This is a genomic window from Nonomuraea sp. CA-143628, from assembly GCF_050942315.1.
GTDB lineage: Bacteria > Actinomycetota > Actinomycetes > Streptosporangiales > Streptosporangiaceae > Nonomuraea.
Window position 1 is genome coordinate 13010403 of record NZ_CP192072.1, and the last position, 114237, is coordinate 13124639.

Consider the following 114237-nt stretch of genomic DNA (forward strand, 5'->3'; position numbering starts at 1 on the left):
CGGTCTTCGGCGGGTTCAGGCAGCGCGCGGAGATGACCTATCGGCTGCTCCAGGCGCCGGGTACGGCTTTCGTGGTGGTGGCCGCGCCGGAGCGCGACGCGATGCGTGAGGCCTCCTACTTCGTCGAGCGGCTCGCTGAGGAGCGCATGCCCCTGGCCGGCCTGGTGGTCAACCGGGTGCACGAACCCACCGCGGCGGCGCTCTCGGCCGCGCGCAGCGCCGCCGCGGCGGAAGACCTGGAGTCGCGGGGCGAACACGAGTTGACCGCCGCCGTACTGCGGCTGCACACCGGCAGAATGCAACTCGCCGCCCGCGAACACCGGGAGCAGGACCATTTCCTGTCGGCCCACCCCACAGTGCCGGTCGTCCAGGTACGTGCGATGTCGGAGGATGTCCACGATCTAGCGGGTCTGCGCCAAATCGGGGAACTCCTCGCAACGAGTACATGAGAGTACGGCCGGTGCGAGCACCGGCCGTACTCCCGAGGCCAGGGTCAGCCTGCGATCAGCTCGTTAGTCCGTTCGTACTCTTCCTTGGCAGACTCGAGCAGCTCTCGCCATGAGTCCACGTCAGGACGCCGCCGTAGCAGAGCCCGTCGTTCCCGTTCCGTCATGCCGCCCCACACGCCAAACTCGATGCGGTTGTCCAGCGCATCGGCGAGGCATTCGGTCCGGACCGGGCATCCTCGGCAGATCAGCTTCGCCCTGTTCTGTGCGGCTCCCTGGACGAACAGTGCGTCCGGGTCCGCTCCTCGACAGGCGGCACGGGAGGTCCAATCCGTGATCCACATTTCGACCCCACTCCCCTTAGGTGGTCAGTCGTCATTTGGGGCCGACGGGCGCGGGCGCCGAGCCTCCGTATTCAGTTGCCGCAGAGGAGAACGTACGCAACTAGACGTTCGGGCCGACAGACCCCAGAGGACCAATTTCTCGCTGGAGTCTTGACCGGGAATGACTAGTCACCCCCGTCAGTCAAGGCGAAATGGTGCCGAGTTACCGATAAGGTCACTCATTCGACGTACTCTTGGACTTGTGCAAGCTCAGGGCAAAGATCGTTCCTCGCCGATCTTGAACATCGTGCGGCTGATCGCCGCGGGCGCGGTCGCGGGAGTGCTCACGGCTGCCATAGCCCTTCCCGCGGTCGGTGGAGCGGGGATGTCCGCCAAATCCGCGATGACAGGGATCAACCTGAAGCCCGAGGACCTGGCCGAACCCCCGTTGCCCGAGCGCACGGAGCTGCTGGACGCCAACGGCAAGAAGATAGCCCAGTTCTTCTACGAGAACCGCGAATCGGTGAGTCTCGACAAGGTCGCCCCCATCATGCGGACGGCGCTGATCTCGATCGAGGACTTCCGGTTCTACCAGCACGGCCCGATCGACGTGGAGGGAACGGCCCGCGCCCTCGTCAAGAACCTCACCCAGGGCGGCGTGACCCAGGGTGGCTCGTCGATCACGCAGCAGTACGTCAAGCAGGTGCTCCTCAACTCGGCCGAGACCAAAGAGGAGCAGGCCGCGGCCATCGAGACCAGCGTCGGCCGCAAGCTCAACGAGCTGCGCTACGCCATGGCGGTCGAGAAGAAGTACTCCAAGGACCAGATCCTTGAGAAATATCTGAACATCGCCTACTTCGGCGCCGGTGCGCACGGCATCCAGGCCGCTTCCAAGCGCTTCTTCGGCAAGCCGGCCTCCGCGCTCAACCTCGTCGAGGCGGCCACGCTGGCGGGCGCCGTCCAGAACCCCAACAGGACCGACCCGAACGTCAGCAAGGCGTCCAGGGAGCTGTTGAAGGCCCGCCGCAACGTCGTCCTCGACCGGATGGCCGAACTCGGCAAGATCACGCCACAGGAGGCCGCCGAGGCCAAGGCCAAGAAGCTCGTCTTCAAGGACACCAAGGTCGAAGGCGGTTGCGAGGAGAGCAAGTACCCGTACTTCTGCCTCTACGTCCAGAACGAGATCCTCAACAACGAGGATTTCGGCAAGACCCCCAAGGAGCGCCTGAAGCTGCTCCAGCGCGGCGGTCTCACCATCAAGACCACGATCGACCCGAAGATGCAGAAAGCCGCTGAGAAGGCCATCAAGGAGTACGTCAGCACCAAGGACAAGCCGGTGGCCTCGCAGGCGATGGTCGTGCCGGGCACCGGCGAGATCAAGGCGATGGCGGCCTCGCGCAAGTTCGGCGGCAGCAAGAAGAAGAACGAGATGAGCTACAACGTCGTCGCCGACGCCAAGCACGGCGGTGGCGGCGGCTTCCAGCAGGGCTCGACGGCGAAGGCCTACACGCTCGCCACAGCGCTCGAGGAGGGCCTGAAGTACGGGGACGGCTACCCGGCGCCCGCCGGCTTCACCGCGTCCGGCTACGGCGCGTTCAAGAACTGCGACGGCAAGCGGGTCGGCGACCCCACGCACGAGGTACGCAACTCCAGCGAGGGCGGCGGCGGCTTCAAGACGCTGCAGACCGGCACCTGGGGCTCGGTCAACACCTTCTTCATGCGACTGGAGGAGCGCGTCACGCTCTGCAAGGTCGTCAAGCTGGCCAAGCGGATCGGCCTCAAGCGGGCCGACGGCACGAAGCTGCGGGAGTTCGAGACGTTCACGCTCGGCATCAACGAGGTGGACCCGGTCACCGTGGCCAGCACCTACGCGGTCTTCGCCTCACGCGGCCAGTACTGCAAGCCGCTGGCGATCACCGAGATCAAGGACCGCAACGGCAAGGCCACCCAGTACAAGCCCAAGTGCTCCAAGGTCATGGAGGAGGAGGTCGCCGACGCCGTCAGCGGCATCCTCTCGGGCGTGTTCACCAAGGGCACGATGCGTGAGGTCGGCGGCATCGGCCGGGACGCGGCGGGCAAGACGGGCACCACCGACGGCTACACGGCCGCCTGGTTCGCCGGTTACACCCCGAACCTGGCCTCCGCCGTCAGCCTCGGCGACCCGCGCGGCGCCTTCACCCACAACCTGATCGGCGTCACCATCGGCGGCCGCTACTACAGCTACGTGTACGGGGCGTCGATCTCGGGCCGCATCTGGAAGCAGGCGATGATGGCCGCGCTCAAGGGCGTCGAACCCACCGAGTTCACGCCGGTCAACCAGGAGCGGTTCGGCGGCTGCGGCGACAACTGCGCCCCCAAGCCCAAGAAGGAGAAGAAGGACGACAAGCGGGGCGGCCCTCAGGACGACTTCTTCGACCAGTTCGACCAGTTCAACCGCGACGACAACGGTGACCGGGGACGCGGGCGCGGGCGCAACTGACCTGAGCTTTTGAGTGCCCTGAGTGGCCTGGGTGCCCGCGTTCGTGGCGGGCACCCGAGACTTGGTTAGCCCGAGACCTGGTTAGGCGGACAGTCGCGCGCGAACGGCGGCGGCGACCCGTCCCCCCTCCGCGCGACCGGCGACCTTCGGGTTGACGACCTTCATGACCTGGCCCATCGCCTGAGGGCCGGCGGCACCGGTCTCGGCGACGGCCTCGTCGACGAGGCGGTCGAGCTCCTCGTCGGAGAGCTGCGCCGGCAGGTATTCCTCCAGCACCGCCTGCTCGTCCAGCTCCGCCTGCGCCTGCTCAGCGCGCCCGGCGTTGCCGAACGCCTCGGCCGCCTCCCGGCGCTTCTTGGCCTCCTTGGTCAGCACCTTGACGATCTCGTCGTCGGAGAGCTCCCTGGCCGCCTTGCCGGCGACCTCCTCGACGTTGACCGCCGCCAGTGCCATACGAATCGTCCGGAGACGTACCTCGTCCCGGCTCTTCAGCGAGGCCGTGAGATCGGCCTTCAGCTTGTCCTTCAATGCGCTCATGGGTTCATCTTGCCGCCTGTACGGACGGCTACGTGCTCACGGAGCCCCATCTCACGTACTCGGGACGCCTGGGGCCGGATGTCGGGCATCATGAATGGGTGAGGAAAGCTGCCGCCATACCACTGTCCATCCTCGGTCTCGGCCTGGCCGGTCTGGGTTACGCCTCCGTCGTCGAACGCAACTGGTTCCGGCTGCGCCGCTTCGACGTGCCCGTGCTGGAGCGCGGGCAGCGCCCCGTACGCATCCTCCACCTGTCCGACCTGCACCTGACGCCGGGCCGCAGGATGCTGATCAACTGGGTCCGCTCGCTCGGCTCCCTGGAGCCCGACCTGGTCGTCAACACGGGCGACTCGATCGCCCACCCTGAGGCCGTGCCCGCGCTCCTGCACGCCCTGGAGCCCCTGCTGGCCCGTCCCGGCATGTTCGTGTACGGCTCCAACGACCTCTACGCCCCCAAGCCCAAGAACCCGGCCCGCTACCTCTGGCGCACCTCCAAGAACGAGCGCCGCCAGCACGTCCCGACCCTCCCCTGGGAGGAGCTGGGCGCCGGCATGGCGGCCGAGGGCTGGCTCGACATGAACAACACCACCGCCCGCCTCAAGATCGGCGACCTCGACGTGGCGGTGGCGGGCATCCACGACTCCCACATCGACCGCGACCGCTACGACCTGGTCGCCGGCCCCGCCCCGGCCGACGCCGACCTCCGCCTCGGCGTCATGCACTCCCCCGAGCCCCGCAACATGACCCGCTTCGCCGCCGACGGCTACCAACTCCTCCTGGCCGGCCACACGCACGGCGGCCAGCTGTGCATCCCGTTCTACGGCGCCCTGGTCACCAACTGCGGCATCGACCGGCCCCGCGTCAAGGGCCTCAACCGGCACGACAACGCCTGGCTGCACGTCTCGGCCGGCCTCGGCACCTCGCCGTACGCTCCGGTCCGCTTCGCCTGCTTCCCGGAGGCCTCGTTGCTCACCCTGGTCCCGCGCCGATAAACCCGGTCACAAGCACCCGCGAAGTCAGCTAGACTTCTCAAGCACGCGCAAGAGGGTGTGCACCGGGGTGTAGCGCAGCTTGGCAGCGCGCTTCGTTCGGGACGAAGAGGCCGTGGGTTCAAATCCCGCCACCCCGACCCAGTAGTTGCAGGTGAAGGGCCTGGTTCTCAAGATCGAGAGCCGGGCCCTTGATCGTTTGACCGTCAATTGACCGTCTGTCTGAACGCCTCCAGAGGTCACCGACGGGTTCAAATGAGTTTTCCTGAACACCTTGATCCATCAGCCACGGATCAAAGACCGCACGCTTGTTCAAATGACAAGCACAGCTGAAGCGCTGCTCCGATCACACCTCCAGCAGCCGCAGACCTCAATCCAGCGGCGAGGACACGCCACTGACCGTTCCATTGCTGCTTGACCCCGGTGCTTGGCGGGTGCACTGTGGCCGCGGCCAGGGGCAGAGGGGGAAGCATGCCGGAAGTGGCCGCAACGCCGCTGACAACCCGGCAGACGGGCCGGACTGCCAACGCGATGGATCCGTTTACATTTCAGAGGGCGTTGTGCGATTTGATGCCCATGATGTCGCAGTGTGACCGAGTGGATTTGTAGCGTTACCGCCGGTTGGTGGGCCTGGATGTGCTGGGATGGCCGGGTGAGTGAGCGCAAGCCGTACTCGAGCGACTTATCCGACGAGCAATGGGCGTTGATCGAACCGATCATCACGGCGTGGAAGGCCGCGCATCGCTCCGTCAGCGGCCACCAGGGCAAGTACGAGATGCGCGAGATCGTGAACGCGAGTGCGCCGTGCGGCGCCTTGTTGTATCCCCGGTGAAGCCGGGAGGGACTCGGAAGGAGGTTCCTGGGCCGCCTGGCCTACCTGGAGGTGAAAGCCGAAGGGGAAAGCAGCATGTCTGGAAAGTGGCGACCTCACCATGACCTGCTGCGCTGGCACGTGTGGGAGGACCGCTGCCGCGTCCGCACAGCCTCCGCCCCGTCCATCCTGGCCACCATGCGAAGCTACGCAATCGGCGCGCTACGCCTGCTCAACCACACCAATATCGCCGAAGGCACCCGTTGGGCCCGCGACGACTCTCATGCATCCGCCGATCGCCCTCGGTCTCACGATGTGAGAACTCCTTCAGCCCTGCATGCTTCCTTGATACCGGTACCGAGCTTTCGCCTTCTTCCCGGTCGGTGTGCGCCTCACGTTACGCCGATGGCTGTTCGTCTCCCCAGGCCGTCCGCAGCGTCCGGGTCGCCTGGCCGGAGAGCGCAGTGCGTCCGTGGAGGTTGCGGCGGTTGTCCAGCCAGAGGATGTCACCGCGCCCGAGGGACACCGGACGCTGCACCGAGGGTTGCCTGACGAGCTCGCTCAGCTCCTCGACGGCTGCGGCCCCTTCCGCGGTGTCGGCCCTGATCCGGTACTTCTCGTCGTGGCGGAAGCGGATTGTGGGCGCGTCGCCGATCCCCAGCACGGGGCCCCGCCCCAGGGCGGTCCTGCTGTCATCGCACCGTACGAAGTGGAACTCGGGCCGGCCGAGTACCTCGACGGTGTCTCGTGGCAGGCGTGTGGCGAGGTCGCCTGCCCGCACGACCCGCGACTCCCCGAATCCCGGCAGGTCGGGCTCCACGCACTGAAGGAACAGCATATCGGGGGGAGAGGGCTCGAAGCTGCCGTCGCTGTGCGGCAACAGCCTGCGCTCGGAATTGGCGGGAGCACCCCAATCGGGACACCCCCGAGCACGTCCGCGATCAGGCCGAACTGTGGGTGGGACACGCACGCACCGAACTGGAGTGGGCGAAGAGCCTGAGCAAACGACTGTCTGAGGGCGCCTACACCATGGCCGATGATCCAGGTTCGTGGCGAACGGTCCCCGATCACCTCAAGATGCGCGCCTAATCAACCTTGACTAGACGTTTCTTCCTCGTGTACTTTGGCCAAGTAGTCAAACTGGACTAGTCTCTACCAATCCGTTCGCAACACGGGAGAAGGAATCGAACCCATGGGAAAGCTCGCGATCGAGACGAGAGGGTTGAGCGGAGGTGGGCGCGTGTCGGCGACGAAGCTCCTGGTGCTCGGTATCGTGCACCTCTCCGGCGGCGCGCATGGCTACCAGGTGCGGTCCGAACTACAGAGCTGGGGTGCGGAGAGTTGGGCCAAGATCAAGCCCGGCTCGATTTATCACGCGCTGAAGAAGGCGGCGGCTGATGGCCTCCTCACCGAACACGCCGAGCCGGGCAACTCCGGGCCGGAGCGCGTTCTGTACCGCGCGACAGCTCGGGGACGTGACGAGATGGTCGAACTGGTCCGCGACGGTCTGCGGCGCACCCACGACCCGGACATGCTCAACGCGTCCATCGCCATGTTGCCCATGCTGACCAGGACAGATGCCATCGCGCACATTAACGAGCGGGTCGCGCGCCTGGAAGCGGAGCTCGTAGTGCAGGCCAAGTGGCGGGAGCACCCCAATCGGGACACCCCCGAGCACGTCCGCGATCAGGCCGAACTGTGGGCGGGACAGGCACGCACCGAACTGGAGTGGGCGAAGAGCCTGAGCAAACGACTGTCTGAGGGCGCCTACACCATGGCCGATGATCCGGGTTCGTGGCGAACGGTCCCCGATCACCTCAAGATGCGCGTCTAATCAACTTGACTAGACGTTTCGTCCTCGTCTGCTTTGGCCAAGTAGTCAAACTTGACTAGCTCACCAATCCGTTCGCAACGCCGAGAGAAGGAATCGAACCCATGGGAAAGCTCGCGATCGAGACGAGAGGGTTGAAGAAGAGCTTCGGCAAGACCCACGCGGTCGCCGGTGTCGACCTGGCCGTGAGCGCCGGGGGCGTGTACGGCGTGCTCGGTCCGAACGGGGCGGGCAAGACCACCACGATCCGCATGCTGGCCACGCTCCTGCGCCCCGACGCCGGAGAGGCGCAAGTGCTCGGCTACGACGTCGTGCGTGACGCCCGGGCGGTGCGGAGCAGGGTGGGCCTCACCGGGCAGTTCGCGTCGGTCGACGAAGACCTCACCGGGGTAGAGAACCTGTTGCTGCTCGCCAGGCTGCTCGGCTACTCGCGCCCGCGGGCCAAGCGGCGAGCGGCCGACCTGCTCGACGCGTTCGGTCTTGCCGAGGCGGCCGACCGGCAGGTGAAGAAGTACTCCGGCGGGATGCGCCGGCGCATCGACATCGCGGCGAGCCTGGTCGTCACCCCCGAACTGATCTTCCTCGACGAGCCCACGACCGGGCTCGACCCGCGCAGCAGGAACCAGGTCTGGGAGATCGTCAGGGGCATGGTCGCCGAGGGCGCCACCGTGTTGCTGACCACGCAGTACCTCGACGAGGCCGACCAGTTGGCCGACCGGATAGCGGTGATCGACCACGGGAAGGTCATCGCCGAGGGCTCGAGCGGCGAGCTCAAGGCATCGGTCGGCGCTGGCTCGCTGCACGTACGGCTACGTGCGCCCGAGCAGCGGGCCGAGGCAGAGCGGGTCCTCGCCGGCGTCCTCGAGGTGCCGGCCGAGCCGTCCGCTGACCCAGCCGCGCTGTCCGCGCGGATCTCCGACCCCGAGCGGGTCGCCCGTTCCCTGGCCGAGTTGTCCCGCAGCGGTATCGACGTCACCGAGTTCGCGCTCGGTCAGCCGAGCCTGGACGAGGCGTTCCTCGCCCTCACCGGACACGCCGCCGAGGAGACACCCGAGGAGGATGCCGCATGAATGCCACGTCCGCGGAGCAGGCGTCGGCGCCGGTCACTGAGGACGCGCTGCGCAGTGTGCTGTTGGCCGGCGAGCGGCCGTCTCGGCCTGGCCCGGTGCTCACCTCGTTGACATTCGGCTGGCGCGCTCTGCTGAAGATCAAACACGTCCCGGAGCAGCTCGTCGACGTGACCATGTTCCCGATCATGTTCACGCTGATGTTCACCTACCTGTTCGGTGGCGCGCTCGCCGGGTCGACACAGGCGTACCTGCAATTCCTGCTGCCCGGCATCCTGGTGCAGGCGAACGTCATGATCACCATGAACACCGGCATAACGCTGAACACCGACATCCAGAAGGGGGTGTTCGACAGGTTCAGGTCACTTCCGGTGTGGCGACCGTCGCCGCTGGTCGGTGCCCTGCTCGGCGATGTGATGCGCTACTCGATCGGGTCGGCGATCGTGATCACGCTCGGCCTGGTCCTAGGGTTCCGGCCGGAGGGTGGCGCCGTCGGGGTGGTGCTCTCGGTGGTGCTGCTGCTGGTGTTCTCGTTCTGCCTGTCGTGGCTGTGGACGATGCTCAGCCTGATCCTGCGCACGCCGAACTCGGTGGCGGGGGTCAGCATGATGGTGATGTTCCCGCTGACGTTCGTGAGCAACATCTTCGTGGACCCGAAGACGATGCCCGGGTGGATGCAGGCGGTCGTCGAGGTCAACCCGATCACCCACCTGGCGACCGTGGTACGCGGCCTGATGGACGGCTCGGTGCCCGCCGGGGAAATCGGCTGGGTGCTCGTCTCGTCCGTACTTCTCGTCGCGGTCTTCGGTCCCATCACCATGGTCCTCTACCGCAACAAGAAGTAGATGCCGCTACCGCGAGCACTTGGTCGAAATCAACTCCGACAACCCGGCCCACTCGGCCAAAGCCATCACCGCTACCAGACCCGGACACGACAAGGAGAGCCGAATGAGCACCATCCCCAAGAAAACCTCGGAAACCGTTGCGCACACGCCCGGGCGGGCGAGCAGCATCGGGGTCTGGATTCTGCACGTCGTGCTGGCGGCGATAATCGCCGGCGGCGGAATCTCGAAGCTCGCCGGCGACCCGGTCATGGTGGACATGTTCGCCGACATCGGGGCTGGCCAGTGGCTCCGGTACCTGGTCGGAGCGCTGGAGGTCGCGGGAGGGGTTGGACTTCTGATCCCGGCTCTGGCGGGCCTGGCCAGTCTCGGGTTGGCGGCATTGCTGACCGGTGCTGTCATCACCGATCAGTTCGTGCTCGAGCAGAGCCCTTGGCTGCCGCTCGCCTTACTCATCGTGGCGGCCGTGATCGCAAGGACGCGGTGGTCGCGCACCGAGGCCGTCGTCGGCACGCTGCCCAGGCGCTGAGACAAACCTCTCGAACGGAGATGTGAGATGAACGAGATGGCCTTTCGCGTGACATCAAACGATGGCACCACCATCGCCTACGACAGGGAAGGAAGCGGTCCGGCCGTCATTCTGGTGGGCGGAGCACTCGACGACGGGGTGGAGAACGCTCCCTTGGCGCCAGCTCTCGCCGAGCACTTCACGGTCTACAACTATGCCCGTCGGGGACGCGGCGCGAGCGGCTTCACCGAGCCGTACGCCGTGGAAAGGGAGATCGAGGACCTGGATGCGTTGATCGCGGAGGCAGGCGGCTCGGCACACCTGTTCGGAGCGTCCTCAGGCGGCGCGCTGGCGCTGGAAGCCGCCGCGGCCGGGTCAGCCATCGACACGATCGCCGTCTGGGAGGTGCCCTACGCGGTCGGGGACGACATCCGCCAGCGATTCGAGGAGTACATCGCAGACACCCGACGCGCCTTCGACGCCGGGCGAGACGAGGAGGTTCTCGAACTGTTCATGCGCATGACCGGCGCCTCCGACGACAACATCGCGGCCAGGAAAGCGGCAGGCAAGCAGACGGCGCATTGGGCGCATTCGGTCGCCCTCGCGCCCACGCTGGTCCACGACAGCGTCTTCCTCAACCGCTACCAATTGCCGGCCGATCGACTGGCAACGGTCACCCAACCGGTCCTGGTCACCACCGGAGGACCGATCACGGTCCCCTATATGGCAGGCCTGCCCTCGGACTTCTTCGACCGCGCAGCCGACGAGCTTGCAGACCAATTACCCCACGCTCAACGGGAGACCCTCGAGGGGCCGGATCACGTCGTCGACCCACAGACCGTCGGCCCGCTGTTGCTACGGTTCTTCAGCACCGAACACTGAGGGGCCCGCGAGGTGTTGCGGGAAGACCGATTAGGCACCGCGCAAGCAGATCTTCGTCGCGCCAGGGACACGGGGCGGACAGGTAGTGTCGAGGTTGATGTCGTCGGCGGCATCACAGGCCTGATCCTGGGCGTGCTCGTCACCAACGTCTTCGTCACCACGCAAGGCCGGGCCGTCGTACTGACCTGGGCCTCAGTGGGACTCGACCTGGCCTACTCGCTGCTCATCGGCTCCGTCGTCGGTCGTACCCCGCACTCCGGGCCGACTCAGTACCGCCCACCGAAGCCCTGCGCAGCACATGACCAGGCACCTCGGTAGGGCCAGTCATTCCGGGCTGTGGTCGCATGCGGTCACCGTTCCCAGGCGGTGGCCCGGTGCCGAAAGTCGTGCCCACGGCGTGCTCACGTCAGGAGTGCCACCGATGACGCAGCCGCGTTCCCGGGTCGACCTGTACGCGGCGATCCGACGGGATGCCCGATCTGGGATGTCCAACCGCGCGCTGCAGCGCAAGCACGGCGTCGGCTTCCGAACCGTGACAGCGGCGCTGGAATCTGCATGGCCGAAGGAGAGAAAGCAACCGCCCAAACGCGGCTCACGGCTTGACGCGTACCGAGTGGTGATCGACGACTGGCTGCGCTCGGACCTCGACGCGCCGCGGAAGCAGCGACACACGGCGAAGCGGATCTTCGATCGACTGCTTGACGAACATGACGGGGCCGGGGTGGTGTCGTACTGGATGGTCCGCGAGTACGTCGCCACCCGACGCCGTGAGATTCGCGTCGAGGTCGGATGGGGAACCTGCCAACGCGTTCATCCCGCAAGAGCACCGCCCGGGCCGCGAGGCCGAGGTTGACTTCGGCGACGTCGCCATCCGCCTGCGCGGCGAGCTCGTAACCTGCGCGCTGTTCAGCCTTCGGCTCTCCTACTCGGGCAAGGCCGTGCACAGGGTCAGTGCCTCGGCTGGGCAGGAAGCCTTCTTCGAGGGTCACGTCCACGCCTTCAACGTGCTCGGCGGGGTGCCGACCGGGAAGATCCGCTACGACAGAGTAGCCAAGACGCGTGCGCATGACGAAGATCGTGGATTCGCATGTTGACGCCCAGGTCGGCCTTCTCCAGGGCAGGCTTCCATACCTGGCGGCGAAACCAGTCAGCGGGAATGTGGCCGTCACTGTCGCGAGAGCGTGGAGTTCGAGGGCTGTCCTGGCCGACCGAACGGCGTCCCGCTCGGTAGATGGCAAATCCTGCTCGGCAGTGCTCGCAACGGCACTTGCCTGCCGTGTACGCGCTGAGCGTGCCGTGACGGTAACGCCGGCCGTTCGCGTTGGCTTCGGTGAGACCAAGCCTTGCCGGATCCGGTGCGAGCCGCAGTTTGGGCTTGGTCCGCGGTTCGTGCCGCCAAACGAACAGCAGGTCGTTCGCCCCGAGCTTCTCCGTTGCGATGTGGTCCTCGATCTTGACCACTATCTGAGCAGAGAGCTTGAAACGGCGGAACTCCTTGTCCTTCGGATACTCCTTGACCAAGAATCGTCCACCGTCGGGATGGAACTTCGGATTCACCTCGACCACAGCTCGCGACACCGTGAGGATCCGCGACCGGATGGCCAGGTCCTTGACACGCAGTTCGGTAAGTTCTCCCCACCGCAGCCCGGTCTCGATACCCGTTTCCACCAAGAGCTGCGACTCGATATCCGGCAGTGTCTGGTACAGCGTGTCGAACTGCTCCGGAGTGATGATCGTGCGCGGCTTCTGGGGAACGGTGGGAGTCTTCACCCCCCGGCAGGGATGCACGTAGGTCACCTGGTCGTTGAGCGCCGTGGTGAAGATGGCGCTCAGCAACACCTTGGCGTACTTGATGGTCGCCGGGCCGACGCCGTTCTTCTTCATGGTCGCCACCCACACCCGTACGTGCTCGGGAAGGATGTCGATCATCCGCATCGCACCGAACTCCGGAATCAGGTGCCGGTGGATCGTATAGGTGTAGCTCTGCCGAGTGGTCGCCTCGATCTCGTGATTCGGTAGCCAGGTCTCCAGGACGTAGCGTTCGAAGGTCTGCCGCCCGCGTCGTGGGTCTCCAAGCCGGCCTTCTGCGACCTTTGCCTCGGCTTCGTGCCATGCCTTGTTAGCGGCCTTCTTACTGGAGAAGGTGCCCGCCGACTTCTCCAGGCCCTTCATGTCCCAGTAGTAGGCGGTGTACCTGACCGTGCCGTCCTTTCCGACCCGCTTCCGCGAGTAGCCCATACCTTCCGGATCCCTCCTTGATCATCTGACCGTCGTTTGACCGTGGGACTCGCCGTCACCGTTGGAAACTGTTGGTCAGTAGGGGGCACGCGAAAAGCCGTGCCTACCTGCGATTTTACGGAGGTTGACCGAGATCGCCAGTCACTCTGCTGAACGCCTCATGCCCGTTCGGGGTGAAGGCTCCGGAGGGCAGGCGGGCCAGCGGCCCGTCGATCAAGTCGGCGTTGACCTGCTCGATGATCGCGTGATCTCGGTGCTGGGCTTCGGCTTGGAGGAGATTGAAGGGGCTGTCGGTGAAGATCACGTGGTGGCGCCAGGTGACGAGCAGCTCGTCTTGCCCGATCGTCGCCGGCGGGTTGAGCCGGATGGTCATGGCCCGGTTCTTCTTGGACGCGAATGCGGTGTAGGTGACCTCGGCGATCTCGGCGTCCGATACCCACCGGTCGGCCCGCGCGGCCTGACCAGCCCAAACCCCGGCCACCGGCCAGCACCTCCACGACCGTCACGGTCCGCCCGCCACGAGCGCCCACCCCACCCCCAACCCTGTGGACACATGCGACCCGCACGCGGCGACCCCTTTCATGCCCTCGGAACCCCACCGACCAGCAGAATAAGTTCTCGCCGAAGAATCGAACTCGAAACGATCAGCCGAAATCAGGCATGTGAATCCAGGCTCAGTCATCCGGGCGTTCTCGGTCAGCAGGGCCCGCAACAGAGCAATCAGCTCCTCACGCGGCATCTCTTCCAGGCCGGACATCGGATGATCTCACCACGACCCACACACTTGAGCAAAGTGACCCAGCGTGAGAGGCGCAGCTCACTCGTCACTCATCGCGCGCGGGATGAATGCTTACGGACTGAATCGGTTGAATGATTCGGTATGCCACCGTCCGTCATCACATGTACACGAATTATGATCTTGCTAACCTCCCGCACAGAAGTTACGCTTAACATACTTTGCTGACTAATTATCGCGTTTCCCGTAAAATAGTGTTCATTGTTCAAAGAATCAGCAATAGGGGCGGAGTGAAGCTGATCGCCGTCTTCGAGCCGATCGCTAGATTCGATATCGTCGCCCCCCTGATTGACGGCGGTGTGGTCTCCACCGCCAACGTGGCGCTCGGCTTATCCGGAGACAGCAACCTGGGGCCAAACCCTCCGCATCGGAGGGAAATGTGATCTTCCGTCTGCTGGGCCCATTGCGCTTGGGGCTGGACGGATCCAGACCGGTTACCGCACCTCCCATGGCGCTGGGAGTTCTCGCGGCACTGGTGCTCAACTCTGGGCGGGAGCTATCAGCGGCACGGCTGGCCAGCCTAATCTGGGACGAGCCACCACCGTCGGCCATGTCGAACTTGCGCACCCATGTTGGACGGGCACGCTTGTGGCTCCGGCAACACGACCTCGTTCATCGGCTGCCCACCACCCGGGGCGCGGGCGAGGGCAGCACCACGTACCGGCTCATCGTGCAGCCCGGAGAGTGTGATGTGCAGGTGTTCCAAGATCGGATAGCCTACGCGCGGACCACTCTCGCCCACGGACGTCTCGACGACGCAATGGACCTGTTCCGGCAGGGCCTGAGCATGTGGGAGGGACCCGCATGCTCAAACGTTTCGGGCAGTGCGATCCTGAGGGCAAGCCTCGACCATCTCGATGAACAAGGTCTGCTCGCCTGGGAGGATTACATCGAGGTCGGACTTCGCCTCGGCATGGAACGGTTCCTCGTCCGTGAGATTCGCGGCTTGGTTACGGAACATCCGACGCGGGAGGGCATTTCTGGACAGCTCATCAGAGCGCTCTACCTGAGCGGCGACCCCCATGGCGCGTTGAACGAGTACGAAAGGCTCCGCCGTCTGCTGCGGGAAGAACTGGGCGTAGACCCGTCCTCGTCCCTACAAGACCTTTACCGCACAGTCCTGAGACATGACGACCAGGCAATACGGGCACCCGGAGACCTTCGCCGATCGCTCGGGCACACTGCATGAATGCTCCACCCGAATCGACCAAGAATGCTATGGGGAGCTCTTTGATGGAAATGTTACTGAGGAGCGCGGCGCTGCTCGTCTCCCTCGTAGTACATGCGTTCACCCTCTCGTTCATCGTCATGGGGGGCTGGATCATTTACGTGAACTCTGAGTTTCTGTTCGCCTGGATGGTAGGCATGGTTCTCGTGAGTATCGGCGTGCTGTTGCTACCGCGGGCCCGTCGCCTGCCCGCCGACGCCGAATCGGTGGCTCGTTCCTCAGCACCTGAGCTGTACCGTGTCACGGAGCGGGTAGCACGAGCCGTGGGCGTGAGGCCGCCGACCACCGTGGCGCTCAGAGACCTCACCGTGACCAGCGAGTACCTGCGCATGGGACGAGGCAGCCAGGTGCTTGTAATAGGCCTTCCTCTGTGGCTTGTTCTGTCGGCAAAGCAGCGTGTGGCATTGCTGGCCGCAACCTATGCCGAGGCGCACGACGACAGGTCGATCGTCGATGGTGCGCTTTCCACTCTGGCCCTGTGGCGCGAGTCGCTGCTGAAAGGTGGTGCCGCCCCCGGACGCGCGGCGGCGCACACGCAGATCAGGACAGAGTTGGGCATGCAAGGCACTCCACTTGGCACCTATGAAGGCATGGGAGTAATCGGCCAGGTCCTCGGCAAGGTCCTCGGCCTACCCGTGATACTCCTAGAGCGGACGTTGATCAGGCTGGTACAAGGTGGCCATAGCAGTGCGGCCCGACAACAGCTCGCACGGGCGCACCGCGTTGCTACGGAAGCAGAATTGGCCGAATTGGCCGAACTAGTGAAGGACGGCCGGTTTCTGGCTCCGGTGCAGGCGGCTGTGTTGCGTGGTGCGAGCGTTTCGGAGATCAGGCAGTCCGCGCTCGCTCGCGCGGAGGCCCTCGTCTCCCACGCGAATGGTCACAACGCCACGCCCAACCTACTCACTACGGATGCATCGGCCCACATCGACGAGGAGCTGAGGGGGCACTACGCGTGCGCCATCAAGGGGTTTGGGCTGATCTCCTGAAGCTGAGTAAAGGCGTTCCTGTGATGGTGAGGAGCGACTTCGTTTGGTCAGGCGGTGACCACAGCGCGCTCCCACATCATGGGCTTGTCGCTGCCGAAGGCCGCCAGCACCGCGGCCACACCGGCCGCGCCCTCCAGGAATCCCGGGTTGTCCTGTGCACGCCCGTGGAGATCGACTTCTCGAAAGCCGTACGGAGATGCCGGATCGTACATGTCTAGCAACTTGTCCAACTCACGGTCCAAGTGCCCAATCAAGGTGGGATCTGGCCGTGACGTGTCTCGCGTAAAGCGGTGTAGAAGATGAACGAGCCCGGCCCTTCCATGGCAGAAGTTCGGCGATGGGATACCTCGGGACTCAGCGTCTCGCCCGAGGGCGGCATGCAGGATGGCGACGGCGGTATTCTCCCAGTCCGGGCGGCCACATGCATGCGCTGCAAGCTGGAGCGCGCGAGCCGCTCCTGGGTTTCCGTAGCACCAAGCTGTGCGCGTCTGGCGCTCGGGATGATGAACTCCAGGAGGTAGCACGTGATATGGGATGTCAGCCCCTCCCTCGGAGAGCACGACGCTCGCACACAGACGCTCGGCCAGCGAGGTGATCAGTGGCCGCAGATCGAGGCCGACCCGCCCTGCGAGCTGGACGAGGCAGGCGAGACTGAGAGGGCCGGCGATGCCGTGTGCGACCCCCAGATTGAGGTAACCGCCGCGCAACTCCGGATGCAGGTCACGGTCTCGGTCGAGGACTCGATGCGCCGGTGTCCACAGACCTCCTGGTGAGGGCTGGCAGCCCCAGTCGGTGAGCCGCTGCATGACGCGCTCCAGAAGCGTGGCGGCTTTGGCAGAGTGCTGCGCTGCCATGGTCAAGTGAGCGGCGACGCCGCAGAGCCCATTGATTAGATCGTAGTCCGCTTCAGCGAGACCACCCTCGGCGGGCAACTCGTCCAGCGCCGTATCGACCCGATAGAAGAGCTCTGCTTCCACCTGCCTAATCGCGTTTTGGTAGCGCACTCCGCCAAGAGACAGACACCGTAGCGCGAACGCGATACCGGTCACACTATTGAACAGAGAGGTCGAGCGCGGCGCGAACCTGGCCTGCAACGCGGCCTGTAGAAAGGCGTGCCCGGACACGTCCCAGCTCTCCTCCGGCCAGAGCTCGGCAAAGGCGCCGCAAGTCATCGCCAGCCCTATGTCTCCTCGCGCCATGCTGTGCGCTACCCAATGCTGGTCGGCCAACCTCCGACGGTCCCGTAAAGCCGCCATGGTCTCCCGAGCCAAATTCACCGCCTGGCGACGCTGAACCGAATCATTAGGTTTCACAATACCTCCCTTTTCGAACCAGAACTTCCTCAGCACCATAACGGGGTGATGTTCTTTTGCCAAGGCCAGAAGGAAAATTCATGTGTGCAGAACATGGCCCCGATGTATGCGGACTATGTGCCGCGCGCCGTTAGCTTGGTGACTATACAAACGGACCAAGCAGAGAGCGCTACAAAGAGAAAGGGCTGACATGACTCCTCCCGCTATCACCGCTGAGCCTGCCGTCAATGACCTCGACTTTGACCTGGACGTCAGCGTCCTGACGCAGGCGGTCGCGAGCGATGACCCCAACGCGTGCTCGGAAGGCACATGGCCTACCGCTAGCTGCTACACCTGCCTGATCGTCACCAAGTGTGTGGCCACCACTCCCAATGGCTTCAACATGTGCGAGACCTGCTAATCCGTCCAACTAATGTGGTCGGGCGCGGCTGCCGCGCCCGGCCTTCGAGGGAGCCAGTGGGCACAGCATCACTCGGTCGGATGCGCGAAAGGCGAAGCTCGTGATTCTGCAAAAACACTTCATTGTGCGGGCACCGATACTTCCCGCATGTCACTACGACCGGACGCTGCTCGATATCGCTCCTGACTCACCGAAATATTACGAGCAGCTGCGCGAATATCTGGTGGATCTGTCATGCGATTCGTTGTTGATGGAGGCCATCCAGGTTTCCAGTCCGACGCTGGCGCGAGAACTGTCCGTCGTCATAAACGACCACAACCCGAAGGCGAGCCGACTTGAACGCCTAGCAATAAAGACTTCGAAATACGCTATTCGCGCGTCGCTGCGCCCTACGCCGTTCGGACTTTTCGCGGGCGTCGCCCTCGGCACCTTCTCGGAAACGCCCTCTGCTCAGTGGGGCAAGATGCACAGAAAGCACGTTCGTCCTGATTCCGAGTGGTTTGTTCCGCTGATGCATAGGTGGCAAACATCACCAGATGTGCTGAGCGAGTCCACTCTTACGACCAATAGCCTTTGTTACCTTCGTGGCGGCAGATACATACTGCCGCATGTGCGAACGGTGAACCCAGAGTACCGACAGGGCGCAGCACAGGAAGTGTCCATCAAGGCCTCCACACCAGTCAGAATTTTGCTCGACGCAGCCAGGACGTCAACGACCTACCAAGACCTCTGCGACACATCGGTCCGCGCTCTGCCGAAAGCAACCCCCACAGCGATTCATGACCTGATCACTAGGTTGTTGACCCACGACTTCCTGCTGTCCGATCTTCAGTGGCACCAAGACTCCCGCGACGACCTCGAGTGGCTCACCTATCGCACCGCCGCTCATCCTGAGAGCTCGACGCTTGCCGACATCGAGCAACAGATCAGGAAGTATGCGGGGCAACCCCTCGGGGTAGGAGCCAGCGAACTCCAGAGCGCCCAAGACACCATCACGAGCAAGGTGCCTGCGGCGAGATCCGCCCTCCAGGTCGATCTGGAACTCGACCTCAACGTCGCCTTGCCAGAGAGCGTGGCGCGAGAGGGCGAGCGGGTGGCACTCGCGCTGACCACTTTGGCCAGGAGATCCTCGTACTCCGTCCTGCCGTGGATCGCCACTTATCACGCGCGATACCTGGAGCGCTACGGCACTCACGCTCTTGTCCCCCTCCCACAATTGCTGGACCCGAATACGGGCCTTGGCGCTCCGGACGGGTACGAGGCACCACGTGACACCACGCGCAGATTGGACCTGGACACAGCGCTCCCCATGACGCGGCCCAACCTCGCGCTGGCCACGCGCCTTCAGCAGGCATTGCTCGACGGAGCGGCGGAAGTCGTCCTCGACGACGACTTTATCGCGGAGATGGGAGACAGCCCGGAGCAGTCCGAGATCGACACCCCCGCCTACTTCGACCTTTGCCTGGAACTCTCCTGCGAATCCGTCGAAAAGGCGGCGGAGGGTGACTTCACACTACTGCTGTCGGGCGTCGCCTCGACGCCAACGCCAGGGGCCATGATGGGCAGATTCACCAGGCATCTAGGGGCAACGGCCCTACTCGGCGACCTGCTCGAGGCCCCGCGGACGATTGACTGGATCTCTGCACAGATCGTGTATGCACCTGCCCGGCCACGCCAAGTCAATGTCTCGAAGGTTCCCGACGTTCTTGGTGCCGTTATTCCGCTGGGTGTTCCGTACGACGGGTCGATGATGACCCTCCTGCCGGCAGAAATCGCCGTGGGCGCGACGAACGAACGACTCTATCTCTGGTCTACCGTCCATCAGGCGCCGGTTTTTGCGGTGTTGCCGAACATGGTCCGTATCGACAGCACGCCGAACATCGTGCGCTTACTCGCCGAGGTCTCGCAAAGCTGGGTGACGACACCGCGGCGCTGGAGTTGGGGCCAGTTCGAGGCGCTGCCCTATCTACCTCGGGTCCGATATGGACGAACGGTCATCTGCAAGGCACGCTGGCGTCCTGATGACACCCTGCGAGACCACAGTCTGTCCTGGTCCGGTTGGCTGGCCGCACTCCGTACCTGGCGCGGCCGGTGGCGGGTGCCCGACCTCGTAGAACTGGTGATGGCGGACAACCGACTGGAGCTCGATCTCAGGTCGTCGTTCCACTGCCGGCTGCTGCGAACGGAGTTGGAGAGCCATGGTGAGGTGCTTCTAACGGAAGCCATGGACCTTAAGTCCCGCACGTGGCTGGATGGACACACAGCCGAATTCGTTGTCTCGGCTAAGGAAGAACCATCCGCACCGACCGCGACTCTCACGGCGAAGCCGATCCTGCGGGAGCGTCCCACGCGCCATGCCGTCGGCAAGGAATGGCTCTACTTCAAGCTGTACTCGCGGGCAGAGTCCCAAGACGAGTTGCTCCGCGGCCAGTTGCCCGAACTTCTCCACAGGCTGGCACCCCAAGTCGACCGCTGGTTCTTCATTCGGTACGTGGACCCGAGACACCACCTCCGGTTGCGCTTGCATGGCGACCCGAACGAGTTGCGCGACAGAGTGCTCCCCGTGATCGGCGATGCCATGGAGGGCCTGCGGCGGAACGGAGAGATCGTCGACTGGACCGTTGATCACTATGAGCCGGAGATGCATAGGTACGGAGGACCTGACACGCTAGAGATGGCAGAGCGGGTCTTCTGCGCCGACAGCGCCCTGGTCCTGGGACAACTGTGCGCGCACACGCACGCGGCACTGGGGGTCGAGCCGGAGACGCTGACCGCGCTCAACGGTATCCGGTTCCTCACGGACCTGGGCATCGACTGGGCACCCTGGGCGCTGACCGTGCTCGCGCCACACCTCTCCGGTAGTCCTCTGCGGCCAGAACTGCGTGGTCAGGTTCGAGTACTGGATCCGCGAGATGACTGGTACCGGCTCAAAGTCGATGGAGCGGGCGCAGAACTGCACGCTACCTGGCAGGACCGCGCCAAGGCTGCCGGGCTTTTCAGCAACGTCGCGGCCTCATTAGCCCCGCCTTACCCGACCACACCGATGATCGCGCGCAGTCTCCTCCACATGCATGCGAACAGGCTCCTTGGCGTGGACCTTGAAGCTGAACGCCAGGCATACCTTATGTTGGTGGCCGCTGCCCGCATGCTGTTGAATCGGGAGGACCGACCATGACCAACCGGCGGCAGCGGGCGCGGGACACCGTCTTCCATATCGCGGAACTCCTCGCCGATCCCGAACGGGTCACCTCCGTCGTCGAGCCGAAGAATCAGTGGATAGCACTCGAGACGGGCAGCACAGTGCCCATCTGGAGCAGAGCGAGCCTGGCAAGCGGGTATAGCGGTCTCGCACTCTTCTTCGCCGAGCTGTCAGAACTCGACCCGTCGTATGCGAAGCACGCGCACGACTACCTGAACAGGGCGATGCTGAACGCCCACTCACTCCAGGGGTATGGTCTGCACCAAGGCGTGACCGGCTTAGCGTTTGCCGCGGCGGCCTGCGCGCGCGGGATGGGTGCCTTCCATCTGGCCAGGTCCCGGCTCGACAGCACGATCGAGCACGCCGTTCTCGGCGTCACCCGACGTGTCCTCTCCGGCCAAGTACAACTCGCCAGCATTCAATCTTACGACGTCTACGATCCGCTGAAGGGGATCACTGGGGTGGGCGAGTATCTACTCACGCATGGACCTAAGGACTCACCGCTACTACCTGCCATCCTGCGATCGCTAGTCGAGCTAGGCCGTCCGTTCCAGCAAGAGGGTATGAGCATGCCCGGTTGGTGGATCTCAGCTTCCCCAGCCTCGGGTATCGCGCCCTATCGTGAAGGACATCTGAACTTCGGGCTCGCCCACGGCATGGCTGGGCCACTGGCCTTGTTCGCCCGCAGCTGGCATCGGGGCGTACGCGTCCAGGGGCATGAGGACGGCGCAGCGACAGTTGCCGAAGCGCTGGTCCGCCATGCACAAGAGGACGAGATCGGCTTACACTGGCCGCGCTACCTGGAATGGGAGGCGCTTGGCAGGGGAAACGGGCCAAGGTCAGCACCCACTTGGTGTTACGGCGGAGTCGGCATCGCGCACGCGCTGCAGTTCGCCGGCGTCGCCTTCGGGCAACCCGCGTGGAAGTCGCTCGCCGACGAGGTCATGAGGGTCGAACTCATCCGGCTTTCGCGGGGTGAGTCGCTCACGAATTCCTTCGTCTGTCATGGTTGGGCAGGACTTCTGCTCATCCTGCACAGATATCGCTTCGACAGTCCGAACGTGGTTTCTCAGGACCACCTCGACACGATCGCAGACCGGATTCTGGGTCAATATCGTGACGACGTACCCTTCGGCTTCCGAGTCGGCCGCATGGGTGATACCCGAGATGTCGACATCCCTGGACTGCTTGAAGGCTCTGCGGGCGTAGCCCTCGCTCTAGCGGCCTATCTCAACGGAAAGCCGTCTACTACGGGCTGGTCTGCAATCTTCAGCCTGTCATAGGCACACTCGACAGCGGGAGAGACATGCCACAGGACACAGAGGTCCCGGGAGCAGGGCAAGCCAATACTGCGGAACTTATCTTAGCGAGCTGGCAGGCACACGAAACGCAGATGGCGTCGATTGGCATGTGGCAGGTGATCAGGAGGCTACCTGCGCTGTTACGTGATGCGCTGAACCTCGGTTGGCAGGCGAACCGGCGCGACCTCGTGGCGGTCATCGCCCTCAATTGCCTGGCCGGGCTGTGCGCCGCAGTTGGGCTGGTGTCCGGCGCGCAGGTCCTCGCTCGTCTCCTGTCGGCTGGCTTGACCCGAGAGGCGCTCCTCGCGGCGCTTGGCCCGCTCCTTGCCATTGTCACCGCGAGTGCCGCACGCAGCTGGCTGATCGCGGTGGCCAGGTGGTCACAGACGCGGCTGCGCCCACAAGTGGAACGCATCGTGGCCATCCGGCTGGCAGAGGGGGCTAGCGATGTACCGCTCGTCGACTTTGACGACCCAACGTTTCACGACGGGATGACCCGCGCCCGCGACCGCGGGCTTTACGAAGCACCTCAAATGGTCACCCGGGCGGTGGACGTTTTCGGCGCGCTGATGGGCGTGGTGGCCGCAGCGGGTGCATTGACCGTGCTGCACCCGCTGCTTCTGCCACTACTGCTGGTTGCGATCATGGCCGAGGCGTGGACCACCACCCGCACGGCGCGCATGCGGTATGAGACGCAGTTCCAGTTAGCTGCAAGCCGTCGTAGGAAATGGATGCTGCATGATCTGATGGTCGGCAGGAGTGCCGCGCTTGAGGTGCGCGCATTCACCATGCGGAATTTCCTACTTGCAGAGTACGAAGCGATTTCCCAGCATGAGGAAGGACTGGAGCTAACACTTGCTAGTCGGCAACTGACGCTCGGACTCCGCGGCACTGTCCTGCGTGGGCTGGGCATTGGAATTGTGTACGTCGCGCTTGCCGCCCTGCTCGCTGCCGGGGTAATGCCGCTGTCCGGGGTGGGTGCCGCGGTCTTCGGCGTCCAGTTGGCGAACCGCTCCCTCGGGTCCCTCGTGCTCTCACTGAACGGGTGCTACGAATCCGGGCTGTACTTCCTCGACCTGGTGGAGTTCCTGAACGCCACGTCGGCCCGACACAGACCGGCACTCGCCCCGGCGCCTCGTGACGTGAGCCACTTCGAGGCGGACAACATCAGCTTTTCCTACCCGGGGGGAACATCCGCCGCCGTGCACGGGGTGTCCCTTCATGTGCGCCGGGGTGAGATGATCGCTTTGGTGGGCGAGAACGGCTCAGGCAAGAGCACAGTTGCCAAACTGCTGGCAGCGTTGTATGACCCGGACCAGGGGAAGATCCGGTGGGACGGTGAACCGGTGATCGAAGCCCGCCGGGAAGAACTGTGGAGCCAAGTCGGCTTTATTGCCCAAGACTTCACTCGCTGGCCCTTCTCCGCACGAGACAACATCACGATGGGCAGGCCGGTGGATCTGGGGTCACTGCACCTCGCATCCTCCAGGGCTGGCGCCGATGTGGTGGTCGAAAGCCTGGACGCGGGGTACGACACGCTTCTGGACCGCCGCTTTAAGAGCGGTCACGAATTGTCGAAGGGGCAGTGGCAGCGAATGGCCGCAGCGCGCGCTTTCTATCGGGATAGTGCCCTCCTTATCTGTGATGAGCCGACCGCAGCCCTGGACGCCCGTGGAGAGCAGGCGTTCCTACATGCGCTGCGGGAGTACGCCAGGGAGAAGGCGGTGGTGCTCATCACCCACCGGCTGGAGAACGTCCGACACTGCGACCGTGCATACGTTCTCGTGCGAGGCAGGGTGGCAGAATCCGGAGGCCACGACGAGCTAATGTCCCTACAGGGCGCCTTCTACGAGCTGTACCAGCTCCAGGCCGACAGGTGGGCAGCCGTTCCTTGATACTCGAGGACTGTCGTTTGCTAGACCAGGTTGGCACCTGCGGAACGCCATGACCAGGGCAGTCTGGCCGTCATGGGCTGCGTCACCCCAGCTCTGGCGGCCAGACGTGGAGCGGACATCTTCGGCCCGCTGTCGGCGGAATCGGATCACGTTTTCCGGCGCCTCCCATCATCCCAGGTCGAAGGGCACCTCTCCCGCGTTCAGGACATTCACATCAGATTCCGGCCCGTGGATCCAGGCTCCGTAAGCCGCCGCATGAAACAGGTGCTCGGGCACGCCGATCTCCGGCGGGATCCTCACCAGGTTGCTCCCGTACAGCACGAGGTGCTTGACCGCGATCAGCTTGGCGATGGTCGGTGGCAGTGTCACGATCTGCCGCCGCTCATCCGGGCTCAACTCCGCCAGCGGCCGAAACACCTCCCGGCCGTCTGCGGCTGCTTCCTCGATCAAAGCCAGCAGATGCCGCCATCCTGGAGCAGAGGTGTCCTGGCGCTCGGCGTGGAATCGGACGTGCTTCGGCTGCTGCGGCCTGAACTGATCGAAACACTCACATCGATCACCCTCGACCCCTCCGCCAGGTCCTACCGCGTCCGCCCACAGATTGCCGAAGACCTGTCTCGGCTGCTCACTATCCGCCATAGTGGCCCAACGTACGACGTCCTCAAGGAGTCCGGCGACCGAAGCGCAGCAAGCCACGACGAACACACCGGGCCCCGTCACTTCCTTCGGGAGGTGGCGGGGGCCTTTGTCATGTCACCGCGACCGTTGTAGCCGCCAGGATGATGCTCACGCTGAGTGCCAAAACGATCAACCAGTTCGGGGCACTCTTCTCGTCGAGGATGTACCTGCACAGAAAGATGATGATCGCGACCTGTACCAACAGGGCGGCGACGAGCATCGGACCGAACGGCCCGTCAGCCATTCCGCCGCCGTCAACGGCGGGTACCGCTCCGACGGTCGCCCCGGCAAAGGCAAGGGCGGCCGCGATACCCACGATGACGGTGAACGCCCCACGCCGACTGGCGATGTCTTGTGACTCCACGGATCTCTCCTTGCGGTCAGATTGAAGGCCAGTGTTGGATCGGGGCGGGTCGCAGGTCTTCGAGCACGACCAGCAACTGCTTGGCGAGCGCGTACTCTAGGCGGCGGAAGGAGTCGAGAGAGATGACGACGTTGCGCTCCAGCTCGACCGGCCGATCCCGTGACGGCCGCAGAACATCGCCGATGACGCCGTACGGCGCGGCGCTGCCCACGCTGTAGACGGCCGCACCGCGGCGCAGGCGCGGGCAACTGGCGATCGCCGCTGGAACGCACCGGGCGCACGTGGGCGGAGCGTTCGTGTAGCCCGCCCCGGTGGACGTGTCACCAGAGTCGTCGGCCAGCACCCATGGGATCCGGCTGTCCACGGGATCGGCCGCCACCTCGCCGCACACCTGGCAGAGCAGACGCAGCATGCACCGGCGCTGCCGGATCGTGTTGACGACCTTCCACTCAGGACGGCCTCGACGGTGCAGTCCCTGCCGCGCCCAGAGCACGCCGTACATCCAGTCCTGCGGAACGGCGTCGGCGTAGCTGAGCCGCACCTCGTCCGTCGCCTCGGGTTCCGTAGTGAAAGCGAGAGGATGCAATGCGAGCTCTTCGCTGTAAGCGGTGATGTACGGCACCCGGACGGCGATCGTGGTCATGCCGCCTCCAACGCGTCCATGTGCCACATGGCTTCGGTCACCAATCCTGCGGCCAGCCACGGCAGAGGCAGCGGCTTCGGTCTGGTGCTGTGCCGCTGGACCTCATATCCGGCCTCCACCGTCCCTACCACCCGTGCAGGGTCAGCCCTCACTTGCGGCATGTCGAGACGGTGACGCCATTGACGACCCTGACATTGAACGGGCCGCACGGCGGACAGCCGGGCTCCTGTGGCTCTGGCGGCGGATTCGGCGGATCTATTGGCACCGCTCTCCCTATGGTCGAGGGCCGGGGTCCCGTGCGGTGGATACGGGCCTCGGCTAGCCCCCGCCGGTCCGGAACGGGCAGGGACGCATCCGGCAACGAGCCATAGGGACCAGGCGGCGTGCCGGAAGTCTTTATGGTGGCCCCGCGCCGTCCCTCCGGCCGCCGCCATCTGGGCTGCGGGCCAACGAGTCGCGGGGCCACCCACCCGGCGCACCGTGACGGGGGCGACACGGTGCGCCGGGGAGATCATTTGCCGAAGTCGTTATGGGCTCGACCGTTGTGGACGAGAGACGACTGCCAAGCCAGCGTCGCGGCGAGCGCAATCGCATCCGGCTGTCGGATGTACCTCACAACCCCGGCCTTCACCATGTCGAGGGTGATGATTCGGCGCAGTTCAGCGGTCCACCGCACTTTGCCGGTCGAGTCGCGGTCATAGCCGATGTCCCAGCCGGGATAGGTGTTGCACAGCACCGACAGCTGGCAAGCCGTCCAGTCCAGTACGGGCGCCTCCTGCGCAACCGCCAGGCGTATGTTCGGGTCAACGACTTGAAGGGCTGTGTACGGCTCGGTGTCCCTCATCGGCTAGAAGTCACTTCCTCGAATGGCCTTTTCCTGTTACTCGCCGCATGCGTGAGTTTCTGCTTCGTCGCGGCGTCAACATTCGGTGATGCCATAGTGGTGACAGGCATATGGGCGTCGCCAGAGTGTCGGCGTGGCGCAGGTCAACGCGCCACGGACGCCACGGAATCCGAAGACACAGTGGGCGTACCATCGCAGTCAGACGCGTCCGTGTGGCCCCTCTTTGGGGCCCTCCTGCGCCTAGAACGCGAACGCACCGGTATGGGTTTGCGCGCGGTCGCGGCGGCCATCCCAGTGGACTACTCCCAGCTGGGAAAATGGGAACGGGGCGTCCATCGGCCACCTATTGACGCCATCCAGAAGATCGACACCACACTCAACACAAACGGGCGATTGACGAATCTCTATGCCGTAATGTCGGAACTAGTCGAATTGCGGGCATGCAACGTCAAACCAAACCTCTCGATCAGTAGCGGGGGAAATGGACGAGATACGCAGACAGCTCCTCAGCGGGCTCGTGACGCTCGGCGCCGCCGGGCCCGCGGCCAACATCCTCGGCGCCCTCGACAACCTCCGCACTTTCGTCGACGACCGCCTCGGCTCCTCCCAGCTCAGCGAGTGGGAAGAGCTCGCCTGGGAATACGCCCTCATCGTGCGAGAACGCGTCGACATCGTCACCGACCTGTCCCAAGACCTCCTTGCCCTGCAGCGCCTGACGCTTGGCGCTCCCGCGCACGAGGTGCGGGCCTGGGATGCCGTCAACGCCCGCATGGCCATGCTCCTGGCGTTCGCGCTGGGCAACGTCGGTAACGAGCGTGAGTCGCGCCAATGGTGGGCGAGCGCCCGTCGAGCGGCGGCCCGCGTCGATGAGCCCGAGCTGCTGGGCGCGATCAACGCCATCGAGGCAGTGCAGGCGCTGTACGAACAACGCCCCCTGCCACTGGTGAGCACCAGGATTGATGCCGCTCTGCACGCGGTGCAGGATCGGCCATGCCGAGCCGCCGCCAGCGCGTACGGCGCCCGCGCCCACGTGCTCGCGCTGCTTGGCGACCGCGCCGGCGCGGAGACCGCACTCGCGCAGCAGGCGCGCGTCTTCGAGCAACTGCCCGCCGACGTGACGCAGGATCGGACCTCGGTGTACGGCTGGCCAGTGGAGCGGATGCAGCACACCAGATCCCTCGTGTACACGCTCCTCGGCCACCAGGCCGCCCCGGCGGCGCAGGAGGAAGCCCTGGCCGCATACCCGGGCGCATCCGGATCTGCCGCGCATGCTCGACAGACGGCACAGATACGACTCCATCAGGCGATCACCGTGATCCGCCGCGGCGCCATCTCGGACGGCATCGAGCAGGCTCAGGACGTGCTCACCGCGCTCCCTCCCGGTCGCACACGCTACTTGCGGCACCTCGCCGGGACGGTCCTGGATGCGGTGCCTGCCGTCGAGCGGACGAGGCCGCCAGCGATGGAATACCGCGCCTACCTGCAGTTGCCGCCGAGCGAGAGGGCGTGAGTGGTGGGATTCGCGTTCCGGCACGTGGTCGGGGAGAAGGCCGAGGCCGTCCTGGGCGAGCCGTACGTGAGTATCTACCTGGCGATCCGGGCAGAGCCGCCATACAACTCGGGACCGAACTACTCGCCCGAGCGCTTCCGTGAACGCACGGGCAAGCAGGTAAAGCTGCCCGGCTTCGAACTGGTGGCCGCCGAGCTTGACGGCGAGCCGGTCGGGTTCGCGTTCGGGTTCACCATGGCGGCTGGCCGTTGGTGGGGCGGCGAGACCACGCCACCTCCCCAGTGGGCGCTGGACGCGCCGAAGCTCGCCGTGGTCGAGCTGGATCTCCTGCCAGAGCACCGTGGGCTCGGTGTCGGCAAGCAGCTGCTGGTGGAGCTCCTCGACGCCCGCGATGAGCCATGCGCGACGCTGCTGTCCCGGCCGGACACGCCTGCGCACGCGATGTACCAGCGGTGGGGGTGGCAGATCGTCGGCACCGTCCGGTCCGCACCGGATGCGGTCGTCACCGACTCGATGGTGATCGACCTCTCGCGGCGATCAGCAGGGCTGTGAATGGGTTTATCGGGGAGCCCCCTCCCGGGTTAAGTTCCGGAGTTATGGGGTTACGTTCTTAATCCGGCTAGCTGATCTACTGCACGTCGAACGCAAGTCCATGGTGATCCACTCGCAAGTCACCAACTGCTGTCGGCTATGGTGGCGGCATGGGTTGCTTCGCCGCTATGAACATCCGCGCCGCCGCTTAGCGGCGGTATCGCGGTTGCCGTAAACCGCGGCCTCATTGCCTGCCCCGCTGGGGTCAGTGCCAGGGCGTACCGCCGGATCAGTGTCCCGCCGGCAGCCCAATCGCGTGTCTCGCTGTGCTGCCGGATCGTCCCGCGTGATCCGGGGAGCAAATCCATGTCGCAGCAGTTCCATCCAACGCATCAAGATCCTCTCCCTCGCACGTCCGAGGCATTCCTCGCCGTCGCCGACAAGCCAGCCGCGGCCACCGCGAAAGCGAAGCCGGACCATGACGTGCGGCCCGAACCCGCCAAGCTTCTCCTGATGGTCGGGCTCCCCGGCGCCGGAAAGACCACCCGGGCCGAAGAACTCGCCGCGGCGCACCGCGCACTGCGGCTGACCCCGGACGAGTGGATGATCTCCCTGTTCGACGGGTCGCAGCCCGACGGCAAGCGCGACATGCTGGAAGGGCGGCTCATCGCGCTAGCCCTGCGAGCGCTGCGACTGGGCACCAACATCGTGCTCGACTTCGGGCTCTGGAGCCGCGACGAACGGTCGGCGCTGCGCTGGCTGGCAACATCGGCCGGGGCAGCCTGCCAAGTCATCTACCTGCCTATCGACAAGGACGTGCAACGCGCCCGGATCGCACACCGCCAGGCAACCGCACCGCACACGACATTTCCGATGAGCGAGGCGGACATCGACGAATGGCGGAAGCAGTTCCAGGCACCAGATGCCGCCGAACTCGGCGGTGGCGACATCCCCGGTCCTCCACCGGGGTGGCCGGGCTGGCCGGAGTGGGCCGCGGACCGATGGCCCTCGCTCGCACACGGCAACGCCTCCGAGACGCGGAGGCGACATCGACCGGCGGCCGAGTGACGGATCCGTCGGGCACCGGCAAGTAGGTCCGCCCCCGGCGGAGTCAGCGTGCCGGCCCCGGCGTCGCGGCCGCATCACGCTCGATCGCGCGGTAGACCGTGGACGCGCGACCTCCAGGCCACCAGTTGAGCGGTCCGGCCAGGCGCATGAGGCTCGGCACCAGCACCGCCCTGATCACGGTCGCGTCCACCAGCACGGCCACCGCCATGCCGACGCCCAGCATCTGCACGAACATCACCTGCGCGGTGGCGTACGCGGCGAAGGTGAGCGCCAGGATGCCGCCGGCCGCGGTGATCAGCGGAGCGCCCCGCTGCAGGCCGGCGGCCACCGCCTCCTCGGTGTCGCCGGTCCTGTCGTACTCCTCCTTGATCCGCGACAGCAGAAACACCTCGTAGTCCATCGACAGGCCGTAGGCCACGCAGAGCATGAGGATGGGGATGCTGGGGTCGAGCGTGCCCGTCGGGGTGAAGCCGAGGAGCCCCGACAGGTTGCCGTCCTGGAAGATCCAGACGATGGCGCCGAACATGACGCCGAGGCTGAGAACGTTCAGCAAGGTCGCCTTGATCGGGATGATCAGGCTGCGCGTCATGAGGAACAGGACCACGAACGTCACGCCCAGCATGAGCGCGAGCACCAGCGGCAGCCGGTCCACCACCGAGGCCCGGTAGTCGGACAGCTCGGCGGGATAGCCGCCGACCAGCACCTCGAAGGGCGGCGGCACCGCGCGTACGGCCTGGACGAGCCGCACGGGGTCGTCGGCCAGGGCCGCGGCCGACGGGACCACCGACAGCCACGTGCCCTCGCCCTGGAACCTGGACGGGTCCCCGTCGCCCACCTGCCGCCCACCGGCGAACGACCCGGCGGCAGAGTCCACCTGGGCCACGCCGGGCAGCCGGGACAGGCTCGTCGCGTACGCCGTGACGTCCGCCGTCACCGCCTCGCGCGAGACCAGCTGGATGGCGTCGGTCTCCTCGGCGGGGAACGACTGGCGCACGACCTCCTGCGTCTGCCGGGAGGACGCCTCCAGGGGCAGGATGCGGTCGTCGGCCACGCCGAAGCGCAGGCCCAGAAAGGGCGAGGCCAGCACCAGCAGCAGCACGGTCGCCAGGCCGCCGAACACCAGCGGCCGGCGCATCACGTGGGTGGCCAGCCCGTGCCAGAACCCCGCCGCCCGCTCCGGTCGCTCCCGTCTGGGCAGCATCGTGCCGCCGATGGAGGCGAGCACGGCGGGCAGCACCAGCACGGCCGCGACCAGGCCGCCGATGACGACGGCGATGCCCGCGTACGCGAAGGAGCGCAGGAAGTCGAACGGCAAGGCGAACAGCACGGCCAGCGACGCGGCCACGGTCAGGCCGCTGAACAGCACGGTCCGGCCGGCGTGCTCGACCGCCCCCGCGACGGCCGCCGCCCGGTCCTTGCCGCCCCGCGTCTCCTCGCGGAAGCGCTGGATCACGAAGAGGCAGTAGTCGATGCCGAGGCCGAGCCCCATGGCCAGCGTGAGATTCAGGGCGAACGTCGAAATTTCGGTAAATGCCAGGACGCCACGGAGCAGCGCGAGCCCGATCATCATCGCGAACAGGCCGGCCAGGATCGGCACCAGGGCCGCCATCGCGCGCCGCTGGTAGAGCCAGAGCAGCACGAACGCCAGCGGGAAGATGACCAGCTCGGCCCGGACGAAGTCCTGCCTGGCCAGCGGCACGGTCTCACGGAAGACCTCCTCCCCTCCCCCGGCCCGCACCTGCAGCAGGTCCGTACCCCGAGTGATCTCGGGGACGAGCCTGGGCAGCACCTGTGCCCGCACGTGGTCGGCGTCCCCCGGGACGCGGACCACGATGAGCGCGTGCCTGCCATCCTCGCTGCGCATCGTGGCGGGCCTGCCGCGGGTCCAGTACGAGTCCGCCTCGGCGACGTCGGCCTCGCCCCCGATCCGGGTGGTCAGCTCCCTGCCCGCGGCCTCCACCGCCGGATCGTCCACCGTGCCGCTCTTGGCGGTCACCAGGAAGATCATGTCAGGGCTGCCGGTGTCGAACCGCTCGACCAGCTCGGCCTGCGCCCGGTCGGACTCCGAGCCCGGGGCCTCGAACCTGGCCAGCGACAGCCGGGGCACCGCGCCCGCGGCGAGCACTCCGGCCGCGACCAGGCCGAGCAGGGCCAGCGTCAGGACGAGCCGGCGGCGGCGGACCAGAAAGTAGCCGAGCCTGCGCAGCGGCGGCTCCGCCGTGGCCGCACGTGTGGTGACGGGGCCTCGCATGCGATCTCCGATCAAAACTCGGTAAACTACTCGTGTTTGCTGTCCCGAATCAGAAATACAAGCAAATGCTCGTATTTGTCAACGAGGTGCCACATGGCTGAACGCACGGTCCGCCGACAGGCGAGGGGTCTGAAGCGCATGGCGGAGATCCTCGATGCCGCCGAACTGGTGATCGCCGAGGTCGGGTACCCGGACATGACGACGAACCAGGTCGCCGCGCGGGCGGGGATGTCCCCAGGCTCGCTGTATCAGTTCTTCCGCAACAAGGAGGAGATCCTGGACGGGCTGGTGTCCCGCTACACCGACGACCGCCAGGAGTTCTGGGCCGCCAGGCTGGCCGAGGTCACCCCGGACGTCCCACTGGAGGTGCTGGTGGGGCAGCTCGTGGACGAGAGCGTGCGGTTCAAGAGCCGCTCACCGGCGTACTGGTCGCTGCTCTACGGCTCGGCCACGGGCGACAGATTCGCCGCGGCCTCGCAGCGACTGCACGACGACATCGCCGGGCAGATCGCGGGCATGCTGCGCCGCCTGCGGCCGGGACTGTCCGAGCACCGGGCCCTGCTCATGGGCACGATGGTGTTGTCGATGGTGAAGGCAGTGATGCCTATGATCACCACCGAGTCGCCCGAGCGGAGCGCCGAGCTCGTGGACGAGCTCAAGCACATGCTCGTGTGCTACCTGAACTAGCCGCGGAATTGCTTGATCTTGCTGGGGTGTCGGCGTGGAAGCTCGACGGATTCTCAACATATCCTCAACACCTGTAAACCTACATTTCCGGATATGAGATCCGTAGGAAAGATCGCCACACTGGCCGTGGCGGCCGCGCTCACCTCCGGCGCGCTGGTCTCCTCAGCGCACGCCACCAGCGCCACCGAAGGCGCCACCAAGGCCTCGGCCGCTCTGTGGCCCTGCGTCGTCCAGGCGAAGTGGGCGGTCAAGGTGCACAAGCGCAAGAGCCTCAGCTCCGGCTACCGGGTGGCCAAGAAGGGCGCCAAGTTCCACGGCTACTGCTGGGACAACAAGCCCACCTGGAAGTGGACCGAAGTCTGGAACCTGGGCGGCGGGGGACACGGGTACGTCTGGCACACCGGGCTCAAGATGGTCCGCTAGGCCGAATCGCGTAGAGCAGCGATCGCCGGGAGCCGACGAACAGGTGAATACCGACCCACAGGACGTCGGCTCATGTGCCATACCTCCTCGCAGTCCTCCGCCCTCATGCAAGTGCTGGGCGTCGTTCGTACGAATCCTCGGCCGACGCCCTTTACCCGCGACTGCCCGCCGGACGGGCCTGATCAGGCGTACTCGACTTATTGCCCAGAAGTGGAAGAAGCAGATGATCAATAGCTCTGAATCAGGCAGTCGCATGGCCACCTCACACGCCCTGGAAGATCACCTGGCGGAATGGTCGCTGCAGACCGGGATCACCGTGGAGATATGGGCTCTGCCGGAACAACCGCTTCCCGCCCTCATCACCGAGATCGTCCATGGCACGATCCGTGACATTCTGCAGGAAGTGGAACGGCAGGCACGGGCCCGTACCGTCTCCATCGCCCTCACCGTGGCTCCCGGCGGGCTGCGCTTGACCGTCAGCGATGACGGCCTCGGCAAGTCGGCCAAGGCATATGGGGCCAGCCTGAGCGGCAGACGGGACGAGCTCGCAGGAATAGGCGGCTGCCTCACCATCAATGGCGTACCAGGAAATGGCACCACGGTGAGCGCCACAGTACCCCGAAGGGCCTTCGGCTAGTTTGCGCTGGCGCGTCCGTCGCGATCCAAGGTCGTGGAAACAGAGCGGAGGGGCTCACCAAGGCCCTACCAGCTAGGGGCACATCGTGAATGGTTCGATGCCGGGCAGGTGGCGGGACCATTCACTGGCGGTGAGCGTACGACCGGCGCGCACGCACAGGGTCGCGGCCACGTGCCGCTCGTCCACCTCGAACACCCGGATCGTGCCGTCGGGGGCGACGGTGTGGAGTTTCGTGCCGTCCGCGGAGAATGCCACCCACCCGCCGTCGGCGCCGTCCGCCGCCTGCTTGCCGTCGAAGACGACGCCCAGCGGTCGCCGGCTCGGCACGTCCCAAAGACGTACGCGCAAGCCCTTCTCGTACGTCGCGATCATGCGCCCATCAGGCGACCAGGCCAGCCTGGTGACCTCGCTGCCTGGCACCGCGGGGAACTCGGCGATTCTGGTCCTGACGTCGCCGTCCCACAGAGTGAGCCGGCCGGGCCCGGAGAAGGCCACCTGCCGGCCGTCCGGGCTGTAGGCGAAGGCGCCGGCGAGCTGCCCGGTGCCCTGTTCGGGAGGCCGGATGACGCCCTTCTCCGGATCGATGAGCTGGAGCGGGTTTCCGGTCACCAGCAGCCGTCCGTCGGGGCGGAAGGCGAGGGCTTTCGCGCCCGTCCCGGTCTCCGCTCGTCGAGATCCGCGTTCGAGGTCCCACAGCTCGACGCGACCGTGCTCCCCGTAGCGCGACACGGCCAGCGTGCGTCCGTCCGGGCTGAACGCCAGCGCCTGGGCGCCCTGCTCGACGCCGCCCCCCAGCTTGAGCCGGGCCGCCACCTTATACCCGGTCAGATCCACGATGTGGACCGTGTCGTCGGCGGCCAGGGCAAGCCGGCGACCGTCGGGACTGAAGGCGGTCGCGCCACCGCCCGACCGGCTGACCGGTTTCATCAAAGCACGGCCCGTCACCGCGTCCCTGACCTCTATCCGGTCCTCCCCGATCGCGGCCAGCACGCGCGTGGAGGGGGCCAGCCGTACGTCGCCGCCCTCGCTGCCGCCACCGATCGGCCGGTCGAAGACCATCGAGACGTCCTCGGTGTGGACGGCGCCGTGTTCGTCCAGATAGCGGACGGCCCGGTCGGCGAGGTCGAAGCGGAGCCCGCCGACGAAGGCGGGCAGGGCCTGGCTGTACACCGTGTCGAAGAAGGCGGGCAGGGCCTCGCCGAACACCGTGTCAAAGGTGGAGCGCCGCTGCAAGGTCAGCCGCTCCCGGTCGCCCCAGTTCGCGATGAAAGCGTCGCCGAAGACGAAACCGGCCTCCGGGCCCACCCCGCCCCCCGGGCCCACCCCGCCCTCCTGGCCCATCACCCCCTCACCGGACGACACCTCGAACATACGGATCCTGCTCGTCTCTCTCGAATTCACCAGCTCCGTGGTCATCATCATCTTGCCGTCGTCGCTGAAGGTGGTCTGGTTGATGACGCCCTTGTCCCGCTCGGGCGGGATCGGCGTCCTCTTGCCACGGCGCAGGTCCCACAACTCCGCGTTATAACCTTTCACCACGTAGCCGAAGCGGCCGTCCCGGCTGATCGCATTGAGCGCGGCTCCCGAGGGCGCGGTGAGCTGCTTACGCTTGGCGACGTCCCACCATTCGGGCAGGGCTTTCGCTCCCCAGGGGATGGCGAGGTAGCGCCCGGAGCCGTCGAAGCTCAGTGTGCCGCCGCCCGATCGCCTGCCTTGACGGGCGATGGGGGCGCCGAGCGGTCTTCCGGTGCGCGTGTCCCACAGCCGTACCCCCTCATGGTCGAGGAGGGCCAGGGTGTGCCCGTCGGGGGCGAGCGCGGCTTGGGACACGTCCGCGCCCACCCCGGACAGCACGCCGATCCGCCGTTGGCCGGTGACGTCCCAGATCCTGGCCGTCCCGCCGTCCACGGACACGAGCACGCGGCCGTCCTGGCTGAGGTTCTGCACGGTCGCGGCCGTGTAGTCGGGGTCGAGGAAGACGGACGTCGCGGTCTGAGAGAGCGAGTCGTAGAGCGCGCCGCGGGTCTCGGGCAGCTCCGAGCTCAGCCGCCAGCCGGCCACGCTCAGCAGCTTCGCGACCTGAGGATCGCTCTGCCGCAGGTCGGCGGCTCGCAGCGCGAGCTCCCGCGCCAGCGCGTCGTCGCGCTGGCGGCTCGACTCCCTGCGCAGGTACTCCGCGGTGCCGAGCCCGCCGAGCGCGACCACGAGCAGCACGGCCAGAGCCGCCGCGACCAGACGGCGTCTCCTCGCCCTCGTACGGGCCAGGCTCACCGCCTCGTCGAGGAACTCGCGTTCGCGCCCTCCCAGCGTTAGGTCCTTGTTCGCGGTGGCGGCCCACTGCAGCGTCCGATCGAGTGCCGAGCCGTGCATCAGGTCGGCCGGTCTTCTGCCGTGCTCGCTCCAAAGCACGGCCGCCTCGGCGAGTCGCCGGTGGACGGGCAGCCCTTCGCGGTTGCCCGCCACCCAGTCGCGCAGCCGGGGCCAGGCGTGCAGGAGGCCGGGCGTGGCCAGTTCGTACGCGGCACCGGACCGCGTGACCAGGCCCGCGGCGCCGAACACGGTGAGCATCGCGTCGACGGCCTGCGAGTCCGGCAGCTCGTCCCTGCCGACGGGCCGGAGCTCGTCGCCGTCGATCATCCGCAGGAACACCTCGGGCGCGGTCGCACGCTCGGCCTCGGTCAGCTCCCCGTAGAGCTCCTCCGCGATCGCGCCCAGATCGGGCTCGGGCCGTCCAGTCAGTACACCCGCCTGCGTAAGGCCGCGTTCGAGCAGGTCATCGCCGCGGCGGAGCGGCGCCTGGCCGCCATGGCCCAGCAGCCGCAGCAGCACCTCCCCAGCGGCCGGCCGCTCCGTGGGATCCCGGGCAAGCGCTGCGGCCACCAACGCATCCAGGGGTTCAGGCAAGCCGCACACGTCCGGCTCGAACTCCATCACCCGCCCGATGACGGCGGCCGGATCCTCCGCCTCAATCACGTCCTTGCCCCGGGCCGCGAACAGCACCACCATCGCCCACGCCCACAGGTCGGACGCCTCGCTCGCGCCCCGCCCCGAGAACACCTCCGGCGGCATGTATCCGGGCGTGCCCATGATCGGCCCGCTGGTCGTCGGCCCCACCTCACGGGCCACACCGAAATCGATCAGGCGCGGTCCGTCCGGCCCCATGATGATGTTGTCCGGCTTGAGATCACGATGCACGATCCCGCCCTGGTGGATGGCGGTCAGCGCGGTCGCCACCCCGATCGCCAGCCGGCGCAGCGCGTCCTTCTCGTATGACCCCGACTCCGCCACCACCCGCCGCAGGCTCGGCCCTGGCACGAACTCGCTGACGATGTACAGCGGCGCCGAATCGACCTGTGCCTCGATCACCTTGGCGGTGCAGAACGAGGCCACCCGCTGGGCCGCCGCCGCCTCCTTGGCGAGTCCGGCGCGTGATTCGGCGCTGTCGTACCTGGGGACCTTGATCGCGACCCGCTCTCCCGCCTCCCCGTAGCCCTCGTAGACGACACCTTGGCCGCCCGCGCCCAGTCGGCCGGCCAGCCAGTAACGACCTAAACGCCGCGGGTCAGATGGGGTGAGCGGAGCTATTGAGCGTGCCATTTCGGGAAACTCCGGATGGGCTGAAGGTCAAGGACATCTGCCGGATGCCGAACACCGGCCCAAGTACGCCGAGAGCGTACGCGCCAAGCTCGAACGCATGGTCGGCCGGGCGTCCTCATCGAACCTACGCGTGAGGTCACTTGGCGTGTGGATAGGCGACCATGGTGTTTGTGGAGTCTTCCCAGAACAGACCATATCCGGAGTAGTCGCCGAAGGGAGCCACGATGTAGTCGCCAGGCCGGACCTGGCCGGTGGCGAGGTCGATGGTGACCCGCGGGTCGGCCTGGTCGGCAGTCGAGGCGCCGATGCCGAAGGCGACGCCGTCATCGGTCACACCGCTCAGATGGACCGGCTTGTCGCGGTCGGTCTCCTCGAAGCAGTGGCCGGTGCCTTTGTCCAAGTCGAAGGCGGTGTGGCCGCGGATGAGATAGCGGCCGTCGGCAGACAGGGAGGCCCCCTTGGAGTCGTCGGCCGTCACGCCCTGATCCGGCGCGCAGTCGACCTTGGCGCGAGCCTTTCCCGTGGCGGGGTCCAGGACGGCCCACGTGTCGTTGGGCACGCCTTCATCGCGCCACTGCGCGACGAGGGAGTCCTTGACCGGGGCGATGAAGAGCTTGTGGTCGCTGTCGGTGGTGAGAGTTCCGCCTGACCAGGCTCCCGGCACCCAGTAGTGGCGGCGGGGCTGGGTGTTGGTAGCCAGCAACGGCCCGCGAGGGGTGACCGCTACGGCCTTGGTCGAGGCGAAACACAGCTTGCACTCGCTGGCTGGGGGTTTCATCTTCCTCAGGTCGTACGTCTTCGTCGCGCCGGTGGCCGGATCCACGGTCACCACCACGTCGTTGTCCATCTGCACCAGCAGTCCGCCACCGCCGTTGGCGACCGCGCCCTCGCCGTCCAGTTCGACATGGTGAGCCGGCTTGACGCCGTCTCCGGCGGCACGGGCCGGGAAGATGTCGATCGTCGTGACCTGCCGGCCCTTGCTGACCACGTCGGCGCCCTGAAAGCCGGACGCGGAGGCGACCAGGTAGTCCTTTCCCCGCACGGTGACCGAGAACGCTGACATCAGTCCGGGACCCTTCACCTCGCTCTTCCACAGACTTTGACCACTGGTCACATCGAGCACGGTGAAGGTGCCATCGTTCTTGCCGCCCTGCCGGAAGACTGCGACCGCCCCGGAGTGCGGCAGGGTGAGCTGGTCCCCCGGCAGGTCCGACTCCCAGCCGCGGGAGGTGTCATAGAGGCTGGGCACCGACAGCTGTGTCTTCGGGGCGACACGCTCAGGGGAGGCGTACGAGGACGGCGTCGGCGTGCCGGTCCGGGGCCCGTGCGACCTTCCCGAGTCATCGCTTCCGGCACCTCCTCCGCAGGAGGTGAGAAGACCGGCAACCACCACTGCCACTATTACGCGCCTGGGCCGATTCACGCGAATCCTCCATGAAAACAGAACGTATCGGGCGCCAATAGATGCGCACCCTTGATCCGGGGTCCCCCACCGGAGGCACCCTCTTTCAACGCCACTCGATGAACGCAGCAGTGTCGCCGAGTGTGGAGAACTTCCCGGTTCGCTCGACCTTCTGGGGCGTGGATCCCGGCTTTGTGTCGCAGAGGTAGTAATTTATCGCGGCCCCCTTCTGGGAGAGAAACGCGAATCTCTGACCGTCGGGGGAGATCACCATGGCGTGATTGCTGTAGTCGTTGCTGGGGACTATGGGCGCTCCAGCCCTCGCCCCCGAGGCGATGTCAAGCGCGGCGAACCTGCCGTCCGCGCTGCACAACACCGTGTCGTTGTCGAGCCAGCCGCCGGTACCACAAGAGACGTATCTGCCCTTGTCCACGAGGTCCGGGCCCACCCCTTGGCCCTCCGCCGGGACTTCCAGGACGCGACTTTCCGCCAGGAGGCGTTTTCCGTCCGGCGAGAGGAAGGCGCTGCCGGCCACCACCGCCCTGCTCGGCGATCTCCCCACCATGATGAGGTTCATGTGGTTGGCAGTCCTGACCTCCAGCTGGTCGATCGCCTTGTGATCCCCGGCAAGCGCCCGGCTCGCGACCCGGTCCTTGGTCGAGATCCCAGGCTGGTCGGTCACCTCGTACGTGAACCAGACCGCGCTCCCGTCCCGTGAGAAGGCCGCGTTTTCCTCGTGCGGAGTGTTGCCGAAGTCCTCGTTCCCGGTCAGATCGGTGAACTTGCCCGCACGGTCGACGTAGCCGACATGAGTCGCCGCGGTCTGCGGGTCCTCGGTGACCACGGCCATCTTCGTGAAATCCTGGTCGAAGAGTGAACCTTTTTCAGGCTCCTTGGCGGGCGCCCTGGTCACAGCATGATCGCGATGCCGGTGTTCGGCCGGTGACATGAAGAAGCTCCTGGTAGACGGGTTGATCACCACAACCCACACCGTCGCAACCAGGAGCTTCAGGTGCTGTTCTACCGTGCCGCCGTCGATTTGTCGCATCAGACCCTGAACTACGTCGCCGGGGTGATCCGGCGCCACCGTAAGTCCATGAGGTCGGTCTGGCGCCGGCTCAACCCCGGTCAGCAGGCACTGCTGGTGCTGGTCTACCTGCGTAAGAGCGAGACGTTCACCGAGCTCGGAGCGGGGTTCGGCGTGTCAACGGCGACCGCGTGGCGGTATGTGGAGGAGACGATCGCGCTGCTGTCGGCCCGCTCGCCCAAGCTCACGGGGGCGTTGCGCAAGGCGAAGCAGGACGGGCTGCACTACCTGGTCCTGGACGGCACGCTGATCCACACCGACCGGGTCAAGGCCGACCGGCCCTACTTCTCCGGCAAGCACCGCGTGCACGGCATGAACGTGCAGGTCATCGCCTCACCGGACGGAACCATCCTGTGGACCTCCGGCGCGCTGCCCGGCAAGGCTCACGATCTGAGCGCCGCCCGGATCTGGGGCATCCTGCGGACGCTGGAGCAGGCCGGGATCATCACCCTGGCCGACAAGGCGTATCAAGGAGCAGAGGGCCCGGTCCGCACCCCATACAAGGGCAAGAACAAGCCCGCCTCCCAGAAGCAGGCCAACCGCGCCCACGCCCACCTTCGCGGCCCCGGCGAACGAGCAAATGCCCAGCTGAAGAGCTGGAAAATCCTCCGCAAGCTACGCTGTAGCCCGTCCAAGGCCGGCCACCTCTGCAAGGCCATCGCCGTCCTTCAGAACCACCGCGTCGCCCAGGCGGCCTGAGGATGAAAAAGAGTCAGTGATCTGATGGCGGCCACATCCCCGGCATCAGCGGGCAGCTCGTCTGGCTCGCACAGTTGTCTCACGGCGGTGTTGGGCTTGGACTTGTCGTACTCGACGATCGCTGTCTCCGGCAGCCGGAAGTCCACATGCGCCAGGTGTTTCCAGCTTTGCGGGTTCCAGCCATCGACGTTGATGACTCCCCCGCTGCCGTTCCCCCGCGAGCAGACAGCCGTTATGACCATGTTCTGCTGGGTGAAGTCGCCACCGGCGCCAGTCTCCGAAGGCCCCTGACCGGTGTCTGCTTCCGGCCCGCGCTCTTCACCGGCCGCTGAACAGGAAACGAGGCTTGCTGCCAGGGCCAGCGAGAAAAGGGTCGCCGCTGCTCTCGACTTATCAGCCATTCGCCTGCCCCCTGTCCAATTTCGGCCCGCTTCGTACAAAGGGCATTGACGTCGTCTCATCAAGTCGCCGATGAAAGCGAGTGGTTCTGAAACAAGGCCGAGCTTGCAGCCCAAGCATTCCTCGGACCCGCCGCCTGGATGAAGGAGATGGCCCCTGGTTCTTGATTCTCACGAGGAGTTCTTCTATGTGTGATCGCGATCGGCGTTCGGCCTGCACGTCTCGTAGTTCGAGTGACGGATGGTACGGAGGTTGTCGATTGACATCCACCCGTACTTGTTCGTCCCCTTCACCCGGCCATAGGCCCAGAGGTTGCCGTGTCGGTTCCGTACCCAGCAGTGGAAGTAGATCACCTGCCCCCTGCGGAGCCTGGTCACGTTCCCGCACCGGTCCATGTAGGGCCCCTTCTTGAGGTTGTAGGAGCCCTTCATTACGCCGTAGCCGCCGTCCAGGTTGGAGATGGAGTCGTCGTACACGGCACATGGAGACGGGGTGGCCGACGCCGTCGGCCCGTTCACGAGTGTCGCCGCCATGATCGCGCCGGTCGTAACCAGCATTCCTACCGTCTTGGTGCCGAAACGCATGTTGCCCCCCTTGTCCTGTTGACCAAACTGGCGATCCACATGGTGCGCCGGACGGTGTTGAGAGCTTGTTGAGGATTTGTTGAGGGGACCGGCATGGGGACGGGCGCAGGCCAGCCCGAGCGCGCCGGTCGATGGCATCACTGTCTCGGGATCGTGGAGTTCAAGGGTCGTCCTGGCCGGATCCGGTGCGAGTCGCAGTTTGGGCTTGGCTTGACCAGGAACCGTCCACCGTCAGGATCGAACTTCGGATTCACCTCGACCACGGCTCGCGACACTGTGAGGATCCGCGATCGGATGGCCAGGCCTTGCCTGTACGACTGCGAGATCCCAGGGAGCCCCACACGCCACACCGAGGGCGGCGGGCCGCCCAAATGACCGGCCGAAGCCGCGCCCAGATGGGGCGAGGCCGACCAGGCCCGCACCCGACTCTCCGAAGCCGAAGACCTTGGTCTCAGCTGTCCCTCATCCACGCCTGACCTGCGGATGTGTGCGCCACGGGAGGAGGACATCTCAAGGACGTAATGTCTATCGCTGTCCTTGATCCGCAGGACGCCGGCATCGGCCCGCAGGCCATTTTCAGAGTTCGATCTGAGGGGTGGGCGCGAGCTGGCTACAGTGGCGACGGCCAGCAGTCAATTGCAGTTAAGGCTGGCCGAAAATCCAGAGGAGAACAGGCATGCGAAGAACCTGGCCACTGGCGCTGATGGCCCTCGCCACGGTTGTCATGGGCGGCGCGACGCCGGCGAGTGGCGACGCGGTCGGTAAGGCAACCAATTCGACGACGGCGACGGCAGCGGTATGCGGCAGCTCGTCGCTGAACGGACCGACCACACCGCCCGCCGGCGCGGTCGTGGTCCCTAAGGGCGACAACAGCGGCGTGGACTTACGCAAGGCGAACACCACGTACTACTTCGAGACCGGCACGCACACGCTGGGCACCGACCAGTACTCCCAGATCATGCCCGGCAACGGCGCGACGTTCATCGGCGCGCCCGGCGCGGTACTGGACGGGCAGCGGCTGAACCTGTACGCGTTCACCCAGCATGCGACCGGCGTCACGATCCGGTACCTGACCATCACCGGGTTCGTCGCGCCGCGCGATCAGGGTGTGGTCAATCACGACTCCGGTGACGGCTGGATCGTGGAGCACAACACGATCCGCGACAACGGCGGCGCGGGGCTGATGGCCGGGGCCACGAACCAGATCCGCGGCAACTGCCTCAAGGACAACGGACAGTACGGCCTGAACGCCTTCAAGGACGGCAACACCATCACCGGCCTGGTTGTGGCGGACAACGAGTTCACCGGCAACAACACCGACGACTGGGAAACCCAGGAGCCCGGGTGCGGATGTACCGGTGGCATGAAGTTCTGGGCGGTGAACGGCGCCGACGTGACCGGCAACTGGGTCCACGGCAACCACGGGCCCGGGGTCTGGGCGGACACCAACAACAACGACTTCCTCATCGAGAACAACCTCATCGAGAACAACGAGTCGCTCGCGATCTTCTACGAGATCAGCTACAACGCCGTGATCCGGAACAACACCATTCGCGGCAACGCCTGGGCCTCCGGTGCCAAGCGGGCAGCGACGGGCGACCCGTTCCCCGAAGCGGCGATCTACCTGTCCGAGGCGGATGGTGAGCCCCGCGTGAAAGCGCGGACCAGCAAGATCGAGATCACCGGCAACCGGCTCGAGAACAACTGGGGCGGAATCACCGCGTGGGCGAACGCCGACCGGTTCTGCAACAGCCCCGCCTCGACGACCAGCGACTGCACGCTGATCGTCGGGCCGAAAAACACCTCACAGTGCTCGGCTCCCGCCATCGCCAGCGAGCCGCTCTACACCAACTGCCGCTGGTGGACGAAGAACGTCGAAGTCCACCACAACACGTTCGCCTTCGACCCCAGTGCCGTCAACGGCGGCTGCCCGACGCAGTACTGCGGGCACATGGCCCTGCTGTCCAACTGGGGCACGTACCCGGACTGGTCCCCGTACAAGGGCGCCGTGATCCAGCAGTCGATCGTCCACGGGTCGAACAACTCCTGGCACGACAACACCTACACAGGTCCGTGGCAGTTCAGGGTCACCGACATGGGCACTCGCATCGCGCCCGGCCAGTGGGTCGGCCCCCAGTACGGCCAGGACGCCGGCAGCACGTTCGACGGCGGCACGCCCACCCCGCCGGCGATCACCGAGCAGGACTTCGAGTCCGGCTCGACGATCTCGCCCTACGCCCCGTGGTACGGGGCCAGTGTCGCGCACCAGACCGGCGGCGCGCATGGTGGCACGGGCTCGCTGCAGATGACCAGCACCCAGTCGGGCGGCAGCGCGGTGGCGCTTGACAACTTCCCCGGCTACAGCGGTGTGGTCGCCGGTACGAGCTACCACGTGTCGCTGTGGTACCGGGAGGCAGTGGCGACCATGCCTGCCGTCACGTGGAACGTGCGGTGGCGCGACGAGTCCGGCACGGTGCTGCGTACCGACGCCATCTCCCTGGCCCAGAAGACCGCCTGGACCGAAGCGGCCGGCACGTTCACCGCGCCCGCGGGCACGACCCGCGTCGACTGGACCCTTGTCTGGAACGCGAGCACCGCCGGGCCCGCGTTCCAGATCGATGATGTGGCGATCCGTCCCGGGGCTTAAGCAAAAGACCTGAAGAACACGAGCCCGGTGGCGGCGCTCCGCCCGCCTTCCTGACACGCTACGCACGAAAGAGCGGCTGCGACACCGAACCCCGTGTCGCAGCCGCTCTCATGGGAGCATCGCCCCTGAGAAGGCGCGTGAAGCACCCACGTCATGCCATTAGCGCTGCAGTGTCAGCACACCCGGCCGGTAGGGCAGGAGACCGTAGTCGCCGCCCGAGCTGGGGGCACGTCCCTGGTAGAGCAACTGCAGATTGCAGGGATCAACGGTCATGGTCTGATCGGGGTTGCTGCGAACCAGATCGCCGTGGCTGATGTCGTTGGTCCAGGTGGCGCCGCTGTTGGCCTTGCCGGCGAAGGGATTGCCCTCGGTCGCGGCCTGCGGTGTCCACGTACCGCTCAGACTGGTGGCCGTGAACGAGCGGAAGAAGCGACCCTGCGAGCCCATCGCCTCGACGAGCATGAGGTATCGGTTCTGGCCCTGGAGCTGGTAGACCTGAACTCCTTCGAACAGATTGTTCGTCGTGTCGCTCATGATCGTCGTCGAGGTCGCGCCGAAACTGCCCGGGAAATTTCCGATGGGCATACTGGCGCGGTAGATCTTGCCGTTGTCCCCGGCGAAGAACAGATACATGTTCGTGCTGTCACCGATGAGTGTCTGGTCGATGGGTCCTGTGCTGGAGCCGGAGATGCTGCCGGAGAAGAGCACCTGCTGCGCTGACCAGCCGTTCGGGTTGGTGGGGTCGCTGGAGGTCCGGTAGGAGAAGGCGGTCCCACCCCACTGGTAGGCGAGCACCCAGATGTTCTTCGGGGCGAAGTAGAAGAGCGTCGGCGCGACAGTCGAAGAAGACATCGTGTTCTGGCCTGCCGAGGCCATGTCGGACCAGTTGGTGAAGAGGCCGAAGTTCATCGAACCCCATTTCGTCCCCGTGTCGTGCGTTGTCGCGTAGACGAGATGCCTGCCGTTGTAGACGACGTTGGTGAAGTCCTTGAGCGAGACCCATCCCGACTTCGGGTTCGCCAGCTGGCCCGTCGATGTCCAGCGGTACGTCGATGGAAGAGCGCACGTGCCGGTCGGCGTCGGTGTGGGCGTCGGAGTCGGTGTGGGGGTGGGCGTGGGGGTGCCGGGGTTGCCACAGGTCACGCCGTTCAGAGCGAACGACGTGGGCACCGGGTTGCTGCCGTTCCACGAGCCGTTGAACCCGAAGCTGGTGCTGCCGCCGGAGGGGATGGAGGCGTTGTAGGAGACGTTGGTGGAGGTCACCGACGAACCGGACTGGCTCTGGGTGGCGTTCCAGATCTGGGTGATCTGCTGGCCGGCGCCGAAGGACCAGGTCAGCCGCCAGCCGTCGACCGTGTCACCGAGGTTGTTGATGGTGACGTTGGCACCGAAGCCACCCTGCCAGCTCGAACTGATCGTGTAGTCGACCCGGCAGGCCACGGCGGCCTGGGCGGGCTGTGTGATCAGCAGACCGGCCCCGGCCAGCAGGACCGCGATGGCGCCGATCACCAGGCCACGGCGCGAGACCCGCCGGGGCGGCGCCGCGGCCGTGACGGCGGAGGGGTGCGCCGGCCAGGGCAGACGCATCCTCATTCTCCTCATCATCATGTCCGGCCTCCGTCAAGGGCTGGTGCAGGTGGCGGTCGGGGTGGCCGCGGTTCCGTTCGCGGTGAACCCGAAGGTCGTCGATCCGCCGGCGGCGATGGAGCCGTTGTAGGCGGCGTTGCGTACGGTGACGCTGGAGCCGGACACGCTCTGCTGGCCGTTCCACAGGCTGCTGATGCTCTGCCCGCCGGGCCAGGTCCACCGCACGGTCCATGCGCTGATCGCCGCACCGCCCGCCTGGACGGTCACCGTCGACTGGAAGCCGCCCTGCCAGCTGTTGGTCGTCGTGATCGTCGCCGCGCACCCGTCCGGAATCGGGGTCGGAGTCGGAGTCGGTGTCGGGGTGGGGGTGGGGGTGGGGTCGGGGCCGCCTGGCGAGGCGGCGTTGAGGGCGTTGAGGACCGCGTCGTAGGCGGGCTTCTTGTTGCCGCCGCTGAACAGTAGTGGGGTGTCGCCTGATCGCCAGGAGTCCTGGTCGCGTACTCCCCATACCGTGATGCCGGCGCAGCGGGCTACCGCCAGGCAGTCGTTGGTCACGGCGGCGTAGGTCTGGGCGGAGGCGCCTTGGATGTCGAGCTCGGTGATCTGCACGTCCACTCCGAGGGCGGCGAAGCTGGAGATGGTGGTGCGGTAGTTGCTGTTGTAGGGGCTGCCGCTGTTGAAGTGCGACTGCAGGCCGACGCAGTCGATCGGCACGCCGCGCTGCTTGAAGTCGCGGACCATGGTGTAGACGGCCTGTGTCTTGGCCCAGGTCCAGTTGTCGATGTTGTAGTCGTTGTAGCAGAGCTTGGCGGCCGGGTCGGCGGCGCGCGCGGTGCGGAAGGCCACCTCGATCCAGTCGTTGCCGGTGCGCTGCAGGTTGGAGTCGCGCCGCCCGCCTCCGCTGTCGGCGTAGGCTTCGTTGACCACGTCCCAGGCGTAGATCTTGCCTTTGTAGTGGGCCATGACGCCGTTGATGTGGTCGATCATGGCCTGGCGCAGGCTGCTGCCCGACAGCGACTGCATCCAGCCGGGCTGCTGGGAGTGCCAGGCCAGGGTGTGGCCGCGCACCCGCTTTCCGTTCTGCACGGCCCAGTTGTAGATGCGGTCGCCGTTGGTGAAGCTGAACTGGCCCCGGTTGGGCTCGGTGGCGTCGATCTTCATCTCGTTCTCGGCCGTCACCATGTTGAACTCGCGGCCGGCGATGGTGGTGTACTGCGAGTCGCCGAGCTTGCCCGCGCTGATGGCGGCGCCGAAGTAGCGCCCGCTCTGCGCGGCGGCCGCGCCGAGCGTACTCGCCGCCGCTCCGGCCGGCATGGTCGGTACGATCACCGCGGTGACCACGCCGAGGACGCCGACGGCGGCGGCGATCAGCACCCGCGGGCTCCTGAGAGGCCGCGGCGGAAGTATGGCTTTGATCCCCATGACTGGCTGCTCCAGACTGAATCACGAAAAAAGCGGACACGCGGGGGTCACCCCGCACGATCGACGCCGCGTTCCGTGATCAGGGAACGCACACCACAAGGGCATCGCGAACGGCGGTCCTCACCGCGCACCACCACGAGCAGGAGGAAGCCGCCTTGGGCCACAGTTTGGAAACCACGCCGAAATGTGTCAAGGTTTTGGCGAAAGTTTCAGAGCGACGCGCTCGCCGTCAGGGGCGGCGATCCCTGATAACGCCTGATGAGCCGCCCGCCCGTCCACCGACACTCCGTGGACGGGAGCTGCCGTCCTTGACGTCTCCTCTTCGTCTCGTATTGGCTCCGACCTGTCACCACAGCCATCTGACAGAAAAGGAACCGCGACCGAGAAGAGAGCGTTAACAGCCGACCTGGGGCCACCACCCGGCGGCCATGGTGCGGGGCGGTCCGGCGGACAGACACCACGTCCCTGGAGCCGCCTCTCAGAGAGTCACCGATGAGGAGGTTCACGACGGTCTTTCCGCCGCCGGTGCGATCAACCGTTCAGGGCGGCTGTCGGCGGCGTCTTCGACGCGCGAATCGCCGGATAGAGGCCGGCGAGCGCGCCGATCAGCATGGTCGCGCCGATGCCACCCGCGAACACGACGGGAGGCACCGAGACGGGCCAGCCGTTCGTCACGGCGAACACCGCTATGGCCCCGAACCCGATGACGGTCCCAGCCAGTCCGCCGAGTGCGGACAGCAGGAGGGCTTCTGCCAGGAATTGGGTACGAATGTGGCCTTGGGTGGCGCCGAGTGCCCGCCGCAGCCCGATCTCCCTGCGGCGTTCGAGTACGGAGATCACCATGGTGTTGGCGACGCCGATCCCCCCGACGAGCAGCGCGACGGAGCCCAGGCCGACCAGCAGGCCGGTGAACGCGAGGTCGGCGGCGTTCTTCGCCGCCAGCGCGTCGGAGGGCCGCGAAACACGCGTGTTCTCGGGATTCTCCGGGTTCACCGTACGCGGCAGGAGCTCGCGTACCGTTTCCACCTCCGCATCGGCCGACCGCTCGAAAATGGTGGTCGGTTCGCCGTCCCAGTCGAACCGCGCGGCGGCGTACGCCTCACCGATGAACGCGGAGGTGTCCAGTTCCGGGGCGAGAGGCAGGGGATCGAGTATCCCGATGACCGTGAACTGGGTGTCGCCGAGCCAGATCTGGCTTCCCGGGCTCACGATGCCGAGCCGATCGGCGGAGATGGCGCCGAGCACGACGGTGGGGTAGTTCGCGGTGGCCTTGGTGAACCATGTCCCCTGGCGGAGCGTGCCGTCGAGGAGGTCCAGGACATGGAGGTCGGCGGCCTGCGCGATGAGGCCGCTGGACTTGTCCGCGTCGATGAGCCGGCTCCGGTACACCTTGACGTCCGGCAACGTCGCGACCGCTCCGGCGATCGAGACTCCTCGGATCAGCCCGACCTTGCCGGTGGATTCGGCGGGCAGAGTGGTGTCCTGGCCCGTGAGCGAGGTACCGGGCTGGACGGTGAGCAGGTTCGTGCCCAGCGACGCCAGCTGGGCGTCCAGCCTCGCCCGGCTTGAGGTGGAGATGCCCACGACGGCGATCATCGCCGCGATACCGATCGCGATGCCGAGCGCGGAGAGGACGACCCGGGTGGGCCGTGATCTCAGCCCTGCCGCGCCCAACCGGTAGGCATCGGAGCGGAGCAGGCGCGACCGGCGGATCTCGGCCTGGTCGCCGCGGCTCATGCTGGTGCTCCCTGAGTGTCATCGATGACGTGACCGTCCTGGATGGTGATCCGCCTCGGGATCCGTTCGGCGAGCCGCACATCGTGCGTGATCACGACGACGGTGGTGCCCGTGGCGTTGAGCTCGTGCAGCAGCTCCAGCACGCTCACGCCGGAGCGCTGGTCGAGGTTGCCGGTGGGCTCGTCGGCCAGCAGCAGCGTCGGATCGGACACCGTCGCACGGGCGATGGCGACGCGCTGCCGTTCACCGCCGGACAACTGGTGCGGCTTGTGGTCGAGGCGGTGTGCCAGGCCGACGCGGGTGAGGCTCGCCACCGCCCGGCGCCGTCGCTCGGCGCGGGGCGTCCCCGTGTAGATGAGGCCGTCCGCCACGTTGTCGAGCGCGCTTACCCCGTCCGCGAGATGGAACTGCTGGAAGACGAACCCGATTCGGTACGCGCGCAGCGCCGAGAGTGCCGCGTCGCTCATCGTCTCGACGTCATGGCCGTCGATGATCGTACGTCCGCTCGTGGGCCGGTCGAGGGTACCGATGATGTTGAGCAGGCTCGACTTGCCCGAGCCGCTGGGGCCGACGATGGCCACGAATTCGCCGCGCGCGACCGACAGCGACACGTGGTCGACCGCGCGCACCGGTGGACTGCCGTGGTCGCGGACCACCTGGTCGAGTTCGATGACGGAATCGCTCATAGTGTTGGGACCACGACTTTCTGCCCCGCGTCGAGTCCGTCGCCGGTCACTTCCACGGAGCCGCCGGCGAACAGTCCGGTCTTGATGGTCACCGTCCGGGTTGTTACAGAGTCGCGGACCACCTCGACGCCGTACCCGCCGTCCGGCAGAGCGATGAGGGCGGTGACGGGCACGGTCAGGACGTCTTCGCGACTCGCGGTGGGAAAGTCGATCGACACCGAGACCTCTTGGAGGGAGCCGGCGTCCGCAGGATGATCGAGGGTGATGGTCACCGGGACGATGATCTTCTTGTCGCCGCCGTCCTCCCGCTGCCTGGGAGCGCCGACCTTGGCGATGGTGCCGGTCGTCGCCTTGCCGCCGGGCAGGTTCACGGTCACCTTGCCGCGTACCTTGGCGACGGCCTGGTTCGCGGTCTTGAGCTCGGCGGTGACGATCTTTGTGAGCCCCGACAGTTTCGCGACGCCGGTACCCGCCGCGACCTGGTCGCCGAGCTGCGCCACGGTCTCCGCTACGCGCACTTCGCGCGGGGCGAAGACGATCTGCCCGCGCTTGATCGACCCGGTCCGCCTCACGCCGATGGCGTCCTGCCAGTGCTGGATCGCGATCTTCGTGTACCAGTCGAAATGGGCGTCGGGGCTCCCGGTGAAGTGGCCCAGGGTTTTGAGGTTCCGCTCCAGTTGCCGTACGTCCGGCCCATCGCTCATGCCGCTCTTGAAGGCCCGCCACGCGGGGAGCCTGCCACGCAGCAGCACCACCGGCTGGTTGTCGATCGAGTGCAGCACACCGCCGGGCCGCACCTTGCGGCCTTCGCGCGGCAGGCGGGTGATGGTGCCGGCACGGCCGGCGTCGAGCCGGCGCGGCGCGGCGTAGCTCAGCGATCCGGGCGAGGTGATGGTCTCTCGGAGCGTCCTGCGTTCCACGAGAGCGGTGTTCGCCACGTGTTTCCGGTCGGGCTCCTCGGCAGCGCCGCCCCCGGGCCGGATCACCGTCAAGGTCGCGACCGTGCCGAGGGCAAGGGAGGCGATCGCCAGCCCCCACGTGCGCCCGTGACCCCGCTCTGGCTTTCCGGACGTCATTTGCGGTAGCACTCCGTCAAGCCGTCCTGCGAGACGCCATCAGGCACCTCGACCTGTGCGGCCTGCCCGGGAGCGGGGTCTTTGACCTTGTACCCGTGGTCGCGGAGGCACTGGAGGGTCTTGAGCTCCTTCTCCTTCGCTTCTTTGTCGGACATCTTGGGCTGGTCGTCAGAGGCTGTGGGCGGCTTGCCGATCTTCTTGACGCAGGCGTCCCTCGCCACCTCGTACGCGTCCTGCCGGTCGCCGAAGTCGATTTTTCCGGCCTCCTTCGGAAGCACGAAGCCCTTGTCACTCAGGCACGACCGGAACTTGACCTCCCATTCGGTGTACTTCTGGTCGGCCGTACCGGCGGAAGCCGACGAGTCGTCCGGCGGCCCGCTCGACCCGTTGGCGTTGCCGCAACCGGCCAGCAGGCCCGCGAGGCAGGCGAAAGCCGCGAATGCGATGCGGGTACGAGGGAGGTGAAGTGTGTTGAGCATGGTTGGCCACCCTGCGCGGTGCGGGTGTCCGCGCTGTCGCGGTCGCGTATCCACGACCGCTTGGTTACGTATCGAGTGTGTGTCAGCCGCTGATACACCCTCAATACGCGTCCAAGCGGCCGCCGATACGTGACCGCCGCCGCATGGACACCTGTACCGCGCAGGGTGTCGCACATGCGAAGTCGTCATCTTCTCGTCGTTCCCGTGGCGCTGGCCGCGCTGGCGGCGACCGCGACTCCGTCGTTCGCCCTGCGCGGCGGCGTCGAGTCGGTACGCCCGTACTCGTTCATGGGCTCGTTACAGCGCGCCGAGTCCCCGCGCGCGGACGGCCATGTCTGCGGAGTCACGCTGATCGCGCCGCAGTGGGTGGTCACCGCGAGCCACTGCGCCCGTACGCCCAATCAGGCTCCGGTCGGCACCCCTCGGGGCTGGCGGGTGCGCATCGGCTCCCTGAGCGTGACCTCGGGCGGTGAACTGGCCGAGGTCGACAGGTTCTATCGGTACTCCACCGAGGTCTACGGCAAGGATGTCGCGCTGCTGCACCTGCGTACCCCGGTTCGGGCGAAACCGGCGCGAATCGCGCCGGTCACGCCGGCCGACCGGACCCCGACCCGCATCATCGGCTGGGGCGTGACCTGTGACGAGCGCGCGCCGAAGTGCTATCCGGACCGCCTGCGCGAAGCCGACACCGTCGTGCAGCCGGACAAGGAATGTGAAGTGAGCGGTATCACCGCGAAGCGTGAGCTGTGCGTGGGCAGCCCGGACGGACGCATCTCGGCCACCAACATGGATTCCGGTGGTCCGGCACTGGTCCGCCGCGGTGGCAGCTGGCTGCTGGCCGGGGCGGTCAGCGGCAGCAACAGCAATGACACACCGACCGTGTACAGCGACGTGTCGGTGTATCGGAAGTGGATCCGGGGCATCGTCACGGGCAGCGCGGTTCCGCCGGAACCGCACATGCCGTCCCTGGAGGGTGCCGCGCAGTTCGGTGGCTGTTCCGGCGCCGTGGTCCGCACCGGGAGCGACCGGGCGCAGGATCCGGCCCTGCTCCTCACCAACGGCCACTGTGTCCAGGGCACCCGCCCCGCGCCGGGGTCGGCGCTGGTCGATCAGCCGGCCGCCCAGCCGGTCACGATCACCGACCGCGAGGGCTACCCCAAGGTCGAGGCCAGGACGACCCGGCTGGTGTACGCCACCATGACCGGCACCGACGTCGCCCTGTACCGCCTGAACCGGACCTACGCGGAGCTGGCCGCCGCCGGCGCCAAGGTCTTCGATCTCACCACGACCCCGGCCGCGGCCGGTGACCGGGTGGACCTGTTGTCCGGCACCTGGGGCCGCCGCTGGAGCTGCGCGGTGAAGGCCGTGGTGCCGGGGCTGCGTGAGGGCGGGTACGAGCAGGAGAACGCGCTCACGTACACCAGCTCCTGCGAGCCGGGGCACGGCGCCTCGGGGTCACCGCTGATCGCCCCGGACGGGCAGACCGTGGTCGGGCTGCACAGCACGAGCAACGACGACGGGAAGAGCTGCACGGAGAACAATCCGTGTGAAGTGGACGCGGCCGGTCACGTGACGGTGCGCAAGGGCGCCCATTACGGGCAGCAGGTCGCGGCCGTACCCGCCTGCCTGGCGCCCGGCTCAGTGCTGGACCTGTCCCTCCCGGGCTGCACGCTGACCCGCCCAGCCGCCTGACGGGCGTCGGCTCTGGTTTTTTCGTGCCGCCCGGGAGTATTATTACGTGCCACAGAAACAGCACGATATTAAGGAGCATCGGCGTGCTGGAACCGCACGGCACCGAGGTCTGCCAGCATTGCGGCAGACCTCTCCCTTCCCGGTCAGGGCGTGGCCGAAAGCAGAAATACTGCGACTCCACCTGCCGCAGCGCCGCACGACGCACCCGCGACAGCTCCAAGGATGTAAAAGAAAACTTGACATCCTCCGCTCGTAAAGCAAATATTGACGACGTGACGGAAATGGCGGACACGGCCCGGCGGCTGATGGAGCAACTGAGCGCTCCGGATGCGTCCCCGCTGGGCGCGGTGGTCGCCACCCGGGATCTCGCGCGGGCCGTCGACCAGGCCATGCGGGCAGCGGTCGACAGAGCACGCGCGATGGGACACACCTGGCAGGAGATCGGCGACGTGCTCGGCTCCAGCCGGCAGGCGGCGTTCCAGCGGTTCGGTCGGCCACTCGACCCAAGGACAGGGACACCCATGATCGACAAGATTCTGCCCGGCGCCGCCGACCGCGCTGCCGCCCTGGTCGCGGACCTGACCGACGGCCGCTGGGAGGAAGTACGCCGCGACTTCGACGAGACGGTCGCCGTCGGCCTGAGCGCGACCAAACTGGCCGCGACCTGGGCACAGGCGGTCGGCATGGTCGGCGCGTACGAAGGCATGGGTGAGCCGGTGCCCCATCAGGCGGGCGACCACACCATCGTGGACATCCCGCTGTCCTTCGAGGCGGGCGACCTGACCGCCCGCGTCGCCTACGACGGGGACGGCAAGGTCGCCGGGCTTTTCCTCCGGCGTCCCGACACTGCGTAAACCACTCGGATCAAAGAAATGAAGTGACCCCGCGATGTTCTTACGTGAGTTCGTTCGCGCGCCGCGTCTGGGCGCCGGTCTGTGCGCGCTCGCCCTTCTGGTGAGCGGGTGCGGCAGCGAGTCGGCCGCCCGCGCGGCCACCGCTTCTCGTACGACCCCTGCCTGGATCGAGGAGGAGGTGAGCTTCCGGGTGGACGGGATGACCGTTTACGGCACCTGGCGCCATCCGGCCCGGCCGGGCGCGAAGGTCCCGGCCGCTCTGATCATCGCGGGTAGTGGTCCCACCGACCGCGACGGCAACAGCGCCGGGCTCAACGGGATGGACACGAACAAGACGCTGGCCGGGCTGCTGTCCGCCGACGGCGTGGCGAGCCTGCGCTACGACAAGCTCGGGAGCGGCAAGACCGGCCTCGGGCCGTACGCGTCCAAGATCGCCGACATCGGCATCGCCCCGTTCGAGCACGAGGCCAGGGCGGCGCTGGACTTCCTGGCCCGGCGGCCCGGGACCGACAAGCGGCGGCTCACGGTCATCGGGCACAGCGAGGGCGCCCTGTTCGCTCTCCTGCTCGCCACGAAACCGAGATCGAAGACGCGCGTCCACAGCCTGGCCCTGCTCGAACCGCTCAGCCGCCGCTACCTCGACATCCTCAGCGGTCAGATCACCGCCCAGATCAAGGCCCAGCAGCAGGCAGGAACGATCACCGACGCCCAGGCGGCCGCGGTCGAGGACGCCCTGGCCAGGGCTGTCGCGTCGCTGCGCGCCAACGGAACGGTCGCGGCGAACCTGCCCGGTGGATTGTCGAAGGTGTTCTCTCCGGCGAACGCGAAATTCCTGTCGGAGGTCGACCGCGAGGACCCGGCCGAACTGGCGGCCCGGCTCAAGGCGCGCACCCCGGTTCTGCTGAGTTGCAGCGATGCGGACATCCAGGTGAGCTGCGACGACGTCGAGCACCTGGCCGCCGGGCTGGCGAAGGCCCCCGCCGCCACCGACTTCGTCCGCCTGACCGGGATCAACCACGTACTCAAGGAGGACCCCAGCCGGACCGCGGCCCACTACACAGAACCTCTGCCGTTCTCGGCCCAGCTCAAGCAGGCGCTCGCCGCGTTCGTCCGGGCTTCCTGAGGTGGAAGTCGATAAGCGCCCATCAGGGCCGTTCTTCGACGGTCCATGATCGAGTCTGGGAGCGGTCGAGGAAACGAGCCTCGTCCTCGGCGACGCCAGAGTCCGCGGCGAGTACGAGGGCGAGCCAGGTGCGGCGGGTGGACTCGTCGGCGAACTTCATGTGTGTCATCACATCGAAGTCAGCGGGGAAGCGGCGTTGGTCGATCTCCGGCAGGTAGTTGCGGACGTAGTAGTCGGGTGGCGGGGCGAGGCTGAGGATGAGGGGGACGTGATGGTTCTCGTAGTAGTCGATGAACTCGTCTCGGCTGAGTCCGTCGCGGGCCTTGAGCAGGGCGATGGTGGTGATCATGAGGTTGTGTCCTTCGGTGGTCTGTGGACTGCCCGTTCATGGGAGGCGAATGTGGTGGCCCTGCCAGCGGGCACGCAGCCAGCGATCGTGGCTGGCGATCACGATCGCGCCGGGTCCGTCGGCGCCCAGGGCCTCTTCCAGTTCGTCGGAGAGGCGGGGCGAGAGGTGGTTGGTGGGCTCGTCGAGCAGAAGTACGTCGGGTGGGTCGGCCACCAGCAGCGCCAGTGCCAGCCGGCGGCGCTGGCCGACGGACAACTCCCTTATTCGCAGCTTCGCGTCGCGGGGGCTGAGCAGGCCGAGCGAGCGCAACGGCACGGATTCGGCGCGTTCCGGACCGAGCGCCCGTTCGTACGTCTCCCCTACCGTCCGGTCCGGCCGCTCGAAGACGGTGTCCTGGGCCAGCAGCGCGACGGTCAGGCCGGGTCGCCGCCGTACCTCGCCCTCGGCGTCCAGCAGTCCGGCCAGCACGGCCAGGAGCGTCGACTTGCCCGCTCCGTTGGCTCCCGTGACCAGTAGGCGCTCCCCGAGCGGCACGTCAAGGTGGTCGATCGAGAGCCGTCCCGGTACCCGCACGTCCCGCAGCGACAGCAAGGCGTCTGTGGCCTCCGCGGTGTCCGTGACCAGGGTGCGCGGGCTGAAGCGGAGCGGGGGTGGTGGGGCGGGGACCTGGTCGCGTTCCAGTTGGGCGAGCCGCCGGGCGGCATTGCGCACCCGCCGCCCGATCTGGTGCTGCACCCTGCCCCCGGAGTGCCCGTACCCCATCTTGTCGTTGTCGCGCATCGGCCGGTCGTACGCCACCCGCCGCGCCGTCACGGCGACGGCCGTGCGCAGCTCGCCGAGCTCCGCCTGCTCCTCCGCGTGCCGTCGCTCCCAGCGCTCTCGTTCCGCGCGCTTCTCGGCCAGGTACGCGCTGTACCCGCCTCCGTACCGTACGGGCCCGTCCACCGCCGGGTCGAGATCGATCAGGTCGGTGCAGACCGCGTCCAGGAACGCCCGGTCGTGGCTGGCCACGACCACGACGCCGGTCATGCCGCGCAGCTGCTCCTCCACGAACACCGCCGCGTCGTCGTCCAGGTGGTTGGTGGGCTCGTCCAGCAGCAGCGCCGCGGGCCGTCTGATGAGCAGTGCCGCCAGGGCCAGCCGCGCGCGCTGCCCTCCCGACAGGGACGTGAGCGTACGGGAATGCGGCACACCGCCGAGGCCGAGCCGGTCGAGGACGATTTCGGCACGCCGGTCGGCATCCCAGGACTCGCGCTCCTGAGTCTGCTCCAGCCGTTCCCCGTACTCGCCGAGCAGGGCGGCGTCGTCCGGAGCGGCGGCGAGCGCGCGGGCGAGCCGATCCAGTTCGGCCAGGTCCGCGCGCGCCTCGCGCAGGGCGTCGGCGAGCGCGTCGGCGATGGTGGCCCGGCCGTCGAAGGGCAGCTCCTGGTGCAGGAAGCCGAGGTCGGCGGGGCGTACGACAGTGCCCGCGTCGGGCCGGTCCACACCGGCCAGCAACCGCAGGAACGTGGTCTTGCCCGCGCCGTTCTCGCCGATCAGGCCGATCCTGGCGCCGGGCGCGGCGGTGAGCGAGACGCCGGCGAGCACGCGCCGCGTGCCCAGCGTCCGTACGAGATCGTGGGCGAGCAGCGCGTCACTCACCAGCGGGACCCCCGGTCTCCAGGAGGCGACCGTCCGCCAGCTCCAGCCATCGTTGTACGCCGATCTCGGCGAGGAAACGTTGGTCGTGGCTGACCACCACGAACGCTCCCTGGTAGGCGATCAGCGCGCCCTCCAGCTGCGCCACACTGACCAGGTCGAGGTTGTTCGTCGGCTCGTCGAGCAGCAGGAGCTGAGGCGCGGGCTCCGCGTACAACACGCAGGCCAGGGTCGCCCGCAGCCGTTCGCCGCCGGACAGCGCCGCCACCGGCAGGTGCGCACGCGCGCCGCGGAACAGGAAGCGGGCCAGCAGGTTCATCCGCTCCGCCGCCGCCATGCCGGGGGCGAAGGCGGCCAGGTTCTCCGCCACGGTGCGCTCGACGTCGAGCAGGTCGAGCCGCTGCGACAGGTAGGCGACCCGCCCGTCGGCCCGCCTGGTCGTGCCGCCGTCCGGCTCCAACTCGCCGCTGATCAGGCGCAGCAGGGTGGACTTGCCCGCACCGTTGGGGCCGCTCAGCGCGATGCGCTCGGGGCCGCGTACGGTCAGGTCGACGCCCGGCTCGGCGAACAGGCCGCGGGTCCGCAGGTGTTCGCCGAGGAAGACCGTGCGTCCGGCGGGTACGTTCGTCCCCGGCAGCTCCAGCGCGATCCTCTGATCGTCGCGCAGGGCCCACCCGGCCTCGTCGAGCCGGGCTTGGGCGTCGCTGACCCGCGAGGCGTGCATCTGGCCCGCCCGGCCGGCCGACTCCTGGGCGCCGCGTTTCATGTTCCCGGCGAAGATGCGCGGCAGCCCGGCGTTCTTGAGGTTGCGAGCGGCGTTGCCCGCGCGGCGCTCGGCCCGCTCGCGGGCCTGCTGCATCTCCCGCTTCTCGCGCTTGAGGTCCTGCTCGGCGCTGCGTACGTTCCGTTCGGCGGCCTCCTGCTCGGCGCGTACGGCCTCCTCGTACGCGGTGAAGTCGCCGCCGTAGAAGCGGACCTCACCTCGATCGAGCTCGGCGATGCGGTCCATGCGATCGAGCAGGGCCCGGTCGTGGCTGACCACGAGCAGGCAGCCGGTCCACTCGCCGAGTACGTCGTAGAGCCTGCGGCGCGCGCCGAGGTCGAGGTTGTTCGTCGGCTCGTCGAGCAGGAGCACTTCAGGGCTTTTGAGCAGTTGCGCGGTCAGGCCGAGCGAGACGACCTGGCCACCGCTGAGCGTGCCCAGGCGCCGGTCGAAGCCGATGTCCGCGAGGCCGAGCCGGTCGAGCTGGGCACGGGTGCGCTCCTCGATGTCCCAGTCGTTGCCGATCGTGGTGAAGTGCTCCTCGCTCGCGTCGCCCGACTCGATGGCGTCCAGCGCGGCGATCACCGGGGCGATGCCGAGCACCTCGGCCACGGTCGGCTCACCGACGAGGGGGAGGTTCTGCGGCAGGTAGCCGAGCACCCCTTCGACGGCGACGCCGCCGGAGGAGGGCCGCAGATCACCGGCCATCAGCTTGAGCAGTGTGCTCTTGCCCGCGCCGTTCGGGGCGACGAGGCCGGTACGGCCGCCGCCCACGGTGAAGGACAGGTCGTTGAAGACGGGGGTGTCGTCAGGCCAGGAGAAGGACAGGCCGGAACAGATGATGAACGCATCGGACATGCGACAGACCTCGAAACGAGACCCGGGCGCGCGAATGGGCCCGGCAAGGGAACAGGGGTTGGGGGTACGACGACAGAGGCCACGTCGGCGGCGGTCATGCGCGCCTGCCGGGGCCGGTCAACCTCCGGTATCACCCGGAGATGTCGTCGTCACCTGCCATGTCTGGTCTCCTCAAGTCTGTACACGATCGTCTTTCACCGTAGCAGCCGTCGGGATCAGGCCGTGCCGGCCCTCAGCGCCTTCGTGGGGTCAGTGTGCCTGTGGGGTGCCGACGCCGCGCAGCAGGGTGTCGACCACGACGTCGGCGGCCTGTGCGGCGCTCAGCTCGGGCAGGTTCGCGGCGGCGTGTTCCATCAGCGGCGGCAGGGCCATGGCCACCCAGCCGGGCGGCAGGTCGGAGCGCAGCAGGCCCTCGTCGGTGGCGCGCCGCAGGAAGGCGTCGACCTCGTCGATCAGCCTGCGGCGGCGCTCACGGATCGCCATCTCGCGGAGCATGAGGCTCGTTTCCACGGGCCATTCGCGGTTGACGGCGATGATGCCCTCGACGTAGCGATGCAGCGCGACCGCGACCGGGGCCTCGCGCAGCCTGGCGGCCTCGATGGCCTGCTCGACCGCGTCGTAGCGGGCTCCGTAGACGGCGGCCATGAGGTCTTCGCGGGAGGCGAAGCGGCGGTAGACCGTGCGGCGGTCCACCCCCGCCTCGGCGGCGATGGCGGCGATGGTCGCTGAGGGGTCGTCTGCGAGCATGCGGGCGCCCGTGCTCAGGACACGTTCCAGGTTGCGTGTCGCGTCTGCTCTCACCTGCCCAACATACCCCCTTGCGTAGCACATGACGTAGCTTGCGTCACTTTTTTGTGGATATTAAGCTAGCAAGTGCTACATTGATGTGACAGCTAATCGATCAAAGGAACCACCCATGGCCAAGACATGGCTCATCACCGGCGCGTCACGCGGCCTCGGACGCCGCCTCACCGAAGCCGTCCTCGAAGCGGGCGACCGGGTCATCGCCACCGCACGCAGCCCCAAGCAGCTCGATGACCTGGTGGCCAGCCATGGCGACCGGATCCGAGCGGTCGCGCTCGACGTCACCGACGCCGCCGCGGCATCCCGAGCGGTCAAGGAGGCCATTGACGCCTTCGGCAGCCTCGACGTGGTCGTCAACAACGCCGGCTACGGCAACAGCGCACCGATCGAAGAGATGGCCGAAGACGACTTCCGCGCCCAGATCGAGACCAACCTCTTCGGCGTCGTGAACGTCACCCGGGCCGCCCTGCCCGTCCTGCGCACCCAAGGATCAGGAGTCTTCGTCCAGTTCTCCTCCGTCGGAGGACGCGTCGGCGGCACCCCCGGAATGGGCGCCTACCAGACCGCGAAGTTCGCCGTCGAAGGCTTCTCCGAAGTCCTCGCCAACGAAGTCGCGCCCTTCGGCATCAAGGTCATCATCGTCGAGCCAGGGGCGTTCCGTACCGACTGGCAGGGCTCCTCCATGGAGATCCACCCCGTCGGGCCCGACTACGAGCAGACCGTGGGCGCCATCCACCGCTTCCGCCGCGACACCGACGGCACCCAGCCCGGCGACCCGGCCCGCGCCGCCAAGATCATCATCGACGTGGTCCGGGACGACGACCCACCTCGACGGCTCCTCCTCGGCAGCGACGCCGTCGCCTCAGCCCAGAAGGCCGCCGAGATCCGCGCCGCCGAAACCGAGAAATGGGCCGATGTGAGCCGCTCGGCCGACTACCCCGACCCACGCACCACTCTTCAAGGTTGAGTTTCGGGCGGTTGTGGGGTGGCGGGGCGCCCGGGCAGGTCGTGCTGGGTGAACATGTCGATCAGCAGCCGGATCGGCAGTCCGGCCTCGGTCGGGTAGCGGAAGTGCTCGTCGAGGTTGATGCTGTAGTGGTTGCGACGGCCGACTCGGTCGCGGGAGAGGTAGCCGGCCTGGTGCAGGTCGGTCACGATGCCTTGCACGGCGCGTTCGGTGATGCCGATGCCGGTGGCGATGTCGCGCATCCGCGCCTGTGGGTCGCGGGCGATCTCCAGCAGGACGCGGGCGTGATGGGTCAGGAACGTCCAGGCGGACGAACGGTCGTCGGATGCGCTCACGGGTCTTCACCTTCTCCGCCCCCGGCGGTTAACGGTGGCTGCGGGGCGGACTGTACCCTCTCTTCCCAGAAGATCCTATGGGGAAAAGTCTTTCCGGTATCGGTCTTCGGGATTAAAGTGCGGATGCGAGGAAGGAATCGCGCCCGTACTCGGCCAGCCCTGAGAGGACGTCATGACCGTCGCGCCACCGTCGGCCGCCTGCTGAGCAGGCCGTCAAGCCGCCATGCCCCCTTTGAGCCTGGACAGCCAACGCCTGATCATCGGCGTGCTGATCACCGTGACCGGCGAGGTGGACACCACCAACGTCGCCCAATTGGAGACCTACCTCGGCCGACAGGTCCGTACCGGCGAGCCGTTGCTGCTCGACCTGGACGGGCTGACCTTCCTCGACAGCATGGGCCTGCACCTGCTGGTACGCCTCAACACGGCCCTGAGCGAACAGGGTGCCGCGCTCCATCTGGCGGCCGTACGCGGCGCGCCCGCCCGCATCCTCGAGATCACCGGCCTGTCATCGGCCCTGAACATCCACACCACCGCGGAGCAGGCCATCTCCAGCATCCTGGCCGAGCAGACCCAGCCATAGGAACCTTCGTTCGTCTGGGGGACGGCCCATGTTCATAAATAAGCCCAGACCACACCATAAATTCCGATTCCATGGCATTTAATGACATGTCCGCTAACAGCCTGTCCCGGCGGTCTCTGCTCACCGGCGCGCTGTCCGGGGTCGGGCTCACCGTGCTCGGCGGTACGGCCGCCCGGGCGGCGACGGCTCCGCCGACCGGCAAGGGGCCCCGGATACTGATCGCCACGAACGAACCGTGGGGCACCTACCACGCGGCTCCGCTGCTGCCCGAGGCGCGGCGCCCGGGGTGGGAGATCGTGCAGCTGGTGCCCGACCGATCAGGGATCAAGCCGGGCGATCCGGTCTCGGTCGCGACACCTGACGAGATCCCGCGGGCCGACCTGCTCGTGGTGACGGGCGCCGGGGACTGGCCCGCCGACTGCGCCGCGCGGCTGCGTCACCTGCCGCTGGTCGCCAGTTCGCTGGCCTACCAGTTGCCGGTGGAGGCGCCGCGGGCCAAGGAGTTCCGCGGGCGGCTGCGGGCGATCACCGCGTCGTCGCCTGCCGAGGCGAAGGTGTACGACGACTACCTGGGCGTCCGCCGCCCGATCACGGTCGTGGGTACGCCGCAGACCGACGACCTGCCCAAGCACGACCCGGAGAAGGGCACCGTACTGGTGCTCACCAGCGTGACCAGGTCCAGCGGCACCGGCGGCTCGGCCCCCGGCACCGAGCTGCTGCTCGCCGCGGCGGAACGTCTCGCGGCGGCTGGCAAGCACATCCTGGTCGGGCTGCACCCGCGCGAGGACCGTTCGCTGTGGGAGCGGTACGAGATCAGCTCGGTCCCGTCCGTCCAGGCGGCGGCGCGGGCCGAGGCCGCCATCGGCATACCGGGGACCGTCTTCCCGGTGGTCGCCGCGGTGGGCGTTCCGCTGGTCGGCTGTACGGATCCGCGCCTGCAGATCCCCGACTACCTGCTCAGCGTCTGCACGCACACGATCACCAACGCGGACGACGCGGTGACCGCCGTGGAGACTGCCGAGCCGGTCTCGTCGAAGGTGCTCTATGAGGCGGTCGGGCCGGTGGGTGGCTCGGCCAGGCGGCTGTTCAAGGTGTGGCGGAAGGCCGGTCTCCGGGATCACGTGGCAGCCTGACGTCGGCCTCCGCGGTGAGCGGCGGCCAGTCGGCTCCAGGTTTACGGGGCGTGTGCCTTGATCGCCACGCTGGTCAGGGCGAGCAGCAGTTCGAGGTCGGGTTCGGCGTCCACCTGCACGGCCACCCAGGCGCGGTCGGCGCAGGCGTGCACCTGGTCGCAGACCCGCAGATGCGGTTCGAGCCGGTCGATCGCCGCCGCCGTCAGACGCAGGTGCACCTCGTCCCGGCCGGACGGGCGCAGGATCTCGGTGCCCCGCACCGCGAAGGCCACGCCGCGCCGGGTGTCGCTGACCGCCAGAGCCGGCCAGGAGCGCAGCTCGGCCATCGCCCGGGCCACATAGGGCCCATGACGCAGACTCGCCCGTCGCCAGACGGAGATCCCTGCCACAACCTCAATGCTGCTCTACCGCACACCGCATCGCCATGCTGCGTTCTTCAACCGTTATCTGTTGTTCAGACGCAAGGAGTCCCGGGGCACGGGTGGAAACACTTGCGGAGGTGCCGGACACCTAGTGAGGTGTTCCGGCATTCTTCGGTTAGGAGACACCCGTGCAGGATCAACGCGTGCCACCCGACACGCGAGATCGCTTCGAGGCGCTCTATCTCGCCTGTTATCCGGCCGTACATCGCTATGCGATACGTCGTACAGATTCCGTGGACGACGTCGCCGATGTGATCGCGGAGACCTTCCTCGCCGCGTGGCGGCGGCTGGATGACGTACCCGAGGGCGAGGCCGCCGTGCTCTGGCTGTACGGCGCGGCCCGGCGGGTCCTGGCCAATCACCGGCGCGGCGAGTCGCGCCGTACCGCGCTGGCCTCGCGGCTCCGTGGCGAACTGGCCGTCGGACAGGGGCAGACGGCCACCGACCCACGGACCGAGGCCGTACGCACCGCTTTCGCCGCCCTGAACGCGGCCGACCGGGACGTGCTCGCCCTGGCCTGCTGGGAGGAGCTGACCGGCCCACAGATCGCCAAGGTGCTGGGCTGCAGCAGCACCGCCGCCCGGCTCCGGCTGCATCGGGCCCGCAAACGACTGGCTCGGCTGCTCGACACGACCACGACGGACGAGGTCAGCATGTTGACCGCGCTGAGGGGAGAGACCCGATGAACAAGATCGACCGCATGGTGTCCGCCATCGATCCGGCCGCCGAGTACGCCGAGCCTTCCATGGGTCAGGGCGTCCATGACCTCCTCGCGGAGATCGTGGCGACCCCGCCCGCCCGCCGTCGGCCCTCCTGGACGCCGACGCGTCGTCCCGTGCTGGCGGGGTTGGCCGTCGTGGGCATCACCGCGGCCGCGCTGGTGGCCGTGCCGCTGGCCCCAGGGGCGCCGAGCGCGGCGTACGCGGTGGTGAAGGGCTCCGACGGCACCGTTCAGGTGACGGTCAAGGAGTTCCGGGACTCCGACGGGCTGGAGGCCAAGCTCAAGAGCGCGGGGATCACGGCCGACGTGACCTTCACCGAAGCGGGCAAGCAGTGCGCCCGTGGCCGTTTCGTCGGCGCGGACCTGGCCTACGACCCACCGAGCACCAAGAACATGACCGAGCAGCAGCGCAAGGAGTTCGACAAGCCGGACAACTGGCGCTCCCGAGACGTCGCGGCGCCGATCAACAAGGACACCTTCGTGATCTCCCCACGCTTCATGCGCCCGGAGGAGACGCTCGTCCTGGAGATCCGGCCGGGTAACTACGGCGGAATGGAGTACGCGTTCCTCCCCTATCTGGCCAAGGCCGGCAGCCCGATCGCGCCCTGCCGGCTCGTGAAGGCGAACTCCGATGAGGAGCTCGCCAAGAAGCTGGCCGGAACCAAGAAGATGGACGGAAACTGAGTCGAGCCGACCGCGCTCCGCGACATACCGTGGCCTGATGGCTGACGATATGTTCGAACATCCGCGGCTGGCCTCGATCTATGACGCGCTCGACTCCGACCGTGGTGATCTGGACGCGTATGTGGCCATCGCCGATGAGCTCGGTGCCCGTACCCTCCTGGACGTGGGGTGCGGGACGGGGACGTTCGCGCTGCTCCTGGCCGGTCGCGGCGTCGACGTCATAGGCGTCGACCCGGCCCGCGCGTCGCTCGATGTCGCGCGGGCCAAGCCGAACGGCGACCGGGTGCGCTGGCTCCACGGTGACGCGACGACGCTTCCCCCGATGCAGGTTGATCTGGCCACCATGACGGGAAACGTCGCCCAAGCGATCATGGACCCGCGCGATTGGGAGGGGACGTTACGTGGGGTCTACGACGCGTTGCGGCCCGGTGGACATCTCGTGTTCGAGACCCGGGATCCGGCGAAACGCGCCTGGGAGGAGTGGAATCGTGCGGAGACGCACAAGGTCACCGAGATTCAGGGCGTCGGCGCGGTGGAGAGCTGGTGCGATGTGCTCGACGTCAGCGGGCCGCTGGTGACATTCCGCGGGACGCACGTCTTCGGCTCGGACGGGCAGGTGCTGACCTCGCACTCGACGCTGCGCTTCCGCGAGCGTGACGAGGTCGAGGCGGCGCTGGTCGCGCATGGATACACCGTGGAGGAGGTTCGTGGTGCGCCCGACCGGCCCGGCCTGGAGTTCGTGTTCTTCGCCCGGCGGCCCCAGTGATGATCAGTGTTCTTTGAACAGGGTCCTGCACAGCCGTTCCCTGAGTCCCTGCAGCGGGACGCAAGCCGAGCGGTGCTTGGCTCTCACGTGATGGCGGGTCTTCGCGGCCTTGACGCGATGTTTCCGCTCGGCAGCAGGATGGGCGGCCCTCCGGGCGACCCGATGAGTAACCCGATGAGCAGCCGGACGGGCAACTGGGCGGGCGGCTGGAGGGGCAGCGGGCTTCGGCGCCGCGTTGACCTGTTCGGGGGCTGACGGCGGGGCCTCACCGGTCGTGACCGACATGGCCGCCACCCGTGGCCGGAGCGACGACTGACGCTCCTGTACGGTCCGGCCCATCGCGTAGCCGAGCCCGCTGCCGAAGCCCATGGACCCGGCGAGCGCCAGCGCCATGCACGCCGATCCCCACCGCCGTCGTGGCGGGGTCGGTGTCCTGCGAATGAACGCTGACGGCGGAAGCATGTCCATCATCATCACCCCCGGGGATCATGAGCTGACAGTTAGTGGACGATTACGAAGCGTTATGATCTCAAGATTTCCACGCGGATCCCGGGTCAACCCTCCAACCGGGTAGGAAAGGCGAAAGGGCCGGTCCCGCGACGCGGAACCGGCCCAGACGAGGCCCTCAGGAGGTGAGGATGGTCACCCCAGGCCGCTCTTCATGGCGGTGATCAGCTCACCGCCGGTGGTGTCGCCGCTGAGCTCCCAGAAGAACGCGCCGCCCAGGCCCTGGCTCTTCGAGTAGCTCATCTTGCCGCCGATGGTGCTCGGCGTGTCGTAGCTCCACCACTGGCCCCCGCAGTAGGCGTACGCGGTGCCGGCGACGGTGCCGGTGGCCGGGCAGCGGGTCTTGAGCACCTTGTAGTCCTCGATGCCCTGTTCGTACGTACCGGGCGCCGGCCCTGTCGCCGCGCCTCCGGGAGTGGACTGCGTGACCCCGCTCCAGCCGCGGCCGTAGAACCCGATGCCGAGCAGCAGCTTGTTCGACGGCACACCCTTGCTCTTGAGCTTCTGGATGGCGTTGTCTGAGTAGAAGCCCGGTGTCGGGATGCCCGCGTACGAGGTGAGCGGCGAGTGCGGAGCCGTGGGGCCCTGCGCCGCGAAGGCGCCGAAGAAGTCGTACGTCATGACGTTGTACCAGTCGACGTACTGGGCGGCGCCGCCGTAGTCGGCCGCGTCGATCTTGCCGCCGCTGGTGCCGTCGGCGGTGATGGCCGCGGTGACAAGGTTGCCGGACCCGAAGCGGGAGCGCAGGGCCGACATGACGTTCTTGAACGCCGCCGGGCCACTGCTGTCGCAGCTGAGACCGCAGGCGTTCGGGTATTCCCAGTCGATGTCGATGCCGTCGAACACGTCCGCCCAGCGCGGGTCCTCGACCAGGTTGTAGCAGGAGTTGGCGAAGGCGGTCGGGTTCTGCGCGGCCTGGCCGAAGCCGCCGGACCAGGTCCAGCCGCCGAAGGAGAACAGCACCTTCAGGTTCGGGTACTTCTTCTTGAGCTTGCGCAGCTGGTTGAAGCTGCCGCGCAGCGCGCCCGCGTCCCAGGTGTCGGCGACGCCGTCCACGCTCTCGCCCGCCTGGTAGAAGCGGTCGTAGTCGGCGTAGCTGTCGCCGATGGCGCACTGCCCGTTCGTCACGTTGCCGAAGGCGTAGTTGATGTGGGTCAGCTTGGCGGCCGAGCCGCTGGTGTCGATGTTCTTGACGTGGTAGTTGCGCTGGTAGACGCCCCACTGGACGAAGTAGCCGAGCACCTTGTTGCCGCCGCCGGTGCACCCGGTGGTCGCGCCGGTGACCTGGGCGCTGGCCGCGGACTCGCCCACCGAGTTGTACGCCTTGACGGTGTACGTGTGCGACGTACAGGCGCCCAGCGACCCGATGGTGGCCGAGGTGCCGGTCACGGTCGCCTTGACCGTGCTCCCCTCGTACACGCGGTAACCGGTGACGGTTCCGGAAGAGGCGCCCCACGACAGGGCGATCGAGCTGGCGGTCGTGCCGGTGACACTGGGTGTGCCGGGCTGGCCGGGAGCGCCGGTGCCGCCCGAGGTGGTGGCGGTGACCGAGTTGCCGGCGGCCGAGACGTTCCCGGCGGCGTCACGGGCGCGGACCGTGTAGGTGTAGCTGGTGGCGGCCGCGAGACCGCTGTCGGTGTAGGAGGTGCCGGTGACCGTGGTCACCTGCGTCGAGCCGCGATAGACGTCGTAGCCGGTGACGCCGACGTTGTCGGTGGAGGCGTCCCATGCCAGGGAGACGCTGCTGGAGGTGGTGCCCGTCGAACGCAGGTTGCCGGGCACGGACGGCGCGGTGGTGTCGGTGCCGCCGCCGGTGACCGGTTTCCACAGGGCGGGTACGTTCGGCGGCTCCCAGCCGGGCTGGGAGGTATGGCTCTGGATGCACTCGTAGTCGACGCCGTTGTAGGTGACGCGGGTGCCTGCCGTGTACGCGGTCCACGGGGCCCAGGCGGCGGCGAAGGCGACCGAGCTGGCGCCGTACGCGCCGGTAGGTGCGGCGACCGTCGCGGTCAGCGGCAGGAGTAACGCCGCCAGGACCGCGAGGCCCTTCTTCAGGATCGTGTGTCTCATGGTGGTCCGACCTCCGGCGGTTTTGGGGGTGGGTGGGAGGCCCGACAGGAAATTTATAGGAAAGTTTCCTGTCAATTATGAGACGACGCTAGCCGCCGCCTGCGAGATCGTCAATACGGGCGGTCAATTTTTGTCATACACGGAATTAACACCCGGCCCGGCAGTCTTCATCGTGACCGGCCGGTCGTCACAGCTCAGAACCCTTCAGAGACCCCTCAGAGAAGAGAGTCACATGAGACGCGCACTCGGTGCCGCCATCATCGCCGTGGCGGCCTTCGGCACCACCGCGGCCGTGTCCGCCCCCGCATTCGCCTCGGACGACCCATCGCAGCCCGCGCTGATCACCAGCGACCAGGTCGCGCCCATCCTGGAGTGCTCCGAGCCCGACGTCGTCTTCAAGGGCGAAGTGGGCGAGAGGGTCCGCCTCAAGGAGGGCCGGTTCGAGGACGAGGACGGCAAGCTCATCAAGGGTAAAAAGGTGCGCGTCTTCTCGGAGCGGCTCGGCCCCGAGGACGACGCCTGCGGGCCGGACGAGAAGATGAAGTGCGTCGTCAGGCACCGCGAAGGCAGCCGGGTCAATGTCCGGTTCCGCGATGAGAAGGGCGTTCTGCACAAGCGTGCCTTCAAGAGCAAGAAGGGCGCGGAGTTCTTCACGAAGAAGGACAAGCACGTCATCAAGTGGGTCGGCTGCGCCGTCGTGCGCTGACAACCCGTACGTGCCTGGCGAGACTCGCCCCGGTTTCGGGGCGAGTCGTCACGGGCCTACTTGGCCGTCCGGGACGACAGGTACTCAATGGCCACCAGGTGGGGTTCACCCGCCACCAACTCGACCTCCTCCCGATGCCCGGAGGCGCGGTGGATCAGGGTGATCCGCTGGTCCACGGGCGAGCGCAGCACCGCCCGCACGGCCCCTTCCCCCCAGGTCAGCTCCTCGACGACGACCCGCCCCCGGCAGGCGACGCCGCGGATCGTCCCCTTCGGCAGCAGCTCGGGCACGGCGGGCAGCAGCTCCACCACCCCCGGCCGGGAGTCCACCAGCAGCTCGATGACCAGCCCGTGCAGGGTGTGCGCGGCGTCGGCGTTGTAGATCTCCCGGCCCGGGTTGTGGGACGTCATGAGCGATCGGAACAGCATGTCCGTGCCCAGGATCTTCATCAGGTTGGCCTGGGCCTGCCCCGCGTCCTTCAGCCGGGCCGCCGCCAGCGCCCGGTGCAGGCTGCCGTGGGCCGACAGGTTCTCGTCGCCGCGCAGCTCCAGGGCCCGACGCGCGGCCGCGGCCAGCTTCGGCTCGTCGTCGGGGTTGATCTCGTGCAGCGGCCACACCGGATAGAGGTGGCTGACGTGCCGGTGATCCTCGTGCGGGGCCGCGTCCCACGCCCACTCCGTGAGCGCGCCCCGCTCGTCGATCCGGTACGGCGGCAGCCGCTCGGCCAGCGGTGATCCGGCCAGGCCCAAGGCGTGCCGGGCCGCCGCGATGTCCATGGTCGCGTTGACGCTCGCGTACGCGGAGCCCCCGGGACCCACCTCGGGCGAGAACGACGGCACGATCACGAAGCCGGACCCGGCCAGGAACCCCTCCCAGAACGCCGCCGCCTCCGCCAGCCAACCGGGCAGCTCTTCAGGCAGCTCGCCGGTGACCTGGTGGTGCTCGTGGAGCGGATACAGCAGCCAGTCGGCCCCCGCCAGCCACATCGTCCACGGCCAGTCCTCGTCGAAGTGGAACAGGTAGCCGCTCTCCCCGTCGGTACGGCTCGGCGCGAGGATGCCGTCGACCCCGTAGATCTCGCGGGCGTTGACCCGCCAGTGGTCGATCTGGTCGCGGATCAGGGCGGCGTACCCCGTCATGAGCTCGGGCATCGCGCCGATGTTCACCCCGGCCAGCTGCAGGTTGAGGTTGGCGTCGGTGGTGAAGTCGCCCGACCAGGCCGCTCCCCACGCGCCGAGCCAGAGACCGGTGAGCCGGGGCGGCAGCACGCCCGAGGAGCTGAGCAGCAGGTAGCGGCCCGAGTGGAACAACCGCTCGACCAATGCGGGACCAGGCTCGGCGATCAGCTCGCCCACCGGCGGATCCCCGGCTACACCCAGATCGAGGGTGACCCGCTCATAGATGGGCCGATGGATGGCGACATGCCGCGCCAGCAGCTCGTCGTACCGGTGCCCGGCCAAGGCCGCGAGAGCGGCCTCCAGCCGGTCGGTGCCCCAGCCGGGCTCCTCGTACCGGTCCAGCTTCGTCAGCAGCAGCGTCTCGCCCCGCGTCACCACCGCGTCGCCGGACACGGAGACGTCGGCGGCCAGGACGAGCGTCAGCCCCTCCAACCCGGCGGCGCCCAGCCCGGCCGGATAGGCGCCGCGAGCGCTCAGGAAGACGTGCCCGTCCTTCTCGTAAGCAGTGGTCTGATAGACGACGTCGTCGGGCTTGCCCGGCAGGTCGCCCGTCAGACGCAGCCTCAGCTCACCGGTCAGCCGCTGGACCACGACGGAGTCGGCCCGCGAGACGAACGCGTGGTGGGCGCGCCCGCCCGACGTGACCGCGATCTCCCCGGTCGCGAAGTCGGTGACCCGCCGATAGGGCCCGGCGGCGAACGCGCCCTCGACGACCAGCTCGTACCCCGGATGGAACGCCTGCGTCCAGGCCAGACTCCGCCCGTCGGCCGCCACCCGCTGCGCCTCGGCGGCCCGCCCGGACAGGATCAGCTCGCGGATCTCCCCCAGCCGGTCGGCGATGGCGGGCGGGCGCAGGTCGCGGGAGCCGTTGGGCAGGACGAAGCGGTGATGGTCGAACACCACGCGCTGGGCGTGCGGCTCGCCGTAGACCATGATCCCGTATTCGCCGTTGCCGGAAAGGAACGCGTCCTCCCAGGTCAGTGCGGGCTCGGTGTCGTGAATGCGGTGCGCGGGCATCGGACCTCCGACCAGGGGAAGCGCTTTCCCAGCCACCCTATTAAATGCTACACATGCTTGACGTAGCGAAAAATGGATGTCGAAAATAGGGACGTGTCCGAGACAGCGCCCGAGGTGTCCTTCGACACCCATCCCGACCGCTACCGCCACCTCCGCGTCGAGTACGACGCCGAGATCGCCCGCATCGTCCTCCAGGTGGATGAGAGCGGCGGCCTGGTCCCCGGCTACGAGCTCAAGCTCAACTCCTACGACCTGGGCGTGGACATCGAGCTGTACGACGCCGTCCAGCGCCTGCGCTTCGAGCACCCCGAGGTCCGCGCCGTGATCATCACCGGCGGCCTGGAGAAGGTGTTCTGCGCGGGCGCCAACATCAGGATGCTGGCCGGATCGACGCACTCCTGGAAGGTGAACTTCTGCAAGTTCACCAACGAGACCCGCAACGGCATCGAGGACGCGACCGCGCACTCCGGTCAGACCTACCTCGCGGCGATCAACGGCACGGCGGCCGGTGGCGGCTTCGAGCTGGCGCTGGCCTGCGACCGGATCATTCTGCTGGACGACGGCTCCACGGCCGTGTCGCTGCCGGAGGTGCCACTGCTCGCCGTACTGCCCGGCACCGGGGGCCTGACCCGGCTGGTCGACAAGCGCGGCGTACGCAAGGACCTGGCGGACGTGTTCGCCACGCGCAGCGAGGGCGTGCGCGGCTCGCGCGCGGTGGAGTGGGGCCTGGTCGACGAGGCGGTGCCGCGCAGCAGGTTCGAGGAGACGGTACGGCGGCGCGCCACCGAGGCCGCCGCCCGCTCCACCCGCCCGCGCGACGCCAAGGGGATCGCGCTGACCCCGCTGAAGCGCGAGGTGAGCGCCGACGCGATCCGCTACCCGAACGTCACCGCGGACCTCGACCGGGCGAACGGGCTGGTCACCATCACGGTGTACGGCCCTCGCCAGGACATCGAGTCCTGGCCGCTGGCGCTCACCCGGGAGCTGGACGACCTGATCCTGCGGCTGCGCACGAACGAGCTGGAGCTGGGCACCTGGGTGATCAAGACCCAGGGCGACGCCCGGCGCGTACTCGACGCCTGGCAGGGCGACGGCTGGCCGGCCGACGAGATCCGGCACTACTTCAAGCGCACGCTCAAACGCCTGGACGTGACGAGCCGCAGCCTGATCGCGCTGATCGAGCCGGGCAGCTGCTTCGCCGGGCCGCTGCTGGAGCTGGCGCTGGCCTGCGACCGCCAGTACATGTTCGACGAAGAGGGCACCGCGATCACCCTCACCGAGGCGAACTTCGGCGCGTTCCCCATGGGCAACGGCCTGTCCCGGCTGGCCGCCCGCTTCCTCGGCGACCCCGGCCACCTCGCCAAGCTACGACAGGAGACCGGCCGCGAGATCGACGCCGCCGAGGCCGACGAGCAGGGCCTGGTCACCTTCGCGCTCGACGACATCGACTGGGCGGACGAGGTGCGCATCGCGCTGGAGGAGCGGGCGGCCCTGAGCCCGGACGCGTTGACCGCGATGGAGGCCAACCACCGCTTCGCCGGCCCCGAGACGCTGGAGACGAAGATCTTCGCCCGGCTCACCGCCTGGCAGAACTGGGTGTTCAACCGCCCCAACGCCGCAGGTCCCGAGGGCGCGCTGCGCCGCTACGGCACCGGGCAGCGGCCCGCCTTCGACCGGAAGCGAGTGTGAGATGTCCATCGACTACGGCGAGCGCATCCCGAACAACGTCAACCTGGCCGAGGACCGGCGGCTGCAACGGGCGCTGGAGTCGTGGCAGCCCGGGTTCCTGCGCTGGTGGGGCGAGATGGGACCGGCGCTGCCGACCCAGGACGTCTACCTGCGTACGGCGGTGGCGGTGGGCCGGGAGGGCTGGGCGCACTTCGGACACGTGGCGCTGCCCGAATACCGGTGGGGCATCTTCCTGGCCGAGCGCGACCCCGACCGGCGCATCGCCTTCGGCCAGCACCGGAGGCAGCCGGTCTGGCAGCAGGTGCCCGGTGAGTTCCGCGCCGAGCTGCAGCGGCTCATCGTGGTGCAGGGCGACACCGAACCGGCCAGCGTGGAGCAGCAGCGCCGCCTCGGGCTGACCGCGCCCAGCCTGTACGACCTGCGCAACCTGTTCCAGGTCAACGTCGAGGAGGGCCGGCACCTGTGGGCCATGGTCTACCTGCTGCACGCCTACTTCGGCCGGGCCGGTCGCGACGAGGCCGACGCGCTGCTGCTGCGCAACTCCGGCAGCGAGGACTCGCCGCGCATCCTGGGCGCTTTCAACGAGGAGACGCCGGACTGGCTGTCGTTCTTCATGTTCACCTACTTCACCGACCGCGACGGCAAGTATCAGCTGGGCACGCTGAAGGAGAGCGCCTTCGATCCGCTCAGCCGTACGTGTGAGTTCATGCTGAAGGAGGAGGCCCACCACATGTTCGTCGGCACCACCGGCGTGGACCGGGTGGTGGAGCGCACCGCGACGCTGATGCGCGAGCACGACACCGACGACATCCAGAAATATGGCGGCATCCCGCTTGATGTCATCCAGAAGTACATCAACTTCCACTACAGCGTCAGCCTGGACCTGTTCGGCGGCGAGACCTCCACGAACGTGGCCAACTACTACACGGCCGGGCTCAAGGGCCGCTGGCAGGAGGAACGCCGCAAGGACGACCACCTGCTCACCGAGGCGGCCACCACCGTCCAGCAGGTCGTGGACGGCCGCCTGGCCGACGTGCGCCTGCCCGCGCTGACCGCGCTCAACGCCGACCTGCGCGGGGAGTACATCGCCGACTGCGCCACCGGCCTGACCCGGTGGAACCGCATCCTGGACGGCGTCGCCACCCTGTACCTGCCGCATGTCGGCTTCAACCGCCAGGTCGGCGCGTTCGCCGGGCACCACCTCACCCCGGACGGCCGCCTCGTCGACCGGGCGGCCTGGGAGCGCGACCGGGACCGCTGGCTGCCCACCCCCACCGACAAGGCGTACGTCCACAGCCTGATGCGCCCGGTCTACGAACCCGGCAAGATCGCCGCCTGGCTGGCCCCGCCGCGCAACGGCATCAACGGGCGGCCGCTCGACTACGAGTACGTCCACCTCTGAGGGGTCATGTCTGAGGGATCATGGATGTCTCGGGCTCGGGCCGCGGAAGGCGAGGGCGGGGACGTGACCGTCGTACATCTCGCTGACCGTCACGAAGTGGAAGCCGCGCTTGGCCAGCCTCTTCAGCACTTGAGGGATCGCTGCCACGGTGGTCGGCCTGATGTCATGAAAAAGAATGATGGATCCGGGCCGCGTCGGGCCGACCGCGGCACGGGTCACGTGGCCGCTGTTGCGGTACAACCAGTCCAGGGTGTCCACGCTCCACAGCACCAGCGGGTGCGGTGACTGCCTGCGTACGACGCGGTCGAAAGCACCGTACGGCGGGCGGACCAGCGTGGGCGTCACCCCGGTCGCCTTCCGGATCGCCTGGTCGGTCCTGGCCAGGTCCGCTCGCACCTCACGGGCGGACAGCCTGGTCAGGTCGCGGTGCGACCAGCTGTGGTTGCCGACCTCGTGCCCGGCCCGCACGACGTCGCGCACCACGCCGGGGCGCGCGACCACGTTCTGCCCGACGACGAAGAACGTGGCCCGCGCCCGGTACCTGGCCAGGTATTGGAGCAACCTGGGGGTGTACGGACTCGGGCCGTCGTCGAAGGTGAGCGCCACGCACTTGACCCGGCGGCAGTCGACCGAGCCGTCCGCCGTATATCCGGGCAGCGCCATGCGGCCGGACGGACGCATGACCTGCGCCTGCGCCCGCCGGCCGAAGTCCGACAGCAGGGGCTCCACCTCGGCGCGCGGCAACACGGCCTGCACCTGGCCGACGGCCCCCGCCGCCACCTCCCCTTCGTCGAAGGTCACGACCAGATCGCCGTCCTTGGTGAAGCCCAGGTCGTCGAGCGTCTGGGCGCTCCGGTCGGCGAGCCGTGCCTTCTCGGTCAGCGCCTTCTCCGTCAGCGCCTTCTCCGTCAGCGCCTTCTCCGTCAGCGACTCGAACCCGCTCATGGACGCCGCGTCGATGAGCGACATGGCGGGCACGACCTGGCCCTTGACCCCGTCGTACCAGAGCGACGTCGTCGACTTGCCGTCGCCCGCGCCCCCGAGCTGGTAGACGGTGAACCGGACCCCGATCACGTCGCCCGAGGCCGCCACGAAGCCGAACCCGACGTTCAGCTCGGGCGCCTTCCCGTCCTGCTCGCCGCACCCGCTCTCCCGCGCCCACTTCAGGAACGTGGCCCGCCGCGCCTCGACCAGCCGGCTCAGCGCGTCCGTCAGTGGCTGCGCGCCCGGCACCTGCGGGTACGTGGTCGACCAGGCACAGGATCCCTCGTTGCCATTGTCACGAACCACCCGCAGCCCACGCATCCACGTCGGCGCGACCGTCGCGACCGGGTCCTCCGACCGTTTGACGGAGGCCTGCCACACCTCGGACGCCTGCCCGATCCCCCCGCACGATGTCGATGTCAACGTGACCACCGCCAGTGCCGCCACCAGACGCCTCATGATCACGACCCCCCGCCGTTTCCGCCCCTGACCCGTTCGACTCCCGGTTCCAGCTATTGGTTCGCCAAACAGGCCGTCCTGGATGGTCTACTTCGACGGTAACTCGGCCGGTCAGCTACGTTTGCGCAGCATGAGTGACAATCGCATCCCGCCCCCCTTCATCGCCGACGAGCGCGCCATGCTCACCAACTGGCTCGACTGGCATCGCGAGACCCTGGCCGTCAAGTGCGACGGTCTGTCGGAGGAACAGCTGCGGCAGCGTTCCGCCCCGCCGTCGACCATGTCGCTGCTCGGCTTGGTCCGGCACATGGCCCACGTGGAGCGGTCCTGGTACCGGGGGGTGCTGAACGGCGAGGACGTCCCGAAGCTGTGGGGCAAGGATGCCAACATCGACGCCGACTTCGACGATGTCGACACCGCCTCGGCCGACGAGGCGTTCAAGACCTGGCAGACCGAGATCGAGCACGCCCGCGAGGTGTCTGCCAGGGTGCCGCTCGACGCGCTGGGCAAGCAGCAGCGCCATGGGCAGGACTGCTCCCACCGGTGGATCCTCGTCCACATGATCGAGGAGTACGCCCGCCACAACGGCCACGCCGACTTCCTGCGCGAGCAGATCGACGGTGTGACGGGCGAATAGCGTCCCCGCCCGGCACGCGGCGCTCAATCAGACCACTGAGCCCGCCACACTCAACCGCGCTCAGCAACGCCGCTGAGCCCACCACGCCCAGTAGCGCCACTGAGCCCGCCACATTCGATCGCGCTCACTGGCGCCGCTGAGCCTGCGGCGCTCAGCCAGGCCGCTGAGAGGGCAGGGCAGGGCCGGGCTATAAACCTACTATCTAGGTAGGATATGGTGGTTTTAGTTTCAGCGACCACCGCCGTGAAGGATGTCCCATGCGTTCCGCCGCGCTCACCATGCTCACTCGTCTGGGGCCCAACCGCCTGAGGCTCACTCGTCTGAGACTCAATCGCCTGGGGCTCAATCGCTCGGCGCTCACCGTCTCAGGGCTGGCCGTCTCAGGGCTCCTCGCCGCCTGCGGCAGCAGCGGTCCCGCCGTCCAGGCGCAGGCCGCCAATGGGGCACCCGTCTACGGGGGCACGCTGACCTACCTGGAGCATCAGCCACCGACCTGCCTCTACCTGCCCGCCGCCGGCTTCTATCCGAACGGCGGCGTGCTGAACCAGCTCACCGACAAGCTGACCTGGCAGGACCCGAAGACGCTGCGGATCGAGCCGTGGATCGCCACCAAGTGGGAGGTGAACAAGGACGCCACCGAATACACCTTCCACCTGCGCGACGGCGTGACCTTCAGCGACGGCAGCCCGCTCGACGCCTCAGCCGTGGCCGCCAACTTCGACGTGTACGGCCTGGGCGACACCGACCTCAAGCTGCCCCCGGCCGAGTTCGTCAACAACTACGAACGCAGTGAGGTCATCGACAACAGAACCGTGCGCTTCCATTTCAAGAAGCCGTCACCCGGTTTTCTGCAAGGAACCTCGGTCATCGGCGCGGGCCTGGTGTCGAAGAAGACGATCTCGCTGCCGTACGAACAGCAGTGCCAGCTCAAGAACGTCATCGGATCCGGCCCGTTCACCGTGGCGAAGCAGGTCGTGGACAAGGAGATCGACCTGGCCGCCCGCAAGGACTACAACTGGGCGCCGGCGTCGTCGAAGCACCAGGGCCGCGCGTACCTGGACACGATCAAGATCATCGTGACGCCCGAGGACAACGTGCGGGTGGGCGCGCTCACCTCCGGCCAGGCCGACTACGTGCGCTACGTACAGGCTTATGACGAAAAAACCGTCAAGGACGCGAATTTCAAGATTTATGCGGAGCCGACCAGAGGCGTGAACAACGGCCTCTACCTGCGGCCCGGCAACAGCATCCTCAGCGACCTCGACGTACGCAAAGCGCTCCAGGCAGGAACCAACGCCAAGGAGGTGGTCGACACCCTGTTCACCCCGAGCTACCCGGTCGCCACCTCGGTCCTCAGCCACCTCGCCCACGGGTACGTCGACCTGTCCAAGGAGCTCGCCTACGACCCGGCCAAGGCCAACGCCCTGCTCGACAAGGCGGGCTGGGCGCGCGGCGCCGACGGCATCCGGGCCAAGAACGGCAAGCCGCTCCAGCTGGGCGTCTTCGTCTCGGGCCCGCAACCGCTGTCCAAGCAGACCCTCGAACTCATAGCCCAGCAGTGGACCAAGATCGGCGTGAAGCTGGAGATCCGCCCCGCCGACGCCGGCACCCAGGCCGTCGACATCAAGGACGCGGAGAAGACCGCCATCGCCCACTCGATGGTCGGCCGAGCCGACGAGGACGTGATCAAGAGCCACTTCCACAGCCAGAACCGCGACGTCATCCTGTCCAAGGACACCAAACTCGACAAGCTCCTGGAGGAGGAGTCGGCCCTGGCGGACAAGGCCGCCCGTGACGCCAAGGTCGGCGAGATCCAGCACTACGTGGTGGACCAGGGCTACGCGATCCCGCTGTTCGAGGAGCCGCAGGTCTACGGCGCCGCCCCGTACGTCCAGGGTGTCGCCTTCGAGGCGGTGGCCAGGCCCACCTTCTACTCGGTCTGGCTGTCGAAGCGGTGACCCGATACGTCCTGCTGCGCGTCGGGCAGGCGGCGCTGGTGCTGTGGGCCGCCTTCACGGCGGGCTATGTCCTCCTCCAGCTCCTGCCCGGCGACTCGATCCTGATCAAGTTCCAGAACCCGGAGCTCGGGCTGTCGCCCCAGCAGATCGCCGAGATCCGCGCCTACTACGGCGGCGGCGACCCGCCGATCATCGGCTACCTCCACACGCTGCTCGGCTTCCTGCGCGGCGGCTTCGGCTACTCGATCGACACCGGCACGCCGGTGATCGAACGGCTGGCCGAGGCGCTGCCGGAGACGGCCAAACTGGCCACGGCGGGCTTCGCGCTGGCCGTGCTGATCGCCGTCGTGCTCGCCTTCGCCGCCGGTTACAGCCGTACGTCGTGGCTGCGCGGGGCGCTGCTGGCGGTGCCGTCGCTGTTCGTCTCGGTGCCCGCCTTCTGGCTGGGGATCCTGCTGATCCAGGTGTTCTCGTTCCAGCTCGGGCTGGTGCCGGTGATCGGCGGCAGCCCGACGCAGCAGCTCCTCCTACCAGTGCTGACGTTGGCCGTGCCGATCTCGGCGCCGATCGCGCAGGTGCTGGCGCGCGGCATCGACCAGGTCTACACGCAGCCGTTCGTACCCGTCGTGGCCGCCAAGGGCGCGTCGCAATGGTGGATCCTGTGGCGGCATGTGGCCCGCAACGCGATGCTGCCCGCGCTGACCGTCGCCGGGATGACGTTCGGCGAGCTCATCGCGGGGTCGGTCGTCACCGAGACGGTCTTCGGCCGCAACGGCGTCGGACGGCTGACCGAGCAGGCGGTCAACGCGCAGGACACACCGGTGATGCTGGCCGTCGTGGTGCTCGCGAGCAGCGTGTTCGTCCTGGTCAACCTGGGTGTGGACCTGCTGTTCCCGGTGCTCGACCCGCGACTGAAGGCGGCGGCGTGAAGATCCTGTCCCTTGCCGTGCCTTGGGAGGCGGCAGCGTGAAGATCCAGTCTCGTGTCGTGCTCTGGGAGGCGGCAGCGTGAAGGCCCTGTCCTGGTTGACGATCGCCCTTGTCGTGCTCTGGGCCGTCGTGCCCGCCCTGTTCACCGAGCACGACCCGCTGGCCGGGGTGCCGGCCGAGAAGCTGCGCCCGCCGAGCACCGAGCACCTGTTCGGCACCGACGCCGTGGGCCGCGACCTGTTCGCCCGCGTGGTGCACGGCTCCGTGCACTCCCTGTCGGGCGCGTTCGTCGCCGTCGCCGTGGGCCTGCTCGCGGGCACGCTGCTCGGCCTGCTGGCCGGGTCGACCGGTGGGCTGCTCGACGACGCCGTCATGCGGGTGGCCGACGTCCTGCTGTCCGTACCCGGCCTGCTCTTGGCGCTGACGGTGATCATCCTGCTCGGCCCCGGCACGGTCAACGTGGCGATCGCGGTCGGCATCGGGTCGGTCGCCGCGTTCGCCCGCCTGTCGCGCTCGGAGGTCGTACGGGTGCGCCGGTCCGACTACGTGGAGGCCGCGTTCGGCAGCGGCGGCCGACTCCCGGCCGTGCTCTGGCGGCACGTCCTGCCCAACTCGCTCGGCCCGGTCATCGCGCTGGCCGCCCTGCAGTTCGGGGTGGCGATCCTGGCCATCTCGACGCTCGGCTTCCTCGGCTACGGCGCCGAGCCGCCGACGCCGGAGTGGGGCCTGCTCATCTCGGAGGGCCGCAACTACCTGGCCACCTCGTGGTGGCTGACGACGCTGCCCGGCGTGGTGGTCGTGGCCGTGGTACTGGCCGCGAGCCGAATCAGCCGCTCTATCGGAGGGAACACGACATGAGCTGGTCGATTGGAGGCCCCAACCAATGAGCCTCCTGGACGTACGCGACCTCGCGGTCTCCTACGACGCCCGGCCGGCGGTCCAGGGGATCTCGTTCACGGTCGAGCCCGGCGAGGTGGTCGCGGTGGTCGGCGAGTCCGGCTCCGGCAAGACGACCACCGCCCACTCGATCATCGGCCTGCTGCCCCCGAACGCCACCGTCGACAGCGGCCGGATCCTGCTCGGCGACTCCGACCTGGCCACCTGGTCCACCCGCCGGATGGAATCGATCAGGGGCGCCCAGATCGGCCTGATCCCGCAGGACCCGTCCAACTCCCTGAACCCGGTCAAGACCGTCGGCGCCCAGATCGGCGAGGTCCTGCGCATCCACAAACGCGGCGACCGTCGTACGATCTCCCGCCGCGTCGTGGACCTGCTCACCCGCGTCGGCCTGCTGGACCCGGAGGCGCGCGCCCGCCAGTACCCGCACGAGCTGTCCGGCGGGATGCGTCAGCGGGTCCTCATCGCCATCGCGATCGCCCTGGAACCGCGGCTCGTCATCGCCGACGAACCGACCAGCGCGCTGGACGTCACCGTGCAGCGGCGCATCCTGGACCTCATCGACGACCTGCGCGCCGAGTTCGGTACGGCGGTTCTGCTGGTCACCCACGACCTGGGCATCGCCGCGAACCGCTCGGACCGCCTGATCGTCATGAAGGACGGCCGGATCGAGGAACAGGGCCCGTCGGGCCAGGTCCTGTCGGATCCGCAGGCCGCCTATACCGGACAGCTGCTGCGCGACGCGCCCGCGCTGTCGGTGCGCGAGTTCCGCGCGGTAGAGGCGGTAGAGGAGGTCACAGACGAGGAGCCCGCGATCGTGGTTCGCGACCTCGTCAAGGAGTTCCGCGTCGGGAGACGTCCGTTCCGCGCCGTCGACGGGGTGTCCTTCGAGGTACTCCCCGGCACCACGCACGCCCTCGTGGGCGAGTCCGGATCGGGCAAGACGACCACGGCCCGCATGGTCGTACGCTTCGCCGAGCCCACCTCCGGCACCGTGACGATCTCCGGCACGGGAACGGTGGCCGCAGCGAGGACGGTCGCCGGAGCGGGGACGACCGCCGGAGCAGAGACGGTCGCCGGAGGGAGAGCGGTCGCCGGAGGGAGAGCGGTCGCCGGAGCGAAGGCGGGGCACGACTTCCGGCGTCATGTGCAGCTCGTCTACCAGAACCCCTACGGCTCGCTCGACCCCCGCCAGTCCATCGCCGCCATCGTGGAGGAGCCGCTGCGCAACTTCCGGCTCGGCGACCACGCCGCCCGCCGCCGCAGGGTGCGTGATCTGATGGAACGTGTGGCGCTCCCCGCGAGCCTGCTCGACCGCAGGCCACGCGAGCTGTCCGGCGGCCAGCGGCAGCGCGTGGCCATCGCCCGCGCGCTGGCCGTCGATCCGGGAGTCGTGGTGCTCGACGAGGCGGTCTCCGCGCTCGACGTGACCGTACAGGCGCAGATCCTGGACCTGCTCGAAGAGCTCCAGCGTGACCTGGGGCTGACTTATCTGTTCATCTCGCACGACCTCGCGGTGGTGCGCCAGATCTCACACACCGTTTCCGTCATGAACAAGGGACGCATAGTGGAATTCGGAACCACACAACGGGTCTTCACCGACCCACAACACGACTACACCCGCGAACTCCTGGCCGCGATCCCGGAGCCGGTGCGATGAGGCTGGGATTCTTCAGCCGGCTGCTCGACGAGGTGCCCGCCGACGAGCGCTACCGGCTGGCCGCCGAGCAGATCGGGCACGCGGAGTCCTTCGGGTTCGACACGGCGTGGGTGGCGCAGCACCACTTCGACGGCGCGGAGGGCGGACTGCCCGCGCCGCTGGTCTTCCTCGCCCATGTCGCCGCGCGTACCAGCCGGATCAGGCTCGGCACCGGCATCATCACGCTGCCGCTCGAACATCCGGTACGCGTGGCCGAGGACACCGCCGTACTCGACCTGCTGACCGGCGGCCGGCTCGAAGTGGGTGTCGGCAGCGGCGGCACGCCGTCGTCGTTCACCGCGTTCGGGAAGGAGAGCGCGCGGCGCGCGGCCGTCTACGCCGCGCATCTGGCGGTGCTCGTCGACGCCTGGTCGGGCCGCGACCTCGGCGGCGGCAACCGGCTCTATCCCGCGGCGCCGCGGCTGCTCGACGCCGTCTGGGAGGCGACGTTCTCGGTGAGCGGCGGCGCCAGGGCGGGGCGGGCGGGCAACGGGCTGATGCTGTCGCGTACCCAGCCACGTTCCGAGGAGCATCCCGAGGCGACGCTGGCGGAGATCCAGTTGCCCATCGTGGACGCCTACTACGAGAACCTGCCCGCGGGCACCGCGCCCCGGATCGTGGCGTCGCGGACCGCGTTCGTGGCCGACAGCCGGGCCGAGGCGCTGCGGTACGCCGAACGCGGGCTGAGCCGCGCCCGGTTGCCGTTCGAGACCTCCCGCGACCGCATCACCGCCTTCGACGTGCACGTGGGCACCCCGCAGGACGTCATCGACAGCCTCAAGGCCGATCCCACGCTCGACCGGGTCACCGACCTGGTCCTGCAGGTGCACTCGGTCGACCCGCCGCACCCGCTGATCCTCCGCTCCATCGAACTGCTGGCGACCGAGGTCGCCCCCGCGTTCGGCTGGGCCCCGAACACCACGGAATTGAGCTCCACATGATCGACGTGATCGACCACCTGGTGGGGATCGAGCCGGACTCCCCGCTCGATCGCCTGCGCGACCGGCGGCCGGACGCCCGTGAGCACGCCCAGCGCGGCTTCGACGCGCTGCTCACCCCTGACGTGCCCGGCGCGGTCTCGCTGGTCGAGCGGGACGCGGTGGCGGCCTTCGTGACCGGCCTGCACAGCGATCCCCGTACCGCCCGTTTCTACGCCGACCGGCTCGCCGAGCTGGCCCCCGAGCTGCTCGGCGCGGTCCGGCTGGAGATCGAGGCCGGGAGTACGACCGGCCCCTACGGCACCTACCCCGCCGACGGACCCCTCGCCGCCGAGAGCGACGAAGGGCTGCGTTACCGGACCCGGCAGCCCGAAGCGCTCGGGGCCCGGCTCGCCGCCGCCTTCGAGCACGCGCATCTGCTGGTGTTCCGCCCACGCGAGGCCGACCCCAAGGACCTGCGGGCACTCACGGACGCGGGCTGGAGCGACCCGGCCATCGTGACGCTCTCGCAGCTCGTGGCCTTCCTCAGCTTCCAGATCCGGGTGGTCGCGGGCCTGCGGCTGCTCGGCGCCGCCCAGAAGGAGACCACCGCATGACCAACTCCACCACCGACCAGCTGGGCTTCACCACCGACCAGCTGGGCTGGACACCGTGGCTGACGCCACTGGCCGAACACGAGCTGACCGAGGCCCACCGGGAGGCCCTGGTCGACGCGTCCCGCGCCGCCTCGCCGTACTTCAGGCTGCTCGCCCACGACCCGGAGATCCTGCACGCGCGGACCAAGACCGACAACGACATCTTCTACAACACCAAGGGCGGCCTGCCGCGCCCGGAACGCGAGCTGGCCGCCACCGCCACCTCGCGCCGCAACGGGTGCGTCTTCTGCGCCTCCGTGCACGCGCGGTTCGCGGCGCACTACTCCAAACGGCCCGACGACGTACGGCGGCTGCTCGACGAGGGCGTGGCGGCGCCGCAGGACGGGCGGTGGCGGGCCGTCATCGACGCCTCGGTGGCGCTGGCGGCCACACCGTCCGAGTTCGGTGCCGAGCACATCGAGGCGCTGCGCGCGGCCGGGCTGGACAATCTGGCGATCAGCGACACGATTCACGCGGCGGCCTTCTTCAACTGGGCGAACCGGCTCATGCTCTCGCTAGGAGAGCCCACCGACGACCGGAAGGCAGACTAATGACCGATCCGAGAGCCCACCGCCGACCGGAGGCAGTCCAGTGACCGATCCTGGCCTCGACCACCTCGTCTACGCCGTACCCGACCTCCTGCTCGGCGTCGCCGACTTCGCCGAGCGCACCGGGGTCACCCCGGCGGTCGGGGGCCGCCACCCCGGCGGCACCGCCAACTACCTGGTCGGCTTCGGCGAGACCTCCTACCTGGAGATCGTCGGCCCCGATCCGGAAGCGGACCCCGGACCCCGGCGCTCCTTCTTCGACCTGGAGACCGTCACCGAACCGCGGCTCATCACCTGGGCCGTGCGCTCCGCGGACCTCGACAAGTCCGTACGGGAGGCCCGCGAGCAGGGCTACGACCCCGGCGACATCGAGCCGCTGTCCCGGCGCACCCCCGACGGCACTCTGCTGGAGTGGCGGCTCACCAGGCGAGACGATCCCGAGCCGGTCCAGCCGGTGCCGTTCCTTATCGACTGGGGCGACACCGCCCGTCCCGCAGGGCTGCCCCGGCTGGGGCTGTCCGCCTTCGGCGCGGTCCACCCGGAGCCCGCCGCGCTCCGCCGCGACCTGGCCGCGCTGGGCGTCGAGCTGGACGTCACAGAGGGCCCGGAGATCTTGTTGCGGGCCGTGCTCGACACCCCGCTCGGCCCCGTGACCCTGGCCTAGCCGCGCATTCCGTTGGCTTGATCGCGGGCTAGCCGCAAGAATGGCGCGATGGCTGACACTACGGAGACCGACTGGGTCTCCAGGTTCGCGGATGAGGTGATCTCCGAGGCGGAGCGTCGTGCCCCGGGGAAACCGATCGTCTGCGCCTCCGGATTGAGCCCATCAGGGCCGATCCACCTGGGCAACCTGCGGGAGGTCACGACTCCGCACCTGGTCGCCGACGAGATCCGCCGCCGCGGCCTCGACTGCGTGCACCTGCTGTCGTGGGACGACTACGACCGCTTCCGCAGGGTGCCCGCGGGCATCGACCCGTCCTGGGCCGACCACATCGGCAAGCCCCTGACCTCGGTGCCCGCCCCGCCGGGCAGCCCGTACGCGAGCTGGGCCGAGCACTTCAAAGCGCCGATGATCGAGGCGCTGGCCGACCTCGGCATCACCTACACCGGCATCAGCCAGACCGAGCAATACTCCGCCGGCACCTACCGCGAGCAGATCCTGCTCGCCATGCGCGAGCGGGAACGGATCAACGCGGTCCTGGCCCGCTACCGCACCAAGGAGGCGGCCCCCACCGAGGCGGTCGACTACTACCCCTACAGGCCCTATTGCGAGCTGTGCGAGCGGGATCTCACGACCGTCACCGCCTATGACGACGACAGCACCGAGCTGGCGTACGTGTGCGAGTGCGGGTTCGGGGAGACCGTGCGCCTGGCCGAGCACGACCGCGGCAAGCTGGTGTGGAAGGTCGACTGGCCGATGCGGTGGGCGTACGAGGGCGTGGTGTTCGAGCCTTCGGGCGTCGATCATCACTCCCCCGGCTCCGCCTGGGTGGTCGGCGGGCAGATCGTCGGCGAGGTGTTCGGCGGCGAGCGGCCGATCGGCCCGATGTACGCCTTCGTCGGCATCACCGGCATGGCCAAGATGAGCAGCTCCAAGGGTGGCGTGCCGACTCCGGCCGACGCGCTGGAGATCATGGAGGCCCCGGTGCTGCGCTGGCTGTACGCGCGGCGCAAGCCCTCCCAGTCCTTCAAGATCGCCTTCGACCAGGAGATCCAGCGGCTCTACGACGAGTGGGACAGCCTGGGCCGCAAGGTCGCAAACGACGCGGCCCAACCCGCCGAGCTGGCCGCCTACGAGCGGGCCGTACGCACGGCCGAGGGCCCGCTGGCCGCCACGCCGCGCCCGGTGCCGTACCGGACGCTGGCCTCCGTCGTCGACATCACCACGGGCGACGACGACCAGACGCTACGGATCCTGCGCGACCTCGACGGCGAGCTCACCTCACTCGACGAGGCCCGGCCCCGGCTCGACCGCGCGCAGCGTTGGGTCGACACCCAGGTCTCCGCCGACCAGCGCACCCGCGTGCGCGAGTCGCCCGACGCCGAGTTGCTCGCCGCGCTCGACGAGGACGAGCGGGACTCGCTGCGGCTGCTGGTCGACGGGCTCGACGAGCACTGGTCGCTCGACGGGCTGACCACGCTGGTCTACGGCGTGCCGAAGGTACGAGCCGGGCTGGCGCCCGACGCCAAGGCCACGCCCGAGCTGAAGACGGCGCAGCGAGCCTTCTTCGCCCTGCTGTATCGGCTCCTGGTCAGCCGCGACACCGGCCCACGCCTCCCCACCCTCCTCCTGGCCGTCGGCGCCGACCAGGTCCGGAAGCTGGTCGGCGCTTGAGCTCCGTCTTCCTCATCACCGGTATCTCGGCCGCGGGCAAGTCGACGGTCGGGCAGGCGCTGGCCGAGCGGCTGCCCCGATCGGCGCATGTCCGGGGTGACCTGTTCCGCCGCATGGTGGTCAACGGGGGTGTCGGCATGGCACCGGAGCCCGACGAGGAGGCGCACCGCCAGCTACGCCTGCGCTACCGGCTCGCCGCCACCGCGGCCGATCTCTATTTCCAGGAGGGTTTCACGCCGGTCGTCCAGGATGTGGTGCTGGGCGCGGACCTAGAGCTGTTCGCCGGGCTGATCCGGAGCCGTCCGCTGCACGTGATCGTGCTGGCCCCTGACGCCGCCGTGGTAGAGCGGCGGGAGGCGGAGCGCGCCAAGACGGGCTACGGCGTCTGGACGGCGGCCCAGCTCGACGAGGCGCTCCGGCGCGACACCCCGCGCCTCGGCCTCTGGCTCGACACCTCGTCCCAGACACCCGCCGAGACGGTCGACGAGATCCTCGCCAGGGCTGCGGAGTCCGTCGTCCACGTGGAGCCCGCCGTCTGACGGCCGCCGCCTGACGGTCGCCAGGCGTACGACCGCAGTCGCGCGGTCGCCGCCGTCCCGCGTGGAGCCCGCCCTCTGACCGACGCGCCCCGAGGGCCGCCATCTGACAGCGACCCGTCGTACGGTCACTTCCGGCCGGTGCGGGGTGGGCTGGGGCGTTCAGGGGGCAGGACCTCGACCGAGGTCTTGCGGATGTGGTCGTAGACGAGCGACGTACGCACGTCGGCGATGTTGCGATGCCGCGAGACATGGTCGAGCACGAAGTCACGCAGATGCCCCGTGTCGCGCACCGCCACCTGGATGATGAAGTCGTCGCCGCCCGACACCACGAAGATCGCCAGGGTCTCCGGCAGCGTGGCCACGTAGTCGCGGAACCCCTCCACCGCCTCGCGGATCTTGGGATGCAGCCGTACGTGGATGAGCGCCTGCACCGGACGCCCGATGGCGCCCAGGTTGACCTCGGCGTGGAAGCCTTCGATCACCCCGCTCCCGCGCAGCGACCGCACCCGTTCGAGGCAGGTCGAGGGCGCGATGCCGATCCGCTCGGCGAGCTCGCGGTTGGTCTGGCGGCCGTCGCGCTGCAGCTCGACGACGATGGCCGTATCAAGTTCGTCCACGCCCGCATTCTCCCACTAATCTCCGAACTTCCTTCGGAATCCAGGCTATTGAGTTGTCCATCCAGCAGAGAAAAGTGCAATCTCCCCTCATAAGTTCGGAGAAGGAGAGATGGATGACTGTGCTCGCCGACTGGATCGACAGCCTCGACCACCGTAGCGACCTGCCCACCCGGGATCTCCCGGTGAAGTGGGTGATGGTGATGGACCGTGACCTGCCCCGCGGCCTCCAGGCGAACGCCGCCGCCTGCCTCGCCGCCTCCGTGGGCCGTACGGTGCCCGCGATCCTCGGCTCGGGCGGCACCGACGCCGGCGGCCACGCGCATGCCGGGCTGCCGTGGATCGGCTGCACGGTGCTGGCCGCGCCCGCCGCGATCGTCAGCCGGGTGCGCGCCGACGCCGCCGCCGAGCCCGACCTGGTCGTCACCGACATGGCGGCCATCGCCCAGCGGACGAACGTCTACGACGACTACCTGGCCGAGCTCGCCCGCACCGAGGACCCGCCGTACTACGCGGTCAGCCTGCTCGGTCCGCGCGCGGCGGTGGAGCGCCACACCGGGCGGCTTCCTTTGCTTCGCTAAATATCCGGGTGCCTCAGTTACACGAGAAACCCGGGACTATATAAGCAGACATATACATATATCCGCGATCGATGCAAGAAGCTGTCAAGCGACTTGCATGCGGGTCGGCGCACCTTCGGGGCATGAACAAGCCCTTCGCCGTGAGCGTCACTGTAGTCGTTCCTGCGATGAACGAGGCCGGCAATCTCCCTCACGTCTTCGCGACGCTGCCCACCTGGATCGACGAGGTGGTCCTCGTCGACGGCAACTCGACCGACAACACGGTAGCCGTGGCCCGGCGGCTCCGGCCCGACCTGCGCGTGGTGACGCAGTCGGGACGCGGCAAGGGCAACGCCCTCATTGAGGGATTCGCCGCGGCACGTGGCGACATCATCGTCATGATCGACGCCGATGGGTCGACCGACGGTGGAGAGATTTCCTCCTTCGTCAGCACCCTGGTTCAAGGGGCCGATTTCGCCAAGGGCTCCAGGTACGCCCCGGGCGGTGGCTCCGACGACATCAGCCCGCTGCGCTCGCTCGGCAACAAGGTCCTCACGGGCCTGACGAACCTGTTGTACGGCACCCACTACACCGACCTGTGCTACGGCTACAACGCGTTCTGGGCCCGCCACCTGGACGCGATGGCGCTGGACTGCGACGGCTTCGAGATCGAGACGCTGATGAACGTCAGGGCCGCCCAGGCCGGACTCCGGATCAGCGAGGTGCCCAGCCACGAGCACTCCCGCATCCACGGCGAGAGCAACCTGCACGCCGTACGCGACGGCTGGCGCGTACTCAAGACGATCCTCCGGGAGCGCACCAGAGGGGCGATGGCACCGCAGGCCCAGGTGGCGCTCGCCGAGTGAACGGTGACATTCTCGGACGATGCGCTACATAGTCATCGGAGCAGGAGCAGTTGGCGGCACTATCGGGGCACGGTTGTTCCAGGGCGGGCACGAGGTCGTGCTGGTCGCGCGCGGCGCCCACTATGAGGCGCTGAAGAGCGGCGGGCTGCGCCTGATCACGCCCGACTCCACCGAGACCCTGGACGTGCCCGTGGCCGACGGCCCTGTGCCGACGCGCGACGACGACGCGCTGATCGTGGCGACCAAGTCGCAGGACACGATCAGCGCGCTCGACCCGTGGCCCAGGCACCTGCCGGTGGTGTGCGCCCAGAACGGCGTCGACAACGAGCGGACCGTCCTGCGGAGGTTCGACAAGGTTTACGGCATGTGCGTGTGGCTGCCCGCCTCACATCTGGAGCCCGGAACGGTCGCGGCCTTCGGCCACCCGTACTCGGGCATGCTGCATGTCGGACGTTATCCACAGGGTGTGGATGAAGTCTCCCGGCGGCTCGTCACCGACCTCAACAAGAGCGGCATGTACGGGCTCGACGCGCCCGACGTCATGCGCTGGAAGTACGCCAAGCTGCTCGGCAACCTGAACAACGCCGTCGACGCGGTCTGCCGGAGCGGTTCCGGCGGCGAGGCGCTGACCGAGCAGGCCAGGGCCGAGGGCATGGCCGTGCTGGAGGAGGCGGGCATCCCCTACGCCACGCCGAGCGAGCAGGCGGAGCTCCGCGGCGACAAGGTGGACGTCCGGCCGATCGAGGGCGTCGAACGCGGCGGCGGATCCTCCTGGCAGAGCCTGGCCAGGTCCAGCGGCTCGATCGAGGCCGACTACCTCAACGGCGAGATCGTGCTGCTCGGCCGCGAGTATGGGATCCCGACCCCGGCCAACGAGGTGCTCCAGCGCGAGGCCAACCGCCACGCGCGTGAGAAGCTGCCGCCCGGCTCGATGTCGGCCGCCGAGCTGGCCGCGCTCATCGACGAGCGTTCCGCAGCCGTATCCCGCTGAAGCCCAGCGTGCTGGCCGTCACCTCGTTCCAGAACGACCAGAGGTTGTCCAGCACGCGCAGCTGGATCCCGGCCTCCTCGTGCAGGTCCAGGAGATCCGGCACCGGCTCCGCGGGGCCGAGCGGCTTCACCGGCACCTCGGCCACGAGCGCGTGCCCGTCGTCGCCGATGGCGCGGAAAGGGCCGGCGGGCAGCCGGTAGGCGTAAAGGCCGACGTCCATGAGCGCCTTGAGCCAGCCGTACTCGATGGCGTGCACCCGGTCGCCGCAGCCCGCGCCGATGATCCGGTCGGCGTCGGCCTCGCTGGTGCCGGCCGTTTTCCAGGCCATCGCCCGCGGGCAGGCCCGCGGGAACCAGTAGTCGGGGCAGCGCTCGTAGCCGACCGCCCAGACGTACGGCTCGCGCAGGGCGGAGGTCGGCGCCACGTGCGGCACGAACAGCTCGATCGTCGGGTCCTCGGAGAAGTGCAGCACTTGGCCGGGCTCAGGTCTCATGATCTCCATGATGACCTGGAACCCCGGCCTGATCGGCGATCGCGCGGCATAGTCCGCCCGAGCCGGGGCAGTAGGGACTCGCTCTGACGACAGGGAGTGAGCTGAAATGATCTTGCTGGGTCTACTCCTGGTCCTGCTCGCCGGTGGCGCCATCGCCTTGGTGGCCGCCGAGGAGACCTCCAGGTACATTCTGTTCGGCTACACGTTCGAATTCAATTCGTTCGGCATGTTCATCGCCGGTGCCGTGACCACGGCCGTGCTGCTGCTGGGCATCGCGATGATCAGCTCCGGTTCCCGCCGGTCGGCCAAGCGTCGCCGCCAGAAGCGCGTGGCGAGCGCCGAGGCCTCCAGCCGGGTGGCCCGGCTCGAAGAGGAGAAGCGCGAGCTGGAGCGGAAGCTGCAGGACGAGCACGAGCACGCCGCCACGCGCGAGCCTGAGCACGCGCGCGAGCCGGACATGCGCGAGACGCAGAACCTGCGCGTGCCCGAGCAGGTGCGCCGGCCCGAGCACGCACGCGAGCCCGAGCCCGGGCACGAGTCCGAGTCGACCGACCGGCTCGTGGCCGGTGGCGTCGAGAACCCCAGGCGGCGATAGCCCTGAGCGCGGCAGGCGCGGGGGCGTCAGGGCCCTCGCGCCGAGCCGTCGCCAGAAATCCCGGCAAAATGGGGTGTACTCTGCGAGGCGATCTCATCATGCCTCCGGAGGTCGCATGCCCCCCACGCGTGGCCGTCCCATCGCCATCAAGCTCCTCATTCTGCTGATCGTCCCGCTCACGTCATTGGTCGGCCTGTGGGCCTTCGCGGCGACACTGACCGGCGGCGACGGCCTGCGCCTGCTGGAGATCAACGATCTGGTGACGAACCTGGCCGACCCGTCCGAGCAGATCAACGTCGAGCTCCAGAACGAGCGGCTGGCCTCCGTCGAGTTCCTTACGACCAAGCGCGGCACCGCCCAGCTGGCCAGGCAGCGCGCCCAGACGGACAAGGCCGTCGCGGACTTCCGCAAGCTGGCCGCCGACCAGCAGGCCATCTCGTCCGGGATGGCCGTGCAGCTCAGAGCTCTGTACGACCGGCTCGACGCGCTACCCGCGATCCGGCGCCAGGTCGACGGCGGGAACCCCGCCCCGCTCAACGTGATCGACGGCTACAGCCAGATCACCGACGCCTCCTTCCGCATGTACGACGCGATGATCCTCATGCCGGACATGACGCTCTACCGGCAGGCCCGCGCCGTCACCATGCTGGGCGAGGCCAAGGACCTGCTGTCGAGAGAGCGGTCGATCATCGCCGTGGTCCTGGACAGGGGCAAGGCGACCACCCTTGAGCGCCGGGAGTTCACCGGCATGGTCGCCACCAGGCGCCTGCTCTACACCCAGGCGCTGTCCCACCTCGACTCCGAGCTGCGCGGGCCGTACGAGCAGCTGGTCTCCTCGCCCGCCTACCGCGAGTTCATGCGCGCGGAGGACGCCATCATGGGCCAGGCCACCACGAACGGCCTGCCCGCCACGGCGGCCACCTGGCCCGTCGACGCGAGCAACCTGTGGACGGCCGTCGATCGCAACCAGCGCCAGGCCGTACGGGAGATCACGCAGCGCGTCACGCCCACGGCCGTCAACGTGCTGATCAAGATCGGCGTGGCGGGCGGCGTCGGCCTGCTCGCGGTCCTCGCCTCCATCCTGCTGTCGCTCCGCTTCCGCGGCCGCCTGGTACGCGAGCTCGCCGGGCTCCGCGACGCCGCCACCGAGCTGGCCGAGGTACGCCTGGTGGCGCTGGTCAAGCGGCTGCGTACGAACGTCGGCGCGCCGACGCCCGACGAGCTGCCACCGCTGGAGGTGAAGACGGACACCAGCGAGGTGCTGGACATCGTGCAGGCGTTCAACAACGTGCAGGCCACGGCCGTGACGGCGGCGCTGAGCCAGGCCAGGCTGCGTCACGGCGTCAGCCAGGTCTTCGTCAACCTGGCCCGACGCAACCAGACGCTGCTCCACCGCCAGTTGCTGCAGCTCGACAGCATGGAACGCGGCGCGGAGGAGCCCGAGACGCTCGGCGACCTGTTCAAGCTCGACCACCTCACGACCCGCATGCGCAGGCACGCGGAGAGCCTCATCATCCTGTCCGACCAGGCGCCCGGCCGGGGCTGGCGCAACCCGGTGCCGATCCACGACGTGCTGCGCGCGGCCGTGGCCGAGGTCGAGGAGTATCCGCGGGTCGAGGTGCTGCAGCCGCCGCCCGTCTCCCTGGTCGGCTCGGCGGTCACCGACGTCGCCCACCTGATGGCCGAGCTGATCGAGAACGCCACCCTCTTCTCGCCGCCGCAGACCCGGGTGGACTTGCGGACCACGATCACCCCGCATGGAGTGACCGTCGAGGTCGAGGACCGCGGTCTCGGCCTGACCAGGGTCGAGCTCGACGAGCTCAACACGCGGCTGGCCGAGATGCCGGAGTTCGACCTGGCGCAGAGTGATCAGCTGGGGCTGTTCGTGGTGGCCAGGCTGGCGGCCAGGAACGGGATCAAGGTCACGCTCGACGTCTCGCCGTACGGGGGGCTCACCGCGCTGGTCAGTCTCCCCGCCGACCTGCTGGCCGACCAGCCCGTGCCCGCCTGAGATTCACCTACAGGGAGCTCTACAGGGGGCTAAGGTCCAGGAACGGGTCACTGAAGTGGGCGGTGGCCAGCACCGCGCGCTCCGCCCGCAGCGCGCCGAGCACTTCGGCGCGAGTGGCGGCCGCCGCCGCCTGGTCGTCGTCGTAGACGTAACGGACGCTCGGATCGGCCAGCTGCGCCGGGTGCAGCACCAGGTCGCCGGTCATCGCCAGCTCGCCCAGGCGGACGATCTGGTGGCCTGGGGTGTGCCCCGGGGTGAGCTGGACGCGTACGCCCGGCGCGACCTGGCAGTCTCCGTCGACCACCTGCAACTGGCCCTTGATCGGGGTGACGATCTGGTCGAGCATCGCGCCGTGGGCCGCGTCGACCTCGGCCTGCTGGAGAACGTACCTGGCGTTCTCGAACAGCGGCCGGCCGTCCGCGACCGCGCCACTGGCGTGGTCGCTGTGCAGGTGCGTGAGGATCACGGTGCCGACGTCGGCCGGTTCGACCCCGGCGGCGGCCAGCTCACCGGGCAGTGTCCCCGGCACCGGCGCCCAGCTCGACGCCGGTGAGTCCACAGCGCCGATGCCGGTGTCGACCAGGGTGACCCGGCCCGCCCGGTCACGTAGCAGGTAACAGTGGAAGTGCAGGATCCACGGCTCGTCCGCGAGCCCTCCCCCTGGGAACATCTCGGTGAGCGGGCGGCGGATCGCCGGGCCCATGGGACCCACGGCGTCGCAGAGAGGCGTCACTTCGACGCCGGAGATCGTGCGCGGTTTGTGTGGCATTCGCCCAGATTAGGCGGCCACGCGCTGGCGCGGAACGTACTCGTTCTCGACGTCGGCGGCGTAGACGGCGCGGCTGCAGTGGGCGCACCGATAGATGATCGGGCCCTCGTCGAGCTCGTTGTGACACCGCGGGCAACGGGTGCTGGTCTTCATCGTGATCCCCCCAAGGAGTTCGTGGTTCTATGAAAGCCTCATCGGATTGCAGCGGCCCTGCATCTCACTTGACAGGTTGCCGGTGCGTTGATGGGCGATCTGTGTCGTCGTGCACACCTGCTGCGGGTAATTCGCAGCACTCCGGCACCGAGAAGAACATTGTTACGCCGCACCCCCGGCGGCGAGGCGGAAGAAGCCAGAACCCCCCGGGAATAGCCCAAGCGGGCTAGGTGTTGTATGGGCCGGAACGTGTGATACGTTGCCAGCGGCGTTGAGCTTCCAGCTCCGCCACTTCCCCCATAGCCCGCCCCGGTGTTCCCGGGCCCGGCTCATTCTTCACACTCGCCGGCTTTCTTCGGCGGTGCCCTCGAGGAGGGTTCATCATGTCTGTTCAAACCATTCCCAAACCGCGCTCCGGCGCGCCCATTCGGCAGGTCAGCGGCCTGCTCGACGTACGGGAGAAGGGCGCCTTCATCCGCGCGGGACACCTGCCCGGCCCCGATGACGTCCGCGTGCCGCCCGACCGGGTCAAGCAGCTCGGCCTGCGCCCCGGCGACCATGTCGTCGCCACCGTCGCGGGCGGCAAACCGGTCGAGGTCGAGTCCGTCAACGGCACCGCCGACTGGCGGCACCGCCCGCACTTCGCGGACCTGATCCCGATCCATCCCACCGAACGCCTGCGCATCGAGACCGAGTCGCTCAGCACCCGCGTCATCGACCTGTTCGCGCCCATCGGCAAGGGCCAGCGCGGGCTCATCGTGGCCCCGCCCAAGGCCGGCAAGACCATGGTCATGCAGGCGCTCGCGGCGGCCATCGCGCGCAATCACCCGGAGACGCACCTCATGGTCGTGCTCGTCGGCGAGCGGCCGGAAGAGGTCACGGAGATGCGCGCCTCCATCAAAGGCGAGGTCTTCTACTCGACTTTCGACCACCCCGACCGCGACCATACCGCCGTCGCCGAGCTGGCCATCGAACGCGCCAAGCGCCTCGTGGAGAACGGCGAGGACGTCGTGGTGCTGCTCGACTCGCTGACGCGGCTCGGGCGCGCGTACAACAACCTGGCCCCCGGCGGGGGCCGCGTGCTCACCGGCGGCATCGACGCCACCGCGCTCTACCCGCCGAAGCGCTTCTTCGGCTCCGCGCGCAACGTGGAGGGCGGCGGCTCCCTGACCATCCTGGCCACCGTGCTGGTGGACACGGGGTCGCGCATGGACAACAGCCTGTACGAGGAGTTCAAGGGCACCGGGAACATGGAGGTGCACCTGGCCCGCGACCTGGCCGAACGACGCCTGTTCCCCGCGGTCGACCTGGGCATCTCCGGCACCCGCCGAGAGGAGATCCTGCTGCCGGCCGGCGAGCGGCAGGTGGTCTGGAAGCTGCGCCGGATGCTCGGCGCGCTCGATCGGCAGCAGGGGCTGGAGCTGCTGGTCGGCAAGCTCCGCGAGACCCCCTCCAACGCGGCCTTCCTGCTTGAGGCCGGCGCCTGACCCCCTGGCGCGTCAGGTACCCCCGGGCCATGACAATGGGCGCATGCTTGCTGACATCATCAAATACCTGGCCTGCCCCGTCTGTGCCCGTGAGATGTGGTTGGCGGGTGACACGCTCCGCTGCGCCGAGGGCCATGCGTACGACGTGGCCAAGCAGGGGTACGTGAGCCTTCTGGTCGGCTCGCGGACGCCGGGAACGGCTGACAGCGCGGCGATGGTGGCGGCACGCGCCGAGTTCCTGGGGACCGGACACTACGCTCCGCTCGCCGACGCACTCGCCGAGAGTGTGCGCTTGAGGATATTCGGCGCCAATGGCCGGGAAGACGATGCTTTCCGTAGGGATAGGTTCTCGGCACTGCCGGACGCGGCGGCCGAGAAGGCGTACCGTAGTGCCGCAGTGGCTCGTGGAGCAGGGGCGGCGCGGCACGACGCCGATCACGCGCCGGAGCCCGTGATCGTTGATGCCGGAGCCGGGACCGGTTACTACCTGGCGACGGTGCTGAGAGCGGTGGACCGTGGCATCGGGATGGCATTCGACGTTTCCAAGCACGCCGTGCGGCGTGCCGCTCGGGCACATCCGAGGGCGGGGGCCTTCGTGGCCGACGTGTGGCGGCCGTTGCCCATCAGGGACGGGGTGGCCGACGTGGTGATCGACGTATTCGCGCCGCGGAACGGTCCCGAGTTCCGGCGCATTCTGCGGCCTGGCGGCGCGGTGGTCGTCGTGACACCCGCTCAGGCGCATCTGAGCCCGCTCGTCGAGGAGCTGGGCCTGCTCTCCGTCGACGAGGAGAAGGAGCGGCGCCTGGCCAGGAGCCTGGAAGGCTTCGAGGAGACCGAGCGGCGGACGGTCGAGTTCGATCTGGAGCTGGGTCCCGACGAGGTCGCCGGAGTGGTGGGGATGGGACCGAGCGCGTGGCACACTGAGCCGACCGAGCTGGCGGAGCGGATTTCGAACTATCTGTCACGGGATGCTGTGAAAAAGCGGGAAAAAGTGGCGACCAAGGCTGCGTTCCACCTGTCTATCTTCGAGGCCCCGGCGCGATCAAGGGCTGTTCCTTGACGGACATCTGGGACTCGTGTTATTGATGGGGCATTTAGTCCGAAATTCCCCCACATTCCCGGAGTATTTCCGCGAGACAAGCGCAATACTGGACGGCAACCCACGCCCGGAGGCGGGGCGAGAGGGAGGGGGGCGCGCCGGATGAAGGCCGAGGAACGCTGGCAGGCCAGGTTCCGAGCGTCGCGCATGACGTTGCCCTCCTGGGCACGGCTGGCCCCGAACCGCTCGATCTATCGCTCCAACGCCACCGGCACCTGGGAGGTCTACGCCTGGGACCGCGCCAGCGGCGCCAACCGCCAGGTGACCGACCGGCCCAAGGGCACGGCCCACGCCGCGATCGACCCCACCGGCCAGTGGATCTACTGGTTCGCCGACACCGAGGGCGATGAGTTCGGCACGTGGTGGCGCCAGCCGTTCACCGGCGGCCCCGACGAGCAGGTCGCTCCCGACCTGGAGCCCGGCCAGCCGGGCGGCATCGCCCTGTCCATGGCCGGCCACGCGGCGATCAGCCTGGCCAGCGAGGGTTCGTTCAGGATCCATCTGGTACGGCCCGGCGAACCGTCCCGTCTGCTGTACGAGCACGCCGAGGCGGCCTGGGTCGCCGACATGTCCCTCGACGGCTCACTTATCGCGATAAATCATGCCGAGTATGGCGACTTCCGTCATCCGGCGCTCCGCGTCGTACGCCCGAACGGCGACGTCGTCGGCGAGCTCTACGACGGCCCCGACAAGGGCGTGATCGGCCTCAAGTTCGCCCCGGTGCCGGGCGACCGCCGCATGCTCGCCCTGCACGAGCGCCGTCAGCGTCAGGCTCCCCTGGTCTGGGACCCGGCGACCGACGAGCAGCGCGAGATCTGGATGAAGGACTCCGGCGAGCTGACCGCCAGCTGGTACGACGACGGCCGCGGCCTGCTGATCCTCCGCGACAACCGCGCCCGCAGCTACCTGCACCGCTATGACCTCGCGGGCGGCGGGCTGACCCTGCTCGAGACGCCCCACGGCGTGATCGACGCCGCCGCCCCGCGCCCCGGCGGCAACGTCGAATACTCCTGGTCCAGCGCCTCCCGGCCACCGGTGATCCGCTCCAGCAACGGCCAGGTCGTGCTCAACTCCAGCGGCCCTTCGGCGCCGCCGAGCGTGCCCGTCGAGGACCTCGACGTGCCCGGCCCCGGCGGCAGGATCCACGCGCTGGTCTCCCGGCCCGAGTCCGGCGCCGCGCCGTTCCCGACCGTCTTCCTGCTGCACGGCGGCCCGACGACGCACGACCGCGACGCCTTCTCCCCCGAGGTCGCGGCCTGGGTGGACGGCGGCTTCGCGGTGGTGCGGGTCAACTACCGCGGTTCGACTGGCTACGGCTCGGCCTGGCGCGACGCGCTCCACAGCGACGTCGGCCACATCGAACTGGCCGACGTCGCCGCCGTACGCGAGCACGTCGTGGAACGCGGCATCGCCGACCCCGCCAGGATGCTGCTGACGGGCACCGCATGGGGCGGCTATCTCACGCTGCTCGGCCTCGGCACCCAGCCCGAGCTGTGGACGGCCGGCATCGCGGCGGTGCCGATCGCCTGCCATGAGACCTCCTACGAGGACGAGGCAGAGAGCCTGCGCGCCTACCACCGCGCGCTGCTGGGCGGCTCGCCCGACGAGCAGCCCGAACGCTATGCGGCCAGCTCCCCGATCACGTACGTGGACCGGGTGGAGAGTCCGGTGCTGATCCTGGCCGGCGAGAACGACAGCCGCTGCCCGCTGCGGCAGATCGAGAAGTATGTGGCGAAACTTGCTGAGCACGGGCGGGAGCATGAGGTTTACGCCTACGACGCCATCCGTGGCTCGTTGGTCATGTCCGAACGGATCGCACAAATCGCGCTACAGCTTGAATTCGCCCGCAAGCATGTAAATCCACACTGATAATCGACAATTCGCCAAGTCGGCAGTCAACCGACAATGCCTATGAGAGTCGGTGGCGCGCCCATCAGGTCACTGGGCGGGTCTCTTCGGTCAGTGACGCACCCATATCAGTGGGCGCCCATCACGGGTCAGCGAGTGTGAAGACTGTCGAGAGGTCAGCGGGCGCGGAGGACCACGATCGCGAGGTCGTCCGCGCTCGGCTCCGTGGCGAAGTCGGCCGCCCCTCGGCGGATCCGCTCGGCCACCGCGCGGGCCGACAGCCCGGCGCACTCGGCCAGCAGCTTGGCCAGCCCGCTGTCGTCGTCGAGCAGCCGCCCGCCCGAGCGCCGCTCCGTCACCCCGTCGGTCACCGCCAGCAGCACGTCACCGTGGTCGAGATGCAGCGTGTCGGCCTCGAACACCACCTCGTGGAAGACCCCGAGCAGCGACTGCGGCGTCGTCACCGTCTCGACCACGCCGCTCGGCTTGAGACGCAGCGCCTCGGGATGGCCCGCGGACACCAGGCGTACCTCAAGACCGGTCGGCACCGGCGTGATGTCGCCGTGCAGCAGCGTGAGGAACCTGGCCCGCTCGCCCTCCTCCAAGATCGCCTGGTTGAGCCGGCCGAGCACCGCCGCCACCCCGTAGCCCTCGCGGGCGAGCAGGCGCAGGGTGTGGCGGGCCAGACCGGTCACGGCGGCGGCCTCCGGGCCGGTGCCGCACACGTCGCCGATCGCGAAGCGCCAGGAGTCGTCGCCGGCCTTGAACAGGTCGTAGAAGTCGCCTCCGACCTCGTTGGCCTCGCCGGCGGGCTCGTACACGACGCCGTAGTCGAGGCCGGGCACCTCGGGCTCGTTCGGCGGGAGCAGGCTGCGCTGGAGCGCCCGGTTGGCCGCGGCCTGCTGGGCGTAGACGCGGGCGTTGTCGGTGGCCAGCGCGGCCCGCCTGGCGATGTCCTCGGCGAACTGGATGACCTCGTCGGGGAAGCGGTCGGACCGGCCCAGGCACATCATGCCCAGGCCCCGGCCGCGCGCGGTCAGCGGGACCGCGAGCACCTGCGAGTCGGCCAGATGGACGGTGGAGGTGACGCGGGCGTCGGCGATCATCGCGTCCATGTCGCCCAGCTGCTCGCGCAGCCCGTCGATCCTGGCCTCGTCGGCGTGCCAGAGGTAGACCAGGCGCAGCGGTCCGACAGCGGTGTCAGAGGTGTAGACGGCGCACCAGCTCGCCAGTCGCGGCACCACGATCTGGGCGATGATGGCCGGCACCATGTCGGGGTCGAGAGTGCCCGCGAGCAGGTCACTCGCGTCAGCCAGGAACCCCAACCAATGCGGCCCTCTGGCGCTCTCCTCCAGCCATTCGGATGCCACTCTGTCCGTCGAGCCGGGTAGCGTGAGTCTTGCCCAATGGACACGAGAATCACCGGCGAAGGTGATTCCCCACTCCTCCACCCCCACAGACGGAGCCTTCGGGTCGCCCTGCGAGGTGCTCCGCTGTCTCAACTCGACCTGCACGGCGTCACCAAAATGCTTCCAGATGACTTCGAACGGCTCGTCCACCACCTGTTGTGCCAGGTCACCCGCGACCTGCTCGGCCAGATGCAGCACGCTGCCGACCGCCCAAGCGGTCATCACCTCACGGGTGAACCTCATCGCAGCCGTCACGGCGGTGTCGCCGGGCGCGAACGTAGCGGCCAGCACCGCATGGGGAGTCGCAGTCATCGCATCGTGCCTACCACACTTCCTGCTGACTTGGGGTAAATACAAGGACGCGACTATGAGCTACTCATCGTGACAGACTTGACTCACTCGCGGTGGCACCCCGGGAGTGAAGGAGGCCCCATGACAACGGCCAAGGCCGCATTGAGCTCTGAGGAGAGGACTTACACCGAGTCGGATCTCGTCCCGATCCTGGAGACCCTCTTCTCCTGGCGCGACGGCGACTTCCGCCGCCGGGTTCCGCATGCCCCGGCCGGCATCCTCAGTGAAGTGCGGTTGCTGCTCAACGAAGTGGCCGATCGTCGCGAACATCTCGCCAACGAGCTGGTGCGCGTACGCAAGGAAGTTGTCAAAGAGGGCCGCTTCGGCGAGCGGCTGACACCGGGGCCGGGAGTCGGCGCCTGGGCGGAGAGCGTCGAGTCGGTCAACATGTTGATCGACGCCCTGGTGAGCCCGGTGAGCGGTGCCGCCGACGTGATCGACGCGGTGGCCAAGGGCGACCTGTCGCGGCGGATCGACCTCGACCGCTCGGCCCGCGGCGAGGTGCGCCGCCTGGGCAAGGCGATCAACGGCATGGTCGACCAGCTCGCGCTGTTCAACTCCGAGGTCACGCGGGTGGCCAGGGAGGCCGGCACCGAGGGCCGACTGGGTGGCGGCGCCAACCTGCGCGGCATGTCCGGCAGCTGGCGCGACCTCACCGAGGCCGTCAACACGATGTCCTCCCGGGTGGCCGCGCAGGTGCGTGACATCGCGGTCGTGACCACCGCCGTGGCCAAGGGCGACCTGAGCCGCAAGGTGACGGTCGACGCCGTGGGCGAGATGTTCGAGCTCAAGAACACCGTCAACACCATGGTCGACCAGCTCTCCGGCTTCGCCGAGGAGGTGACCCGAGTCGCCCGCGAGGTGGGCACGCAGGGCCAGCTCGGCGGCCAGGCCCGGGTGTCGGGCGTGTCGGGAGTCTGGAAGGACCTCACCGACAACGTCAACTTCATGGCCAACAACCTCACCAGCCAAGTACGCAGCATCGCGACCGTGGCCACGGCGGTGGCCCAGGGCAACCTGTCGAAGAAGATCACGGTCGACGCGGAGGGCGAGATCCTCCAGCTCAAGGACACCCTCAACACGATGGTCGACCAGCTGTCGTCCTTCGCCGACGAGGTGACCCGAGTCGCCCGCGAGGTCGGCACCGAGGGCAAGCTGGGCGGGCGCGCCGAGGTGAAGGGCGTGTCGGGCGTCTGGAAGGACCTCACCGACAACGTCAACTCCATGGCGTACAACCTGACCTACCAGGTACGCAACATCGCCCAGGTGACGACGGCCGTGGCCAACGGCGACCTGACCCGCAAGATCGACGTGGACGCCCAGGGCGAGATCCTGGAGCTCAAGTCGACCATGAACACGATGGTCGAGCAGCTGTCGTCGTTCGCCTCCGAGGTGACCCGAGTCGCCCGCGAGGTGGGCACCGAGGGGCAGCTGGGCGGCCAAGCGCAGGTGCGCGGCGTCTCCGGGGTCTGGAAGGACCTCACGGAGAACGTCAACTCCATGGCCAACAACCTGACCTCCCAGGTGCGCCAGATCGCGACGGTCTCCTCCGCGGTGGCCCAGGGCGACCTGTCGAAGAAGATCACCGTCGACGCGCAGGGCGAGATCCTCCAGCTCAAGGACACCCTCAACACGATGGTCGACCAGCTGTCGTCCTTCGCCGACGAGGTGACCCGAGTCGCCCGCGAGGTCGGCACGCAGGGCCAGCTCGGCGGCCAGGCCCGGGTGCAGGGCGTGTCGGGAGTCTGGAAGGACCTCACCGACAACGTCAACTTCATGGCCAACAACCTGACCTACCAGGTGCGAAACATCGCCGAGGTGACCACCGCGGTCGCCAACGGCGACCTGACCCGCAAGATCGACGTCGATGCCCAGGGCGAGATCCTGGCGCTCAAGACCACCATCAACCGGATGGTCGACCAGCTGTCCTCGTTCGCCTCCGAGGTGACCCGAGTCGCCCGCGAGGTGGGCTCCGAAGGCCAGCTCGGCGGCCAGGCACGGGTCGAGGGCGTGGAAGGCACCTGGAAGCGGCTCACCGAGAGCGTCAACGAGCTGGCCGGCAACCTCACCACGCAGGTACGCGCGATCGCCACCGTGACCAGCGCCGTGGCCCGAGGCGACCTGACCCGTTCGATCGCCGTCGAGGCGCAGGGCGAGCTGGCGGAGCTCAAGGACAACATCAACTCGATGGTGGCCAACCTCCGCGAGACCACCCAGGCCAACCAGGAACAAGACTGGCTCAAGTCCAACCTGGCCCGCATCTCCCGGCTCATGCAGGGCCACCGCGACCTGTTCGAGGTGGCCAAGCTGACGATGAGCGAGCTGACGCCGCTGGTGTCTGCCCGCTATGGCGCCTTCTACGGCGTCGATCCCGAGGGCGAGCACGAGCTGCTGCTGATCGGCGGCTACGGCGTACGCCCAGACCGCGGCCCGCGCCAGCGCTTCGCGGTCGGCGAGGGCATCGTCGGCCAGGCCGCGGCCCAGGGCCGGCACATCGTCCTCGACGACGTGCCGCCGCGGTTCATCACCATCGACAGCGGTCTCAGCCAGTCGACGCCCGCGCAGATCGTCGTACTCCCGATCCTGTTCGAGAACCGCGTCCTGGGCGTGCTGGAGCTGGCCTCCTTCACCCCGTTCGGCGAGGTGCACCTCGACTTCCTGACCCAGCTCGTCGAGACCATCGGCGTCACGATGAACACCATCATCGCCAACTCGCGCACCGAAGACCTGCTGACGGAGTCCCAGCGACTCACCCGCGAGCTGCAGGAACGCTCTGACGAGCTGCAGCGCCAGCAGGAGGAGCTGCGCAGGTCCAACGCCGAGCTGGAGGACAAGGCGGCGCTGCTGGCCAAGCAGAACCGCGCCATCGAGATCCAGAACTTCCAGATCGAGCAGGCCCGCCGCACGCTGGAGGAGCGCGCCGAGCAGCTGGCCGTCTCCTCGCGCTACAAGTCCGAGTTCCTCGCGAACATGTCCCACGAGCTGCGCACGCCGCTCAACAGCCTGCTCGTGCTGGCCAAGCTGCTGACCGAGAACGCCGAGGGCAACCTGACCTCGCAGCAGGTCGAGTTCGCCAGGACGATCCACGGCGCGGGCTCCGCGCTGCTCCAGCTGATCAACGACATGCTCGACCTGTCCAAGGTCGAGGCCGGCCGGATGGACATCCATCCGATCCAGGTGTCGCTGCCGAAGATGGTCGACCTCCTGGAGGCGGCGTTCGCGCCGCTGGCCCAGGACAAGGGGCTGGCGTTCGCCGTCGAGGTGGACCGCGATGTGCCGCAGGAGTTGCGCGCCGACGAGCAGCGCCTGCAGCAGGTGCTGCGCAACCTGCTGTCCAACGCGGTGAAGTTCACCCCGAAGGGCGAGGTCAAGCTGCGGGTCACGCCGGTCTCGGCGGGGGTCCAGTTCGACGACGACACCCTGCACAGCGCCCACGACCTGCTGGCCTTCCAGGTGATCGACACCGGCATCGGCATCGCGCCCGACAAGCGTGAGGTCATCTTCGAGGCGTTCAGGCAGGCCGACGGCACCACCAGCCGCAAGTACGGCGGCACCGGGCTGGGCCTGTCGATCTGCCGCAAGATCGCCAGGCTGCTCGGCGGTGAGATCCACGTCGACAGCGAGCTGGGCAAGGGGAGCACGTTCACCCTTTACCTGCCGGCCTCCTACACCGGACCGCTGGCCGAGACCGACACCGACGCCGTGGTCGAGCGCAGGCAGCTGCTCGCCGTGCCGGTCGAGGAGACGGCGGCCGCGCTGCACGAGCCGCCGATGCCGCTCGACCTGCCGCTGCCCGAGCTGAACGAGCCGCCCGCCGAGACCAGCCAGTGGCACGGCGACGACCCGCTCAACGGCGCGAAGATCCTCATCGTCGACGACGACATCCGCAACGTATTCGCCCTGACCAGCGTCCTCGAACGGCACGGCTCCACGGTCGTCTACGCTGAAAACGGCCGGGAAGGAATCGAACAGCTCGAACGGAACGAGGACGTCGCTCTCGTGCTGATGGACATCATGATGCCGGAGATGGACGGCTGGGCCACGACCTCGGCCATCAGGCGCATGCCTCAGTTCGCCGATCTCCCGATCATCGCGTTGACCGCCAAGGTCATGCGAGGCGATCGTGAGAAGAGCATCGCCTCGGGCGCGTCCGACTACGTACCCAAGCCCGTCGACGTCGACCGGCTGCTCGAACGGCTGCGCGGTTGGCTCGGCCGGGGGCGGTCCACCGGCGAGTCCACCGCCGAAGGGGCGTGATCCATGCCGGATCGTGCCAAAATCCTCCTGGTCGACGACCGCGAGGAGAATTTGATCGCTCTCGAAGCGATCCTGAGCTCGCTCGACCTGGTGCCCGTACGCGCCAGGTCCGGCGAGGAAGCGCTCAAGGCGCTGCTCAACACGGAGTTCGCACTGATCCTGCTCGACGTGCGGATGCCCGGCATGGACGGGTTCGAGACGGCCGCCCACATCAAGCGGCGGGAGCGGACCCGCAACATCCCGATCATCTTTCTCACGGTGGTCGACAGCGCGCCCGACTACGCCTTCCGCGGCTACGCGGCGGGCGCCGTCGACTACCTGACCAAGCCGTTCGACCCGTGGGTGCTGCGGGCCAAGGTGTCGGTGTTCACCGAGCTGTACAACATGAACAAGCGACTGGCCGAGCAGGCATCGATGCTGCGCGAGCGGCTGAGCGGCGAGCTGCCGCCGGGCGCGGGTGACCAGGCGGCGATCCTGCCCGAGCTGTCGCGGCGGCTGACGGCGGTGGAGGACGAGCTGGGCAGGGTGCGGGAGCTGGCCAACAAGTCGCACGACCCGACACTGTCCGTCCCGCTCGCCGACCTCGCCGACCGGCTCGCCCACCTGCGCTCCGGCTTCGACGCCCTGTCGTAAGCGGCCGCGCCGTCCCTCGTTCGGTGCGAGAGACGCCGTCCTGTACGAGAGGCGCTGTGCCTTGCCCGTACGAGAAGCCGTACCTCTTGTCCGTCTCTGAGGCTGTCCGTCTCTGAGGCGCTGAGATCGTTCTCAGAGGCGCGCCGACGTCTGGACGGCGGCGGGGAGAGGCCCGGCCTCAGGGGCGCGTCAGGCTATTGTCTGGCGCGCTCCAAGGCGTCCCAGAAGCCGCGGCGCAGCGCGTGGCGTACCTCGTCGTGCAGCAGGAAGTCGATCGGCAGGGACGACCCTTGCAGCAGGCGGGCCTCCAGGTCGGAGGGCATCCGCGGCTTGCGCGCGAGCACGGCCTCCAGCCACAGGGCCGGCGCGTCGCGGGCCACGGACTCGCCGAAGTCGTGCCCCTCCCGATGGGCGGCCTTGACGGCGTCGGACAGCGTGGTCGCCCCGGCCGTGGCGGCCGAGGGCTGGGAGACCGGCGCGGGCTGCGGGCCGGTGTAGGCGCCGAGCTGCGAGGGCTGGTAAGTGCCGTTGGACTGTGGCGGCGGGGGCTGATAGGTGCCGTTGGACTGCGACGGCGGCGGCTGATAGGTGCCATTGGACTGCGACGCGAACTGCCCGGTCGTCGGTGCCTGCGGCTGCTGCGGGATGGGTCCGGTCACCGGGGCGGCCGACGGCGTCGGATCGGGCTGGTAGTTGGCGTAGCTGGGCGGCGACTGCTGGCCACGCCCCACCGACGGCATCGCGCCGTTGGCACCGGACTGGCTCCCCCGGTCGGCGGCGTGGCTGCCCCCGCTCGGCTGGGCGGGCGGCAGCTCCCGCTGCGCGTGGCCGTTACTGGCCGACTGGTGATGTCCGTTGGACACCTCGATGGCGCCGGCCACCATGTTGACGTAGGGGCGCAGGTGGACGCCGCCGAGCTCGATGAGGTCGTCGCTCTCCTGCATGAGCGTGCGGGAGGCCGCCCAGCTGCCGTCCAGCGCGATGTGCACCACGGTCACCCGGACGCCGAGGTCCTGGGCGTCGCTGACGACCTGGGTGAGGTCCTCGTCACCGCTGACCACGACGGCGTCGCAGATGGCGCTGTTGCGGGCGAGGGTCATCAGGTCGCGGTGCACCTGGGCGTCCACGCCTTCGCGCCGGCCGGGGCGGATGCGCGAGAGACGGAGCTTGAGGCCGGGGATGTCGGCGAGCACGTCGTGCTCTGGTGTACGGCGGGCTTCGACGGTCGCCTCGTACCAGTAGCACCGCAGCATCGGCAGGCCGGTGCGCTCGCGCGAGAGGTTCGACAGGAGCTGCAAGAGCCCTGGATAGTCCCAGGCCACGGCTTCACGATGGCGGGTGCCATGCACGGCCATCGCGCCGTCGGCCAGCAGATAGCCAGCGTCCACGAACAGCGCGCAGCGATCCACTGACACGGCCCCTTTCCTGGTGGTCCGACCTAGCAGACTGTGCACCGTCAGAGCCGGATTCGCGGGCGGCCCTCTCTCAGGGTAATGAAAGCGGGTGATCGCGCGAGGTTAATCCCGACGATTCGCCCCTGCCCTGGCCATACGCCGGTGCGTCCGGGCTGACCGTACCAATATGTCGGACTTTGGTCACTATCGTGCACGTACGTCACGACCGTGCACGCACGCTGACGGCGGCGATCGCGAACAACACCACATCCTTCCGCGTATCGATGGCCAGCGCCGGGTCATGGCCGAGTTCGCCGCCGAACGTGTCGACATCGACACCGAACGTCATCCCTTTGGCGCCGTTGGACGAGCCGTCGAAGACGTTGTCCGCGTCACGGTCGCCTCCTGCGGGGGTGAGCGGCCCCGCGCCCAGAGAGAGCCGGTCACCGTCGAGATCGGCATCGCCTTCCCAGGCCACCACCTCGACCCGAGCAGGCACCCGCCCATCCGACGAAACCCGCCTGGATGAGCCTCCGGAGGCCGGGCGCCTACTCGGGACTCGCGCCCGCACGGCCGCAGGGGCCACGTGCGCCCGCAGGCTCCGCGCGGACAGGGCCTCAGGAGCCACTCCCTTCTGCCCGCGCCGCACGGACGCGGCCGCAGGAGCCACGGTCTCTCGCGGGTGTCGCGGGCCTCGCGCGAGTCGCGGTGCGGAGACCAGCCCGTCCAGCGGGATCCGGGCCTGACCCGCCTCACCGCCGATGACGGTCGGCGTGTCGAGCACCACGGCGTGGCTGTACGGCTCGGTCGGATCGGTCGCGATCACCACCAGACTCCATCCGGCGTGCTGCGCGACCCCCTCCCCCATCGGCGGGTCGGCCGCCCACCACGTGCCCTCCTGCCTGAGACTCCCGACCAGCCCGGTCACGTCGGCGAACGCCTGGTATGCGGGCCCAGAGGGCAGGTCGCGGACCGTCACCTGCTCGGGCCTGATGAACAGGTACCGCCGCCGGCCCGGCGGCCGCAGCCTGATCGGCCCCGTGTTCTCCCCACTGGCCGACCAGTAGAGGCCCGCCCACACGACCCGACCGCCCGGGGGCAGTCGCAGCGTGGCGCCGCTGGAGGCGTAGGTATCCGCCACCCCATCCCCGTCGACGACCGCCATGGGCCACAGCTCGTCGTCACGCCTGTCGCCCTCCCGCCGCCGGGCCTCCGCGCAGCCGTCGCGCTCCAGCGGGCAGCTCAGGAGCGAGTTGCCGACCGCCCTGACCGTCACCTTCCCGTCGGTGGCGAACCTGGCGGGCATGCCCTCCCGCCGTACCCCGGCCGCTGACCGCGCCCCGATCCGCAGCGAACCGGACGTGATCCGCACAGCGGGCCCGTCGCCCTGGGGCGCCTGGGCGGCCACGTGAACGCGCAGGAAAACGGCGGTGCGGCGACGCGCATCAAGCGGCCCCCTGGCACACACGGCACCGCGACCGGCCGGGCGACAGGTCCAGCCATCCAGGGTCCCAACGGGCGTAACCAGCGCAGCACCATGACCGTAGCCACCGGGCCGGATCGGCGCCCCACCCGCCGCGACACCGTGCTCGTAGCCACCCGGCTGGATCGGGGTGGCGCCGTGGTCGTGGCCACCCCGCTGGATCGGTGCGGCGCCGTGGGCGAAACCGTGCGGGCGGGTCAGGGTCACGCCTGCGGTGGTGCCATGACGGTTATCGCCCGACGGGATCAGCGTGACGCCTGCGGGCAGGTCCACGGTGGCCGTGAGTTCGGCGGTCGGGGCGTTGCCCGAGTTGCGGAGCCGCAGCCCGATGATGCCAGGCTGGTCACGGACCAGTGCGCCGAGCACACCGATCGTGGCGTGCAGGCGCGCCCGGTGCCCCCTCGCCGCCGACGGGGTGTCCGGCCGACCGGGAGGAACCCGCGTGGGCTTGTCGGCCGGTCGTACGGGCGGCGGCCCCGCTGACGCGACGGGCTTGGCGACCGGCCTCGGCATCGGCTCCTCGGCCGAGACCAGCGTGAACGCGGCGGCGGCCGCGACAGCGGCAGCGGTACCGCCCGCCACCGCCGCCTGTGCGTACGTGGGCACGCCCCGAACCCAGCCGAACACGTACCTGGGCACGTCCCGGACCCAGCCGAGCACGGGCCTGGGCAGGCGTCCAAGCTGGCCGAGCGCACACCTGGGCGCCTGCCTCACCCGACCCAGCATGTACGCGGGCACTCGCCGCACCCGATCGGACACCTGCCCGGACGCCCTCCGCACCCTCCCGAACAGTCGCCCAGGCGCCCGCCCCAAGCGGCCCAGTGCGCCCGGAAGGCCATCCGGGCCGTCGCACGAGGTTCCCTCCTTGGCCAGTGCCGCCGCGTACCCCGCGAAGACCGGGCCGGTGATCAGGGGTCCGATGATGACCCGTAGCCCCCGGCTCACGTCCGTCAGCTCCAGCAGGACCGCGCGGCATTCGGGGCAGCCGCTCACGTGCTCGTCCACCGCCTTGGAGTCGCGCCTGGCCAGCACGCCCCGGACGTAACGGCTCATCCTGCCCAGCGCCAGTCGGCACGTGTGGGGCGGTGGCGCCACCAGGTGCGTCTGCAGGTACGCCTGGCGCAGGCCCGCGAGAGCCCGGCGGGCGAGGTCGGTGACGCCGTTGGCCGACAGGCCGAGCAGCGGGGCCACGTCGGCGGGCGGCAAGTGCTCGACCTCGGTGTGCCAGAGCACCGCCCGCCACCGCTCGGGCAGCGACAGGAACGCCTTGGCGATCAGCGATCGTTCGAGGCCGATGAGTGCCGGGTCGATGAAGGGCACACCTGGATCGACCGCCTCGATTCCGCCCAAAGCCGCATGCTGGCCGCCCTCACTCACCGCTGTCTGCCGCTCGGTCCCCATGGCTATCTGGCCGTCGGCCACCCGCGTACGGTCACAGACGGTGCGTCGCACAACCGTCAGCAGATACGTCCTGAAACCCGCCGAAGGACCGCCGCCACGGCCGACCAGGTCGAGGATCTTGGTGAACGACTCGACGACCACGTCGTCGGCCTCGGCCTCGCCCCTGACGAGCTGGCGGGCCAGCGATCGTGCGGCGGCCACGTGGCGGTCGTGGAGCTCGCGGTAGGCGGTGGCGTCGCCGGCTCGGACCGCGTGGAGAAGATCCGCATCGCTCGGTGGCGATTCTGCACTCATAGTGACCTCACGATTACTCAGAGTTTACCTCCGAGCATTCCGCAGCCACCGTCCCGGCTAAACCGAAGGGCCGCGTTTACCTTCCGACGGACCTTCCATGCCTTCCGGCAGCGCCCCCGGCTGGCCATAGGCGGACCTCCTGGCCAGCCGCAGGCGGACCTCCTGGACGTACGCGAGGACCCTAAGCTGGGACCCATGACAGACCGCGACAACCTGCTCGCCGAGATCAAGAAGAAGGCCGTCGTGCACGGCAAGGTCGTGCTCTCCTCGGGTCAGGAGGCCGACTTCTACCTGGACCTGCGCCGGATCACGCTTGACGGGGTGGCCGCGCCCCTGGTCGGCAGGGTGATGCTCGACCTGACCAAGGATCTGGAGTACGACGCCGTGGGCGGGCTGACGTTGGGCGCCGATCCCGTCGCGACCGCGATGATGCACGCCGCCGCCGCGCAGGGGCGCCCGCTCGACGCGTTCGTGGTGCGCAAGGCGCAGAAGGCGCACGGCATGCAGCGCAGGATCGAGGGTCCGGAGGTCAAGGGCCGTCGCGTGCTGGCCGTCGAGGACACCTCCACGACCGGCGCCTCCCCACTGACGGCCGTCGAGGCGCTGCGTGAGGCGGGCGCGGAGGTGGTCGCCGTGGCCACGATCGTCGAGCGCGGCGCGGCGCCCCGGATGGCCGAGGAGGGGCTCGACTACCGCTCCGCGTTCACACTCCAGGACCTCGGACTGTGAACACCACCCGCTCCGCGCTCACGCCCCACGGCCCCGGACTGTGAACGCCTCCCGCGCGCCGGCCTTGCCCTGCGCGCGGGGCTTGCCGTTCTCGGTCACCACGACCGTGGCGGCGTCGCTGAGCACCACGTCGAGCTCGGGTTCGAAGTAGCTGACCTCCTCGCCCCTGCTCATGTCGCGGTATTGGAGTACATCGCCGCCCGGCACTCGGACCGTGACGAGGGGGCAGGTGTCCGCTACGCACTCGATGCGGACGGTCGGCACCTGGGCGCTGGCCTGCGGCTGGGCCGCGACCTTTCCGCGTTCGGGCTGCTGCTCGCGCGTGTCGAGCGAGGTGAGCAGCGCGCGACCGCCGACGACCAGGAGCGTCACCACGGCCACCGCCGCCAGAACGGCGAGCGCGAGGCGGGCGAGGCCCATCGGATCTGACCTGTGGCGTCCCACAAGGGGGAGCGTACTCGTAGGCGGGGTCGATCTCGATCACCAAAAGATCGCCGAACGATCGACAGTGAGATCAGCGCACGCGGTGGTGCTTGCCGTTGGGCTCCGGTAGTTGCTTGCCGGCCCTGCGGGTCTTCACGACCTCGACGATGATCGGGATCAGCGAGATGAGCACGATGAGGAAGACACCGGGCAGGATGTACTTGTCGATCTTGGTCGGATCGACCTGGTTGCCGAGGAAGTGGCCGATCAGCAGCATGCTCTCGACCCACAGCACGCCACCGACCACGTTCCACAGGAAGAACGCGCGGGCCGGCATCTCCAGGACGCCGGCGACCGGATTGAGGAACGTGCGAACGATCGGTACGAAGCGGGCGATGATCACCGCTCTGGCCGGGCCGAACTTCACGAAGAAGTGCTCGGCCTTATCCACATATTCCCTCTTGAACACCCGTGAGTCCGGCTTGTCGAAGAGTCTCCTGCCGATCTTGGCCCCTATGAGGTGGCCGAGCTGGGCGCCCGCCACCGCGCACAGCGGCGTGGCGATCAGCAGCACGGGGAAGGACAGCGGCTCGATGCCAATCCCCTTCGCCGCGGCAGCGGAGCTGAAAATGCCCGCGGCGACGAGCAGCGAGTCACCGGGCAGGAAGAACCCGATGAGCAAGCCCGTCTCGGCGAAGATGATCGCCAGAACGCCGACGGTCGCGAAGGCGCCGAGCATCGTCAGCCACCACGTCGGGTCCAGGAGGTTGGAAAGCCAGTCCACGGGGTGAGCCTACCCGTCGCGAACGCTCTTGGCCGCCGCGCGTTGTCTCTACCACGCGGGGTAGCGGACCGGGATACTGGGCTGCGCGAAGCCGTACTTCTCAGGGAGATGAAGCATGCCTATAGCAACCCCAGAGGTCTATGCCGAGATGCTCGACCGCGCGAAGGCGGGCGGATTCGCCTACCCGGCGATCAACGTGACCTCTTCCCAGACGCTCAACGCCGCGCTCCGCGGCTTCGCCGAGGCCGGGAGCGACGGCATCGTCCAGGTGTCGACCGGCGGTGCGGAGTTCCTGTCCGGCGCCACGGTCAAGGACATGGTGATCGGCGCGACGGCGCTGGCCGAGTACGCCAGGGTGATCGCCGCCAAATACCCGGTGACGGTCGCGCTGCACACCGACCACTGCCCCAAGGACAAGCTCGACGGCTTCATGCGGCCGTTGATCGACATCTCGCTGGAGCGGGTCTCCAAGGGTCTCGACCCGCTCTTCCAGTCGCACATGTGGGACGGCTCGGCCGTACCCCTGGAGGAGAACCTGGAGATCGCCAAGGAGCTCATCGACAAGTGCCACCGCGCCAACATCATCATGGAGATGGAGATCGGCGTCGTCGGCGGCGAGGAGGACGGCGTCGTCGGCGAGATGAACGAGAAGCTCTACACCACGACCGAGGACGCGCTGGCCACGGCCGAGGCCGTGGGGCTCGGTGAGAAGGGCCGCTACCTGCTGGCCGCCACGTTCGGCAACGTGCACGGCGTCTACAAGCCGGGGCACGTCAAGCTGCGGCCCAGCGTGCTGAAGGAGATCCAGGAGGCCGTCGGCGCCAAGTACGGCAAGGACAAACCGTTCGATCTGGTCTTCCACGGCGGTTCTGGGTCGGCGATGGAGGAGATCCACGAGGCGATCTCCTACGGCGTGGTCAAGATGAACGTCGACACCGACACCCAATACGCCTTCACCAGGCCGATCGCGGACCACATGTTCCGCAACTACGACGGCGTACTCAAGGTCGACGGCGACGTGGGCAGCAAGAAGGCCTACGACCCGCGCGCCTACGGCAAGGCGGCCGAGGCCGGCATGGCGGCCCGCGTCGTCGAGGCCTGTGAGCACCTCAAATCCGCTGGGACGAAGATCTCCTAGCCACTGCGGCGGCTCGGCGGGTATGACTTGTCGTATGGATAACCTTCTCGCCGGGCCGCCCCCGACTCAACTGCCGGACCTGCCCGAGGCCAGGGAGGCGCTGGAAGCCGGCGCCAAGGCCGCCGACGTGGCGGCCCGTTTCCCCGCCTACCCGGCGGCTTGGGCCACGCTCGCGGAGGAGTACTTCGCGCAGGGCCACGCCGTCACTTCCTACGCTTTCGCGCGCACCGGCTACCACCGCGGGCTCGACCAGCTCCGCCGGAGCGGCTGGAAGGGGCATGGTCCCATCCCCTGGGAGCACGAACCGAACCGCGGTTTCCTGCGCTGCCTCTACTCGCTCTCCAGGGCCGCCCAGGCGATCGGCGAGAAGGACGAGGCCGAACGATGCCTGCAGTTCCTCAAGGACAGCAGCGCGGACGCCTATGACGCGCTGGCCAAGAACTAGCACTTGGGACGAATAGGCCGACTCGGGTAGTCTCTCTACGCAAGAGCCCCTGTCGCACTTGCGCCAGGGGTTTCGTTTTGTGCTCGGGAGACTGAACCATGCCGGCTGCCGTTCTCGTTGGTGCCCAATGGGGCGATGAGGGCAAGGGCAAGGCCACCGACCTCCTCGGTGGCGACGTCGACTACGTCGTCCGCTACCAGGGTGGCAACAACGCGGGTCACACCGTGGTCATCGGTGACCAGAAATACGCACTGCACCTTCTGCCCACCGGAATCCTGTCGCCGCACGTCGTGCCGGTGATCGGCAACGGGGTCGTCATCGACCCCGGGGTCCTGCTCAGCGAGATCGACGGGCTGGCCGCGCGCGGCATCTCCGCCGAGCGCCTGCTGATCTCCGCCGACGCGCACCTGATCATGCCCCACCACAAGGCGCTCGACAAGGTGACCGAGCGCTACCTGGGCAAGGCCAAGATCGGCACGACGGGCCGGGGCATCGGCCCCGCCTACGGCGACAAGATCTACCGGATGGGCGTACGCGTCCAAGACCTGCTCGACCCCGGCATCCTGGCCAAGAAGATCGAGGTCGCGCTGACCGAGAAGAACCAGGTGCTCACCAAGGTCTACAACCGGCGCGGCATCGAGGCCGAGGCCGTCGTGGAGGAATACCTGGGCTACGCCGAACGCCTCAAGCCGCACATCGCCGACACCTCACTGGTGCTGAGCCGGGCGCTGGACGAGGACAAGTTCGTGCTGCTGGAGGGTGGTCAGGGCACGCTGCTCGACATCGACCACGGCACCTACCCGTTCGTCACCTCCTCCTCGCCGACGGCCGGTGGCGCCTGCGCCGGGTCCGGCATCCCGCCGATGCGGCTCACGAAGGTGATCGGCATCCTCAAGGCGTACACCACCCGCGTCGGTTCCGGCCCGTTCCCCACGGAGCTGGAGGACGAGATGGGCGAGTGGCTGCGCAAGACCGGCGGCGAGTACGGCGTGACCACCGGCCGCAACCGGCGCTGCGGCTGGTTCGACGCGGTCATCGCCCGCTACGCGACCAGGATCAACGGGGTCACCGACTTCTTCCTCACCAAGCTGGACGTGCTGTCCGGGCTGGAGCGGATCCCGGTGTGCGTCGCCTATGACGTCGACGGCACGCGGCACGACGAGATCCCGATGACGCAGACGGACTTCCACCACGCCAAGCCGGTGTACGAGGAGTTCCCCGGCTGGCAGGAGGACATCACCGGCGCCAAGACCTTCGACGACCTGCCGCCCAACGCGCAGTCGTACGTGCGGGCGCTGGAGGAGATGAGCGGCGCGCCGATCTCCGCGATCGGCGTCGGCCCCGGCCGCGACCAGACGCTCGTGCTCCGCTCGCTCGTCTGACCAACCGGTTCACGGGTACGGCCGGCACCGCGTCGCCGGCCGTACCCGACCCAAAAGCCGTACCCGACCCAAAAACGTCAGGAAGCCGCCAGGACGGCGGCGGTCATCGGGGTGCGGGTCGTCCAGCCGATACTCCGATAGAGGGCCTGACCGGCGGGAGTGGCCACCAGGATGCCCGTCCTGGCGCCACGCGAGGCGGCCGTGTCGGCCAGGGCCGTCATGACCACGCGGCCCAGGCCGCGGCGGCGGTGGTTCGGGGCGGTCTCGACCTGGTCGACGACCGCCGTACGCCCGGTGACCGCGATCTGCCCCCGGGCCGCGATCTCGCCCGCCGCCGTGAGCAGGCGGGCCACGGTCACGTCCGACCGGGTGGTGACGGCCAGCGTGTAGCCGTCGGGAGCCTCGGCCCGGCCCCGCGACAGCGGCCCCGTCATCATGAACTCCGGCTCGTCGATCGACCACGCCGGCGTGAGCCAGGGAACGACCGCCTCCGCGGGTGCGCAGAGCTTGAGCCAGGTGCCCGGCGTGCTGATCGTCTCGGCCAGCAGCCGCAGGTCGCCGGGGGTGGGCGCGGGCAGCACATGGCGGGCGACGTGGCCGGGCCGGCCGACGTCCACGCGCAGGCCCCATGGCTCCCGTACGGGCCGCGGCGCGCTGCGCGAGACCACCCAGCCGTCGACCCAGGCCTGGACGATTT

The 114237-nt window shown here is 68.1% G+C and carries 102 protein-coding genes, 1 tRNA gene and 2 pseudogenes (2 of these 105 running past the window's edge); 64 read left to right on the forward strand and 41 right to left on the reverse strand.

Features of this window, described 5'->3' with window-relative positions; all coding sequences use genetic code 11:
* A protein-coding gene (locus ACQP2T_RS59330) for an ArsA family ATPase (protein ID WP_433513441.1) crosses the window boundary here: on the forward strand, positions 1 to 449 show its end. It extends 682 nt beyond the left edge of the window; the window shows 449 of its 1131 coding nt (coding positions 683–1131); the start codon falls outside the window, past its left edge; it ends in the stop codon at positions 447 to 449.
* A 44-nt stretch (positions 450 to 493) separates the two neighbouring features.
* Here ACQP2T_RS59330 and ACQP2T_RS59335 read toward each other — a convergent pair whose 3' ends face one another.
* Complete coding sequence (locus ACQP2T_RS59335; RefSeq protein WP_148036282.1) at positions 494 to 790, reverse strand: WhiB family transcriptional regulator; 297 nt, start codon at positions 788 to 790, stop codon at positions 494 to 496.
* 286 nt (positions 791 to 1076) lie between these two features.
* Between ACQP2T_RS59335 and ACQP2T_RS59340 the strand changes: the two genes are divergently transcribed.
* Entirely contained in the window at positions 1077 to 3248 is a 2172-nt protein-coding gene (locus ACQP2T_RS59340) for a transglycosylase domain-containing protein (protein WP_433513442.1), read from the forward strand.
* A gap of 81 nt (positions 3249 to 3329) precedes the next feature.
* Here ACQP2T_RS59340 and ACQP2T_RS59345 read toward each other — a convergent pair whose 3' ends face one another.
* Complete coding sequence (locus tag ACQP2T_RS59345) at positions 3330 to 3785, reverse strand: GatB/YqeY domain-containing protein (RefSeq protein WP_433513443.1); 456 nt, start codon at positions 3783 to 3785, stop codon at positions 3330 to 3332.
* 98 nt (positions 3786 to 3883) lie between these two features.
* On the opposite strand from ACQP2T_RS59345, the gene ACQP2T_RS59350 reads away from it, so the two are divergent.
* The 3 genes and pseudogenes from ACQP2T_RS59350 to ACQP2T_RS59360 all read left to right on the forward strand — a co-directional run.
* The gene (locus ACQP2T_RS59350; protein ID WP_357954461.1) at positions 3884 to 4777 is read left to right on the forward strand and encodes a metallophosphoesterase; all 894 of its coding nucleotides are present in this window, start codon (positions 3884 to 3886) and stop codon (positions 4775 to 4777) included.
* Between the two features lie 63 nt (positions 4778 to 4840).
* Positions 4841 to 4914 (forward strand) — tRNA-Pro (locus ACQP2T_RS59355).
* A gap of 512 nt (positions 4915 to 5426) precedes the next feature.
* Positions 5427 to 5511, forward strand: a pseudogene (locus ACQP2T_RS59360) (transposase); the annotation flags it as partial.
* A gap of 471 nt (positions 5512 to 5982) precedes the next feature.
* Here the strand turns inward: ACQP2T_RS59360 and ACQP2T_RS59365 are convergent.
* On the reverse strand, positions 5983 to 6423 hold the full coding sequence (locus ACQP2T_RS59365; protein WP_433513444.1) for a TauD/TfdA family dioxygenase: 441 nt from the start codon (positions 6421 to 6423) through the stop codon (positions 5983 to 5985).
* Positions 6424 to 6825: 402 nt separating this feature from the next.
* On the opposite strand from ACQP2T_RS59365, the gene ACQP2T_RS59370 reads away from it, so the two are divergent.
* From ACQP2T_RS59370 to ACQP2T_RS59400, 7 genes are all read left to right on the forward strand, one after another.
* Complete coding sequence (locus ACQP2T_RS59370) at positions 6826 to 7419, forward strand: PadR family transcriptional regulator (protein WP_433513445.1); 594 nt, start codon at positions 6826 to 6828, stop codon at positions 7417 to 7419.
* A 101-nt stretch (positions 7420 to 7520) separates the two neighbouring features.
* Complete coding sequence (locus tag ACQP2T_RS59375; protein ID WP_433513446.1) at positions 7521 to 8486, forward strand: ATP-binding cassette domain-containing protein; 966 nt, start codon at positions 7521 to 7523, stop codon at positions 8484 to 8486.
* Positions 8483 to 9328, forward strand: coding sequence for an ABC transporter permease (locus tag ACQP2T_RS59380; protein WP_433513447.1), 846 nt, complete (start codon positions 8483 to 8485; stop codon positions 9326 to 9328). Before ACQP2T_RS59375 ends, ACQP2T_RS59380 begins: the two co-directional genes overlap by 4 nt.
* Before the next feature lie 103 nt (positions 9329 to 9431).
* The gene (locus tag ACQP2T_RS59385) at positions 9432 to 9854 is read left to right on the forward strand and encodes a DoxX family protein (RefSeq protein ID WP_433513448.1); all 423 of its coding nucleotides are present in this window, start codon (positions 9432 to 9434) and stop codon (positions 9852 to 9854) included.
* Positions 9855 to 9881: 27 nt separating this feature from the next.
* Complete coding sequence (locus ACQP2T_RS59390; RefSeq protein ID WP_433513449.1) at positions 9882 to 10715, forward strand: alpha/beta fold hydrolase; 834 nt, start codon at positions 9882 to 9884, stop codon at positions 10713 to 10715.
* 132 nt (positions 10716 to 10847) lie between these two features.
* Positions 10848 to 11033 (forward strand): hypothetical protein, encoded by a 186-nt coding sequence (locus tag ACQP2T_RS59395; RefSeq protein WP_433513450.1) that lies wholly within the window; start codon positions 10848 to 10850, stop codon positions 11031 to 11033.
* 103 nt (positions 11034 to 11136) lie between these two features.
* Positions 11137 to 11568, forward strand: a complete 432-nt coding sequence (locus tag ACQP2T_RS59400) for a hypothetical protein (protein WP_433513451.1) — start codon at positions 11137 to 11139, stop codon at positions 11566 to 11568.
* 146 nt (positions 11569 to 11714) lie between these two features.
* On the opposite strand, the gene ACQP2T_RS59405 is transcribed toward ACQP2T_RS59400, so the two are convergent.
* A complete protein-coding gene (locus ACQP2T_RS59405) occupies positions 11715 to 12953 on the reverse strand; it encodes a tyrosine-type recombinase/integrase (RefSeq protein ID WP_433513452.1) in 1239 nt (412 codons plus the stop codon).
* A 115-nt stretch (positions 12954 to 13068) separates the two neighbouring features.
* Positions 13069 to 13434 (reverse strand): hypothetical protein, encoded by a 366-nt coding sequence (locus tag ACQP2T_RS59410; protein ID WP_433513453.1) that lies wholly within the window; start codon positions 13432 to 13434, stop codon positions 13069 to 13071.
* Positions 13435 to 13979: 545 nt separating this feature from the next.
* Here ACQP2T_RS59410 and ACQP2T_RS59415 point away from each other — a divergent pair.
* From ACQP2T_RS59415 to ACQP2T_RS59425, 3 genes are all read left to right on the forward strand, one after another.
* Entirely contained in the window at positions 13980 to 14132 is a 153-nt protein-coding gene (locus tag ACQP2T_RS59415) for a hypothetical protein (RefSeq protein WP_433513454.1), read from the forward strand.
* Positions 14133 to 14197: 65 nt separating this feature from the next.
* Positions 14198 to 14938, forward strand: coding sequence for an AfsR/SARP family transcriptional regulator (locus tag ACQP2T_RS59420; protein ID WP_433513455.1), 741 nt, complete (start codon positions 14198 to 14200; stop codon positions 14936 to 14938).
* A 44-nt stretch (positions 14939 to 14982) separates the two neighbouring features.
* On the forward strand, positions 14983 to 15966 hold the full coding sequence (locus tag ACQP2T_RS59425; RefSeq protein ID WP_433513456.1) for a hypothetical protein: 984 nt from the start codon (positions 14983 to 14985) through the stop codon (positions 15964 to 15966).
* A 47-nt stretch (positions 15967 to 16013) separates the two neighbouring features.
* Here the strand turns inward: ACQP2T_RS59425 and ACQP2T_RS59430 are convergent, their stop codons facing one another.
* A complete protein-coding gene (locus ACQP2T_RS59430) occupies positions 16014 to 17318 on the reverse strand; it encodes a lanthionine synthetase C family protein (protein WP_433513457.1) in 1305 nt (434 codons plus the stop codon).
* A 461-nt stretch (positions 17319 to 17779) separates the two neighbouring features.
* On the opposite strand from ACQP2T_RS59430, the gene ACQP2T_RS59435 reads away from it, so the two are divergent.
* The 3 genes from ACQP2T_RS59435 to ACQP2T_RS59445 all read left to right on the forward strand — a co-directional run bounded on the left by ACQP2T_RS59435 (position 17780) and on the right by ACQP2T_RS59445 (position 24074).
* Positions 17780 to 20854 (forward strand): lantibiotic dehydratase, encoded by a 3075-nt coding sequence (locus ACQP2T_RS59435; RefSeq protein ID WP_433513458.1) that lies wholly within the window; start codon positions 17780 to 17782, stop codon positions 20852 to 20854.
* Complete coding sequence (locus ACQP2T_RS59440) at positions 20851 to 22161, forward strand: lanthionine synthetase C family protein (RefSeq protein ID WP_433513459.1); 1311 nt, start codon at positions 20851 to 20853, stop codon at positions 22159 to 22161. Before ACQP2T_RS59435 ends, ACQP2T_RS59440 begins: the two co-directional genes overlap by 4 nt.
* A 110-nt stretch (positions 22162 to 22271) precedes the next feature.
* Positions 22272 to 24074 (forward strand): ABC transporter ATP-binding protein, encoded by a 1803-nt coding sequence (locus ACQP2T_RS59445; protein WP_433513460.1) that lies wholly within the window; start codon positions 22272 to 22274, stop codon positions 24072 to 24074.
* A 168-nt stretch (positions 24075 to 24242) separates the two neighbouring features.
* Here ACQP2T_RS59445 and ACQP2T_RS59450 read toward each other — a convergent pair whose 3' ends face one another.
* The 4 genes from ACQP2T_RS59450 to ACQP2T_RS59465 all read right to left on the reverse strand — a co-directional run bounded on the left by ACQP2T_RS59450 (position 24243) and on the right by ACQP2T_RS59465 (position 26603).
* Entirely contained in the window at positions 24243 to 24779 is a 537-nt protein-coding gene (locus ACQP2T_RS59450; protein WP_433513461.1) for a hypothetical protein, read from the reverse strand.
* 43 nt (positions 24780 to 24822) lie between these two features.
* Positions 24823 to 25116, reverse strand: coding sequence for a hypothetical protein (locus ACQP2T_RS59455; RefSeq protein WP_433513462.1), 294 nt, complete (start codon positions 25114 to 25116; stop codon positions 24823 to 24825).
* A 16-nt stretch (positions 25117 to 25132) separates the two neighbouring features.
* Positions 25133 to 25759: a hypothetical protein gene (locus tag ACQP2T_RS59460; protein WP_433513463.1), complete on the reverse strand. Its 627-nt coding sequence runs from the start codon at positions 25757 to 25759 to the stop codon at positions 25133 to 25135.
* A 511-nt stretch (positions 25760 to 26270) separates the two neighbouring features.
* The gene (locus ACQP2T_RS59465) at positions 26271 to 26603 is read right to left on the reverse strand and encodes a hypothetical protein (RefSeq protein WP_433513464.1); all 333 of its coding nucleotides are present in this window, start codon (positions 26601 to 26603) and stop codon (positions 26271 to 26273) included.
* A 261-nt stretch (positions 26604 to 26864) separates the two neighbouring features.
* Between ACQP2T_RS59465 and ACQP2T_RS59470 the strand changes: the two are divergent.
* The 4 genes and pseudogenes from ACQP2T_RS59470 to ACQP2T_RS59485 all read left to right on the forward strand — a co-directional run.
* Positions 26865 to 26942 (forward strand): annotated as a pseudogene (locus ACQP2T_RS59470) (hypothetical protein); the annotation flags it as partial.
* Positions 26943 to 27084: 142 nt separating this feature from the next.
* Positions 27085 to 28113, forward strand: coding sequence for a hypothetical protein (locus ACQP2T_RS59475; RefSeq protein ID WP_433520014.1), 1029 nt, complete (start codon positions 27085 to 27087; stop codon positions 28111 to 28113).
* A gap of 3 nt (positions 28114 to 28116) precedes the next feature.
* Positions 28117 to 28665 (forward strand): N-acetyltransferase family protein, encoded by a 549-nt coding sequence (locus tag ACQP2T_RS59480; protein ID WP_433513465.1) that lies wholly within the window; start codon positions 28117 to 28119, stop codon positions 28663 to 28665.
* Positions 28666 to 29010: 345 nt separating this feature from the next.
* A complete protein-coding gene (locus ACQP2T_RS59485; RefSeq protein ID WP_433513466.1) occupies positions 29011 to 29712 on the forward strand; it encodes an AAA family ATPase in 702 nt (233 codons plus the stop codon).
* A gap of 43 nt (positions 29713 to 29755) precedes the next feature.
* On the opposite strand, the gene ACQP2T_RS59490 is transcribed toward ACQP2T_RS59485, so the two are convergent.
* Complete coding sequence (locus ACQP2T_RS59490) at positions 29756 to 31963, reverse strand: MMPL family transporter (protein ID WP_433513467.1); 2208 nt, start codon at positions 31961 to 31963, stop codon at positions 29756 to 29758.
* 93 nt (positions 31964 to 32056) lie between these two features.
* Between ACQP2T_RS59490 and ACQP2T_RS59495 the strand changes: the two genes are divergently transcribed.
* The 3 genes from ACQP2T_RS59495 to ACQP2T_RS59505 all read left to right on the forward strand — a co-directional run bounded on the left by ACQP2T_RS59495 (position 32057) and on the right by ACQP2T_RS59505 (position 33710).
* Entirely contained in the window at positions 32057 to 32650 is a 594-nt protein-coding gene (locus tag ACQP2T_RS59495; RefSeq protein ID WP_433513468.1) for a TetR/AcrR family transcriptional regulator, read from the forward strand.
* Positions 32651 to 32743: 93 nt separating this feature from the next.
* Positions 32744 to 33073 (forward strand): hypothetical protein, encoded by a 330-nt coding sequence (locus ACQP2T_RS59500; protein WP_433513469.1) that lies wholly within the window; start codon positions 32744 to 32746, stop codon positions 33071 to 33073.
* 253 nt (positions 33074 to 33326) lie between these two features.
* Positions 33327 to 33710, forward strand: a complete 384-nt coding sequence (locus ACQP2T_RS59505) for a hypothetical protein (RefSeq protein ID WP_433513470.1) — start codon at positions 33327 to 33329, stop codon at positions 33708 to 33710.
* A gap of 72 nt (positions 33711 to 33782) precedes the next feature.
* Here the strand turns inward: ACQP2T_RS59505 and ACQP2T_RS59510 are convergent, their stop codons facing one another.
* The 3 genes from ACQP2T_RS59510 to ACQP2T_RS59520 all read right to left on the reverse strand — a co-directional run bounded on the left by ACQP2T_RS59510 (position 33783) and on the right by ACQP2T_RS59520 (position 39757).
* Positions 33783 to 37307 (reverse strand): protein kinase domain-containing protein, encoded by a 3525-nt coding sequence (locus tag ACQP2T_RS59510; RefSeq protein ID WP_433513471.1) that lies wholly within the window; start codon positions 37305 to 37307, stop codon positions 33783 to 33785.
* Positions 37308 to 37443: 136 nt separating this feature from the next.
* Complete coding sequence (locus ACQP2T_RS59515) at positions 37444 to 38556, reverse strand: hypothetical protein (RefSeq protein ID WP_433513472.1); 1113 nt, start codon at positions 38554 to 38556, stop codon at positions 37444 to 37446.
* 259 nt (positions 38557 to 38815) lie between these two features.
* Complete coding sequence (locus ACQP2T_RS59520; protein WP_433513473.1) at positions 38816 to 39757, reverse strand: hypothetical protein; 942 nt, start codon at positions 39755 to 39757, stop codon at positions 38816 to 38818.
* Between ACQP2T_RS59520 and ACQP2T_RS59525 the strand changes: the two genes are divergently transcribed.
* Positions 39722 to 40495 carry a transposase family protein gene (locus ACQP2T_RS59525; RefSeq protein ID WP_433510935.1) on the forward strand — a complete coding sequence of 258 codons (774 nt, stop codon included), beginning with the start codon at positions 39722 to 39724 and terminating at the stop codon, positions 40493 to 40495. The two genes, ACQP2T_RS59520 and ACQP2T_RS59525, sit on opposite strands and share 36 nt — an antisense overlap.
* Here ACQP2T_RS59525 and ACQP2T_RS59530 read toward each other — a convergent pair.
* A complete protein-coding gene (locus ACQP2T_RS59530; protein ID WP_433513474.1) occupies positions 40465 to 40896 on the reverse strand; it encodes a hypothetical protein in 432 nt (143 codons plus the stop codon). The genes ACQP2T_RS59525 and ACQP2T_RS59530 overlap by 31 nt on opposite strands.
* 183 nt (positions 40897 to 41079) lie before the next feature.
* Complete coding sequence (locus ACQP2T_RS59535) at positions 41080 to 41478, reverse strand: hypothetical protein (protein WP_433513475.1); 399 nt, start codon at positions 41476 to 41478, stop codon at positions 41080 to 41082.
* 676 nt (positions 41479 to 42154) lie between these two features.
* On the opposite strand from ACQP2T_RS59535, the gene ACQP2T_RS59540 reads away from it, so the two are divergent.
* On the forward strand, positions 42155 to 44125 hold the full coding sequence (locus ACQP2T_RS59540) for a right-handed parallel beta-helix repeat-containing protein (RefSeq protein WP_433513476.1): 1971 nt from the start codon (positions 42155 to 42157) through the stop codon (positions 44123 to 44125).
* Positions 44126 to 44284: 159 nt separating this feature from the next.
* On the opposite strand, the gene ACQP2T_RS59545 is transcribed toward ACQP2T_RS59540, so the two are convergent.
* The 6 genes from ACQP2T_RS59545 to ACQP2T_RS59570 form a co-directional block, all read right to left on the reverse strand.
* A complete protein-coding gene (locus ACQP2T_RS59545) occupies positions 44285 to 45712 on the reverse strand; it encodes a non-reducing end alpha-L-arabinofuranosidase family hydrolase (protein WP_433513477.1) in 1428 nt (475 codons plus the stop codon).
* Between the two features lie 33 nt (positions 45713 to 45745).
* Positions 45746 to 47086 (reverse strand): endo-1,4-beta-xylanase, encoded by a 1341-nt coding sequence (locus tag ACQP2T_RS59550; protein WP_433513478.1) that lies wholly within the window; start codon positions 47084 to 47086, stop codon positions 45746 to 45748.
* Between the two features lie 579 nt (positions 47087 to 47665).
* Positions 47666 to 48871 (reverse strand): ABC transporter permease, encoded by a 1206-nt coding sequence (locus ACQP2T_RS59555; RefSeq protein WP_433513479.1) that lies wholly within the window; start codon positions 48869 to 48871, stop codon positions 47666 to 47668.
* Complete coding sequence (locus ACQP2T_RS59560) at positions 48868 to 49557, reverse strand: ABC transporter ATP-binding protein (RefSeq protein WP_433513480.1); 690 nt, start codon at positions 49555 to 49557, stop codon at positions 48868 to 48870. Before ACQP2T_RS59560 ends, ACQP2T_RS59555 begins: the two co-directional genes overlap by 4 nt.
* Complete coding sequence (locus ACQP2T_RS59565) at positions 49554 to 50633, reverse strand: peptidoglycan-binding protein (RefSeq protein ID WP_433513481.1); 1080 nt, start codon at positions 50631 to 50633, stop codon at positions 49554 to 49556. The genes ACQP2T_RS59560 and ACQP2T_RS59565 overlap by 4 nt, the downstream gene beginning before the upstream one ends.
* The gene (locus ACQP2T_RS59570) at positions 50630 to 51112 is read right to left on the reverse strand and encodes a hypothetical protein (RefSeq protein WP_433513482.1); all 483 of its coding nucleotides are present in this window, start codon (positions 51110 to 51112) and stop codon (positions 50630 to 50632) included. Before ACQP2T_RS59570 ends, ACQP2T_RS59565 begins: the two co-directional genes overlap by 4 nt.
* A gap of 174 nt (positions 51113 to 51286) precedes the next feature.
* Between ACQP2T_RS59570 and ACQP2T_RS59575 the strand changes: the two genes are divergently transcribed.
* From ACQP2T_RS59575 to ACQP2T_RS59585, 3 genes are all read left to right on the forward strand, one after another.
* The gene (locus tag ACQP2T_RS59575; protein WP_433513483.1) at positions 51287 to 52804 is read left to right on the forward strand and encodes a trypsin-like serine protease; all 1518 of its coding nucleotides are present in this window, start codon (positions 51287 to 51289) and stop codon (positions 52802 to 52804) included.
* 281 nt (positions 52805 to 53085) lie between these two features.
* The gene (locus ACQP2T_RS59580) at positions 53086 to 53658 is read left to right on the forward strand and encodes a DUF3887 domain-containing protein (RefSeq protein WP_433519987.1); all 573 of its coding nucleotides are present in this window, start codon (positions 53086 to 53088) and stop codon (positions 53656 to 53658) included.
* 34 nt (positions 53659 to 53692) lie between these two features.
* Positions 53693 to 54781, forward strand: a complete 1089-nt coding sequence (locus ACQP2T_RS59585; RefSeq protein ID WP_433513484.1) for an alpha/beta hydrolase family protein — start codon at positions 53693 to 53695, stop codon at positions 54779 to 54781.
* Positions 54782 to 54803: 22 nt separating this feature from the next.
* Here the strand turns inward: ACQP2T_RS59585 and ACQP2T_RS59590 are convergent, their stop codons facing one another.
* The 4 genes from ACQP2T_RS59590 to ACQP2T_RS59605 all read right to left on the reverse strand — a co-directional run bounded on the left by ACQP2T_RS59590 (position 54804) and on the right by ACQP2T_RS59605 (position 59190).
* The gene (locus ACQP2T_RS59590) at positions 54804 to 55130 is read right to left on the reverse strand and encodes an EthD domain-containing protein (RefSeq protein WP_433513485.1); all 327 of its coding nucleotides are present in this window, start codon (positions 55128 to 55130) and stop codon (positions 54804 to 54806) included.
* Between the two features lie 36 nt (positions 55131 to 55166).
* Complete coding sequence (locus ACQP2T_RS59595; protein ID WP_433513486.1) at positions 55167 to 56771, reverse strand: ABC-F family ATP-binding cassette domain-containing protein; 1605 nt, start codon at positions 56769 to 56771, stop codon at positions 55167 to 55169.
* Positions 56764 to 58389 carry an ABC-F family ATP-binding cassette domain-containing protein gene (locus ACQP2T_RS59600; protein ID WP_433513487.1) on the reverse strand — a complete coding sequence of 542 codons (1626 nt, stop codon included), beginning with the start codon at positions 58387 to 58389 and terminating at the stop codon, positions 56764 to 56766. The genes ACQP2T_RS59595 and ACQP2T_RS59600 overlap by 8 nt, the downstream gene beginning before the upstream one ends.
* A gap of 249 nt (positions 58390 to 58638) precedes the next feature.
* Positions 58639 to 59190: a TetR/AcrR family transcriptional regulator gene (locus ACQP2T_RS59605; protein ID WP_433513488.1), complete on the reverse strand. Its 552-nt coding sequence runs from the start codon at positions 59188 to 59190 to the stop codon at positions 58639 to 58641.
* A 115-nt stretch (positions 59191 to 59305) separates the two neighbouring features.
* Here ACQP2T_RS59605 and ACQP2T_RS59610 point away from each other — a divergent pair, with 115 nt between their 5' ends.
* Positions 59306 to 60160: an oxidoreductase gene (locus ACQP2T_RS59610; protein WP_433513489.1), complete on the forward strand. Its 855-nt coding sequence runs from the start codon at positions 59306 to 59308 to the stop codon at positions 60158 to 60160.
* Here ACQP2T_RS59610 and ACQP2T_RS59615 read toward each other — a convergent pair.
* On the reverse strand, positions 60151 to 60495 hold the full coding sequence (locus tag ACQP2T_RS59615; protein ID WP_433513490.1) for a helix-turn-helix transcriptional regulator: 345 nt from the start codon (positions 60493 to 60495) through the stop codon (positions 60151 to 60153). The genes ACQP2T_RS59610 and ACQP2T_RS59615 overlap by 10 nt on opposite strands.
* A 223-nt stretch (positions 60496 to 60718) precedes the next feature.
* On the opposite strand from ACQP2T_RS59615, the gene ACQP2T_RS59620 reads away from it, so the two are divergent.
* A complete protein-coding gene (locus ACQP2T_RS59620) occupies positions 60719 to 61078 on the forward strand; it encodes an STAS domain-containing protein (protein WP_433513491.1) in 360 nt (119 codons plus the stop codon).
* Positions 61079 to 61164: 86 nt separating this feature from the next.
* Positions 61165 to 62211 (forward strand): hypothetical protein, encoded by a 1047-nt coding sequence (locus ACQP2T_RS59625; RefSeq protein ID WP_433513492.1) that lies wholly within the window; start codon positions 61165 to 61167, stop codon positions 62209 to 62211.
* A gap of 41 nt (positions 62212 to 62252) precedes the next feature.
* Here the strand turns inward: ACQP2T_RS59625 and ACQP2T_RS59630 are convergent, their stop codons facing one another.
* Positions 62253 to 62600, reverse strand: a complete 348-nt coding sequence (locus ACQP2T_RS59630; protein WP_433513493.1) for a luciferase family protein — start codon at positions 62598 to 62600, stop codon at positions 62253 to 62255.
* A 161-nt stretch (positions 62601 to 62761) separates the two neighbouring features.
* Between ACQP2T_RS59630 and ACQP2T_RS59635 the strand changes: the two genes are divergently transcribed.
* The 3 genes from ACQP2T_RS59635 to ACQP2T_RS59645 are packed head-to-tail and all read left to right on the forward strand — an operon-like array spanning position 62762 to position 64804.
* Positions 62762 to 63319, forward strand: a complete 558-nt coding sequence (locus tag ACQP2T_RS59635; protein WP_433513494.1) for an RNA polymerase sigma factor — start codon at positions 62762 to 62764, stop codon at positions 63317 to 63319.
* Positions 63316 to 64038, forward strand: coding sequence for a hypothetical protein (locus ACQP2T_RS59640; protein WP_433513495.1), 723 nt, complete (start codon positions 63316 to 63318; stop codon positions 64036 to 64038). The genes ACQP2T_RS59635 and ACQP2T_RS59640 overlap by 4 nt, the downstream gene beginning before the upstream one ends.
* A 37-nt stretch (positions 64039 to 64075) precedes the next feature.
* Complete coding sequence (locus ACQP2T_RS59645; protein WP_433513496.1) at positions 64076 to 64804, forward strand: class I SAM-dependent methyltransferase; 729 nt, start codon at positions 64076 to 64078, stop codon at positions 64802 to 64804.
* A 642-nt stretch (positions 64805 to 65446) separates the two neighbouring features.
* Here the strand turns inward: ACQP2T_RS59645 and ACQP2T_RS59650 are convergent.
* Positions 65447 to 67381, reverse strand: coding sequence for a glycosyl hydrolase family 18 protein (locus tag ACQP2T_RS59650; protein ID WP_433513497.1), 1935 nt, complete (start codon positions 67379 to 67381; stop codon positions 65447 to 65449).
* A gap of 232 nt (positions 67382 to 67613) precedes the next feature.
* Between ACQP2T_RS59650 and ACQP2T_RS59655 the strand changes: the two genes are divergently transcribed.
* Positions 67614 to 68087 (forward strand): hypothetical protein, encoded by a 474-nt coding sequence (locus ACQP2T_RS59655; protein WP_433513498.1) that lies wholly within the window; start codon positions 67614 to 67616, stop codon positions 68085 to 68087.
* A 56-nt stretch (positions 68088 to 68143) separates the two neighbouring features.
* Here the strand turns inward: ACQP2T_RS59655 and ACQP2T_RS59660 are convergent, their stop codons facing one another.
* Positions 68144 to 70282, reverse strand: coding sequence for a glycosyl hydrolase family 95 catalytic domain-containing protein (locus tag ACQP2T_RS59660; protein WP_433513499.1), 2139 nt, complete (start codon positions 70280 to 70282; stop codon positions 68144 to 68146).
* Positions 70283 to 70375: 93 nt separating this feature from the next.
* Here ACQP2T_RS59660 and boxC point away from each other — a divergent pair, with 93 nt between their 5' ends.
* Positions 70376 to 71971, forward strand: coding sequence for a 2,3-epoxybenzoyl-CoA dihydrolase (gene boxC, locus ACQP2T_RS59665; RefSeq protein WP_433513500.1), 1596 nt, complete (start codon positions 70376 to 70378; stop codon positions 71969 to 71971).
* 1 nt (position 71972) lies between these two features.
* The gene (gene boxB, locus ACQP2T_RS59670; protein WP_433513501.1) at positions 71973 to 73373 is read left to right on the forward strand and encodes a benzoyl-CoA 2,3-epoxidase subunit BoxB; all 1401 of its coding nucleotides are present in this window, start codon (positions 71973 to 71975) and stop codon (positions 73371 to 73373) included.
* An 18-nt stretch (positions 73374 to 73391) separates the two neighbouring features.
* Here the strand turns inward: boxB and ACQP2T_RS59675 are convergent, their stop codons facing one another.
* Positions 73392 to 74816, reverse strand: a complete 1425-nt coding sequence (locus ACQP2T_RS59675; RefSeq protein ID WP_433513502.1) for a polysaccharide deacetylase family protein — start codon at positions 74814 to 74816, stop codon at positions 73392 to 73394.
* A gap of 130 nt (positions 74817 to 74946) precedes the next feature.
* Between ACQP2T_RS59675 and ACQP2T_RS59680 the strand changes: the two genes are divergently transcribed.
* From ACQP2T_RS59680 to ACQP2T_RS59730, 11 genes are all read left to right on the forward strand, one after another.
* Positions 74947 to 75453 (forward strand): DinB family protein, encoded by a 507-nt coding sequence (locus ACQP2T_RS59680; RefSeq protein WP_433513503.1) that lies wholly within the window; start codon positions 74947 to 74949, stop codon positions 75451 to 75453.
* 257 nt (positions 75454 to 75710) lie between these two features.
* Positions 75711 to 77411, forward strand: a complete 1701-nt coding sequence (locus ACQP2T_RS59685; RefSeq protein WP_433513504.1) for a TIGR04028 family ABC transporter substrate-binding protein — start codon at positions 75711 to 75713, stop codon at positions 77409 to 77411.
* Positions 77408 to 78340, forward strand: coding sequence for an ABC transporter permease (locus ACQP2T_RS59690; RefSeq protein ID WP_433513505.1), 933 nt, complete (start codon positions 77408 to 77410; stop codon positions 78338 to 78340). Before ACQP2T_RS59685 ends, ACQP2T_RS59690 begins: the two co-directional genes overlap by 4 nt.
* A gap of 78 nt (positions 78341 to 78418) precedes the next feature.
* Positions 78419 to 79198 carry an ABC transporter permease gene (locus ACQP2T_RS59695; RefSeq protein ID WP_433513506.1) on the forward strand — a complete coding sequence of 260 codons (780 nt, stop codon included), beginning with the start codon at positions 78419 to 78421 and terminating at the stop codon, positions 79196 to 79198.
* Positions 79199 to 79223: 25 nt separating this feature from the next.
* Positions 79224 to 80897, forward strand: coding sequence for a dipeptide ABC transporter ATP-binding protein (locus ACQP2T_RS59700; RefSeq protein WP_433513507.1), 1674 nt, complete (start codon positions 79224 to 79226; stop codon positions 80895 to 80897).
* Entirely contained in the window at positions 80894 to 81877 is a 984-nt protein-coding gene (locus ACQP2T_RS59705) for a putative FMN-dependent luciferase-like monooxygenase (RefSeq protein WP_433513508.1), read from the forward strand. Before ACQP2T_RS59700 ends, ACQP2T_RS59705 begins: the two co-directional genes overlap by 4 nt.
* Positions 81874 to 82470: a CMD domain protein gene (locus ACQP2T_RS59710; RefSeq protein WP_433513509.1), complete on the forward strand. Its 597-nt coding sequence runs from the start codon at positions 81874 to 81876 to the stop codon at positions 82468 to 82470. Before ACQP2T_RS59705 ends, ACQP2T_RS59710 begins: the two co-directional genes overlap by 4 nt.
* Positions 82467 to 83060, forward strand: a complete 594-nt coding sequence (locus ACQP2T_RS59715; protein WP_433513510.1) for an alkylhydroperoxidase domain protein — start codon at positions 82467 to 82469, stop codon at positions 83058 to 83060. Before ACQP2T_RS59710 ends, ACQP2T_RS59715 begins: the two co-directional genes overlap by 4 nt.
* Before the next feature lie 40 nt (positions 83061 to 83100).
* Positions 83101 to 83721: a VOC family protein gene (locus ACQP2T_RS59720; protein ID WP_433513511.1), complete on the forward strand. Its 621-nt coding sequence runs from the start codon at positions 83101 to 83103 to the stop codon at positions 83719 to 83721.
* 48 nt (positions 83722 to 83769) lie between these two features.
* Entirely contained in the window at positions 83770 to 85392 is a 1623-nt protein-coding gene (gene lysS / locus ACQP2T_RS59725) for a lysine--tRNA ligase (protein WP_433513512.1), read from the forward strand.
* Entirely contained in the window at positions 85389 to 85931 is a 543-nt protein-coding gene (locus tag ACQP2T_RS59730) for an AAA family ATPase (protein ID WP_433513513.1), read from the forward strand. The genes lysS and ACQP2T_RS59730 overlap by 4 nt, the downstream gene beginning before the upstream one ends.
* Positions 85932 to 86056: 125 nt before the next feature.
* On the opposite strand, the gene ACQP2T_RS59735 is transcribed toward ACQP2T_RS59730, so the two are convergent.
* Entirely contained in the window at positions 86057 to 86548 is a 492-nt protein-coding gene (locus ACQP2T_RS59735) for an Lrp/AsnC family transcriptional regulator (RefSeq protein ID WP_433513514.1), read from the reverse strand.
* A 113-nt stretch (positions 86549 to 86661) separates the two neighbouring features.
* Here ACQP2T_RS59735 and ACQP2T_RS59740 point away from each other — a divergent pair, with 113 nt between their 5' ends.
* From ACQP2T_RS59740 to ACQP2T_RS59750, 3 genes are all read left to right on the forward strand, one after another.
* Complete coding sequence (locus tag ACQP2T_RS59740; protein ID WP_433513515.1) at positions 86662 to 87126, forward strand: DUF2000 domain-containing protein; 465 nt, start codon at positions 86662 to 86664, stop codon at positions 87124 to 87126.
* 122 nt (positions 87127 to 87248) lie between these two features.
* Positions 87249 to 87971 (forward strand): glycosyltransferase family 2 protein, encoded by a 723-nt coding sequence (locus ACQP2T_RS59745; RefSeq protein ID WP_433513516.1) that lies wholly within the window; start codon positions 87249 to 87251, stop codon positions 87969 to 87971.
* Positions 87972 to 87990: 19 nt separating this feature from the next.
* On the forward strand, positions 87991 to 88962 hold the full coding sequence (locus ACQP2T_RS59750) for a ketopantoate reductase family protein (protein WP_433513517.1): 972 nt from the start codon (positions 87991 to 87993) through the stop codon (positions 88960 to 88962).
* Here the strand turns inward: ACQP2T_RS59750 and ACQP2T_RS59755 are convergent.
* Complete coding sequence (locus ACQP2T_RS59755; RefSeq protein ID WP_433513518.1) at positions 88928 to 89455, reverse strand: DUF6886 family protein; 528 nt, start codon at positions 89453 to 89455, stop codon at positions 88928 to 88930. The genes ACQP2T_RS59750 and ACQP2T_RS59755 overlap by 35 nt on opposite strands.
* Before the next feature lie 106 nt (positions 89456 to 89561).
* Here ACQP2T_RS59755 and ACQP2T_RS59760 point away from each other — a divergent pair, with 106 nt between their 5' ends.
* Positions 89562 to 90050, forward strand: a complete 489-nt coding sequence (locus tag ACQP2T_RS59760; RefSeq protein WP_433513519.1) for a hypothetical protein — start codon at positions 89562 to 89564, stop codon at positions 90048 to 90050.
* Positions 90051 to 90165: 115 nt separating this feature from the next.
* Complete coding sequence (locus tag ACQP2T_RS59765; RefSeq protein WP_433513520.1) at positions 90166 to 92061, forward strand: sensor histidine kinase; 1896 nt, start codon at positions 90166 to 90168, stop codon at positions 92059 to 92061.
* A 19-nt stretch (positions 92062 to 92080) separates the two neighbouring features.
* Here the strand turns inward: ACQP2T_RS59765 and ACQP2T_RS59770 are convergent, their stop codons facing one another.
* Both ACQP2T_RS59770 and ACQP2T_RS59775 read right to left on the reverse strand, forming a co-directional pair.
* Positions 92081 to 92830: an MBL fold metallo-hydrolase gene (locus ACQP2T_RS59770; protein WP_433513521.1), complete on the reverse strand. Its 750-nt coding sequence runs from the start codon at positions 92828 to 92830 to the stop codon at positions 92081 to 92083.
* Positions 92831 to 92839: 9 nt separating this feature from the next.
* A complete protein-coding gene (locus tag ACQP2T_RS59775) occupies positions 92840 to 92983 on the reverse strand; it encodes a hypothetical protein (RefSeq protein WP_357653584.1) in 144 nt (47 codons plus the stop codon).
* Positions 92984 to 93366: 383 nt separating this feature from the next.
* On the opposite strand from ACQP2T_RS59775, the gene rho reads away from it, so the two are divergent.
* From rho to ACQP2T_RS59790, 3 genes are all read left to right on the forward strand, one after another.
* A complete protein-coding gene (rho, locus tag ACQP2T_RS59780) occupies positions 93367 to 94470 on the forward strand; it encodes a transcription termination factor Rho (protein ID WP_433513522.1) in 1104 nt (367 codons plus the stop codon).
* Positions 94471 to 94564: 94 nt separating this feature from the next.
* Positions 94565 to 95530, forward strand: coding sequence for a methyltransferase domain-containing protein (locus ACQP2T_RS59785; RefSeq protein ID WP_433519988.1), 966 nt, complete (start codon positions 94565 to 94567; stop codon positions 95528 to 95530).
* Between the two features lie 141 nt (positions 95531 to 95671).
* Positions 95672 to 97438, forward strand: a complete 1767-nt coding sequence (locus ACQP2T_RS59790; protein WP_433513523.1) for a S9 family peptidase — start codon at positions 95672 to 95674, stop codon at positions 97436 to 97438.
* Between the two features lie 155 nt (positions 97439 to 97593).
* Here ACQP2T_RS59790 and ACQP2T_RS59795 read toward each other — a convergent pair whose 3' ends face one another.
* Positions 97594 to 99138 carry a PP2C family protein-serine/threonine phosphatase gene (locus ACQP2T_RS59795; RefSeq protein ID WP_433513524.1) on the reverse strand — a complete coding sequence of 515 codons (1545 nt, stop codon included), beginning with the start codon at positions 99136 to 99138 and terminating at the stop codon, positions 97594 to 97596.
* A 120-nt stretch (positions 99139 to 99258) separates the two neighbouring features.
* Between ACQP2T_RS59795 and ACQP2T_RS59800 the strand changes: the two genes are divergently transcribed.
* Both ACQP2T_RS59800 and ACQP2T_RS59805 read left to right on the forward strand, forming a co-directional pair.
* Positions 99259 to 103434, forward strand: a complete 4176-nt coding sequence (locus tag ACQP2T_RS59800) for a HAMP domain-containing protein (RefSeq protein WP_433513525.1) — start codon at positions 99259 to 99261, stop codon at positions 103432 to 103434.
* Positions 103435 to 103437: 3 nt separating this feature from the next.
* Positions 103438 to 104067, forward strand: coding sequence for a response regulator (locus tag ACQP2T_RS59805; RefSeq protein ID WP_357957483.1), 630 nt, complete (start codon positions 103438 to 103440; stop codon positions 104065 to 104067).
* A gap of 194 nt (positions 104068 to 104261) precedes the next feature.
* Here the strand turns inward: ACQP2T_RS59805 and ACQP2T_RS59810 are convergent, their stop codons facing one another.
* Positions 104262 to 105476, reverse strand: coding sequence for an NYN domain-containing protein (locus ACQP2T_RS59810; protein WP_433519989.1), 1215 nt, complete (start codon positions 105474 to 105476; stop codon positions 104262 to 104264).
* 205 nt (positions 105477 to 105681) lie between these two features.
* Positions 105682 to 108639, reverse strand: a complete 2958-nt coding sequence (locus tag ACQP2T_RS59815) for a zf-HC2 domain-containing protein (protein ID WP_433513526.1) — start codon at positions 108637 to 108639, stop codon at positions 105682 to 105684.
* Positions 108640 to 108834: 195 nt separating this feature from the next.
* On the opposite strand from ACQP2T_RS59815, the gene pyrE reads away from it, so the two are divergent.
* Entirely contained in the window at positions 108835 to 109368 is a 534-nt protein-coding gene (gene pyrE / locus ACQP2T_RS59820; protein ID WP_357653568.1) for an orotate phosphoribosyltransferase, read from the forward strand.
* An 18-nt stretch (positions 109369 to 109386) separates the two neighbouring features.
* Here the strand turns inward: pyrE and ACQP2T_RS59825 are convergent, their stop codons facing one another.
* The gene (locus tag ACQP2T_RS59825; protein ID WP_433513527.1) at positions 109387 to 109788 is read right to left on the reverse strand and encodes a hypothetical protein; all 402 of its coding nucleotides are present in this window, start codon (positions 109786 to 109788) and stop codon (positions 109387 to 109389) included.
* Positions 109789 to 109882: 94 nt separating this feature from the next.
* Entirely contained in the window at positions 109883 to 110575 is a 693-nt protein-coding gene (locus ACQP2T_RS59830) for a DedA family protein (RefSeq protein ID WP_433513528.1), read from the reverse strand.
* Between the two features lie 115 nt (positions 110576 to 110690).
* On the opposite strand from ACQP2T_RS59830, the gene fbaA reads away from it, so the two are divergent.
* From fbaA to ACQP2T_RS59845, 3 genes are all read left to right on the forward strand, one after another.
* Positions 110691 to 111713, forward strand: coding sequence for a class II fructose-bisphosphate aldolase (gene fbaA, locus ACQP2T_RS59835; RefSeq protein WP_433513529.1), 1023 nt, complete (start codon positions 110691 to 110693; stop codon positions 111711 to 111713).
* A gap of 34 nt (positions 111714 to 111747) precedes the next feature.
* Positions 111748 to 112158 (forward strand): DUF3151 domain-containing protein, encoded by a 411-nt coding sequence (locus ACQP2T_RS59840; RefSeq protein WP_433513530.1) that lies wholly within the window; start codon positions 111748 to 111750, stop codon positions 112156 to 112158.
* A gap of 98 nt (positions 112159 to 112256) precedes the next feature.
* Positions 112257 to 113540, forward strand: coding sequence for an adenylosuccinate synthase (locus tag ACQP2T_RS59845; protein ID WP_357957494.1), 1284 nt, complete (start codon positions 112257 to 112259; stop codon positions 113538 to 113540).
* 77 nt (positions 113541 to 113617) lie between these two features.
* On the opposite strand, the gene ACQP2T_RS59850 is transcribed toward ACQP2T_RS59845, so the two are convergent.
* Positions 113618 to 114237 carry the 3' portion of a GNAT family N-acetyltransferase gene (locus ACQP2T_RS59850; protein WP_433513531.1) on the reverse strand. 31 nt of this gene lie beyond the right edge of the window, so 620 of the gene's 651 nt are visible here — the last part of the coding sequence; its start codon lies beyond the right edge, outside the window; the stop codon is at positions 113618 to 113620.

Coding starts and splice junctions, on each gene's coding strand:
- ACQP2T_RS59705 (WP_433513508.1), top strand. CDS start 80,894: ATGAGGCTGGGATTCTTCAGCCGGCTGCTCGACGAGGTGCCCGCCGAC.
- ACQP2T_RS59535 (WP_433513475.1), bottom strand. CDS start 41,478: ATGCGTTTCGGCACCAAGACGGTAGGAATGCTGGTTACGACCGGCGCG.
- ACQP2T_RS59405 (WP_433513452.1), bottom strand. CDS start 12,953: ATGGGCTACTCGCGGAAGCGGGTCGGAAAGGACGGCACGGTCAGGTAC.
- ACQP2T_RS59650 (WP_433513497.1), bottom strand. CDS start 67,381: ATGAGACACACGATCCTGAAGAAGGGCCTCGCGGTCCTGGCGGCGTTA.
- pyrE (WP_357653568.1), top strand. CDS start 108,835: ATGACAGACCGCGACAACCTGCTCGCCGAGATCAAGAAGAAGGCCGTC.
- ACQP2T_RS59610 (WP_433513489.1), top strand. CDS start 59,306: ATGGCCAAGACATGGCTCATCACCGGCGCGTCACGCGGCCTCGGACGC.
- ACQP2T_RS59490 (WP_433513467.1), bottom strand. CDS start 31,963: ATGCGAGGCCCCGTCACCACACGTGCGGCCACGGCGGAGCCGCCGCTG.
- ACQP2T_RS59760 (WP_433513519.1), top strand. CDS start 89,562: ATGATCTTGCTGGGTCTACTCCTGGTCCTGCTCGCCGGTGGCGCCATC.
- ACQP2T_RS59390 (WP_433513449.1), top strand. CDS start 9,882: ATGAACGAGATGGCCTTTCGCGTGACATCAAACGATGGCACCACCATC.
- ACQP2T_RS59570 (WP_433513482.1), bottom strand. CDS start 51,112: ATGCTCAACACACTTCACCTCCCTCGTACCCGCATCGCATTCGCGGCT.
- ACQP2T_RS59580 (WP_433519987.1), top strand. CDS start 53,086: ATGGCGGACACGGCCCGGCGGCTGATGGAGCAACTGAGCGCTCCGGAT.
- lysS (WP_433513512.1), top strand. CDS start 83,770: ATGGCTGACACTACGGAGACCGACTGGGTCTCCAGGTTCGCGGATGAG.
- boxB (WP_433513501.1), top strand. CDS start 71,973: ATGTCCATCGACTACGGCGAGCGCATCCCGAACAACGTCAACCTGGCC.
- ACQP2T_RS59685 (WP_433513504.1), top strand. CDS start 75,711: ATGCGTTCCGCCGCGCTCACCATGCTCACTCGTCTGGGGCCCAACCGC.
- ACQP2T_RS59710 (WP_433513509.1), top strand. CDS start 81,874: ATGATCGACGTGATCGACCACCTGGTGGGGATCGAGCCGGACTCCCCG.
- ACQP2T_RS59740 (WP_433513515.1), top strand. CDS start 86,662: ATGACTGTGCTCGCCGACTGGATCGACAGCCTCGACCACCGTAGCGAC.
- ACQP2T_RS59375 (WP_433513446.1), top strand. CDS start 7,521: ATGGGAAAGCTCGCGATCGAGACGAGAGGGTTGAAGAAGAGCTTCGGC.
- ACQP2T_RS59840 (WP_433513530.1), top strand. CDS start 111,748: ATGGATAACCTTCTCGCCGGGCCGCCCCCGACTCAACTGCCGGACCTG.
- ACQP2T_RS59800 (WP_433513525.1), top strand. CDS start 99,259: ATGACAACGGCCAAGGCCGCATTGAGCTCTGAGGAGAGGACTTACACC.
- ACQP2T_RS59475 (WP_433520014.1), top strand. CDS start 27,085: ATGGACGAGATACGCAGACAGCTCCTCAGCGGGCTCGTGACGCTCGGC.
- ACQP2T_RS59520 (WP_433513473.1), bottom strand. CDS start 39,757: ATGCGACAAATCGACGGCGGCACGGTAGAACAGCACCTGAAGCTCCTG.
- ACQP2T_RS59785 (WP_433519988.1), top strand. CDS start 94,565: ATGTGGTTGGCGGGTGACACGCTCCGCTGCGCCGAGGGCCATGCGTAC.
- ACQP2T_RS59585 (WP_433513484.1), top strand. CDS start 53,693: ATGTTCTTACGTGAGTTCGTTCGCGCGCCGCGTCTGGGCGCCGGTCTG.
- ACQP2T_RS59495 (WP_433513468.1), top strand. CDS start 32,057: ATGGCTGAACGCACGGTCCGCCGACAGGCGAGGGGTCTGAAGCGCATG.
- ACQP2T_RS59380 (WP_433513447.1), top strand. CDS start 8,483: ATGAATGCCACGTCCGCGGAGCAGGCGTCGGCGCCGGTCACTGAGGAC.
- fbaA (WP_433513529.1), top strand. CDS start 110,691: ATGCCTATAGCAACCCCAGAGGTCTATGCCGAGATGCTCGACCGCGCG.
- ACQP2T_RS59600 (WP_433513487.1), bottom strand. CDS start 58,389: ATGTCCGATGCGTTCATCATCTGTTCCGGCCTGTCCTTCTCCTGGCCT.
- ACQP2T_RS59335 (WP_148036282.1), bottom strand. CDS start 790: ATGTGGATCACGGATTGGACCTCCCGTGCCGCCTGTCGAGGAGCGGAC.
- ACQP2T_RS59545 (WP_433513477.1), bottom strand. CDS start 45,712: ATGCGTCTGCCCTGGCCGGCGCACCCCTCCGCCGTCACGGCCGCGGCG.
- ACQP2T_RS59715 (WP_433513510.1), top strand. CDS start 82,467: ATGACCAACTCCACCACCGACCAGCTGGGCTTCACCACCGACCAGCTG.
- rho (WP_433513522.1), top strand. CDS start 93,367: ATGTCTGTTCAAACCATTCCCAAACCGCGCTCCGGCGCGCCCATTCGG.
- ACQP2T_RS59680 (WP_433513503.1), top strand. CDS start 74,947: ATGAGTGACAATCGCATCCCGCCCCCCTTCATCGCCGACGAGCGCGCC.
- ACQP2T_RS59560 (WP_433513480.1), bottom strand. CDS start 49,557: ATGAGCGATTCCGTCATCGAACTCGACCAGGTGGTCCGCGACCACGGC.
- ACQP2T_RS59660 (WP_433513499.1), bottom strand. CDS start 70,282: ATGCCCGCGCACCGCATTCACGACACCGAGCCCGCACTGACCTGGGAG.
- ACQP2T_RS59805 (WP_357957483.1), top strand. CDS start 103,438: ATGCCGGATCGTGCCAAAATCCTCCTGGTCGACGACCGCGAGGAGAAT.
- ACQP2T_RS59815 (WP_433513526.1), bottom strand. CDS start 108,639: ATGAGTGCAGAATCGCCACCGAGCGATGCGGATCTTCTCCACGCGGTC.
- ACQP2T_RS59465 (WP_433513464.1), bottom strand. CDS start 26,603: ATGAGGGACACCGAGCCGTACACAGCCCTTCAAGTCGTTGACCCGAAC.
- ACQP2T_RS59445 (WP_433513460.1), top strand. CDS start 22,272: ATGGCGTCGATTGGCATGTGGCAGGTGATCAGGAGGCTACCTGCGCTG.
- ACQP2T_RS59675 (WP_433513502.1), bottom strand. CDS start 74,816: ATGAGGCGTCTGGTGGCGGCACTGGCGGTGGTCACGTTGACATCGACA.
- ACQP2T_RS59400 (WP_433513451.1), top strand. CDS start 11,137: ATGACGCAGCCGCGTTCCCGGGTCGACCTGTACGCGGCGATCCGACGG.
- ACQP2T_RS59565 (WP_433513481.1), bottom strand. CDS start 50,633: ATGACGTCCGGAAAGCCAGAGCGGGGTCACGGGCGCACGTGGGGGCTG.
- ACQP2T_RS59425 (WP_433513456.1), top strand. CDS start 14,983: ATGGAAATGTTACTGAGGAGCGCGGCGCTGCTCGTCTCCCTCGTAGTA.
- ACQP2T_RS59765 (WP_433513520.1), top strand. CDS start 90,166: ATGCCCCCCACGCGTGGCCGTCCCATCGCCATCAAGCTCCTCATTCTG.
- ACQP2T_RS59505 (WP_433513470.1), top strand. CDS start 33,327: ATGGCCACCTCACACGCCCTGGAAGATCACCTGGCGGAATGGTCGCTG.
- ACQP2T_RS59460 (WP_433513463.1), bottom strand. CDS start 25,759: ATGACCACGATCGCCGTCCGGGTGCCGTACATCACCGCTTACAGCGAA.
- ACQP2T_RS59420 (WP_433513455.1), top strand. CDS start 14,198: ATGGCGCTGGGAGTTCTCGCGGCACTGGTGCTCAACTCTGGGCGGGAG.
- ACQP2T_RS59700 (WP_433513507.1), top strand. CDS start 79,224: ATGAGCCTCCTGGACGTACGCGACCTCGCGGTCTCCTACGACGCCCGG.
- ACQP2T_RS59365 (WP_433513444.1), bottom strand. CDS start 6,423: ATGCTGTTCCTTCAGTGCGTGGAGCCCGACCTGCCGGGATTCGGGGAG.
- ACQP2T_RS59440 (WP_433513459.1), top strand. CDS start 20,851: ATGACCAACCGGCGGCAGCGGGCGCGGGACACCGTCTTCCATATCGCG.
- ACQP2T_RS59575 (WP_433513483.1), top strand. CDS start 51,287: ATGCGAAGTCGTCATCTTCTCGTCGTTCCCGTGGCGCTGGCCGCGCTG.
- ACQP2T_RS59640 (WP_433513495.1), top strand. CDS start 63,316: ATGAACAAGATCGACCGCATGGTGTCCGCCATCGATCCGGCCGCCGAG.
- ACQP2T_RS59795 (WP_433513524.1), bottom strand. CDS start 99,138: ATGACTGCGACTCCCCATGCGGTGCTGGCCGCTACGTTCGCGCCCGGC.
- ACQP2T_RS59620 (WP_433513491.1), top strand. CDS start 60,719: ATGCCCCCTTTGAGCCTGGACAGCCAACGCCTGATCATCGGCGTGCTG.
- ACQP2T_RS59430 (WP_433513457.1), bottom strand. CDS start 17,318: ATGGTGCTGAGGAAGTTCTGGTTCGAAAAGGGAGGTATTGTGAAACCT.
- ACQP2T_RS59345 (WP_433513443.1), bottom strand. CDS start 3,785: ATGAGCGCATTGAAGGACAAGCTGAAGGCCGATCTCACGGCCTCGCTG.
- ACQP2T_RS59485 (WP_433513466.1), top strand. CDS start 29,011: ATGTCGCAGCAGTTCCATCCAACGCATCAAGATCCTCTCCCTCGCACG.
- ACQP2T_RS59770 (WP_433513521.1), bottom strand. CDS start 92,830: ATGCCACACAAACCGCGCACGATCTCCGGCGTCGAAGTGACGCCTCTC.
- ACQP2T_RS59825 (WP_433513527.1), bottom strand. CDS start 109,788: ATGGGCCTCGCCCGCCTCGCGCTCGCCGTTCTGGCGGCGGTGGCCGTG.
- ACQP2T_RS59750 (WP_433513517.1), top strand. CDS start 87,991: ATGCGCTACATAGTCATCGGAGCAGGAGCAGTTGGCGGCACTATCGGG.
- ACQP2T_RS59530 (WP_433513474.1), bottom strand. CDS start 40,896: ATGGCTGATAAGTCGAGAGCAGCGGCGACCCTTTTCTCGCTGGCCCTG.
- ACQP2T_RS59655 (WP_433513498.1), top strand. CDS start 67,614: ATGAGACGCGCACTCGGTGCCGCCATCATCGCCGTGGCGGCCTTCGGC.
- ACQP2T_RS59645 (WP_433513496.1), top strand. CDS start 64,076: ATGGCTGACGATATGTTCGAACATCCGCGGCTGGCCTCGATCTATGAC.
- ACQP2T_RS59500 (WP_433513469.1), top strand. CDS start 32,744: ATGAGATCCGTAGGAAAGATCGCCACACTGGCCGTGGCGGCCGCGCTC.
- ACQP2T_RS59555 (WP_433513479.1), bottom strand. CDS start 48,871: ATGAGCCGCGGCGACCAGGCCGAGATCCGCCGGTCGCGCCTGCTCCGC.
- ACQP2T_RS59755 (WP_433513518.1), bottom strand. CDS start 89,455: ATGAGACCTGAGCCCGGCCAAGTGCTGCACTTCTCCGAGGACCCGACG.
- ACQP2T_RS59625 (WP_433513492.1), top strand. CDS start 61,165: ATGTCCGCTAACAGCCTGTCCCGGCGGTCTCTGCTCACCGGCGCGCTG.
- ACQP2T_RS59845 (WP_357957494.1), top strand. CDS start 112,257: ATGCCGGCTGCCGTTCTCGTTGGTGCCCAATGGGGCGATGAGGGCAAG.
- ACQP2T_RS59385 (WP_433513448.1), top strand. CDS start 9,432: ATGAGCACCATCCCCAAGAAAACCTCGGAAACCGTTGCGCACACGCCC.
- ACQP2T_RS59745 (WP_433513516.1), top strand. CDS start 87,249: ATGAACAAGCCCTTCGCCGTGAGCGTCACTGTAGTCGTTCCTGCGATG.
- ACQP2T_RS59510 (WP_433513471.1), bottom strand. CDS start 37,307: ATGGCACGCTCAATAGCTCCGCTCACCCCATCTGACCCGCGGCGTTTA.
- ACQP2T_RS59590 (WP_433513485.1), bottom strand. CDS start 55,130: ATGATCACCACCATCGCCCTGCTCAAGGCCCGCGACGGACTCAGCCGA.
- ACQP2T_RS59775 (WP_357653584.1), bottom strand. CDS start 92,983: ATGAAGACCAGCACCCGTTGCCCGCGGTGTCACAACGAGCTCGACGAG.
- ACQP2T_RS59540 (WP_433513476.1), top strand. CDS start 42,155: ATGCGAAGAACCTGGCCACTGGCGCTGATGGCCCTCGCCACGGTTGTC.
- ACQP2T_RS59790 (WP_433513523.1), top strand. CDS start 95,672: ATGAAGGCCGAGGAACGCTGGCAGGCCAGGTTCCGAGCGTCGCGCATG.